At 69.9% G+C, this 113384-nt stretch carries 108 protein-coding genes, 1 pseudogene and 1 riboswitch (1 of these 110 running past the window's edge); of the genes and pseudogenes, 48 read left to right on the top strand and 61 right to left on the bottom strand.

Features of this window, described 5'->3' with window-relative positions; all coding sequences use genetic code 11:
- The 7 genes from AB0L64_RS21610 to AB0L64_RS21580 form a co-directional block, all read right to left on the bottom strand.
- Positions 1-175 carry the 5' end (the start) of a multicopper oxidase family protein gene (locus tag AB0L64_RS21610; protein ID WP_363712574.1) on the bottom strand. Its footprint begins 1262 nt before the window's first position, so the window shows 175 of its 1437 coding nt (coding positions 1-175); it begins with the start codon at positions 173-175; its stop codon lies off the left edge, out of view.
- Positions 176-204: 29 nt separating this feature from the next.
- The gene (locus tag AB0L64_RS21605; protein ID WP_363712572.1) at positions 205-651 is read right to left on the bottom strand and encodes a DUF6220 domain-containing protein; all 447 of its coding nucleotides are present in this window, start codon (positions 649-651) and stop codon (positions 205-207) included.
- 77 nt (positions 652-728) lie between these two features.
- Complete coding sequence (locus AB0L64_RS21600; RefSeq protein WP_363712570.1) at positions 729-1493, bottom strand: type III pantothenate kinase; 765 nt, start codon at positions 1491-1493, stop codon at positions 729-731.
- The gene (gene nadC, locus AB0L64_RS21595) at positions 1493-2347 is read right to left on the bottom strand and encodes a carboxylating nicotinate-nucleotide diphosphorylase (RefSeq protein WP_363712569.1); all 855 of its coding nucleotides are present in this window, start codon (positions 2345-2347) and stop codon (positions 1493-1495) included. The genes AB0L64_RS21600 and nadC overlap by 1 nt, the downstream gene beginning before the upstream one ends.
- Entirely contained in the window at positions 2340-4007 is a 1668-nt protein-coding gene (locus tag AB0L64_RS21590; protein ID WP_363712567.1) for an L-aspartate oxidase, read from the bottom strand. The genes nadC and AB0L64_RS21590 overlap by 8 nt, the downstream gene beginning before the upstream one ends.
- Positions 4008-4268: 261 nt before the next feature.
- Entirely contained in the window at positions 4269-5096 is an 828-nt protein-coding gene (gene panC, locus AB0L64_RS21585; RefSeq protein ID WP_355481933.1) for a pantoate--beta-alanine ligase, read from the bottom strand.
- Complete coding sequence (locus AB0L64_RS21580; protein WP_363712565.1) at positions 5093-5968, bottom strand: Rossmann-like and DUF2520 domain-containing protein; 876 nt, start codon at positions 5966-5968, stop codon at positions 5093-5095. The genes panC and AB0L64_RS21580 overlap by 4 nt, the downstream gene beginning before the upstream one ends.
- A gap of 82 nt (positions 5969-6050) precedes the next feature.
- Between AB0L64_RS21580 and AB0L64_RS21575 the strand changes: the two genes are divergently transcribed.
- A complete protein-coding gene (locus AB0L64_RS21575; RefSeq protein ID WP_363712563.1) occupies positions 6051-6611 on the top strand; it encodes a 2'-5' RNA ligase family protein in 561 nt (186 codons plus the stop codon).
- On the top strand, positions 6608-7489 hold the full coding sequence (locus AB0L64_RS21570) for an SAM-dependent methyltransferase (RefSeq protein WP_363712561.1): 882 nt from the start codon (positions 6608-6610) through the stop codon (positions 7487-7489). Before AB0L64_RS21575 ends, AB0L64_RS21570 begins: the two co-directional genes overlap by 4 nt.
- A 17-nt stretch (positions 7490-7506) precedes the next feature.
- On the opposite strand, the pseudogene AB0L64_RS21565 reads toward AB0L64_RS21570, so the two are convergent.
- Together AB0L64_RS21565 and AB0L64_RS21560 are read right to left on the bottom strand one after the other, a co-directional pair.
- Positions 7507-8598, bottom strand: a pseudogene (locus tag AB0L64_RS21565) (PH domain-containing protein); the annotation flags it as partial.
- A gap of 158 nt (positions 8599-8756) precedes the next feature.
- Entirely contained in the window at positions 8757-9245 is a 489-nt protein-coding gene (locus AB0L64_RS21560; protein WP_363712559.1) for a PH domain-containing protein, read from the bottom strand.
- Between the two features lie 26 nt (positions 9246-9271).
- Here AB0L64_RS21560 and AB0L64_RS21555 point away from each other — a divergent pair, with 26 nt between their 5' ends.
- Positions 9272-10471, top strand: coding sequence for an NADH-quinone oxidoreductase subunit D (locus tag AB0L64_RS21555; RefSeq protein ID WP_363712557.1), 1200 nt, complete (start codon positions 9272-9274; stop codon positions 10469-10471).
- Between the two features lie 6 nt (positions 10472-10477).
- Here the strand turns inward: AB0L64_RS21555 and AB0L64_RS21550 are convergent, their stop codons facing one another.
- From AB0L64_RS21550 to dacB, 16 genes are all read right to left on the bottom strand, one after another.
- Complete coding sequence (locus tag AB0L64_RS21550) at positions 10478-11173, bottom strand: NAD(P)-binding domain-containing protein (protein WP_363712555.1); 696 nt, start codon at positions 11171-11173, stop codon at positions 10478-10480.
- Between the two features lie 6 nt (positions 11174-11179).
- The gene (locus AB0L64_RS21545; RefSeq protein ID WP_363712553.1) at positions 11180-11965 is read right to left on the bottom strand and encodes an inositol monophosphatase family protein; all 786 of its coding nucleotides are present in this window, start codon (positions 11963-11965) and stop codon (positions 11180-11182) included.
- Between the two features lie 165 nt (positions 11966-12130).
- Positions 12131-12526, bottom strand: a complete 396-nt coding sequence (locus tag AB0L64_RS21540; protein WP_363712551.1) for a hypothetical protein — start codon at positions 12524-12526, stop codon at positions 12131-12133.
- A gap of 22 nt (positions 12527-12548) precedes the next feature.
- Positions 12549-12905 (bottom strand): hypothetical protein, encoded by a 357-nt coding sequence (locus AB0L64_RS21535; protein WP_355694798.1) that lies wholly within the window; start codon positions 12903-12905, stop codon positions 12549-12551.
- Between the two features lie 95 nt (positions 12906-13000).
- The gene (locus tag AB0L64_RS21530) at positions 13001-13453 is read right to left on the bottom strand and encodes a DUF3180 domain-containing protein (RefSeq protein ID WP_363713491.1); all 453 of its coding nucleotides are present in this window, start codon (positions 13451-13453) and stop codon (positions 13001-13003) included.
- A gap of 68 nt (positions 13454-13521) precedes the next feature.
- Positions 13522-14079, bottom strand: coding sequence for a 2-amino-4-hydroxy-6-hydroxymethyldihydropteridine diphosphokinase (gene folK, locus AB0L64_RS21525; protein WP_355694802.1), 558 nt, complete (start codon positions 14077-14079; stop codon positions 13522-13524).
- A complete protein-coding gene (gene folB, locus AB0L64_RS21520) occupies positions 14076-14465 on the bottom strand; it encodes a dihydroneopterin aldolase (protein ID WP_363712549.1) in 390 nt (129 codons plus the stop codon). The genes folK and folB overlap by 4 nt, the downstream gene beginning before the upstream one ends.
- A 76-nt stretch (positions 14466-14541) precedes the next feature.
- Positions 14542-15015 (bottom strand): nuclear transport factor 2 family protein, encoded by a 474-nt coding sequence (locus AB0L64_RS21515; RefSeq protein ID WP_363712547.1) that lies wholly within the window; start codon positions 15013-15015, stop codon positions 14542-14544.
- Entirely contained in the window at positions 15012-15809 is a 798-nt protein-coding gene (gene folP / locus AB0L64_RS21510) for a dihydropteroate synthase (RefSeq protein ID WP_363713490.1), read from the bottom strand. Before folP ends, AB0L64_RS21515 begins: the two co-directional genes overlap by 4 nt.
- 219 nt (positions 15810-16028) lie before the next feature.
- A complete protein-coding gene (locus tag AB0L64_RS21505) occupies positions 16029-17162 on the bottom strand; it encodes a S1 family peptidase (protein WP_363712545.1) in 1134 nt (377 codons plus the stop codon).
- A 142-nt stretch (positions 17163-17304) separates the two neighbouring features.
- The gene (gene folE / locus AB0L64_RS21500) at positions 17305-17877 is read right to left on the bottom strand and encodes a GTP cyclohydrolase I FolE (RefSeq protein ID WP_363712543.1); all 573 of its coding nucleotides are present in this window, start codon (positions 17875-17877) and stop codon (positions 17305-17307) included.
- 79 nt (positions 17878-17956) lie between these two features.
- Positions 17957-19993 carry an ATP-dependent zinc metalloprotease FtsH gene (gene ftsH, locus AB0L64_RS21495; protein WP_355694812.1) on the bottom strand — a complete coding sequence of 679 codons (2037 nt, stop codon included), beginning with the start codon at positions 19991-19993 and terminating at the stop codon, positions 17957-17959.
- Positions 19994-20201: 208 nt separating this feature from the next.
- The gene (gene hpt, locus AB0L64_RS21490) at positions 20202-20753 is read right to left on the bottom strand and encodes a hypoxanthine phosphoribosyltransferase (RefSeq protein ID WP_355481903.1); all 552 of its coding nucleotides are present in this window, start codon (positions 20751-20753) and stop codon (positions 20202-20204) included.
- A gap of 5 nt (positions 20754-20758) precedes the next feature.
- The gene (tilS, locus tag AB0L64_RS21485; protein ID WP_363712540.1) at positions 20759-21799 is read right to left on the bottom strand and encodes a tRNA lysidine(34) synthetase TilS; all 1041 of its coding nucleotides are present in this window, start codon (positions 21797-21799) and stop codon (positions 20759-20761) included.
- Entirely contained in the window at positions 21771-22865 is a 1095-nt protein-coding gene (locus AB0L64_RS21480; protein WP_355481899.1) for a zinc-dependent metalloprotease, read from the bottom strand. The genes tilS and AB0L64_RS21480 overlap by 29 nt, the downstream gene beginning before the upstream one ends.
- Positions 22866-22905: 40 nt before the next feature.
- Positions 22906-24270, bottom strand: coding sequence for a D-alanyl-D-alanine carboxypeptidase/D-alanyl-D-alanine-endopeptidase (dacB, locus tag AB0L64_RS21475; protein WP_363712537.1), 1365 nt, complete (start codon positions 24268-24270; stop codon positions 22906-22908).
- Between the two features lie 50 nt (positions 24271-24320).
- Here dacB and AB0L64_RS21470 point away from each other — a divergent pair, with 50 nt between their 5' ends.
- Entirely contained in the window at positions 24321-24809 is a 489-nt protein-coding gene (locus AB0L64_RS21470) for an inorganic diphosphatase (protein ID WP_355481895.1), read from the top strand.
- On the opposite strand, the gene AB0L64_RS21465 is transcribed toward AB0L64_RS21470, so the two are convergent.
- Complete coding sequence (locus AB0L64_RS21465; RefSeq protein WP_363712535.1) at positions 24806-25237, bottom strand: MarR family winged helix-turn-helix transcriptional regulator; 432 nt, start codon at positions 25235-25237, stop codon at positions 24806-24808. The genes AB0L64_RS21470 and AB0L64_RS21465 overlap by 4 nt on opposite strands.
- Before the next feature lie 88 nt (positions 25238-25325).
- On the opposite strand from AB0L64_RS21465, the gene AB0L64_RS21460 reads away from it, so the two are divergent.
- From AB0L64_RS21460 to AB0L64_RS21450, 3 genes are read left to right on the top strand one after another with little or no spacing between them, the layout of a single operon-like run.
- Complete coding sequence (locus tag AB0L64_RS21460) at positions 25326-26285, top strand: zinc-binding dehydrogenase (RefSeq protein ID WP_363712533.1); 960 nt, start codon at positions 25326-25328, stop codon at positions 26283-26285.
- A gap of 13 nt (positions 26286-26298) precedes the next feature.
- Complete coding sequence (locus tag AB0L64_RS21455) at positions 26299-27189, top strand: LysR family transcriptional regulator (protein ID WP_363712531.1); 891 nt, start codon at positions 26299-26301, stop codon at positions 27187-27189.
- 47 nt (positions 27190-27236) lie between these two features.
- Positions 27237-27944 carry an SDR family oxidoreductase gene (locus tag AB0L64_RS21450; protein ID WP_363712529.1) on the top strand — a complete coding sequence of 236 codons (708 nt, stop codon included), beginning with the start codon at positions 27237-27239 and terminating at the stop codon, positions 27942-27944.
- Between the two features lie 45 nt (positions 27945-27989).
- Here AB0L64_RS21450 and AB0L64_RS21445 read toward each other — a convergent pair whose 3' ends face one another.
- The 5 genes from AB0L64_RS21445 to AB0L64_RS21425 all read right to left on the bottom strand — a co-directional run bounded on the left by AB0L64_RS21445 (position 27990) and on the right by AB0L64_RS21425 (position 34090).
- Entirely contained in the window at positions 27990-29432 is a 1443-nt protein-coding gene (locus tag AB0L64_RS21445; protein ID WP_363712528.1) for a C40 family peptidase, read from the bottom strand.
- A gap of 247 nt (positions 29433-29679) precedes the next feature.
- A complete protein-coding gene (locus tag AB0L64_RS21440; protein WP_363712526.1) occupies positions 29680-30492 on the bottom strand; it encodes an endonuclease/exonuclease/phosphatase family protein in 813 nt (270 codons plus the stop codon).
- Positions 30493-30823: 331 nt separating this feature from the next.
- Complete coding sequence (locus tag AB0L64_RS21435) at positions 30824-31894, bottom strand: oxidoreductase (protein WP_363712524.1); 1071 nt, start codon at positions 31892-31894, stop codon at positions 30824-30826.
- A gap of 21 nt (positions 31895-31915) precedes the next feature.
- On the bottom strand, positions 31916-33181 hold the full coding sequence (locus AB0L64_RS21430) for a ThuA domain-containing protein (RefSeq protein WP_363712522.1): 1266 nt from the start codon (positions 33179-33181) through the stop codon (positions 31916-31918).
- Positions 33182-33223: 42 nt separating this feature from the next.
- Positions 33224-34090: a helix-turn-helix transcriptional regulator gene (locus AB0L64_RS21425; RefSeq protein ID WP_363712520.1), complete on the bottom strand. Its 867-nt coding sequence runs from the start codon at positions 34088-34090 to the stop codon at positions 33224-33226.
- Between the two features lie 99 nt (positions 34091-34189).
- Here AB0L64_RS21425 and AB0L64_RS21420 point away from each other — a divergent pair, with 99 nt between their 5' ends.
- Positions 34190-34921 carry an SDR family oxidoreductase gene (locus tag AB0L64_RS21420; protein WP_363712518.1) on the top strand — a complete coding sequence of 244 codons (732 nt, stop codon included), beginning with the start codon at positions 34190-34192 and terminating at the stop codon, positions 34919-34921.
- On the opposite strand, the gene AB0L64_RS21415 is transcribed toward AB0L64_RS21420, so the two are convergent.
- From AB0L64_RS21415 to AB0L64_RS21390, 6 genes are all read right to left on the bottom strand, one after another.
- On the bottom strand, positions 34910-35209 hold the full coding sequence (locus AB0L64_RS21415) for a thiamine-binding protein (RefSeq protein ID WP_130384977.1): 300 nt from the start codon (positions 35207-35209) through the stop codon (positions 34910-34912). The genes AB0L64_RS21420 and AB0L64_RS21415 overlap by 12 nt on opposite strands.
- Positions 35206-36744 carry an MDR family MFS transporter gene (locus tag AB0L64_RS21410; protein ID WP_363712515.1) on the bottom strand — a complete coding sequence of 513 codons (1539 nt, stop codon included), beginning with the start codon at positions 36742-36744 and terminating at the stop codon, positions 35206-35208. Before AB0L64_RS21410 ends, AB0L64_RS21415 begins: the two co-directional genes overlap by 4 nt.
- 29 nt (positions 36745-36773) lie before the next feature.
- Positions 36774-37397, bottom strand: a complete 624-nt coding sequence (locus AB0L64_RS21405; RefSeq protein WP_363713488.1) for a TetR family transcriptional regulator — start codon at positions 37395-37397, stop codon at positions 36774-36776.
- Positions 37398-37479: 82 nt separating this feature from the next.
- Positions 37480-37938, bottom strand: coding sequence for an isoprenylcysteine carboxylmethyltransferase family protein (locus AB0L64_RS21400; RefSeq protein WP_363712513.1), 459 nt, complete (start codon positions 37936-37938; stop codon positions 37480-37482).
- Between the two features lie 164 nt (positions 37939-38102).
- Complete coding sequence (locus AB0L64_RS21395) at positions 38103-38759, bottom strand: response regulator transcription factor (RefSeq protein ID WP_363712511.1); 657 nt, start codon at positions 38757-38759, stop codon at positions 38103-38105.
- Positions 38756-40693, bottom strand: a complete 1938-nt coding sequence (locus AB0L64_RS21390) for a sensor histidine kinase (protein WP_363712509.1) — start codon at positions 40691-40693, stop codon at positions 38756-38758. Before AB0L64_RS21390 ends, AB0L64_RS21395 begins: the two co-directional genes overlap by 4 nt.
- 136 nt (positions 40694-40829) lie before the next feature.
- Here AB0L64_RS21390 and AB0L64_RS21385 point away from each other — a divergent pair, with 136 nt between their 5' ends.
- The 3 genes from AB0L64_RS21385 to AB0L64_RS21375 all read left to right on the top strand — a co-directional run bounded on the left by AB0L64_RS21385 (position 40830) and on the right by AB0L64_RS21375 (position 45971).
- On the top strand, positions 40830-41246 hold the full coding sequence (locus tag AB0L64_RS21385; RefSeq protein WP_363712507.1) for a hypothetical protein: 417 nt from the start codon (positions 40830-40832) through the stop codon (positions 41244-41246).
- 39 nt (positions 41247-41285) lie between these two features.
- Positions 41286-44459, top strand: a complete 3174-nt coding sequence (locus tag AB0L64_RS21380; protein ID WP_363712505.1) for a BTAD domain-containing putative transcriptional regulator — start codon at positions 41286-41288, stop codon at positions 44457-44459.
- Positions 44460-44564: 105 nt separating this feature from the next.
- The gene (locus AB0L64_RS21375) at positions 44565-45971 is read left to right on the top strand and encodes an FAD-binding oxidoreductase (RefSeq protein ID WP_363712503.1); all 1407 of its coding nucleotides are present in this window, start codon (positions 44565-44567) and stop codon (positions 45969-45971) included.
- A 137-nt stretch (positions 45972-46108) separates the two neighbouring features.
- On the opposite strand, the gene AB0L64_RS21370 is transcribed toward AB0L64_RS21375, so the two are convergent.
- Positions 46109-47068: a hypothetical protein gene (locus AB0L64_RS21370; protein ID WP_363712501.1), complete on the bottom strand. Its 960-nt coding sequence runs from the start codon at positions 47066-47068 to the stop codon at positions 46109-46111.
- A gap of 2 nt (positions 47069-47070) precedes the next feature.
- The gene (locus AB0L64_RS21365; protein WP_363712499.1) at positions 47071-47472 is read right to left on the bottom strand and encodes a hypothetical protein; all 402 of its coding nucleotides are present in this window, start codon (positions 47470-47472) and stop codon (positions 47071-47073) included.
- 189 nt (positions 47473-47661) lie between these two features.
- Between AB0L64_RS21365 and AB0L64_RS21360 the strand changes: the two genes are divergently transcribed.
- The 5 genes from AB0L64_RS21360 (at position 47662) to AB0L64_RS21340 (ending at position 51313) form a co-directional block, all read left to right on the top strand.
- The gene (locus tag AB0L64_RS21360) at positions 47662-48252 is read left to right on the top strand and encodes a hypothetical protein (protein ID WP_363712498.1); all 591 of its coding nucleotides are present in this window, start codon (positions 47662-47664) and stop codon (positions 48250-48252) included.
- Positions 48253-48363: 111 nt separating this feature from the next.
- Positions 48364-48810 (top strand): MarR family transcriptional regulator, encoded by a 447-nt coding sequence (locus AB0L64_RS21355; RefSeq protein ID WP_363712496.1) that lies wholly within the window; start codon positions 48364-48366, stop codon positions 48808-48810.
- A complete protein-coding gene (locus AB0L64_RS21350) occupies positions 48807-50021 on the top strand; it encodes an MFS transporter (protein ID WP_359931821.1) in 1215 nt (404 codons plus the stop codon). Before AB0L64_RS21355 ends, AB0L64_RS21350 begins: the two co-directional genes overlap by 4 nt.
- A gap of 250 nt (positions 50022-50271) precedes the next feature.
- Entirely contained in the window at positions 50272-50805 is a 534-nt protein-coding gene (locus AB0L64_RS21345) for a TetR/AcrR family transcriptional regulator (RefSeq protein ID WP_363712493.1), read from the top strand.
- 10 nt (positions 50806-50815) lie between these two features.
- A complete protein-coding gene (locus AB0L64_RS21340) occupies positions 50816-51313 on the top strand; it encodes a DUF2867 domain-containing protein (RefSeq protein ID WP_363712491.1) in 498 nt (165 codons plus the stop codon).
- Here the strand turns inward: AB0L64_RS21340 and AB0L64_RS21335 are convergent.
- The 4 genes from AB0L64_RS21335 to AB0L64_RS21320 all read right to left on the bottom strand — a co-directional run bounded on the left by AB0L64_RS21335 (position 51270) and on the right by AB0L64_RS21320 (position 56472).
- Entirely contained in the window at positions 51270-53096 is a 1827-nt protein-coding gene (locus tag AB0L64_RS21335) for an ABC transporter permease (protein ID WP_363712489.1), read from the bottom strand. The genes AB0L64_RS21340 and AB0L64_RS21335 overlap by 44 nt on opposite strands.
- Positions 53097-53165: 69 nt before the next feature.
- On the bottom strand, positions 53166-53561 hold the full coding sequence (locus AB0L64_RS21330; RefSeq protein WP_363712485.1) for a hypothetical protein: 396 nt from the start codon (positions 53559-53561) through the stop codon (positions 53166-53168).
- Positions 53561-55867 (bottom strand): CehA/McbA family metallohydrolase, encoded by a 2307-nt coding sequence (locus AB0L64_RS21325; RefSeq protein WP_363712483.1) that lies wholly within the window; start codon positions 55865-55867, stop codon positions 53561-53563. Before AB0L64_RS21325 ends, AB0L64_RS21330 begins: the two co-directional genes overlap by 1 nt.
- Before the next feature lie 50 nt (positions 55868-55917).
- Positions 55918-56472: a TetR family transcriptional regulator gene (locus AB0L64_RS21320; RefSeq protein ID WP_363712481.1), complete on the bottom strand. Its 555-nt coding sequence runs from the start codon at positions 56470-56472 to the stop codon at positions 55918-55920.
- A gap of 118 nt (positions 56473-56590) precedes the next feature.
- Here AB0L64_RS21320 and AB0L64_RS21315 point away from each other — a divergent pair, with 118 nt between their 5' ends.
- The gene (locus AB0L64_RS21315; protein ID WP_363713486.1) at positions 56591-59134 is read left to right on the top strand and encodes a bifunctional FO biosynthesis protein CofGH; all 2544 of its coding nucleotides are present in this window, start codon (positions 56591-56593) and stop codon (positions 59132-59134) included.
- Between the two features lie 32 nt (positions 59135-59166).
- On the opposite strand, the gene AB0L64_RS21310 is transcribed toward AB0L64_RS21315, so the two are convergent.
- Complete coding sequence (locus AB0L64_RS21310) at positions 59167-59472, bottom strand: hypothetical protein (protein WP_363712479.1); 306 nt, start codon at positions 59470-59472, stop codon at positions 59167-59169.
- A gap of 149 nt (positions 59473-59621) precedes the next feature.
- Between AB0L64_RS21310 and AB0L64_RS21305 the strand changes: the two genes are divergently transcribed.
- Both AB0L64_RS21305 and AB0L64_RS21300 read left to right on the top strand, forming a co-directional pair.
- Positions 59622-61523, top strand: a complete 1902-nt coding sequence (locus AB0L64_RS21305; protein WP_363712477.1) for a sensor histidine kinase — start codon at positions 59622-59624, stop codon at positions 61521-61523.
- Entirely contained in the window at positions 61511-62149 is a 639-nt protein-coding gene (locus AB0L64_RS21300; RefSeq protein ID WP_363712475.1) for a response regulator transcription factor, read from the top strand. Before AB0L64_RS21305 ends, AB0L64_RS21300 begins: the two co-directional genes overlap by 13 nt.
- 450 nt (positions 62150-62599) lie before the next feature.
- Here AB0L64_RS21300 and AB0L64_RS21295 read toward each other — a convergent pair whose 3' ends face one another.
- Together AB0L64_RS21295 and AB0L64_RS21290 are read right to left on the bottom strand one after the other, a co-directional pair.
- Positions 62600-63226, bottom strand: coding sequence for a hypothetical protein (locus tag AB0L64_RS21295; protein WP_363712473.1), 627 nt, complete (start codon positions 63224-63226; stop codon positions 62600-62602).
- Positions 63219-65141 carry an acyl-CoA dehydrogenase gene (locus tag AB0L64_RS21290; protein WP_363712471.1) on the bottom strand — a complete coding sequence of 641 codons (1923 nt, stop codon included), beginning with the start codon at positions 65139-65141 and terminating at the stop codon, positions 63219-63221. Before AB0L64_RS21290 ends, AB0L64_RS21295 begins: the two co-directional genes overlap by 8 nt.
- 100 nt (positions 65142-65241) lie before the next feature.
- Here AB0L64_RS21290 and AB0L64_RS21285 point away from each other — a divergent pair, with 100 nt between their 5' ends.
- The 9 genes from AB0L64_RS21285 (at position 65242) to AB0L64_RS21245 (ending at position 76513) form a co-directional block, all read left to right on the top strand.
- Positions 65242-65637, top strand: coding sequence for a TOBE domain-containing protein (locus tag AB0L64_RS21285; protein ID WP_359931786.1), 396 nt, complete (start codon positions 65242-65244; stop codon positions 65635-65637).
- A complete protein-coding gene (modA, locus tag AB0L64_RS21280) occupies positions 65637-66419 on the top strand; it encodes a molybdate ABC transporter substrate-binding protein (protein ID WP_363712469.1) in 783 nt (260 codons plus the stop codon). The genes AB0L64_RS21285 and modA overlap by 1 nt, the downstream gene beginning before the upstream one ends.
- The gene (gene modB / locus AB0L64_RS21275) at positions 66416-67222 is read left to right on the top strand and encodes a molybdate ABC transporter permease subunit (RefSeq protein WP_363712468.1); all 807 of its coding nucleotides are present in this window, start codon (positions 66416-66418) and stop codon (positions 67220-67222) included. Before modA ends, modB begins: the two co-directional genes overlap by 4 nt.
- Entirely contained in the window at positions 67219-68280 is a 1062-nt protein-coding gene (locus tag AB0L64_RS21270) for an ABC transporter ATP-binding protein (RefSeq protein WP_363712466.1), read from the top strand. The genes modB and AB0L64_RS21270 overlap by 4 nt, the downstream gene beginning before the upstream one ends.
- A 232-nt stretch (positions 68281-68512) precedes the next feature.
- Positions 68513-71068: a class III lanthionine synthetase LanKC gene (lanKC, locus tag AB0L64_RS21265; protein WP_363712464.1), complete on the top strand. Its 2556-nt coding sequence runs from the start codon at positions 68513-68515 to the stop codon at positions 71066-71068.
- Between the two features lie 4 nt (positions 71069-71072).
- Entirely contained in the window at positions 71073-71210 is a 138-nt protein-coding gene (locus AB0L64_RS21260; RefSeq protein ID WP_130387812.1) for a SapB/AmfS family lanthipeptide, read from the top strand.
- Positions 71211-71334: 124 nt separating this feature from the next.
- Positions 71335-73182 carry a prolyl oligopeptidase family serine peptidase gene (locus AB0L64_RS21255; RefSeq protein WP_363712462.1) on the top strand — a complete coding sequence of 616 codons (1848 nt, stop codon included), beginning with the start codon at positions 71335-71337 and terminating at the stop codon, positions 73180-73182.
- Positions 73179-74831: an ABC transporter ATP-binding protein gene (locus tag AB0L64_RS21250; RefSeq protein ID WP_363712460.1), complete on the top strand. Its 1653-nt coding sequence runs from the start codon at positions 73179-73181 to the stop codon at positions 74829-74831. The genes AB0L64_RS21255 and AB0L64_RS21250 overlap by 4 nt, the downstream gene beginning before the upstream one ends.
- Positions 74828-76513, top strand: coding sequence for an ABC transporter ATP-binding protein (locus AB0L64_RS21245; protein ID WP_363712458.1), 1686 nt, complete (start codon positions 74828-74830; stop codon positions 76511-76513). Before AB0L64_RS21250 ends, AB0L64_RS21245 begins: the two co-directional genes overlap by 4 nt.
- Here AB0L64_RS21245 and AB0L64_RS21240 read toward each other — a convergent pair.
- The gene (locus tag AB0L64_RS21240) at positions 76492-77091 is read right to left on the bottom strand and encodes a response regulator transcription factor (protein WP_363712456.1); all 600 of its coding nucleotides are present in this window, start codon (positions 77089-77091) and stop codon (positions 76492-76494) included. The genes AB0L64_RS21245 and AB0L64_RS21240 overlap by 22 nt on opposite strands.
- A gap of 91 nt (positions 77092-77182) precedes the next feature.
- Here AB0L64_RS21240 and AB0L64_RS21235 point away from each other — a divergent pair, with 91 nt between their 5' ends.
- Positions 77183-77719, top strand: a complete 537-nt coding sequence (locus tag AB0L64_RS21235) for a DUF5946 family protein (protein ID WP_363712454.1) — start codon at positions 77183-77185, stop codon at positions 77717-77719.
- Positions 77720-78043: 324 nt separating this feature from the next.
- A complete protein-coding gene (locus AB0L64_RS21230; protein WP_363712452.1) occupies positions 78044-78634 on the top strand; it encodes a transglycosylase family protein in 591 nt (196 codons plus the stop codon).
- Positions 78635-78767: 133 nt separating this feature from the next.
- Here AB0L64_RS21230 and AB0L64_RS21225 read toward each other — a convergent pair whose 3' ends face one another.
- From AB0L64_RS21225 to AB0L64_RS21215, 3 genes are read right to left on the bottom strand one after another with little or no spacing between them, the layout of a single operon-like run.
- Positions 78768-79418: a hypothetical protein gene (locus AB0L64_RS21225; protein ID WP_363712450.1), complete on the bottom strand. Its 651-nt coding sequence runs from the start codon at positions 79416-79418 to the stop codon at positions 78768-78770.
- A gap of 4 nt (positions 79419-79422) precedes the next feature.
- Positions 79423-80064, bottom strand: a complete 642-nt coding sequence (locus AB0L64_RS21220) for a Pr6Pr family membrane protein (protein ID WP_363712448.1) — start codon at positions 80062-80064, stop codon at positions 79423-79425.
- Positions 80065-80104: 40 nt separating this feature from the next.
- Entirely contained in the window at positions 80105-80653 is a 549-nt protein-coding gene (locus AB0L64_RS21215; protein ID WP_363712446.1) for a 2TM domain-containing protein, read from the bottom strand.
- A gap of 76 nt (positions 80654-80729) precedes the next feature.
- Between AB0L64_RS21215 and AB0L64_RS21210 the strand changes: the two genes are divergently transcribed.
- The 3 genes from AB0L64_RS21210 (at position 80730) to AB0L64_RS21200 (ending at position 84048) form a co-directional block, all read left to right on the top strand.
- On the top strand, positions 80730-81335 hold the full coding sequence (locus AB0L64_RS21210) for a TetR family transcriptional regulator C-terminal domain-containing protein (RefSeq protein WP_363712444.1): 606 nt from the start codon (positions 80730-80732) through the stop codon (positions 81333-81335).
- Positions 81336-81413: 78 nt separating this feature from the next.
- Complete coding sequence (locus AB0L64_RS21205) at positions 81414-81926, top strand: AAA family ATPase (RefSeq protein ID WP_359931742.1); 513 nt, start codon at positions 81414-81416, stop codon at positions 81924-81926.
- Between the two features lie 34 nt (positions 81927-81960).
- A complete protein-coding gene (locus tag AB0L64_RS21200; protein ID WP_363712441.1) occupies positions 81961-84048 on the top strand; it encodes a molybdopterin-dependent oxidoreductase in 2088 nt (695 codons plus the stop codon).
- 83 nt (positions 84049-84131) lie between these two features.
- On the opposite strand, the gene AB0L64_RS21195 is transcribed toward AB0L64_RS21200, so the two are convergent.
- A complete protein-coding gene (locus AB0L64_RS21195) occupies positions 84132-85154 on the bottom strand; it encodes a LacI family DNA-binding transcriptional regulator (RefSeq protein ID WP_363712439.1) in 1023 nt (340 codons plus the stop codon).
- 278 nt (positions 85155-85432) lie between these two features.
- Between AB0L64_RS21195 and AB0L64_RS21190 the strand changes: the two genes are divergently transcribed.
- The 6 genes from AB0L64_RS21190 (at position 85433) to AB0L64_RS21165 (ending at position 92048) form a co-directional block, all read left to right on the top strand.
- On the top strand, positions 85433-86182 hold the full coding sequence (locus tag AB0L64_RS21190) for a sugar phosphate isomerase/epimerase (RefSeq protein WP_363712437.1): 750 nt from the start codon (positions 85433-85435) through the stop codon (positions 86180-86182).
- Between the two features lie 76 nt (positions 86183-86258).
- Positions 86259-87356, top strand: coding sequence for a Gfo/Idh/MocA family oxidoreductase (locus AB0L64_RS21185; RefSeq protein ID WP_363712435.1), 1098 nt, complete (start codon positions 86259-86261; stop codon positions 87354-87356).
- On the top strand, positions 87353-87958 hold the full coding sequence (locus AB0L64_RS21180) for an SGNH/GDSL hydrolase family protein (RefSeq protein WP_363712433.1): 606 nt from the start codon (positions 87353-87355) through the stop codon (positions 87956-87958). Before AB0L64_RS21185 ends, AB0L64_RS21180 begins: the two co-directional genes overlap by 4 nt.
- A gap of 86 nt (positions 87959-88044) precedes the next feature.
- Entirely contained in the window at positions 88045-90489 is a 2445-nt protein-coding gene (locus AB0L64_RS21175) for a glycoside hydrolase family 2 protein (protein ID WP_363712431.1), read from the top strand.
- Between the two features lie 83 nt (positions 90490-90572).
- Entirely contained in the window at positions 90573-91178 is a 606-nt protein-coding gene (locus AB0L64_RS21170; RefSeq protein ID WP_363712429.1) for a 3D domain-containing protein, read from the top strand.
- 198 nt (positions 91179-91376) lie between these two features.
- Positions 91377-92048, top strand: coding sequence for a polysaccharide deacetylase family protein (locus AB0L64_RS21165; RefSeq protein ID WP_363712427.1), 672 nt, complete (start codon positions 91377-91379; stop codon positions 92046-92048).
- Here AB0L64_RS21165 and AB0L64_RS21160 read toward each other — a convergent pair.
- Positions 92035-93495, bottom strand: a complete 1461-nt coding sequence (locus AB0L64_RS21160; RefSeq protein WP_363712425.1) for an NAD-dependent succinate-semialdehyde dehydrogenase — start codon at positions 93493-93495, stop codon at positions 92035-92037. The genes AB0L64_RS21165 and AB0L64_RS21160 overlap by 14 nt on opposite strands.
- 195 nt (positions 93496-93690) lie before the next feature.
- On the opposite strand from AB0L64_RS21160, the gene AB0L64_RS21155 reads away from it, so the two are divergent.
- The 3 genes from AB0L64_RS21155 to AB0L64_RS21145 all read left to right on the top strand — a co-directional run bounded on the left by AB0L64_RS21155 (position 93691) and on the right by AB0L64_RS21145 (position 98335).
- Positions 93691-93969, top strand: a complete 279-nt coding sequence (locus AB0L64_RS21155) for a LuxR C-terminal-related transcriptional regulator (RefSeq protein ID WP_363712423.1) — start codon at positions 93691-93693, stop codon at positions 93967-93969.
- A 50-nt stretch (positions 93970-94019) separates the two neighbouring features.
- Positions 94020-96941 (top strand): AAA family ATPase, encoded by a 2922-nt coding sequence (locus tag AB0L64_RS21150; protein WP_363712421.1) that lies wholly within the window; start codon positions 94020-94022, stop codon positions 96939-96941.
- 164 nt (positions 96942-97105) lie between these two features.
- The gene (locus tag AB0L64_RS21145; RefSeq protein ID WP_359931707.1) at positions 97106-98335 is read left to right on the top strand and encodes an ROK family transcriptional regulator; all 1230 of its coding nucleotides are present in this window, start codon (positions 97106-97108) and stop codon (positions 98333-98335) included.
- Here AB0L64_RS21145 and AB0L64_RS21140 read toward each other — a convergent pair.
- Positions 98328-98603, bottom strand: a complete 276-nt coding sequence (locus AB0L64_RS21140; RefSeq protein WP_363712419.1) for a hypothetical protein — start codon at positions 98601-98603, stop codon at positions 98328-98330. The genes AB0L64_RS21145 and AB0L64_RS21140 overlap by 8 nt on opposite strands.
- Before the next feature lie 121 nt (positions 98604-98724).
- Between AB0L64_RS21140 and AB0L64_RS21135 the strand changes: the two genes are divergently transcribed.
- Complete coding sequence (locus AB0L64_RS21135; RefSeq protein WP_363712417.1) at positions 98725-99009, top strand: hypothetical protein; 285 nt, start codon at positions 98725-98727, stop codon at positions 99007-99009.
- Here the strand turns inward: AB0L64_RS21135 and AB0L64_RS21130 are convergent.
- Together AB0L64_RS21130 and AB0L64_RS21125 are read right to left on the bottom strand one after the other, a co-directional pair.
- On the bottom strand, positions 99006-99767 hold the full coding sequence (locus AB0L64_RS21130; protein ID WP_363712416.1) for an alpha/beta hydrolase: 762 nt from the start codon (positions 99765-99767) through the stop codon (positions 99006-99008). The two genes, AB0L64_RS21135 and AB0L64_RS21130, sit on opposite strands and share 4 nt — an antisense overlap.
- Positions 99764-100438 (bottom strand): DUF998 domain-containing protein, encoded by a 675-nt coding sequence (locus tag AB0L64_RS21125; protein WP_363712414.1) that lies wholly within the window; start codon positions 100436-100438, stop codon positions 99764-99766. The genes AB0L64_RS21130 and AB0L64_RS21125 overlap by 4 nt, the downstream gene beginning before the upstream one ends.
- A gap of 108 nt (positions 100439-100546) precedes the next feature.
- Between AB0L64_RS21125 and lysX the strand changes: the two genes are divergently transcribed.
- Positions 100547-103903, top strand: a complete 3357-nt coding sequence (gene lysX, locus AB0L64_RS21120) for a bifunctional lysylphosphatidylglycerol synthetase/lysine--tRNA ligase LysX (RefSeq protein ID WP_363712412.1) — start codon at positions 100547-100549, stop codon at positions 103901-103903.
- 48 nt (positions 103904-103951) lie between these two features.
- A complete protein-coding gene (locus tag AB0L64_RS21115) occupies positions 103952-104869 on the top strand; it encodes a hypothetical protein (RefSeq protein WP_363712410.1) in 918 nt (305 codons plus the stop codon).
- A 3-nt stretch (positions 104870-104872) separates the two neighbouring features.
- On the opposite strand, the gene AB0L64_RS21110 is transcribed toward AB0L64_RS21115, so the two are convergent.
- Positions 104873-105511 (bottom strand): hypothetical protein, encoded by a 639-nt coding sequence (locus AB0L64_RS21110; RefSeq protein ID WP_363712408.1) that lies wholly within the window; start codon positions 105509-105511, stop codon positions 104873-104875.
- Between the two features lie 188 nt (positions 105512-105699).
- On the opposite strand from AB0L64_RS21110, the gene AB0L64_RS21105 reads away from it, so the two are divergent.
- Positions 105700-106377, top strand: coding sequence for an alpha/beta hydrolase (locus AB0L64_RS21105; RefSeq protein WP_363712406.1), 678 nt, complete (start codon positions 105700-105702; stop codon positions 106375-106377).
- On the opposite strand, the gene AB0L64_RS21100 is transcribed toward AB0L64_RS21105, so the two are convergent.
- On the bottom strand, positions 106370-107200 hold the full coding sequence (locus tag AB0L64_RS21100; RefSeq protein ID WP_363712404.1) for a helix-turn-helix transcriptional regulator: 831 nt from the start codon (positions 107198-107200) through the stop codon (positions 106370-106372). The genes AB0L64_RS21105 and AB0L64_RS21100 overlap by 8 nt on opposite strands.
- Positions 107201-107303: 103 nt before the next feature.
- Between AB0L64_RS21100 and AB0L64_RS21095 the strand changes: the two genes are divergently transcribed.
- Complete coding sequence (locus AB0L64_RS21095; RefSeq protein WP_363712402.1) at positions 107304-107996, top strand: SDR family NAD(P)-dependent oxidoreductase; 693 nt, start codon at positions 107304-107306, stop codon at positions 107994-107996.
- 19 nt (positions 107997-108015) lie between these two features.
- Here AB0L64_RS21095 and AB0L64_RS21090 read toward each other — a convergent pair whose 3' ends face one another.
- Both AB0L64_RS21090 and AB0L64_RS21085 read right to left on the bottom strand, forming a co-directional pair.
- Positions 108016-109389 (bottom strand): L-serine ammonia-lyase, encoded by a 1374-nt coding sequence (locus tag AB0L64_RS21090; RefSeq protein ID WP_363712400.1) that lies wholly within the window; start codon positions 109387-109389, stop codon positions 108016-108018.
- Positions 109390-109468: 79 nt separating this feature from the next.
- Positions 109469-109561: riboswitch (glycine riboswitch) on the bottom strand.
- Positions 109559-109912 carry a DUF3817 domain-containing protein gene (locus tag AB0L64_RS21085; RefSeq protein ID WP_363712398.1) on the bottom strand — a complete coding sequence of 118 codons (354 nt, stop codon included), beginning with the start codon at positions 109910-109912 and terminating at the stop codon, positions 109559-109561. It overlaps the preceding riboswitch by 3 nt.
- A gap of 97 nt (positions 109913-110009) precedes the next feature.
- Between AB0L64_RS21085 and AB0L64_RS21080 the strand changes: the two genes are divergently transcribed.
- Positions 110010-111428, top strand: coding sequence for an alpha/beta fold hydrolase (locus AB0L64_RS21080; RefSeq protein WP_363712396.1), 1419 nt, complete (start codon positions 110010-110012; stop codon positions 111426-111428).
- A 4-nt stretch (positions 111429-111432) separates the two neighbouring features.
- Here the strand turns inward: AB0L64_RS21080 and AB0L64_RS21075 are convergent, their stop codons facing one another.
- Together AB0L64_RS21075 and AB0L64_RS21070 are read right to left on the bottom strand one after the other, a co-directional pair.
- Positions 111433-111660, bottom strand: coding sequence for a hypothetical protein (locus AB0L64_RS21075; protein WP_363712394.1), 228 nt, complete (start codon positions 111658-111660; stop codon positions 111433-111435).
- Positions 111661-111843: 183 nt separating this feature from the next.
- The gene (locus AB0L64_RS21070) at positions 111844-113274 is read right to left on the bottom strand and encodes an aminopeptidase P family protein (RefSeq protein WP_363712392.1); all 1431 of its coding nucleotides are present in this window, start codon (positions 113272-113274) and stop codon (positions 111844-111846) included.
- Positions 113275-113384: the final 110 nt, after the last annotated feature.

Raw genomic sequence — 113384 nt, 5'->3', positions numbered from 1 at the left:
CGTGATGGTCGTGCGCGGTCGCCGGGCCGCCGCCGTAGTCGGCGTACCCCATCGCCATCGGCGACAGGTCGTTCGGGACCAGGCTCCGCTGCCAGAAGAACCCGAGCGGCGCGAGCACGACGATCGTCGCGACGATCGCGATCAGCGCACGACGAGCCGGCCGCCGCAGGGTCACGGCCGCCGCCCGTCAGTTGCCAACGGCATCTACGGCGTGGTCTCGGTGGTCGTGGCCGGAGCCTCGGCGGCCACCGGGGCCGGTCCGGCCGCGCGCCGCGAGGCCATCGCCGCGACCGCGAGCAGGGCGAACGCGTTCAGCCCGTGCAGCGCGCCGATCACCGGTGCGCCGAAGGAGGCCGCGGCCAGCCCGAACTGCAACGCGACCAGGCCGAAGACGTAGAGCGCCCACCGGACGCCGCCGTCGACCTTCGCGAAGAACGAGACGATCAGCAACAGGATCGCGAGCAACGGGATCACCGCGCTGCCGACGATGGTGTGGATCATGTGCCCCGCGTTGGCGTCGGAGTCCTTCGTGAACACCAGGCCGTCGTCGACGTCCTTGATGACCGTGAACCACGCGAGGGCGATCGCCATCGCCTGGACCACCACACCGATCGCCACGAGCCCGGCCAAGGCACGGTAAACAGACCTCATACTTCCCCCATCCCCCTGAACTCACCCTGGGCTCATAGTGAGCCAGGTCACGTCAAGGGCACAAGAGGTTGTCCGGGTCAGCCGTGGTTGCGGGCGAAGGCCTGATACAGGCCGCGCAGGGTCAGCAACGGTTCGTCGCGGACCGGCGTCCCGAGCTGGCCGGCGAGCAGCGGCGCGAGTGCACCGGTGAGGACGACCGGGAGGTCTTCGTCGAGAGACTGCTCGGTCCGGATCCGCGCGACCAGGCCGTCGACCAGCGCGGCGAAACCGTGGATCGCGCCGGACTGCAGGGCCTCCACGGTGTTCTTCGCGACCACCGAGCGCGGCCGGACCAGCTCGACGCGGCGCAGCTGCGCGGCCGCCTCGCCGAGCGCGTCGGTCGCGGTTTCGATGCCCGGGGCAATCACTCCGCCGACGAAGGCGCCGGCCGGGTTGACCACGTCGATCGTGATCGCCGTACCGACGTCGACGACCAGGCAGGGCGCGCCGTACAGCGTCACCGCCGCCAGCGCGTTCGCGATCCGGTCCGTGCCGACCTCGCGCGGGTTGTCCACCAGCACCGGCAGCCCGGTCTTCACGCCGGGCTCGACGACGATGCTGGGCACCCCCTGGTAGTAGCGCGCCACGACGTCGCGTAGTTCGTGCAACACGTGCGGTACGGCGGAGGACACGGCGATCCCGGACACCGGCGACTCACCCGTGAGCAGGCCCTGCAGCAGCACGGCCCACTCGTCCGCCGTCCGCCGCGGATCGGTCCCGACCCACCAGTGCCGCTTGACCGTGCCCTCGAACACCAGGCCGACCAGCGTCCTGGTGTTCTCCACGGCCACGGCCAGCAGCATCAGGACTCCTTCAGGTCCAACGCGATGTCGAGCACCGGGGCGGAGTGCGTCAGCGCGCCGATCGCGAGATAGTCGACGCCGGTCTCGGCGACCGCGCGCGCCTTGTCCAGCGTCAGCCCGCCGGACGCCTCGAGCTTCGACCGGCCGGCCACCTTCTCGACCGCCTCCCGCAGCAGCGGGACGTCCATGTTGTCCAGCAGGATCAGCTCGGCGCCGGACTCGACCGCGATCAGGGCGTCCTCGACCGAGTCCACCTCGACCTCGATCGAGATCTCCGGGTACGCCTTGCGCACCAGCCGGAACGCCTCCGCGACGCCGCCGGCCGCGATCACGTGGTTGTCCTTGATCAGCGCGGCGTCGGACAGGCCCATCCGGTGGTTCTTCCCGCCGCCGCAGCGGACGGCGTACTTCTCCAGGGACCTCAGCAGCGGCATCGTCTTGCGGGTGTCGCGGATCACCGCGCCGGTGCCGTCGACCTCGTCCACCCAGCGCCGGGTCAGCGTCGCGACGCCGCTCAGGTGGCAGAGCAGGTTCAGCGTGGTGCGCTCGGCCGTGAGCAGCTGCCGGGTCTTGCCACGCACCGTCATGAGCACGTCACCGCGCCGTACCGAGGCACCGTCGCGGACCGTGAACTCGAGCTCGATCTCGTCCGGCGCGGCGACCTGACGCAGCACCAGCTCCGCGATCTCCAGGCCGGCCACCACACCGTCGGCACGGGCGACCAGCTCGGCGACCGAGACCTGATCCGGGTCGACCGTGGCGGTGGTCGTCACGTCGACGCCCCCGGCCAGGTCCTCCTCGATGGTGGCCCGCACGAGGTCACCGACCCACTGGCGGTCGACTGTCTCATCCATGCCGGTCATTCTCCTCGGATTCGCGCGGAACAAACGTGGTCCGCGGCACAGCCTGCTCGGCCACCGCCGGCAGGGTCAGGTCCAGGCTTCCGGACCAGTGCAGATCATCGCGGTCCGGGTGGTCCTCCCGCCAGTGCGCGCCGCGGCTTTCTTCGCGCGCGGTCGCGGCGGCGATCAGGGCGGAGGCGACCGTCACCAGGTTCGTCGCCTCCCAGCCCGGGGTCCCGGGCTCGCCGGCCGGCTGCTCGATCAGTTTGCCGATCACCGCACCCGCCTCCGAGAGGCCGGCCGCGCTCCGGATCACGCCGGCGCCGACGGTCATCGCCCGCTGCACCTCGGGGACGGCGTCCGCATCGACGAGCCCCGCCGTACGGCGGTCCACGACCGGCTCGCGCCGCGGGGGCAGGCCGTCGGCGAGGTGCGCGGCGATCCGGCGGGCGAAGACGAGCCCTTCGAGCAACGAGTTCGAGGCCAGCCGGTTGGCGCCGTGGACGCCGGTGCACGCGACCTCACCGCACGCGTACAGGCCGGGCACCGAGGTCCGGCCGTTCAGGTCGGTCCACACGCCGCCGGACGAGTAGTGGCAGGCGGGCGCGACCGGGATCAGTTCGCGGACCGGGTCGATACCGTGCGACCGGCAGGACGCGAGGATGGTCGGGAACCGCACCCGCCACTTCTCGTCGCCGAAGTGCCGGGCGTCCAGGTACACATGGTCCTTGCCGGTGGCAAGCATCTGGCGCATAATCGCCTTCGCCACGATGTCGCGCGGCGCGAGGTCGGCGAGCTCGTGCCGGCCCTGCATGAACCGCTTGCCGGCGTGGTCGACGAGAAACGCGCCTTCACCGCGGACCGCCTCGGAAACCAACGGCTGCTGGCCTTTCGCGCTCTTGCCCAGCCAGAGCACGGTCGGGTGGAACTGCACGAACTCCAGGTCCCGCACCTTCGCGCCGGCCCGCAGCGCGAGTGCCATGCCGTCGCCGGTGGACACGCTCGGATTGGTCGTTGCCGCGTACAACTGCCCGAGTCCGCCGGAGGCGAGGATCACCACCCTGGTCCGGATCGCGCCGACACCGTCGAGCTGGCCTTCGCCCATCACGTGCAACGTGACGCCGGCGATCGCGCCGTCGGCCGCGGTCAGCAGGTCGAGGACGAGGGCGTGCTCGATCAGCCGGATGTCCTTGGCGCGCTTGACCGCGGCGACCAGGGCGCGCTCGATCTCGGCGCCGGTCGCGTCGCCGCCGGCGTGCGCGATCCGGTTGCGGTGGTGGCCGCCCTCGCGACCGAGCGAGATCTCGCCGTCGGCCATCGTGTCGAAGCGCGCGCCCAGCTCGATCAGGTCGCGGACGGCGTCCGGTCCCTCGGTGACGAGCACCCGGACGGCCTCCGGGTCGCTCAGCCCGGCGCCCGCCACGAGCGTGTCCTGCAGGTGCTCCTCGGGTGAGTCCTCCGGGTCGAGGGCGGCGGCGATGCCGCCCTGCGCCCACTGCGTGGAGCCGGAGGCGACGACGTCCTTCGTCACCACCAGTACGGAGCCCAGCTCGCGGGCCTTGAGCGCGGCGGTCAGTCCGGCGACCCCGGACCCGATCACCACCACGTCGACGGTGTCGGTCCAGCCAGGTTCCGGCGCGGCCAGCCGTTGCGGAACAGCGGGTCCCGTCACGGGGCCTCCCGCCCTGGACTGAGGAGCGCAGGGAGCCCGGTCCTGGGGCCTCCCGGTCTGGACTGAGGAGCGGAGGGAGCGAAGCGACCGGAGCGACGAGGGAAGACCGGGAGTTCCAGCCCCAGGGCCCGTCGCGACGGAGTCGCGACATTCAGCACAGCGACCGGAGCGACGAGGGAAGGGCGGGAGTTACAGCCCCGTGACCCGCCGCGCCGGAGGCGTGGCATCAGCACAGTCATTCAGGGACCGTATCAACCGATTTCATCTGAGAGTGATGGAAATGTTGTCGATGAGACGGGTCAGGCCGACGCGGGCGGCGATCAGCATCCGGGCCTCGCCCGGGCCGATCACCGGGCCGAGATCGGGGGCCCGCAGCGCGAGATAGTCGATCTTCACCGACGGCACCGCCTCGAGCTCGGCCTGTGCGGCGGCCATCACCGCGTCCGGCCCGTTCATCCCGGCCTTCGCGCCGGCGCTCAGTGCCCGGTACAGCACCAGGGCCTCGTCACGCTCGGTCTCGCTCAGGTACCGGTTGCGTGAGGAGAGCGCGAGACCGTCCGCCTCCCGCACGGTCGGCACCGGCACGATGTCCACGTCCATGTCGAGGTCGCAGACCATCTCGCGGATCAGCGTCAGCTGCTGGTAGTCCTTCTCGCCGAACAGCGCCAGGTCCGGCGCCGTGAGGTGCAGCAGCTTCGACACCACGGTCAGTACGCCGGAGAAGTGACCGGGCCGGAACACACCCTCCAGCTCGTCCGCCAACGGACCGGGGTGCACGGTGATCGACGGCTCGTTCGGGTACAGCTCGTCGCGGGACGGGTTGAAGACCAGGTCGACGCCCTCGTTCTTCGCGATCGCCAGGTCGCTGGCCAGCGTCCGCGGGTACCGGTCGAAGTCCTCGGTCGGCCCGAACTGCAACGGGTTCACGAAGATCGTCAGGACCACGCTGCCGTCCGGTCCGACCCGTTCGCGCGCCTCGGCCAGCAACGCGGCATGGCCGTCGTGCAGAGCCCCCATGGTCATCACGACCGCGCGCGGCCGGATCGCGGCTGCCGCCCGCAGCTCGGCTTTGGTCTGGGTGAGTCTCATCGAGGTGCCTCCCCTGTCCGATCTGCCTGGTGCCCGTCCAGTACCTCGGTCAATCGGCGGACCGTCTCCGCGTCCAGCCGGCCGTCCGCCGCGGCCAGCTCGACCGTCGCGCGGGCCAGCTCGGCGTACGTGCTCGCGATCCTGCGCTGCGTGCTGCTCCCGGTACTGCCTCGCAGTGCTTCCAGATGTGCTGCCACCGTGTCGGCATCGCCCCGGGCGATCGGCCCGGTGAGCGCATGATGACCGGATCGCAGCGTGTTGTCGAGGGTTGCGGCCAGCAGGGGGCGCAGTGTCGCCGCCGGATCCGACACGCCGGCCTCCCGCAGTACGGCGACCGCCTGCGTGACCAGCGTGGTCAGGTGGTTCGCGCCGTGGACGAGACCCGCGTGGTACCGCGCACGCTGCTCGTCGGGGACCCACTGCACCTGCGCGCCCAGCACCTTCACCAGACGCTCGACGAGCGACCGGGCGGCGTCCGGGGCGGTCGCGGTGAACATGACCCCGTCCAGCTGCACCGGGCCGCCGGAAAAGGTCATCGAGGGGTGCAGCGCGACCGGTGTCGCGGCGAGGCCGGCCAGTGGGGCCAGACCGTGCGCTCCGGACAGATGAACGACGTACTGCGCGCTGGTCAGCGGCAGTGTGTGCGCCACGTCGCGGATCAGGTCGTCCGGTACGGCGACCAGGACGACGTCCGCGCTCCTGGTGACCTCGTCGGGGGTCAGCACGGGCACAGCGGGCAGAAGGCGGGCGGCGCGTTCCCGGGACGCGTCCGACCGCGCGGTGACTCCGACCAACCGATGTCCGGCTGCCGCCATGGCTGCTCCCAAGGCGGTCCCGGCCCGGCCGGCTCCGATCAAGCCGATCCGTTCCATCACTCACTCTCTTCTCGTTCCAGTCCCGCAGCGGGGTACCAGACGATCTACCTGTCAGGGTAGGTGATGAGAGCATGGCGCGGTGAGTGATGCATGGGCAGCTGGCACCGAATTGACGGCGATTCTGATCACAGTCCCGGAGCTCGCGGCGGCCACGGACCGCTGGCGCTCGGTGTCCCGGTCGACGGCGCGGCCGCAGGTCCCGCTGACCGAGCTGATCCCGCCGCACGTGACCGTGCTGGTGCCGTGGGTCGCCGAGCCCACCGACTCCGACGTGGACCGGCTCCGGTCGGCCGTGGCGGCCATCGAACCGTTCGAGCTCAGCTTCCCGACGGCCGGCCAGTTCCCGAACGGTACGGCGTGGCTGCGCCCGGAGCCGTTCGACACGGTGCGCTCGATCCTGCTGTCCGTGGTCGCCGCGTTCCCCGAGTGCCCGCCGTACGGTGGTGAGTTCCCGGACCCGCATCCGCACCTGACGATCTCGTCGTCCGCGCAGGGCGGCCCGGCCGTGGTCGCCGAGGCGAACGCCGCGCTGGCCGCGGCCCCGGCGCCGACCGTGCAGTTGACCGAGCTGGGGCTGTGGCGGGAGGACGCTGCCGGTGTGTGGGGCCAGATCGGTGCCGTGCCGCTGGGTTCCGGATGACCGAGACGTACTGCGCGGCCTGGGAACGGGCGCTCTACGGCCCTGACGGCTTCTACCGCCGGGAGCGCCCGTCCGCCCATTTCCGTACGTCGGTGCACGCGTCCGCGCTCTTCGGACAGGCGATCGCACGGCTGGCTCGTCGGCTCGAGGTCACCACGGTCGTCGACATCGGCGCCGGCTCCGGCGAACTGGGCCAGGTCCTGCGTGCCGAGGGCCTGAAGGTCCTGGACATGGAGCTCGACGACGCGCTGCCCGACCGCCTGCACGGCCTGGTGGTCGCGAACGAGTGGCTCGACAACGTCCCGTGCGAGGTCGTCGAGTGGGACGACGAGGGCCTTCCCCGCTATCTCCTCGCCGACCTGACCCCAGGGCCGGTTGTAGAAGGCAACGATCTCCGCTGGCTCGAGAAGTGGTGGCCAGGCGAGCCTGGTGATCGGGCCGAGGTCGGAGTCCCTCGCGATCAGTCCTGGGCCGACGTGGTCAGTCGCCTCACTGCGGGAAGTCTCGCGATCGCCATCGACTACGGGCACGTCAAGGCGTCCAGACCGCCGTACGGGACCCTGACCGGCTTCCGCGACGGACGGGAATGCGACCCGGCACCCGACGGGACCTGCGACATCACCGCGCACGTGGCGCTCGACTCGCTCGGCGGCATCATCCTGAGCCAGCGTGACGCCCTGCGCGCGCTGGGTGTCAGCGGGGCCCGCCCGAGCCTGGAGCTGGCTCAGACGGACGCCAGGCGCTACCTGTCCGAGCTGTCGTCAGCAGGTGAGGCGGCCGAGTTGCTCGACCCGGCTGGACTCGGCGGGTTCGGCTGGGTCTGGACCGCGGCGGACGCGGCCACCGTACGGCGTGCCTCGCGCGCCCTGTCCGCCTGAGCCTCCACAAGCGCCGCAGCCTCCACCTGATCGCGGTGCAGTGCCGTGGCGTCCGTCGGCCCCAGCGGCGTGTCCACGTGGACGTTCGCCAGCCCGAGACGCCGCTGCAGCGGCCCCTGCTCCAGCCGGACCGACTGCGTCTTGTGGTGCAGCACGATCGACGTACGGCGGCTCACCCAGCCACGCGTGGTGACCATGACCTGCCCGTCGACGCCGTACGCCAAGAACCGCCAGCCGATCGGCCGCAGCCATTTTGCGCGCTCCGGAGCCGGGTGCATCTGGATGCGGCTCAGATCGAGGCCAGGCAGTACGCGGGCGAGTACGTACGCCACCTCGGCGCGCTCACCCACCGGCAGCAACTGTGCACCCTCGAGCAGGTCGTCGCCGTCCTCCCGCTGGCCGGCGACGCCGGCGATGTCCAGCTCGACGCGCGACCAGCCGAGCAACCGCCAGATCAGCGGCTCGGTGATCAGCAGGCCCTGCACCCGGCCAGGCGGAACGGTCTGCCGCTGGACGTCGAACAGGCCGCGCTTGGTCCGCAGTCCATGGCTGGACTCCGACAGCGTGAACCCGTGGTTCCCCACGACCTGCTTCCAGATCGGCTGCACGACACCCAGCAACAGCGGTAGACCGGCCCACAGACCGATGTGGAAGTCCAGCACCATCGTCGCGACGATCAGCCAGATCAGTGCACCGGCACTGGCGACGACCGTGGACGACAACAGCGTCGCACCGAGCAGGCGGCTCGTCGGAACGGTCAGCAGCGGCGGAGCCACCGCCTCGGCCTGCTGCTCGTGGGCCTGCTGTTCGGCGGCCTGCTCTCCCTTGGCCCGGACCAGCAGGATGGTGCGGAGCTGCTGCGCCTCCTCGTACCGGAAGAAGCTCAGCTTCCCGTCGCTCTTGCCGCCGCCGGCCACGTCCATCCGCAGCTCGGCCATGCCGAACAAGCGGGCGACGAACGGCTGCGCCACGTCGATCGCCTGGATCCGGTCGAAGCGGATGATCCGGGTCCGGCGGAACAGGAACCCGCTGTCGACCCGGATCGCCTCGGCGGTCAGCTGCCACTTGGTGAACCACCAGGACAGTGCGCCGAGCAGGATGCCGCCCACGAGTACGGCGGCCAGTCCGATACCCGCGATCGTCAGGTTGGTCCGCAGGCCCTCGTTGTTGACCAGCGCGAAGGCCGCGACGACGAAGTACCCCCAGCCCTTGACGAAGGGGGTGAGCGGGTGAAGCCGTTGTCCGACGACCTCGGCGGTCTGCTCGGTCACAGGCCCCACGCCTGCGCCTGGCCGAGGGCGGACAAGCGGTCACGCAGCCGGCCGGCCTCGTCCGGGTGCAGCCCCGGGATCTTCGCGTCGGTCGCCGGCGTCGCCGTGTGCAGCTCCACGGTGGCCATCCCGTACGCACGCTCCAGCGGCCCGGCCGTCACGTCCACGAACTGCATCCGGCCGTACGGTACGACGACCAGCTCGCGGAACATCACCCCGTGACTGACCAGCAGCTCGTCCTCGCGTTCGGCGTACCTCCAGGACCGCTGGTTGCGGCCGATCAGCACCCAAGTCCAGCCGAGGGCCAGCACGATCACCACGACCGCGAGCAGGCCGTACTGCCAGCCCACCGTCAGTCCGAGCGCGAGCAGTGCCGCGATCGCGGCCAGGCCGGCGACGATCGCCGCGTTCAGCCGCCGCAGCGTGGCCAGCTTCGGCGAGACCGGCGTCCAGCTGACATCGGAGGGTGCGAAGAGGTCGTCCACAGGTAAAGCCTGTCACGATAGTGGTCATGAGTACGGAACGAGTCGTGGGAGTCGGAGCGGGATCCGCCGGATTCGACCCTGCCTACGAGCGGGGCGGGACCGGGAGCGGTTCGGAGCTGGCCACCACCGACATGGTGCTCAACATCGGGCCCCAGCACCCGGCGACGCACGGCGTGCTGCGCCTGCGGCTGACCCTCGACGGTGAGCGGATCGTCGGCTGCGAGCCGATCATCGGCTACATGCACCGCGGCGCGGAGAAGCTGTTCGAGGTCCGCGACTACCGGCAGATCATCGTCCTGGCGAACCGGCACGACTGGCTGTCGGCGTTCGCGAACGAGCTCGGCGTGGTGCACGCGGTCGAGCGGATGATGGGCCTCGAGGTTCCCGTCCGGGCCGTCTGGCTGCGGACCCTGCTGGCCGAGCTGAACCGGGTCCTGAACCACCTGATGTTCCTCGGCTCGTACCCGCTGGAGCTCGGCGCGATCACGCCGGTGTTCTACGCGTTCCGCGAGCGGGAGACGATCCAGGCGGTGATGGAGGAGCTGTCCGGCGGCCGGATGCATTACATGTTCAACCGGGTCGGCGGCCTCAAGGAGGACCTGCCGTACGGCTGGCTCGGCCGCGCGGCCGCCGCCTCCGCCGCGGTCCGCACCCGGCTGCCCGACATCGAGGAGATCATCCTCGGCAACGAGATCTTCCGCGCGCGCACCGTCGGCGTCGGCAAGCTCTCCCCGGAACTGGTCGCGCAGTACGGCGTCTCCGGCCCGATCGCCCGCGCCTCCGGCGTGGACGCCGACCTGCGCCGCGACGAGCCCTACCTGGCGTACGGCGAGCTGCAGGACGTGCTGCGCGTCGTGACCCGCCCCGAGGGCGACTGCTTCGCGCGCTTCGCCGTCCTGCTCGACCAGGTGAAGGTCTCGCTGGACCTGGTCGACGCCTGCCTCGACAAGCTGTCGACGCTGCCCGCCGGACCGGTCAACGTCCGGCTGCCGAAGATCCTGAAGGTCCCCGAGGGCCAGACCTACGCCTGGACCGAGAGCCCGCTCGGCATCAACGGCTACTACCTGGTCTCCCGCGGCGACAAGACCCCGTGGCGGCTGAAGCTCCGCTCGGCCAGCTTCAACAACATCTCCGCACTGCCCGCCCTGCTCCCCGGCACGATGATCCCCGACATGATCGCGATCCTCGGCAGCTTGTTCTTCGTCGTCGGCGACATCGACAAGTAACGCCCGTCAGACGTCGCGCCGGGCCACCGGTGGGCGATGGGCGGCGGCGATCAACTGCACGAGCCGGGCCACCGGCAGCGGCTTCCCCGGATCGGGGTGCTGCTTCGCCTTGGACAGGTACGGCGTCACGTACGCGGCCGTCTCCGGTTCGAATCGCCAGCTCTCGCTCAGCGGACCGACGTCGACCACGTCGAACCCGAGCATCCGGATCAGGTCCGTGGCCGCGGCCTTCGCGTCCGCGTCGTCGCCGGCGATCGGCAGCGCGCTGCGATCCGGCGCGTCGGCCGGCCTGGCCAGTGTCACGATGTTCCGCGCGGCGATGTTGTTGAACGCCTTCACCGTGTGGGCTTCGGGCAACCGTTCCTGCAGGAGCTGCGCCGTCGTCACCACCTCGCGGTCGAGCCGGTCGATCCGGCCGTCACGCCGCGGGTAGTAGTTCATCGTGTCCAGCACGACCTTGCCCGCGAACGGCGCCACCGGCAGCTCGGCGTACCGTCCGAGCGGGATGCTCACCAGGACCCAGTCCCCCGCCCGCGCGGCCTCGTCGACGGTCCCGGCCCGGATGCCGAGGGTGCGGGCCTTGTCCACCAGGCTCTCCGGACCGCGCGAGTTCGCCATCACCACGTCGAGGCCTGCGCCGACGGCGAGCCACGCCACCACCGACCCGATGTTGCCGCTGCCGATGACCCCGAGCGTCGCCACGGTGCCTCACTGACCTCGCGGCGCGGTGAGTAGGTCCTGCAGCGGTTCGCGGATGCCGTCGGCGACCGCGAAGACGCCGCGGGACTCCGGCGAGTGGCCGGTGCCGTCGAGGTCCAGCACGGTGACGCCGGCCTCGCGGCAGATCGCCACGCCGGCCATCGTGTCCCAGGGCTTGTTGGAGAACATGATCAGCGCGTCGAAGTACCCGTTCGCCGTCCAGGTCAGCGCGGTGGCCGCCGTACCGATCATCCGGAGGCGCTGCACGCGCGGGTACAGCCGCTGGGTGAGGGCGATCCGGTCCGCGTTCACCTGGTCCGCGTCCGGCCCGACGGCATAGTCGCCGACGGCAACCAACGCGTCGGACAGGTCGGTGCACTCGCTGCCCCGGATCGGCTTCCCGTCGCGGGTCGCGCCCAGCCCCTCGGCGGCCGCGTACGTCGCACCGAGCGCCGGGTGGTCGATCACGCCCGCGACGGCGCGGCCCTCGTGGATCAGGCCGAGCGAGATCGCCCACAGCGGTACGCCGTGAATGAAGTTCACCGTGCCGTCGACCGGGTCCAGCACCCAGCGGGTGCCGTCGGTGGCGCCGCCCTCCTCCTCGCCCAGCACGCCGATTTCCGGCGTCTCCCGCTCGAGGAAGGCCCGCACCTCCCGCTCCACCGCGAAATCCACCTCGGAGGCCATGTCCCGGTCCCCTTTGACCGTCAGCTCCCCCGGCGCCATCCGCTCGGTCACCTCCCGCCCACGCTCGACGGCAGCTTGGCCAACCTTCAACAGCTTCGCAAGATCCACACCCACGAACCTACGCGACGTGCGCCCACCCACCCCGCGCCATCTCAGTGGTTCACCCCGCAAACGGCCCCTTCACACCTCGCCTGCGGCGCAGGAACGGGCATGCCAGACGGTTAACCCCTCAAATGGCCCGGGCGGGCGGCGGCTGGGGCAGGCGGTTGTGGGTCAGGCGATTCCGAGGGCGCGGCGCCTGCGGCGCCAGGCGGCGGCCGCCGCTGCTCCGCCGATGGCCAGTGCGCCGACGGCGGCTGCCTTGCCGAACTGGATCGGGCAGCCGGACGCGCATTCCGGGATTTCGTACGGCTGGCCGGGGTTCAGCTCGTGGGTCTCGTCGGCGGAGACGTACGCCTCGTCGGCCGGGAACGGGAAGCCCTCGGGGTTCAGCAGGCGGTACCAGTACAGGTCGTCCCAGGCCTTGCGCCGGCACGTCACGTTCACCGACGGCGACTCGTACGGCGTCGGCCCCAGCTGGCCGATCGGCAGATGGTCCTCGTTGTAGACCGTGACGTGCCCGTTCGGGTCGTTCATCGTCACAGCCGGATAGCGTGCGTCCAGCCCCATACACCGCAGTATGGGGGCGGACTCAGGACGCGGCCAGGCCTCGGAGCTTGAGGTCCACGACGGTCGGCGCGTCGGCCTGCGAGTGCTTGTCGCCGGCGGCCACGACGGTCGCGACCTCCTGGTCGATCTTGTCGAGCCGCTGGTCGATCTTGTCCAGCCGGCGCTGCATCAGGTCGACGAACTCCGCGTTCTCGACCACGCGCGCGCTGGTGATCCGCGAGTACTCCTGCGCGACCTGTGCGCGCTCGTCGGAGTGGGCGAGCCGCTCGACCAGCAACTGGTGGCGGAACAGGAAGGCAGCAGCGATCGCGACCAGAGCTGCACCGACTGCGGCGGCCCGGAGGATCCAGGCATTCTGCGAGAAAAGCGCGATACTCACGCCCAGGCAGACAACGATCAGCGATGCGTTGGCAACGGTGAGAACTGTGGTCCTGGTTCGACGGCGGCTACCCCTTGACCCCATGGGTCGTCATGTTAAGGGGTCTCGTCGGGGTCCTCGGGAATCCGACACGCGCGTTCGAGCAACAATCCGGCCGTGACGACCAGCACCGAGATCACCGCCGCTGCTCCGGCCATGATCACCCGGTTACGGGGCCCCGAAGAGCCCATCGCTTGCAGGAAGCTTAACGCGAACCCTGCGTACACACCGGTGCACAACGCGCCGACAAACGCGCTCGCCTTGCCGATCATCAACAGGAAGACCGCACGCGACGGTTCGATCCGCTCCCGGCGCACCTGGATCCGCTGATGCGTGTTGCGCGCAGCGGCGAACAGCAACGCGGCCAGGAACGCCCAGGCGATCAGCGTCAGCCACGACACCGCGGGCGCGACCCCGCCGCCGGACTCGATCGCCTTCACCAGCGTGACGCCGACCGCGACACCGAGAACGGCGATTGCGACCAGCAGCCGCCGTGACGTCGGCCGCACCGAACCCGGAGGCGGGCCCTGACTGTCGTCCCGGGGCGCCCGGCCGGGCTCGGTACCGCCGGACACCACTACTGCAGCTCGATGTCGAGCTTGGTCACGCCGTCGGTTCCGACCTTGGCGAGCAACTCCGCGACCGGGCCGTGGCCCGGCAGGACGGCGTCCCGCTCGATGTCGAGCCAGGGCGCCAGCACGAACGCACGCTCGTGCGCCCGCGGGTGCGGGATGGTCAGTTCCTCGGTCTCGATCGTCTTCTGCCCGTAGGTGATCAGGTCGACGTCGAGGGTCCGCGGCGCGCCCGGGACACTGCGCTCCCGGCCGAACGCCTGCTCGACCGCGTGTGCCCGCTCCAGCAGCAGATCGACGGCCAGCGTGGTGTCCGCGAGCAGGACGATGTTCAGGTACGGACCGGACTCGTCCGGGCCGCCCACGGGTTCGGTCTCGTACACCGGCGAGACCTCGACCACCACGACGTCCGGGGTGTCCCGCAGCGCGTCGACCGCGCCCTGCAGGTTCGCCTCACGGTCGCCGAGATTGCTGCCGAGCGACAGGATCACCTGGCGGATCGGCTTCAGGCCGCCGCTCAGGGTGTCCGCGTCGATGACGTGGGGACTAGGGGTCTCAGTCACGAGGATTCTCCGGCTCTGCGCTGCACGGTCAGGACAACGTCGTCGAACGGCACCGTGATCGGCGCCGAGGGTTTGTGGATGGTGACCGCCGTCGCTGTCACCCGCTCGTCGGCGAGACAGAGGTCGGCGATCCGCTGGGCGAGGGTCTCGATCAGGTCCACCGGGTCGGTCTCGATCGCCTGGTGCACCCGCTCGGCCACCACCCCGTAGTTCACGGTGTCGGCCAGGGCGTCGGAAGCCGCCGCGGGCCGGGTGTCCAGCTCCAGCCGGACGTCCACGACGAACTCCTGCCCGTCGGCCCGCTCGTGGTCGAACACCCCGTGGCGCCCGAACCCTCGGATGCCACGGATCTCGATCACATCAGGAGGACATGTGGGATTACTCATCCGCGTCCTCGCTTCGCTGCGGGCGCGGATGAGGCACGAGGCGCACAGTGCTTGATGGTGACCTCGCTCCGCTCGCTCACGGCGCCTCCTCCTGTGGGCCCCCAGACGACAGTACCGGTGAGGCATGGTGGATCCACAACCGCCAGCCGCTGGAAGTTCTGCGGAAGACGTTGGTCGCGAGCGCCTTCCCGCCCGCGAACCCCTCCTCCGGGGCGCCCTCGCCGGACGACAGCACGTTCTCCGTACACGTGACGTAGGCCACGTCGCCGTCCACCCGCACCTGCACGTCGGTGAGGAAGAACTGGATGTACGGCGTGTTCGCGAAGATCATCGCCCAGGCCCGCATCATCTCGGCGTACCCGGAAATGGCCGCGTTTCCGGGATGGATGCACACCGGGTCCGGCTCCGGCAGCCAGACGGCCGCCATCAGGTCCAGGTCGCCCGCCTCGAACGCGTTGTAGAAGGCGGTGTTGGCCTGCAGCACGACGTCCTCCACCGTGGCGCCGGCCGACCCCTTGGGCGCGCCGTCCTGCCGCGGTCCGTCCGTCATACGGTTCCCCATCTCTTCGCCACCCGGACCGCGTCCGCGTTCGGTGCCACCGCGTGGGCCCGGACACACCAGGCACCCGCGGCGGCGGCCAGGGCGGATACGGCCACGCTCGCGTCGTCTCGTCGTACGGCCGGTCTGGGTTCACCGGTCTGCTCGTCGGCGAGCAGCCTACCGAGGAACGTCTTCCGGGACGCACCGATCAGCAACGGTCTTTCCAGGACGGCGAATTCCCGCAACCGGCGAAGAATCTCCCAGTTGTGCTCCGCGTTCTTCGCGAAACCGAGGCCGGGGTCGAGGGCGACCCGGTTCAGGTCGATGCCCGCGCGGCTGATCACGTCGAGGCGTTCGCCCAGCTCGGCGATCACCTCCGCGACCACGTCGGCGTACTCGGCCTTGTTCTGCATGTCGATCGAGTGCCCGCGCCAGTGCATGCACAGGTACGGCGTGCGGCGCTCGGCGACCAGCGGGAGCATGTCCGGATCGGCCTGCCCGCCGGACACGTCGTTGATCATCGTGGCGCCGGCGTCGAGGGCCAGCTCGGCGACGTTCGCCCGCATGGTGTCGACCGAGATGATCGCGCCTTCCGCGGCGAGGGTCTCGACGACCGGGATCACCCGGCGGATCTCCTCCTTCGGCGACGGCCGGACCGCACCCGGGCGGGTCGACTCACCACCCACGTCCAGCAGGTCGGCGCCCTCGGCCAGCAACTCCCGGCCGTGCTTGATCGCGGCACTCGGCTCGAACCACTCGCCGCCGTCCGAGAACGAGTCCGGTGTCACGTTCACCACACCCATGACGAGGCACCGGTCCAGGACCGGCAACCCGTCGACGTGACCCCACGGCGCAGTTCTCACCCACACACCGTAGTAGCCCCCGCCCCCAACCGGACAACCAGCCGCGTTTCCCCTCCCCAACCCATTTGACTGGCTACCCAGCCACCTGGTGGGTTCTGCACCCTCATTCCGGGTGACAAACCCCCCATTTCGCTGGGTAGCCAGCGAAATTGGGGTGCGTCAGTCGGCGAGGATCAGGCGGGACTTCGTCGCTTGGAGGACCGGTGCGATGGGTTGTGCGTACGACTCGTTGGTCTGGCCGTACTTCTCCAGGCACTTCCCGTCGATCAGGGCCGCGCCGCTGGTGATGCCCTGCGCGTAGTTCCCGGTCATGCTGGCGCCGCCGGAGTCGCCCGCCTCGACGCAGGCGGTGTGCTGGAACAGCCCGCGGACCACACGGTTGTTGCCGTAGTTGACCGTCACGTTCCGCGCGACGATCCGCCCGCAGGTCCACCCGGTGCTCTTGCCCGACTTGCACAGCGTCGAGCCGACGGTGGCGTCCGCGATCCCCTTGACCGCGACGTTGCCGTTGCCCCAGCCCTCGACGTACCCCTGCTGGTCCCAGCCCTCGATCACGCCGACGGACCCGAAGTCGTGGCCCGGGAAGCTCGAGGTGGAGGTGTTGCCGAGGATGTACCCGTTGCGGGAGAACGACGGCCGGCCGGACGTGCAGTGCCCCGCGGTCAGGAAGATCCGGTTGCCCTTGCGGGTCTTGGCGTTGAACCCGAGCGAGCACACGTACCCGGTGTTCTTGTCGACCTGGACGCCGCCGCGCAGGCTGAAGTCGTCCGCGGTCGGCCGGACCGAGCCGGACACCCGGCGGACCGTGACCCGGTCGCCGTTCGACTCGGCGCGGGCCAGGAAGCGGTTGGTGATCGAGTCGTGCGCGCTCCGCGGCACCGACACCACCACGGTCCCGGAGACCGGATCGACGTACCAGGACCGGACCTTGCCGGCGCTGGACCTGGTGGCGAGCCGGTTCAGCTCGCCCTGGACGGCGTTCAGCTGCCGGGCCGTGTACTTCACCAGGCGCGGGATCGCGCCGATCTGCCGGACCAGCTCGGCCGTCGACAGGTCCGAGACGGCGACGACCAGCTCGCCGCCCTCGTCGTAGTAGCTGCCCACGAAGCCCGCGTCCGAGCCGAGCTCGGACTGCAGGGTCTCGGCGATCAGCGGGTCCACGGTCGGCTTCGCGGCCTGATGACCGGCCTTGGCCCGCGTGTCCGCGGTGGCCCAGTTCGCCGCGACCAGTCCGCCTGCCGTCAGGACAGCGACCCCGGCCAATGCGGCGCCGACCCGGAAACGCCCCGACATCCTGTCCTCCTCACACCGGCAACTGGTCCCCGTTGGCCAGATGCCACTACGGAAAGTAAACGCTCAGCGACAGAATGTCCATAGTGCCGGTCTCTCAAACTTCAACGAGGTCACGGGTCCCGGGGCTACGGGCCGGCGGGCCTCAGCCGACGATCAGGCTCATCGCCTCGGCGCGGGTGACCGGGTTGCGGAGCTGGCCGCGGACGGCCGACGTGATCGTCTTCGCGCCCGGTTTCCGGACGCCGCGCATCGTCATGCACAGGTGCTCGCACTCGATCACCACGATCACGCCGCGAGGCTGCAGGATCTCGACCAGGGACTCGGCGATCTGCGTGGTCAGCCGTTCCTGGACCTGCGGCCGTTTCGCGTACACGTCGACCAGCCGGGCGAGCTTCGACAATCCGGTCACTCGGCCGTCCCGGCTCGGGATGTACCCGACGTGCGCGACCCCGGTGAACGGGACCAGGTGGTGCTCGCACAGGCTCCAGACCTCGATGTCCTTCACCAGGATCATCTCGTCGTGCTCGAGCGCGAACGTGGTCGTCAGCACGTCCTCGGCGCCCTGCCCGAGGCCGGCCGTGATCTCGGCGTACGAGCGGGCCACCCGGGCCGGTGTGTCCTGCAGACCCTCGCGGTCCGGGTCCTCGCCGATCGCGAGCAGCAGCTCGCGCACGGCCCGCTCCGCCCGCTGGTGGTCGAACTTCGGTGACGTCATCCCTGGAACGCTACCGGCACCGTGAACGGCGAACGCCGCCACCCGGACGGGTGGCGGCGTTCAGCTCACTGCTTGCTGGTCACTTGCTGGACGGCGGGGTCGGGCCGCTGCCGTACTCCGGCGGGCGGATCGCCTCGTCGGGGCCGACCGAACCGCCCGGCAGCACGTCGGACAGCGAACCGTTCTGCTCGGCGTGCGACCCGTTGACCGGCATCACCGGCGGCTGGTCGGACGGCACCCGGGTGGACGAGCCGGTCCAGGCCGGCCGCCGCTCCCGCTTGATCACCGGCTCGAACACGCGGGCGATCTGGTGCTTGTCCAGGGTCTCCTTCTCCAGCAGCTCCTCGACCAGGTGGTCCAGGACCGCCCGGTTCTCGACCAGGATGTCGAAGGCCTCCTGGTGCGCGTTCAGGATCAGCTTGCCGACCTCTTCGTCGACCGCGGCCGCGATCTCCTCGGAGTAGTTCCGCTGGCTGCCCAGGTCGCGGCCCAGGAACGGCTCGCTGCTGTCCTGGCCGAACTTGATCGCGCCGAGCCGCTCCGTCATGCCGTACTGCGTGACCATCGCCCGGGCCAGCGCGGTGGCCTTCTCGATGTCGTTGCTGGCGCCCGTGGTCGGGTCGTGGAAGACCATCTCCTCGGCCGCCCGGCCGCCGAGCATGTAGGCCAGCTTGTCGAGCATCTCGGAGCGCGTGGTCGAGTACTTGTCCTCGTCCGGCATCACCATCGTGTAGCCGAGCGCGCGGCCGCGCGGCAGGATCGTCACCTTCTGCACCGGGTCGGAGTGCGGCAGCGCCGCGGCGACCAGGGCGTGACCGCCCTCGTGGTACGCGGTGAGCACCTTCTCCTTGTCCGACATCAGGCGGGTCCGGCGCTGCGGGCCGGCGATGACGCGGTCGATGGCCTCGTCCAGCGCGCGGTTGTCGATCATCTGCGCGTTCGAGCGGGCGGTCAGCAGGGCCGCCTCGTTCAGCACGTTGGCCAGGTCGGCGCCGGTCATACCGGGCGTCCGGCGGGCGACCGCGGTGAGGTCGACGTCCTGCGCCATCGGCTTGCCGCGGGCGTGCACCTTGAGGATCTTCTGCCGGCCGGGCAGGTCCGGCGCGTCGACGGCGATCTGCCGGTCGAACCGGCCGGGCCGCAGCAGCGCCGGGTCGAGCACGTCGGGCCGGTTGGTGGCCGCGATCAGGATCACACCGCCGCGGACGTCGAAGCCGTCCATCTCGACCAGCAGCTGGTTCAGCGTCTGCTCGCGCTCGTCGTGACCGCCGCCGAGGCCCGCGCCGCGGTGCCGGCCGACGGCGTCGATCTCGTCGATGAACACGATCGCCGGCGCGTTGGTCTTGGCCTGCTCGAACAGGTCCCGGACCCGGGAGGCGCCGACACCGACGAACATCTCGACGAAGTCCGAACCGGAGATCGAGTAGAACGGCACGCCGGCCTCGCCCGCGACCGCACGGGCCAGCAGGGTCTTACCGGTACCGGGCTGGCCGTAGAGCAGCACGCCCTTCGGGATCTTGGCGCCGACGGCCTGGAACTTGCCCGGCTCCTGCAGGAACTCCTTGATCTCCTGGAGCTCCTCGATCGCCTCGTCGACGCCCGCGACGTCGGCGAACGTGGTCTTCGGGGTGTCCTTGGTGACCAGTTTGGCCTTCGACTTGGCGAAGCTCATCACCCGCGAGCCGCCGCCCTGCATCGAGTTCATCAAGAAGATGAACACGACCGCGATCAGCAGGAACGGGATCAGCGTGGAGAACACCTGGCCGATGAAGCTCGGCTTCGGGTTCTCGACGTCGTACCGCTCGATCTTGCCGTCCTGGAACAGCGTCTGCAGGTCGTTCCCGAGCGAGTTGCCCTGGCCGTCGACCCAGTGCGCCCGGAGCTTGGTGCCGTCGGTCTTCTCGACCCGGATCTCCTGGTCCGGGTCGATCAGCGTCACCGTCTTGATCGTCTTGTCGCTCGACGACTTGGCCTGCTGGATCAGCTGCACGACCTGGCCGGTCGGCTCGGTCTTGTACCCGGTCGAGCCGGTCAGGAGCTGCCCGATCACCAGCACGCCGAGGAAGGCGACGACGATCCAGAACAAGGGTCCGCGGAAGATGCGCTTCACGTCCATGATCGGGGCCTAGGCCCCGTCCCTCCTAGCTCGGCAGGCCCGGGTGTCGCGGGCTTGTGACGGTAATACCAGTCCAAGTGTCTCGTGCCGCACAAGACAACACAGCACGAGGGTCACCAATGGACAGTACGACCCGTTGTACAGGCCGTCACCAAGTCTGCCCGAAGCCTAGACCGGGGCGGTGGAGCGGGGAAGGTATCGGCGGAGCTCAGGAATAGACGTGCGGGGCGAGCGTGCCGACGCAGCGCAGGTTCCGGTACTTCTCGGCGTAGTCCAGCCCGTACCCGACGACGAACTCGTCCGGCAGCTCCAGGCCGACGTACTTCACCGGGACCCGCATCTTCGCCGCGTCGGGCTTCACGAACGCCGTGCACAGCTCCAGCGAGGCCGGCTTGCGTGACTCCAGGTTGCTGACCAGCCAGCTCAGCGTGAGACCGGTGTCGATGATGTCCTCGACGATCAGCACGTGCCGGTTGGTGATGTCGGTGTCCAGGTCCTTCTGGATCCGCACCACGCCTGACGACTTGGTCCCGGAGCCGTACGACGAGATGGCCATCCAGTCCATCTCCACGTGCCGGCTGAACGACCGGGCCAGGTCGGCCATCACCATCACCGCGCCGCGCAGGACGCCGACCAGCAGCAGGTCCTTGCCCTCGTAGTCGGCCTCGATCCGCGCTGCCAGCTCGCGCAGCTTCGCGAGGATCTGCTCCTCGGTGTAATGGATCTTGGTCAGGTCCTTCTCGATGTCCGCCGCATCCACGCGGCTCAGCCTGTCACATCCGGGCCGAGGATGATGAATCCGCCCTTGCGGATCGCCCGGACGCCCTGGGGCAGATCGATCCAGCGCTGGCCGCGCCAGTCGGTCACCAGCGCGTCGACCGATGCCACATGGCCGGCGGTCAGGTCGGTGGCGCGGCAACCGGCTTCGAGCGCGGCCTGCCGCAGGACCCGCGTCCGGATCGCGGCGGGTTGGTCCTCGAGTACGCCGACATCGCTGCGGACCTCTCCCTCGGCCCGGCTCAGCGCGGTCTCGGCCACGTCCGCGGCGAGCTGATCGAGCGCATCCGCGTCCGCCCGGAGCAGTCCCGCCGTACGGGCCAGCGCCTCGACCACACCGGGCCCCAGCGCCTCCTCCAGCACGGGCAGCACCTCGTGACGCACCCGGACCCGCGTGTACTGCGGGTCGTCGTTGTGCGGATCGTGCCACGGCCGCAGCCCCGACGCGATACACGCAGCAGCCGTAGTCGCCCGCGGCACCTCCAGGAACGGCCGCCGCAGCAACCCCACCGCCGGGGCCATCCCGGCCAAGGACCGCGCTCCCGACCCGCGGCCCAGCCCGAGCAGCACGGTCTCAGCCTGATCGTCACGCGTGTGGGCCAGCAGCACGACATCTGCGGCCAGCTCGTCCGCCACATCCCGCAGAGCGTCGTACCGAGCCGTCCGAGCAGCGCCCTCCGGACCGCCCTCGGTACCCACCTCGACCTCGCGGACGAGCACAGGGTCGAGCCCAAGCCCACGGCACTGCTCAGCGGCCGTCTCAGCGACGTGCGACGAGTCCGGCTGCAGCCCGTGGTCCACGATGACCGCCCCGGCCCGCAGACCGAGCTTGGGCGCCTCGAAGGCGGTCGCGGCCGCCAGCGCGAGCGAGTCCGTCCCGCCGGAGCAGGCGACCAGGACCGTCGTACCTTGCGGCAGCTCGGCCAGCGTGGCGCGGACTGCCTCCCTGGAACGGGCAACGGCCGGGTGCAGTTTCCCCCGGCGCTGCTCGACCAGGTGCTCAGCCGTGAAGTCGGGCGACCCAGGCATCGGGGTTCGCGATCTCGTTCTTGGTCGGCAACGTGTTCGGGCCGGTCCAGACCCGGTTGAAGCCCTCCATCCCGACCCGGTCGACCACCCGGCGGACGAACGCCGCGCCGTCCTTGTACTGCCGGAGCTTCGCGTCCAGCCCGAGCAGCCGCTTCAGCAGCTGGTCCACCGGGTTGCCGCTCGCGCGCCGCGACGAGAACTTGGACCGGATGGTGTCCACGGTCGGGATGACCGACGGCCCGACCCCGTCCATCACGAAGTCGGCGTGGCCCTCTAGCAACGACATCACTGCCGTCAGCCGGTCGAGCACGGCGCGCTGCTCCGGCGACTGCATCAGGTCCACCAGGCTGAGCTCGGCCTCACCACGCACCGACCTGCCCAGCCGCTGCACCGCCTCCCGGAACATGGCGGCGTACGCCGAGGCGTCCAGCTCGGCCTGGTCCAGGAACAGGGCGATCTCCGAGCGCAGGTGATCTCGCAACCAAGGCACCGCCGTGAACTGCACCCGGTGCGTCTCCTCGTGCAGACACACCCACAACCGGAAGTCCCGCGGTACGACGCCCAGCTCGGACTCCACGTGCATCACGTTCGGCGCCACCAGCAGCAGCCGACCGGTCAGACCGGGACGGTCCGGGTCGGGCTGCGCCGGGTAGAACGGGTCGAACTGGCCGAGCACCCGCGACGACAGGAAGGCCAGCAGCGCGCCGGCCTCGATCCCCGTCACCCGGGAACCGACCGCGGACGACAGGCCGGGAGTCCGGTCCGCCTTCTCGCGCAGCTTGTCCGCGAGCGGCTGCAGCACGGTCCGGAAACCGTCCGCGTTCGCCTGCACCCAGCCGGGCCGGTCGACGATCATCACCGGGGCCGTGGCCGAGGTGGCCTGCAGCCCGGTGAACTCGCGGACGTGGCCTTCGGACTCGGCCGCGAACTGACGCAGCTCGGCGACCACCTGGTCCGCCTCCGCGCGGCTGACCGCCGGCCCCGGGCGCAGCAACTTCCGCGCCACGCCGGTCGCCAGCTGCCAGTCGACCATCTCGGCCGTGGTCCCGCCTTCCGCCGTACTCATACAAAGACCCTAGTGGTATGTCCCAACATGCGCCCCCCGATCAGCAGCCGCAATTGGCCAGCGCGGCGGTCGCACGGTCCAGTGCGGCGCGGGCGTCCAGCGTCTTCGGGACCGGCACGCTGTCACTGGCGATCGCGAACACCAAGAGCGTGCCGGAGCGGTCACGGGCGTAACCAGCCAGGCTGTGGACCCCAGTGAGCGTTCCTGTCTTCGCGCGGACCATACCGGTCCCAGTGCCCGTCCCTGCGGTGGTGAATCGCTCCCGGAGGCTCCCGTTGAAGCCGGCCACCGGTAGACCGCTCAGGAGGTGCCGCAGCTCCGGGTGGTCCTTGGACACGGCGACCCGGACCGCGCCGGCGAGCAGGTCGAGCGGGACCTTGTTGGCGCGCGTCAGACCGCTGCCGTCGTAGATCCGGGCCTTGCTGACGTCCAGGCCGAGTTTGGTCAGCGTGGCGCGGAGGCCCTGGACGCCACCGGCGTAGGAGCCGCCGTTGCCGGTCGCGATGCCGACCTGCCGCAGCAGGACCTCGGCGCCGTCGTTGTCGCTGTGCAGGTTCACGTACTCGACGATCTGGCCGAGCGTCGGCGACTTGACCTGTGCGAGCGGCTTGGCAGCGGCGGGCGCCTTCGTGGCCTTGGTGGTCGCCGCAACCTTGATGCCGTACTGCTGCAGGAGCTTCTGGAAGGAGGTGGCGGCAGTCTGCGCCGGGGAGGTCGACCGCTTGGCCATGCCCGGCGACAGGCGTCCCTCGTTGACCCAGAGCGCCGAGGTCGGGGCGGCGATGCCCTCGGGGACGTAGTTCGCCTCCCAGTTCGCGTTGATCGCCGGCCCGGAGAACAGCGACGCGTCGTACCCGAGGGTCACCGAGGCGACGCCCTGAGCCTTCAGGGCCCTCGCCGTGCTCGCAGCCAAGGCCTGAAGGGTGGCGCGGGCCGGGAAGCCGTCGCTCGCGGAGGGCTTCGCGGCCAGCAGCGGGTCGCCGCCGCCGACCAGGACGATCGAGCCCTGGCCTGTGCTCACCACCTTGGTCGTGAAGGTGTGCTCCGGTCCGAGGTTCGCCAGCGCCGAGACCGTGGTCAGCAGCTTGAGCGTGGAGGCCGGTGTGTACGGCGTGGCGGCCCCGACCGAGAACACCGGCTTGCCGCGCGACGCGTCGTACACGTAGATGCCGTGGTGCGGGCCGAGCGACGGGTCCTTGAGGACCGCCGCGAGCGCCTTGCCGACGCCGGCCGCGGTCGGTGCGGCGCCTTCGGTGGTTGCCGGCACCAGAACGGCCGGTGCCTGCGCCGCGGCCTGCCGTGTGGTCTGCGCTGATCCGGGGACGGCGCGCGCGCTGCTCACCAGGCCGGCGCAGAGCGCCGTGGCGAGCAGCGTGACGAATGCCGCACGGGCAGGTCGGGCCACCGGGCTGCTCCTGTCATTCGGTCGGTCGGAACCGTGACAGTATCTGCCGTATGGAGTTCGACGTCTTCATCGAGATCCCCAAGGGCACCCGCAACAAGTACGAGCTGGACCACAAGACGAACCGTCTGCGGCTGGACCGGACGCTGTTCACCGCGACCCAGTATCCGTCCGACTACGGGTTCATCGAGGACACCCTCGGACAGGACGGCGACCCGCTCGACGCCCTCGTCCTGCTCCCCGAGCCGACCTTCCCGGGCTGCCTGATCCGCTCGCGCGCGATCGGCATGTTCCGGATGACCGACGAGAAGGGCCCGGACGACAAGGTCCTCTGTGTCCCGGCCGGCGACCCGCGCCAGGAGCACCTGCGCGACATCCACCACGTGCCGGAGTTCGACCGCCTCGAGATCCAGCACTTCTTCGAGGTCTACAAGGACCTCGAGCCCGGCAAGTCCGTCGAGGGCGCCACCTGGGTCGGCCGCGCCGACGCCGAGGCCGAGATCACCGCCTCCTTCGAGCGCCTGAAGACCGAAGGACACTAATCGTCTGAGACGCGGCGGAGCAGGCTCAGCAAGGTCTTGCGCTCCGCCGCGGTGAGCGGCTTCAGCAGGTCCGTCTCGGCGGCGTGGATGAGCTCGTCCATCGTGGTGAGCTGCCGCTCGCCCGCCGGGGTGATCGCGACGATCTTGCGTCGCCGGTCGGCGGGGTCGACCCGCCGCGCCAGGAACTCCAGCTCCTCGAGCTCGTCGAGCAGCGTGACCAGATCGCTGCGGTCCAGCCCGATCCGGTCCGCGAGCGTCGCCTGCGCGGCCTCGCCGTCGTCGGCCAGGCTCGCCAGCACGTGGTAGTGCTGCGTCCGGACACCGGCGTCGGTCATGTGCTGCCGGACCAGCCGTTGCGCGTGCTGACTCGCCCGCCCCAACGCCCAGAGCGCGTGGTCGGACAGCCGGTGGCTCGGCGACTTCTTCACCGCACCAACTCTATTGGCACCGGCGACGCGCGGCGTTATCGTGGGAATCTCCCATTATTTATAACTCCCACGATATGGAGCACCCACCATGCGCGCAGTGCGCTTCCACCGCCACGGCGGTCCCGATGTCCTCCAGCTCGACGAGGTCGCCGTCCCCGAGCCCGCCGCCGGTCAGGTGCTGATCCAGGCCGAGGCCATCGGGGCGAACGCCATTGACACCGTCCTCCGCCGCGGCAACTCCCCCTGGGACCGGCCGCTCCCCGGCACGCTGACCGGCGATGTCGTCGGCCGCGTCGTCAAGCTCGGACCCGGCACGCCGCCCGCCCTCCTCGGCCAACGGGTCAGCGCCCTGTCGGAGGATGCGTTCGGCGACTACGCGGTCGCCGACGCCGCCTTCCTCGCGCCGATCCCCGACGACGCCGACGCAGCTGAGGCGACGATGATGTCGATGACCGCCCCGCTCGCTCTCCGGCTCCTCGAAGCGGGCCGCCTCCCGGCCGGAGGCACTGTCCTGGTCCATTCGGCCGCCGGCACCGTCGGCCACCTCGCCGTCCAGCTCGCCCGGACCTACGACCCCGCCACGATCATCGGTACGGCGTCCTCCCCCGCCCGCCTCGACTTCATCCGCGACCTCGGCGCCGAGCCCGTCGACCTGACCGACCCCGCGTGGCCGGACCGGGTCCGCGCGATCGCTCCCGACGGCCTCGACACGGTCCTCGACGCGATCGGCGGCACCGTCTTCGCGCAGGGCCTCGACCTGGTCAAACCCCTCGGCACGATGGTGTCGTACGGCGCGATCACCACCGAGGTGCCGATGATCCCGGCGCTCGGCCTGCGGTCGCGATCGGTGACCGGCGTCTCCCTCTACGGCTGGCAGCAGGCGCGGCCCGACGAGGCGCGCGCCGACATCGCCGAGGCCACCCGGCGCTGGCAGACCGGCGAACTCCGCCCGGTCGTGCACGCGACCCACCCGCTCGCCGACGTCGCCCGGATCCACGAAACCCTCGACGCCCGGGCCAATCTCGGGCGGCTCGTCGCGACCCCCTGAATAGAATCGCCCGGTGGAGCTTCGGCAGCTGAGGTACTTCGTCGGCGTTGCCGAGGAGCTGCATTTCGGCCGGGCCGCCGAGCGGCTGTACATCTCCACCCCGACCCTCAGCCAGCAGATCAAGCAGCTCGAGCGCGAGGTCGGCACCAGTCTGCTGATCAGGCACAGTCGCGGCGTCGAGCTGACCCCGGCCGGGCAGGTCTTCCTCGCCCGCGCCCGGGAGACCATCCAGGCGGCCGGCCTGGCGCTGAAGGACACGCGCCGGGCCGCCGGCCTGGACGAACCGGTGCTCCGGCTCGGCCTGCTGAACGGAATCCCCGGCTGGCTTCCGGCCGCCCTCGAGCAGCTCGCCGCCGAACGCTTCCCGGCCGGCACGGTCACGCTGGAGGCCGGCACCACGACCGACCAGCTCCGGATGCTCGGCGCCGGCGAGATCGACCTCGGCCTGGTCCGCGCGCCGGTGACGTTGCCGCCCGCCATGACATCGGAGCAGCTCGCCGACGAGGAGCTCGGAGTCCTGCTGACCGCGACCCATCCGCTCGCCGCCGAACCCGAACTGACGCTCGACGACCTGGCGGGGCTCGAGCTGATCTGGATCCCGCGCGCCGCCGCGCCCGAGTTCTACGACGACGCGCTCCGCCGGATCGGCACCGGCGTACGGCTGAGCGACATCAGCATGAGCCACTCGCAGCTGCGGTCGGCCCTGCTCGTCCGGCGCTCCGCGATCAGCCTCGGCTCCCGCCGCGCCGCCACGCCGGACATCGTCTGGCGACCGCTCGCGGGCCGGCCGCTGATCGCCCGGTACGCCGCCGTATGGCGCACCGATTCGACCAATCCCGTGCTTCGGACGATGACCGTTAGTCCCGGCCTAACGGTCGTTAGGCAACACGACGTGGCGGACTGACTCACCCGGTGGTTGGCTCGAATCGTCAACCACCGAAGGAGAAACAGTTGCGGGAACACGTCGTGATCGTCGGCGGAAGCTCCGGTATGGGCCGCGCCCTCGCCGCCGAACTCGTTGCCCAGGGCAGCGAAGTCACCGTCGCCGGGCGATCGGCGGACAAGCTCGACGACGTACGCCGGGAGCTCGGCGTCCGCACCGTCGCCATGGACGTCGGCGTCGAGCAGGACATCGAACGGCTCTTCGCCGTCACCGGCCCGGTCAGCCACATCGTCACCACGGCCGCCGACGTCGGCGGCGCTTACCAGCCAATCGCGGCGTACGACGTCCGCGCGGCCCGCTCCGCGGTCGACTCCAAGCTGCTCGGACCGTTGCTGCTCGCCAAGCACGGCGCGCCGCTGCTCGAACCCGGCGGCTCGATCGTGTTCACCTCGGGCATCGCGGCGTACCGGCCGGGCCCCAGGGCCTCGTTGCTCGCGGCACTCAACGGCGCACTGGCCTCGCTGGCCGCGGCGCTCGCGGTCGAACTCGCGCCGTTGCGCGTCAACGTGGTCTCACCCGGCTGGGTCGACACCCCGATCTGGCAGGACGTCGCCGGCGACGCGGCGCCGGAAACCCTGGCCGCGATGGCGGCCCGCCTCCCGGTCGGCCGGATCGGCCGGACCCAGGACATCGCCGCGGCGATCATCGCCCTGCTGCGCAATGGTTTCATCACCGGCACCGTTCTGCACGCCGACGGCGGACACCGGCTGGCCTAGGAAAAGAGCGTCCCCGGCAACACGCCGTTGCCGGGGACCGCTGGATCAGGGGCGACCGAAGAAGTCCGGGGGCTCCCAGTAGTACACGCTGTCGATCTGCACCGGCTTGCCGGTCCGCGGCGCGTGGATCATCCGCCCGTTGCCGAGGTACATCGCGACGTGGTGGATGGTGCCCGGGTCGTTGGGGTCCAGCGACCAGAAGATCAGGTCGCCGGGCCGCAGCTCGTCCTCGTCGATGTGCTGGATCTGCTCGTACTGCGCAACGCTGTAGTGCGGCAGCTGGACGCCGGCCTGCTCCCACGCACCCTGCGTCAGCCCGGAGCAGTCCCACCGGTTCGGGCCGGTCGCGCCCCACAGGTACATGTCGCCGAGCTGCCGCATCGCGAAGTCGATCGCGGCCTGCGCGCCCCTCCGCGTGCCGTGGCGGCCGCCGTCGTTGCCGCCGTCGTTGCCGCCGTCGTTGTCGCGCGGCGGGGTCGGCTTGTGGCGCTTCGGCGGGTTCTTCTTGCCGCTGTTCTGGTTCTGCTTCTGCTGCTCGCGTTCCTCGCGGGCCTTCTCCGCCGCCTCGCGGGCCGCCTCGGCCGCCTCCCGACGCCGCTCGGCGGCCTCCCGGGCGGCGATCCGGCGCTTCAGCTCCGCGGCCTTGCGCGCGGCCAGCTCGGCGGCGCGCTGCCGGGCGAGCTCCTCGAGCCCGCGCTGGCGCTGGGCGGCGACCTGGACCGAGATGTTCTGCAAGGTGGCGAGCTGCGCGATCGACTGCTTGCGCTGCACGCCGATCGCGGTCACCGCCGCCGACTGTGCGGCCTCCGCCGCCTCGGCCGCCTTCTTCGCCTTGGCCGCCTCGTCGGTCGCCTTCTTCACCTTCACGACGGCCTGGTCGGCCTGCACCTTGAACAGGTTCGTCATCACCTCGGTGGCGGTGAACCGCAGGTACGACCCCTGCATCGCCGACGACACCGAGTGCGCGGTGCCGGCCGAGTCCAGCAGCTCCTGGGGGCCTTCGGCGGTGAACAGCGGCGCGAGCTTCGCCACATCGCCGCCGCCCTGGTACGACGCGGCGGCGAAGCGGCCGATCTGCTGCCGCTGGGCGGCCAGCGTCTTCTGCGCCTCGGCGGCCCGGGCCGCGGCGGCGGCCGCCTCGGCCTTGGCCTGCTGCAGCCGGTAGACGGCGCCGTTGTATGCCTCGTCGGCGATGCCGGACTGGACGCCGAGCTGCTCCAACCGCGCGGCCGCGGCGGCGAGCTGACGCTCGATCGCGGCGACCTGGGCGGCCTTGGAGGCGGCGGCCTGCTTGGCACGCTCGACGGCGGCCTTGGACGGAATCACCGGCGGCTTCGGCTTGGCGGCCTCGGCCGGGAGGGTGGGCACGGCCATGGCACCGGCCAAGCAGATCGCGAGCACCCCGGAGAGCAGCACCTTGCCTGCCCTGCCGGTCTTCCCAGCACTCGTGACCCGCCCGCCGGACGTGGCCCTGAGGGGCGTCCGCATCGGGATGGTTCCTTCCGCCGGTCACGAACCCCTTCCCCAGGGTTCGTGAACTTTTGGTCCTCCTGGACCACATACGTGACACTAGTTGCCTGCAGCCCCATTGGGAACAGTTTTCACACAAGTATCTTTGTTTCACCCGTGTGTCGACTTGACAAACTACAAGCTTGTAATTCCGCGAATGCGCAGGTGGGCGCACGAAAACGCCCCTCCGGCCGGCGCCGGAGGGGCGTTTCTGCGAGCTGCTGGGTCAGCTCAGGACGAACGAGGCGACCACCGGCAGGTGGTCCGAGGCCGGCGTCACGGGGACGGCGGCCTTCGTCGGGCGCAGGCCCGCGCTGTGCAGCTGGAAGTCGATCCGCTTGGTCGGGTTGTCCGCCTCGATCGTGTAGCCGGGGCCGCTGCCGACCTCGTCCCAGGTGTCGGCGTACACCGCGGTCAGCGTCTTGATCTCGGGCTTCTCGGGCGTCGCGTTCAGGTCGCCGACGAGCAGCGTCGGGGTCTCGGAGCCGCTGAGCAGCTCGACCACCTTCTGCGCCTGCTCGAGCCGCTCGGCGTTGTTGTTGCTGGTCAGGTGCGTGTTCGCGAACCGCAGCTTGGCTCCGCGCACCGTGATGTCCGCCACGGCCAGACCGCGCTGCTCGCCGGTCGGGTAGAGCGGCAGAAGGGTGTTCTCGAAGTCCTGGATCGGGTACTTCGACAGGATCGCGGTGCCGTACTGACGCCGCGGCTCACCCGGGTTCAGCGGCGGCAGGTCGAGGTTGGCGGCGTACGCGTAGTGCATCTTCAGCCGCTGCGCGAACCAGGCCGGCTGGTCGACCCAGTTGCTCCGCTCGGCCCAGTGCCGGTCGACCTCCTGCAGCCCGATCACGTCGGCCCCGGACTGCTCGATCAGGGCGGCGATCCGCTCGAGATCGAGGACGCCGTCGATCCCGGCGCCGTGGTGGATGTTGTACGTCATGACGGTCAGCGGCCGGCCCGGACGACCCGCGTCGGGCTGAGCCGCGGCGACGGTGGGGACCACCATCAGCAGTCCGGCGAGAACGGTCAGCAATTTACGCATGACCACATCCTTCCGGAAAACCGGCGACACCCGCGCGACGAGCGAGTGTCGCCGGTCTGAACGTGAGGGGGCGTCCGCGGACCGCTGAGCGCGGAGCTGGAAGGCACCGCGACGTGCTGGTCGCGTTCGTGACCTCGACCGACGTCAGGGTGCAGCGCGCCGGCGAGCACCCACCGCCGCGCAGCACCATCTGAGGGGTCAACCCTCCCCGTTGCCGCTTTGCCCCCCGGTATGCATGGGGTCAACCGGCGATCTGCGGGGTTGACCCCTGAGATGGCCGTTCCGAGGAGGCGCCGGGGACGCCGTCACGGCCGTCGTGCGGCGTTCCGGCTCAATGCACGAGCCGGCCGACGGCTCCGTTCGCGCCGGAGGCCCAGCAGCCCGCGTTGACGCCGTGGCCGGCGCATTCGACGCTGTCGAAGCTGCCGTCGTAGAACTGCTTCCAGCTGCGGCCGCCGTCGAAGCTGACGTCGCTCCCGGACGGGCCGACCGCGAGCACGGCCGTCGGCGACCACGGGACGAAGTGCGACCCGCTCCGGTAGCCCTTCGGCGCCTTGTCCGCCGGCACCAGCTGCCAGGTCCGGCCGCCGTCGGAGGTGACGGACGCGGCCTTCACGGCCTCGGTCGGCTTCAGGAAGTCACCACCGACCGCGACGCCGAACAAGCTGTTCCGGAACGCGAGGCTGAAGATGCCGGCCGCTGCGCCGCTGGCCATCGGCGAGTCCGCGACCGTCCAGTGCCGGCCGCCGTCGACGGTCCGGAACACCCGCGGCCGGTCACCGCCGCCGCTCGCGAACCACGCCGTCCGGCCGTGCCCGGCGACCAGGCAGGTGCCGCTCGCCGCGAACGCGAACTCACCGGCGAGTGCGGCCGGCATCCCGTCGCCCGGCTGCACCGTCCAGGACTTCCCGCCGTCGGACGTCGCGGCGATCCGGAACTTTCCGTCCACCGGGTCGCTCAACGCCAGGCCGTGCTTGTCGTCGTTGAACGCGATGCAGTCGTAGAACGCGTTCGCGTCCGTGTTCCGGAACGTTTCCGTCCAGGTCTTTCCGCCGTCGGCCGTGCGGTACACCCGGGAGTCCTCGCCGGTCCCGATCGTCAACGCGACCGCGCGCCGCGCGTCGAACGCCTCGACATCGCGGAACTGCAGCGCTTCGGCGCCGGCCGGGCTGACGTTCTGCCAGTGTTTCCCGCCGTCGACCGTCCGCAGCACGGTCCCGCCCGACCCGCCCACCCAGGCGACGTCCTTGCTGACCGCCGCGAGTCCACGGAACTGCGCCGTGGTCCCGGTCGGTGTCAGCTCCCAGCGGTACGACGATCCGCCGTGAGCCTGGGCGGGCACGACCTGACCCATCAACAACAGACCTCCTGCCGCCAAAGCGGCCACACGCAGGATTCTCATGCGCCGCAATCTAACCGGAGGTCACGTCAGCTTGAAGGACTGCGCGGTGCTGGAGTTGCAGGTGAGTTGGACGAGTTGGGTGCTGTCGGCGGTCGAGCCGTTGGGGACGGTCAGGCACTTGCTGCTGAGCCGGCTGACGAAGTGGAAATAGCCGCCGCCTTCGGAGACGGCCTGCCACTGCTGGTTGTTTCCGCCGCCGTACGTCCACAACTGCAGCCCCGCGTTGTCCGCCGCGGAAACGTCGGTCACATCGATCACCTTGGTGGCGTCGTTGCGGTTGTTGACCCGCGTGAAACCGCTGGATGTCGGCTGGAACTGGAACTGCTGCGCCTGCGTGCCGTTGCAGCTGTACTGCTGGATCACGGTGCCGTTGGCGGTCCCGGCCGCGCGAGCGTCGACGCATTTCCCGTTGGCCTTGTTCGCGATCGAGTACCACGAGGTCGGCGACGGCTGGTCGGCCGGCGGCGTCGTACCGGCCCCGCCCAGCCACTTCAGCGCGTCCATCATGAACTGGTTCTGCGCCGGGCTGTCGAAGGTCGACGAGAGCCGGGTGTTGGTCTCGTAGTTCATCGCGTTGTGGCCGAAGTTCGCGTAGATCATCTTGTAGTTCTTGTTGGTCCAGATGATCGGGTAGTAGCCGCTGTACCAGGACTGGTTCGGGTCGGTGCCGACCGGGAAGCTGGAGGCGTCGATCGAGGCCAGGATCTGGATGTCCGGGTTGTTCCGCAGGTCGTTCTGCCAGCTGTACCACTCACTCACCGAGGAGCGGAACGTCGCACCGGTGTTCACCAGCGCCGGGTGCGAGCGGTTCTCGGTCCGCAACGTGACCGCGGTCGGACCCCAGGTGTTGGACTGGAACCGGCCGGTGCCGAGCAGCGTGTTGTTGAACCACGGCCAGCCGCCGCTCGCGTCGTTGTACGCCGCGACGTGGAAGCCGAAGAACGCGCCGCCGTTGTCCATGTAGTTCTTGAACCCGTTGCGCTGCGCATCGGTGTGCGGCGAGTCGTCGAGGAACATCACCACCTGGTACTGCGCGGCGGTCAGGTTGTTGAGCTGGTCCCAGTTGTTCGTCGCGGTGTAGGTGAAGCCGTTCTGCGCTCCAAACTCCGGAAAACGCTGATTGGCCTCTTTCTCGAAGTCGATGTGGGCGGCGTCCCAGGTGCCGCTGTAGAAGGCGAGCACCTTGAAGGTCGCCTGGACTCCGGCGACCGCGGTCGAGGTCAGGCCGCTGATCAGCAGCACCAGGGCGAGCAGGAATGCGGACAGGCGAAATCGATCGGAAAGCATGGGGGCGGACCTTTCCGTCAGAACCTTATGAAATTTCAATCCTTAAATTAACTCCCGATCAAAGCCCTGTCCAGAGCTCATCGCCTGGCTGCCCAGAACGCCCAGCAAGCGCAGCTTCTCGGCGCTCTCGCTCCCCGGCTCCGCGGTGAACACGATCAGCGTCTGCTGCTGATCCCGGTTGTCGATCAGCTCGCAGTACAGCTCCAGCTCGCCGACGACCGGATGCCGGAACCGCTTGGTCCGGCTGTGCGCGACGACCACCTCGTGCGCGTCCCAGATCTCGGAGAACTCCGGGCTGAGCTTGCGCAGCGCGCGGACGATCGAGGCGGCGTACGACTTCGGGCCGTCGATCGTCGCGACCGTGCGGAGCATCGAGACCAGCAGGCGGCTGTGCGTCGACAGCTCGGGTTCGGCGTACAGCGCCCGCGTCTCGGGATGCACGAACCAGCGGTAGACCTCGCTGCGCTCCATCCCGTCGAAGTTGGTCAGCTCGCCGGCGAACGCGACGTGCGCCGGCGTCTGCGCGACGACCTCGCCGCACCGGTTCAGCAGCAGCGCGGGTGTGTCGTGCAGGCGGTCCAGGATCCGCAGCATGCCGGGGTCGACGTGGCAGGCCCGCGTCGCGCGCGGCGGCGTACCGTGGCCGGCCAGCAGGAACAGGTGGTCGCGCTCCTCCAGCGTCAGGCGCAGCGCCCGCGCGATCGCCCCGAGCATCTCGACCGACGGCTGCGGGCCGCGTCCGCCCTCGAGCCGGCTGTAGTAGTCGGCCGACATCGACGCCAGCGCCGCGACCTCCTCGCGGCGCAACCCCGGCGTACGGCGGCGGCGCCCGCGGGGCATCCCGACGTCTTCGGGCTGCAGGGCCTCGCGGCGTTTGCGCAGGAAATCGGACAGGTCGGCGTACTCCATGTCTCCAGTGTCCACGGGCTCCGGCGGTTAACCACTGCTTGCCGAGCAGTGGCTGACCGCAGCCTGGTTGCCCGCGGCATCCGCTTCCACGCTGGAGGCATGAGAACAACAGGAAACACGATTTTCCTCACCGGCGGTACGTCGGGTATCGGTCTCGAACTCGCCCGCCGGTTCCGCGACCTCGGCAACACCGTGATCATCAGCGGCCGCCGCAAGGACCTGCTCGACAAGATCACCGCCGAGGACGGCCTCGAAGGCGTCGAGCTCGACGTCGCGGACCCGGCGTCGATCAGCGCGGCCTGCGAGACCGTCACGACGAAGCACCCGAACCTGAACGTGCTGATCACCATGGCCGGCATCATGCAGGTCGAGGACCTCCGCGACCACGACCTGGCAACGGCCGAGCAGACGATCACCACCAACCTGCTGGGCACCATCCGCACGGTCACCGCCTTCACGCCGCATCTGCTTCAGCAACAGGACGCGGTGATCATGACGGTCTCCTCAGGTCTGGCCTTCGTGCCGCTGGCGATGACCCCGACGTACAGCGCCACCAAGGCGGCCGTCCACAGCTACACGCAGAGCCTCCGCCACCAACTGCCGCTCCAGGTGATCGAGCTGGTCCCGCCCGCCGTACAGACCGCGCTCCTCAACCAGGAGAACGACGAGCGCGCGATGCCGCTGGCCGACTACGCCGACGAAACGATCCAGCTGCTCCAGAACCACCCGGACGCCGAGGAGATCCTCTTCAACCGCGTCCACTTCCTCCGCGACGCCGAGCGGGAGAACCGCCACGACCAGGTCTTCGCGGCCCTGAACTCAGTCGCCTAACGCCTGCTCGATCCGCTCCACCTTCGCGGCGAGCTGGCCGGTGTAGCCGGGGCGGATGTCCGCTTTGAGTACCAGGCTGACCCGGGGCGAGACCGCGGCGACCGCGTCCACCGCCTGCTTCACCACCGCCATGACCTCGTCCCACTCGCCTTCGATGTTCGTGAACATCGCGTTGGTCTCGTTGGGAAGACCGGAGGCGCGAACGACGCGGACGGCCTCGGCCACCGCTTCGCTCACGCCTCCGGTCTCGTCACCGGCTGACGGGCTGATGCTGAATGCGACGATCATGCATCCAGGATGTCAGGCTCCTCCTGCGCGCGGCGCTCGGCTCCGGAGGTGGTGAGGAGGGCCTTCTCCTTGATGAAAAGGACGGCGATCAGGGCGAGCACCGCGAACGGGACCGACATCATGAACAGGTCCGCGGTCGCCGCGCCGTACGCGTTCTCGACGATCGTCCGGATCTCCGGCGGCAGCTCGGCGATGTTCGGCACCGCGTTGCCGGCGCCGGACGACGCGCCGCCCGGGTTCAACGTCTCGGTGACCTTGTTCGCCAGGATCGCGCCCAGGACGCTGACGCCGATCGTGCCGCCCATGCTCCGGAAGAAGCTGACCGCGGATGTCGCCGCGCCCAACTCCCGGGCCGGTACGTCGTTCTGCGCGGCGAGGACCAGGTTCTGCATCACCAGGCCGATGCCGACGCCGAGGACGAGCATGAAGCTCCACAGCATGTACTTCGAGGTGTGCGCGTCGATCGTGCCGAACAGCGCCAGCCCGATCGGCAGCAGCACACTGCCGACGACCAGGTAGATCTTCCAGCGGCCGTACTTCGTGATCAGCGCGCCGGCGATCGTGGACGCGACCATCATGCCGAGGATCAGCGGCAGGCTCATCAGGCCGGCCTTGGTCGGCGTGTAGCCCTGGGCGATCTGGAAGTACTGCGCCAGGAACACCGAGCCGCCGAACATCGCGACACCGACGAGCGCGCTGGCGACGATGGCCAGCGTCACCGTGCGGTTGCGGAACAGGTCCATCGGGATGATCGGCTCCGGGTGCCGGCGCTCGACCAGCACGGCCGCCGCGAGCGCGACCAGCGCGACCGCGACCAGCCCGAAGCTCCACCCGGAGACCCACTCGAACTTGTTGCCGGCGAACGAGGACCAGACGAGCAGCGTGCTCACGCCGCCCATGATCAGCACCGCGCCCCACCAGTCGATCTTCACGTCCCGGCGGACGGTCGGCAGCTTCAGCGTGCGCTGCAGCAGCACGATCGCGGCGAGCACGAACGGCACGCCGACCAGGAAGCAGGCCCGCCAGCCGAGCGGCGAGTCGACCAGGAAACCGCCGAGCAGCGGCCCGCCGACGGTCGCCGACGCGAAGATCGCGCCGAAGATGCCGGAGTACCGGCCGAGCTCGCGCGGCGGGATGATCGCCGCCATCACGATCTGCACCAGCGCGGTCAGACCGCCGGCGCCGAGGCCCTGGAGGACGCGGCTGCCGAGCAGCACCTCGATGTTCGGCGCGAAGCCGGCCACCAGGGAGCCGATCACGAAGAAGCCCAGCGACAGCTGGACGAGCAGCTTGTTGTTGTAGAGGTCGGCGAGCTTGCCCCACAACGGCACGGTGGCCGTCATCGTCAGCAGCTCGAGCGTGACGACCCAGGTGTACGAGGACTGACTCGCCCCCAGGTCGTGAATGATCCGCGGCAACGCGGTCGACACCACGGTGCCGGCCAGGATCGCCACGAACATGCCCATCATCAGGCCGGAGATGGCCTGGATGGTCTGCCGCGGCGTGAGTGTCGTTGCGGTGCTGACCTCAGCCACGGGTTCCGGTGTGGATGACGAGGTCGTCGTCATGAGTGACCTTTCTGGTGGTGATCCGGCCCGAAGTCGGGATCGGTGCCTCGGGCAAGTAGTTGGAAGCCTTCGTCGAGCAGGTCGCGGATCGGCCGGTCCGGCGCGGTCTTGTGCAGCTCCACCGCGACCCGGCAGGCGGTGCCGGCGGCGCTGACGATCAGCGCCGGCCGGATCGACCCGGCCGGTTCGCCCATCCGCTCGCGGAGTGCGGCCGTCAGCTGCCGCTCGTCGTCGATACTCGACAGCATCAGCTGGTACAGCAGGCTCGGTGAGCTCATGATCAGCTCACCCCGGCGCGACAGCTGGCCGTCGCTCTCCAGGTCCCGCAGGACCTCGTGGACGATGAACCACATCGTGGTCAGCGGCGACTCGCCGGCCGGGGCCGTCCGCAGCCGCTCCAGCGCCGCCTCGAGATGCTCGGGGTTGCGCGCGAGGATCGCGTGCTCCTTGTGCGGGAAGTAGTTGAAGAAGGTCCGCACCGAGACGTCGGCCGCCTCGGCGATCTCCTCGACCGTCACCTGGTCGGGCCCCTTCTCCAGCGCCAGCCGCAGCGCGGCCTCGGCCAGAGCCGCCCGCGTCTGCTGCTTCTTGCGCTCCCGCAACCCACCCTCGACGTGCATCACGCCGTCAAGGCTACGGACAAACTTGCAGTCACTGCAAACAATTATTCCCTGCAACTTTGCAGCCGTGCAGGTTGCCCGCCTAGCGGCGCCGCGGGATCCAGGCCGGGACGGTCCGGCAGTACTCGTCGTACCGGCGGCCGTACCGCGCCCGCAGCGCCGGCTCCTCGTACCACCGGACGAACGACGCCATCACGGCCCAGGCGAGGACGCCGTACGCCAGCACTCGCCAGTCGAGGAACACGAGCGCCTGCCCGAGGATCGCCGCGACCACGCCGACGTACATCGGATTCCGCACGAACCGGTAGTCGCCGCCGACCACGAGCTCCTCGGTCGGCGCGACCGGGGCCGGCGTACCCCGCCCTTCGCGGACGAAGCGCACGAACGCCCGCAGGACGACGAACGCACCCGCAGCCACGATCACGAACCCCGGCCAGAACCGCGGCGCGGCCCAGCCACTGACCCACCACGGCAACACTCCGGCGACCACACAGGGGGCGGCGAAGAAGAACACCGTGCTGCCGAGGATCGCTTTGACCATGGGGATCCCTTAGAATGTCTGCAGAGCCTCCGGCACGGATTCCCGTGTGCGGAGGCTTTCGTGTATGACGACTCTTCTCTACAAGGCCGCGGGTGACATCCACGGTGACGACATCCTGCCGCTCAACCAGTTACGGACGCACTACCCCGCCGGGTACGGCGCGATCAGCCGAACCCCTGGCTTCCGAGGCCGGCGTCGCGGGCGCGGGCCACGGCTTCGGCGCGGCCGGCGACGTGGAGTTTGGTGAAGATGTTGGAGACGTGATTGCGGACCGTCTTGTCACTGACGACCAACTGGCGCGCGATCGCGGCGTTCGTCAAGCCTCGGGCGACCAGGTCGAGGATCTCACGCTCGCGATCCGTCAACTCGGGGAACGGCGCGACTTCCGGTCCGGGCCGGCCGGCGGCGAAGTACGCCAGCACCCGAGCGGCGATCGCCGACGAGAACACCGCCTCGCCGTGCGCCACCCCGTCCAGCGCCCGTCCGATCTGGGCCCGGTCGGCTCCCTTCAGCAGATATCCGCGCGCACCGGCCCGGACAGCGGCGAAGACCGACTCGTCGTTCTCCAGCATCGTCAGCACGAGTACGGCGATGTTCGGATGCCGCTGTGTCACCCGCCGGGTCGCCTCCACGCCGTTCAGCACCGGCATGTGCAGATCCATCACCACGACATCGGGTACCAACTCCTCGGCAAGCCGGACCGCCTGCTCACCGTCCGCCGCCTCACCGACCACGTCCTTTCCCGGCATGGTCGAGATCGCGGTGACAAGACCCTCGCGATACAACGGGTGGTCGTCGACCACCAGCACTCGCACCGTCATACCGCCTCCTTCGGCAGCAGCGCGGTCACCGTCGTACCGAACGGGCCGGATTCGATCTGCAGCTGACCACCGAGTTCCTCGGCCCGCTCGCGCATGGACGCCGTACCGACGCCCACTCGCGGTCGATCGGGCAGCCCGCGACCGTCGTCGACGACCTCGATCCGCACGCACTCCTCCGCGTCGCACAGCCGGACGGCAACGGTCCCCGCACCAGCATGCCGGACCGCGTTGCCGGTCGCCTCACCGGCGATGTGGTACGCCGCGACCTCAACAGCGGCAGGCAGTCCCGGGATCTCGTCCGCGGTCACCCTCACCTTGGTCGTACCTGTGGACAACCGGTTCCCCAACGCGCGCACCGCGGCCGCCAGCCCGAGCTCGTCCAGCATCGGCGGCCGGAGCTCGTGCACCAACGCCCGGACGTCCGCGACCGCCGCGTTGACCCGCGGCACCAGGCGATCGAGCAGTTGCCGGGCGGCTTCCGGATCGTCCGCCGCGAGGTCGCGCGCGGTCTCCAGGTGCAGAGCGAGAGCGGCCAGCGACGGCCCCACGCCGTCGTGAAGGTCGCGGCGGAGCCGTCGCCGTTCCTCCTCCCGCGCGACCACGACGGCCTCGCGCGCACGCTGCGCCTCGCGGGCCAGCAGGACGGTGTGCGCCGCGACAGCGGCCTGCACGGCGAGTTCGTCGAGAGCGCGCAGCTCGTGCCGGTCGAACTCCGACGACCGCGCGACCGTGAGCTCACCGAGCGACTCACCGGCATACATCAGCTCGACGGTCGTGCCCCCACTCGAGCCGTCGCCGTACGACGTCACCGACCCGTCCCGCAGCTCGAGCGTCGCACGCGCTGCCCGCAGCGACCGCGCCACCCGCTCGACCACCGACGGCAGGACCCGTTCGGTCAGGTCGTCGGGTGTGGTGGCCGCCGCCAGTCGCCGGCCCAGTCGCGTCAGTACGGCGTACGGCTCCTCGACATCGCCGTGCACCAGGCGATTGACGTGCCGCTGAAGCCAGGAACGCAGGGGCAATGCGGCCAGCGCAACGACGGTTGTCGCGAGGATCGGCGTACCGGTCGTGGTGCCGAGTCCATCGCCGACCAGCCACACGGTGCCGGCGTACAGGGCGACCACGAGCGATGACAGACCGCCGTACACCAGTGCTCGCGAGATGACGACGTCCACGTCCCACAAGCCGTGGCGCAGCACCGCGATCCCGATCGCGATCGGCAGTGGGAGCATCGCGAGAGCCGCGACCGGACCGGTCGCGGCGGCCGGGAGCAACCTCGCGATCCCGAACAGGACGAGCGTGCAGGCATACCCGACAACGACCCATTTGAGCTGCTGTCGCTCGAGATCCGCGGCCGCTCGCCATCTGGTGACCAATGAGACGAGGCCCATCAGGACCGCGACGAGAAGCAGTAGGCCGGTGACCGCACCGGCTATCGGGCCGCCGACGGCCGCAACGGCGAGTGGGTTCGTCGCGCCGCGGAGGGCCTCAGGGAAGTCTTGGGAGTCGTACGGCGTGAGGGCCCAGACGAGCGTGATCGCGGCAACTGCGGCGAGGTTCACCAGGAGCGCGAGCCGGGACCGCGCGCGGCCGTCCGGCAGCAGCACCGGTAGCAGTACGGCGATCGCGACGTACCCGGGCGCCCAGAGCCAGGCACCCAGCCAGGTCGTCCAGTTGTCGCCGGTGAGTGCCCCGAGCTCGCTGCCGAGCAGTGCGAGACCTTGGGTGAGCGCAATCGCTCCCAGCACGAACTGGATCCGGCGGGCGCCGGGAGAGCGCAGGAGCAGGGCCGCGAGCCCGTACGCGACCGCGGCCGCGAGCTCCATCAACCAGAACGACGGCCCCATCGCGCGGCCCGCGGCGGCGTTGACCGCGTGGACGCCGGCGCCGAACAGTCCGGCGAGAATCGCGAGTATTCCGGGAACTACCCCCATGAAGGCATCATCGCCGCCGAGGTGTCCCGGCGTCACGGGACAAGAAGTCCCGAGCCGGAACGTGATGCCCACCCCTGCCCGCCGGGACGCACCGGCCGGGACCGTGGAGCGCATCAACTTCTACCGAGGAGACACCGTGACAACCACACCCGGCTCCACTGGCACCACCACCGACCTCACCACCGGCCCCACCGCCGATCCCACCACCGGCCATCGGCGGCGGCCCGCGGCGGTTGTCGCGTCGGTGCTGGTTGCGCTGATCGCGGCGGTCGGCGGCTACGGGGCGATCTACTTCACCGGGCTGGAGGGGTGGGACGGGATCGGGGTGAGCTTCGTGGTTGCGTACGAGTTCCTCAGCCTCATCGGCCTGCTGGCAGCCGTCGCCCATCTCCGCGGTCACCGCCTCGGGCGCCCGGCCGTCATCCTCTACGCCACCTGGATCATCTACTTCACCCTCTACAAACTGATCGCCTTCCAGGAAGTCCAGGCCATCCCCTTCGGCGTCCTGGCGGCGATCGCTCTCGCCTGCGTGATCCGCCCGCCGGCCCGCTGACCCTCGTTCGGGGATCTACCCTCGTCGGGGGAGGGCGTTGTGTGGATTCGGTTGCTCGGCGGATTCGGCGTGGAGCGGGCGGGCGTGCCGCTGGACAGCGGGGGCTGGCGGTTGCGGAAGGCCCGGACTCTCGTGAAGATCCTGGCGCTCGCCCGCGAGCAGCGGTTGCACCGGGACGCACTGGTCGAGGCGCTGTGGCCGGATCGGCCCCCGGCGTCCGCGATGAACAACCTGCACCAAGCGTTGCACGTCGCTCGGCGGGTGCTTGCCGGTGACGAGTCGAGCACCGGTTGGCTGGAGTTGCGCGACGACGTCATCGCGCTGCGATCGGACGGACTCGTCGAGGTCGACGTGCGGACTTTCGAACGACTGGCGGCCGCGGGCCGAACCAGTGGCGACCTCGCCGAGCTTCGGGCGGCAGTTGCCGCCTACACCGGCGATCTGCTGCCCGAGGACCGGTTCGAGGACTGGGCCGCGCGGCCGCGGGAAGAACTGCGGGAGGCCTTCTGCGATCTGCTCGTCGACTTCGCGGACGCGGCCGCGGCGAGCAGTTCCGAGGTGGAGGCGCTCGACGCGCTGCAGCGCGCACTCGCCATCGATCCGCTGCACGAGCACGGCGTTCGAAGCCTGATGCGGCGGCATGCGGCCATGGGCCGGTTGTCGGAGGCGCTGGCGCAGTACGAACGGCTGCGCGGTGACCTGCGTACGACGTACGGCTCCGACCCTGATCCGGAGACGCAGCGGCTGTACCGCGATCTGCTCGCCGGGAGCACGGAGGAGCCCGTCACGACGCCCCGGCACAACCTCGCGCCGGGGCTGACGAGCTTCGTCGGCCGCGAGCGGGAGATCGCGGATGTCCATCGCCTGCTCGAGCGCGGCAGGCTGGTCACGCTCACCGGTGTCGGCGGCGCCGGCAAGACGCGGCTGGCGGAGGAGGCCGCGCGCAGACTGCTCGACTCGTACGCGGACGGGATCTGGATCGCGGACCTGGTACCGGTGGCGGATCCGCACCTGGTCGCTGACACCGTTGCCGCCGCACTCGGGCTGGATCCGGCGGCCGGCTCGGACTCCCTGCGGACCTTGCTCACTCGCCTCGCCCCTCGCAATCTGCTGCTGGTGCTCGACAACTGCGAACATCTGCTCGCCGCCTGCTCCGGACTCGCGGGCGCTCTGCTGCGCGGTTGCCCCGGAGTCAGCGTGCTGGCGACCAGCCGGGAACCCCTGCACACCGAGGGCGAAGTGACGTTCCGGGTGCCCTCACTCGAACTGCCCGAGGCCGGCGACGCCGCGGACGTGGCCCGGCTCGGGACGTTGCCTTCGGCGCGACTGTTCGTCGAGCGAGCCCAGGCCGTCCGTCCCGGCTTCGTCCTCGACGCGGACAACGCCACGGCCGTGGTGGAGATCTGTCGCTGCCTCGACGGAATCCCGCTCGCGCTCGAACTGGCAGCTGCTCGTGCCTCGCACCTGGAGCCGGCGGAGATCGCGGAGCGCTTGAGTGACGCGCTGGCGCTGCTCGGCCGACCGGGTGAGCTCACTCGGCACGCGACGTTGCGAGCCGCGCTCGAGTGGAGTCATGCCTTGCTGTCGAACGACGAGCAGGTACTTCTGCGCCGGCTCGCGGTCTTCGCCGGCAGCTTCGCGCTCCCTTCGGCGGAGCGAGTGTGCGCGGACGAGCGCCTTCCGGCGACGGACGTGCTGGACTGCCTCGGCCGCCTGGTCGACAAGTCCCTGCTGCTGGTCGATCATGACGGTCCTCGCTCGCGCTATCGCCTCCTGGAGACCATTCAGCAGTTCGCCCGGGAGCGGCTCGTTGCCGCCCGGGAGATCGAGCAACTGGAGAGCGCGCACTGCCGGCACTTCCTGGAACTGACCTTGAACCAGGACCCGGAACGCGCCGGCGTCGTCGTCGAGCGTCCACAGCTGCTCGATGTCGATCACGACAACCTCCGTGCCGCGCTCGGATGGGCGCTCCGCAACGATCGCGAGCGGGCCTTGCTGCTCGGCGTGAACCTGGCTCAGTACTGGCTGGCGCGGGGACACTTCGCCGAGGGAGCGGGCTGGCTCGAACGCATTCTCGCGGTGGCCGTCGAACCGTCCCGGGAACGGGCGCGGGCGATCTTCGCACTCGCGGTCCTCGACGCCCGGAGCGGTTTGAGCGACAGATTGCCGGGCCTCGGAGACCAAGCCGTTGCGGTCGCCGAACAGTCCGGCGATCCCACCGACGTCGTGTACACGGGGGTACTGCGCGGCACACTCCTGCTGGGTAGCGGCGACCTCGACGAGATCGAACAGACCGCCGAGCAGGCGCTCGCACAGGCCGACGCCCTCGGATCCGCACCGGTCGCCGCCACCGCCCAAGGGTTGGCCGCGATGGTCGCTTTGTTCCGGGAGGACGTCGTGCCCGCGCAACAACGATTCGCCGAATGCCTGCGGCGACTGGAGCTGATCGATACGACGGCTGCGCCCTTCTTCCCGGCGGTGACGCTGTGTCTGCCGCTCGCGCCGGTCGGGGGGTCGATGGTCCCGGTATTCGAGGAGACGTTCCTGCTCGGCCGCCGGGTCGGTGCCGTGCGGGCCCGCGGCTACGCCCTGTCCGCGTACGCCGACGCGCATCGGCTGGCGGGCGACCTGGACGGCGCGTTCGACGCCGTACGACGCTCGGTCGACACGTTCGCCGGAATCGGCGACGGGTCCGGGCTAGGCCATGCGCTCAACCACCAGGGCTGCATCGCACGCGACCTGGGACTGTTCGATCCGGCCGAGAAGCATCTTCGTGACGCGTTGCGGATTCGTGAGCAGCTCGGTGACAGGCGTGGTGAGAATCTGACGCTGGCCAACCTCGGGCTGCTGGCCGCGGCGGCCGGTGACCCCAGAACCGGACGGCGCCTCGCGCGCATCGCCCTCGACCGCGGCGACGCGGTCGACGACCGGCCGGCGGCCGCGGGCGTGTTGCTGAACCTGGTCGTTGTCGAGCTCTTCGCCGGCGAACGGCGCGCCGCTCGAGTGCTGTCCGAACAGGCCGTCGAGGCCTTTCGGCCGCAGGGCTACTTGCGACTCGAGGCCTGGGGCCGGCTGGTCGCCGCCGAGCTGGCCGCGGACGACGGTGACGCTCAGGCAGTCGACGGACACCTCCGAGTGGCATCCGAGCTCTTCGGGAAGCTGGGTTGCCGCATCGGCACCGCCCGCGTCGCCGCCCTGTCGCAGCACGGCTGACAACACACGCTGATAGCGGGCTAAGCCACGCTAAGTCGTTGCGAAGGCGGCCTTCCTAACGTCGTTCCCGTCCAGGAGAGCCTGGTAGGACAACTAGGAGCGGAAATGACAACAACGCAAGCCCGGCAGGACGCACTCGGGGAGGCCACGCTCGGCGAGTTCGCCGAGGGACTTCGTGGCGAGCTGATCCGGCCGACCGATCCGTCGTACGACGAGGCGCGGTCGATCTGGAACGCCGCGCATGACAAGAATCCCGCGCTGATCGTGCGCTGCCGCGGCGTGGCCGACGTCATCAGGGCGGTGGAGTTCGCGCGGAGCGAGGGGTTGGCGCCGGCCGTGCGGGGCGGCGGGCACAGCATCCCCGGCTTCTCCACGACCGACGGCGGCCTGGTGATCGACCTGTCGCCGATGAACGCCGTACGGATCGACCCGGACCGGCGCCGGATCGTCGCGCAGGGCGGCTGCGTGTGGGGAGACGTCGACGCGGAGGCGCAGGCCTTCGGGCTCGCGGTCACGGGCGGTCTGGTGTCGACGACAGGGGTCGCCGGCTTCACGCTGGGCGGTGGGATCGGCTGGCTGGTCCGCCGCGCCGGACTCGCGTGCGACAACCTCGTCGGGGCCGATGTCGTCACGGCGGACGGCCGGTACCTGCACACGAGTACGGACGAGAATCCGGAACTGCTCTGGGCGTTGCGGGGTGGCGGCGGCAACTTCGGAGTGGTCACATCGTTCGAGTTCACGGCCCACGAGGTTGGTCCGACGGTTCACGCCGGCCTGGTCTTCTACCCGGGCGACCATGTGGCTGAGGTACTGCGCGGCTTCGGTGCGGCGGCGGGATCCGCACCGGACGAGTTGTCGCTGGCACTCAACCTGACCACCGCGCCACCGCTGCCGTTCCTGCCGGAGGAGGTGCACGGCAAGCCGATCGTCGCCGTCCTCGGCATGTATTCGGGGCGGACCGAGGACGGGGACGCGGCGACCAGGCCCTTCCGTGAGCTGGCGCCGGTGGTGGCCGACCTGTTCGGACCGATGCCGTACACCGCGATGCAGACACTGCTCGATCCGCTGTTCCCGCGCGGCATGCGGAACTACTTCCGCTCGGCGTTCTTCCACGATCTCGGGCCGACGACTGTCGATGCGCTCGTCACGGCGCACGCCCAGGTGCCGAACGGCGTCTCCGAACTCCACATCCACCATCTCGGTGGCGCGATGGGCCGGGTTCCGGCGGACGCCACCGCGTTCGGCACGCGGGACCGCGAGTACATCCTCAACGTCGTCGCCAGGACGCCGGATGCGAACGGGTACGACGAGGCGGTCCGGTGGGCTCGCTCGTCCGCGGCAGCGCTCGGCCCGGACTCGGCGTCGTACGTGAACTTCACCGGCGAGACGAACGAGGAGATCGTCCGGGCGTCCTACCCGACGGCAACCTACGACCGGCTCGTCGCCGTGAAGAACACCTACGACCCCACGAACCTGTTCCACCTGAACCAGAACATCCCCCCGAGTCGCTAGCGAGGTGTGCGGAGGTCCCGCCGGGAGCTGACGCCGCGCTTGGCGAAGATGTTGCGCAGGTGGATCGCGCCGTCACCCGCCCTAGGGTGTGTCCCTAGGGCCCTCCCCAGGTCTCTGACCGAGTCGGCTGCGATGGTTCAAGGCCGGCGCTCGGGACCCCCGGGCCGCCGGGTGACGGAGTACGGCGGGCCACCGCGGGCCGAGTAGCTGCCCCAGCCGGACGTCGCCCGACCGGGCGACGCCACACCGCCGAACGACACGGTTCTGGCGAAGTACTGCCCGGCGACGGCCCGGCCCTCCTCGAACGCCTTCCGGCCGATCGCGCAGGACCGGCTGAAGATCAGGTGGGACCCGAGGCCGGACAGGTCGGGGAGCTTCCCGAAGTGCTTCCACATCGCGTTCGTGATCCGGCGCTCGGCGATCCCGCGTTCCTGGGCGAAGCGCGGGTCGCCGAGGCCGTAACGGTCGGCGATGACGCCGGTCGCGACGGCCCACTTGCCGGTCGCGTTGACGATCGCCATCCGCCGCAGCATCTCGAGACGATCGGCGTTGTCGAGCCCGCCGAGTTCGTAGGCCAGCGTCTCGGCCGCGGGAGTGAACCGCTCGTAGGCGGGGAACCCGACCACGTTCTTGATCCCCGGGGCCACGAGACCGAGCTGGAACTCGTCGACGTAGTCGTCCAGGGTCTCGTGGCCGTAGCTCTCGGTCACGCCTTCCTCGAGCGCCCGCACCGCCGCAATGCGGAAGTCCTGTTCCGCGTCCGCGTGCTCGGTGCCGCGTCCGGCGAGCAGGTGCAGGTTCTCGTGGTACACCACGGCGAGCGCCTCTCGGTACCGCAACAGCGTCGCATCGTCCTGCTGCTGCCCGGCATGCAAGAACATCTGCCGGAGCGGCCGCAGGACCCGCTCCTCGTCGTACCGGATGACGTGATCCCAGCCCGCCGAGCCGAGCACGCGCAGGCCGTCGTCGGTCAGCTTGTAGGGCTGCACCTCCCACGTCCCGTTCCAGCTCGAGTGGTCGGCGCCGCTGACATTCACCGCGCCCACGTGCTGCAGCCGCATGAACTCGTCGAAGGTGGCAGGTTGCGGTAGCGGCATCCTCACTCGCCGACGTCCGCTCGCCAGCTGTTCGCGAGCTGGGCCAACGGCTCGTTCAACGCGAGGAGGGCGTGCTGCTCGAACTCGTCGCGCGTCTCGCGCGAGACGGCCGTGATGCCACGGATCCCCCGCTCGAGCCGGGCCACCCGCTCCCGCGCGTCGCCCGCGTCCAGCTCCGCCTCGGCGGCGATCCGTTGGGCACGCTCCATCCGCTCCCGGGCGTCGGGCGACAACTGCGCCGCCCACCGCTCGATCAGGAACTCCGCGGTCTGCCGCAGCCGTGCGTCCTCGATCTCCGGTACGACGCCACGCAGCGCCGTGAGCGCTTCAGCTGCGTCGACAGCACCGAGCCGCCAGCCGCGCTGCGCCGCCTTGTAGCGCTCGAGGAATTCGTCGTACGGCACGCGGTCACTGTAATTCAATCTGGCCGGACCGGTTGGTGAAGGTGCCGCTCTGCCAGGTGCCGGAGTGACAGGACGTCGCGCGCCGGCCGCGGGCGTACCGTGGTGGGGGTGGGTGGTCTTGGGGGTGGGGATTCGGGACCTGTTCGGGGGGAGCCGCGGTGGCCGAGTGTGGCTGCCGTGGTGCTGGCGATGTTGTTGACGTTGGTCCGGCCCACGGACTTACGGCTGCTGCCGGCGTGGGTGCTGCCGGTGGTCGAGGTCCTGCTGCTGACGGTCCTGATCGTGCGGGATCCGGGGCGGATCGACAAACGGTCGTCGTTGTTGCGTGGAGCGTCGATCACGGTCGTGACGCTGCTCGTGCTGGACGCGCTGGTGGCGACCGTGCGGCTGATCGCAGCGCTCATCCATGGCGGGTCGATGACCAACTCACCGACCAAGCTGCTCGCCGCCGGTGCCGTCGTGTGGTTGTCGAACCTGCTCTCGTTCGCGCTGCTGTACTGGGAACTCGACGCCGGCGGCGCCGCCAACCGCGCCCATCGGATGCCGCAGTACCTCGACCTCGCCTTCACGCAGCAGGTCAGCCCGGAGCTCGCCCGGCCGAACTGGCGCCCGGGCTTCGGCGACTACCTCTACCTGTCGCTGACCACCTCCATCGCCTTCAGCCCCACCGACGTGATGCCCCTCGCGCTGTGGGCCAAGCTGGCCATGGGCCTGCAGTCGATGATCGCGCTGGCCGTCGTGGGCCTCGTGGTGGCCCGAGCCGTCAACGTCTTCACCTGAGCGGCGGTAGGGCGGCCAACAGCCGAGATCTGGCGAATCTCGCCAACCGGCGCGGCATGATCTCGTTCACGTCCGTGGAGATGCATAGCATTGCTATGTATATTTGCGAGTGTGACAACACGAGATCTGACCGGCCTCGGGGAAGACCTGGTGGTGGCGTCGACGCGGCTGTCGCGGCTCGCCACCCGGAACGTGAACACGCTGCCGCACGCCGCGATGCGGGTGCTCGGGCGGCTGGACGAGCTCGGGCAGGCGCGGATCAGTGAGCTGGCCAAGGCCGACCGGTGTTCGCAGCCGACCATGTCCAACCTGGTGCAGCGGCTCGAGGACCAGGGGTGGGTGCGGCGCGCCCAGGACCCGTCCGACTCGCGCGCCAGCCTGATCAGCCTCACCGACGCCGGCCTCGCCGAGCTGCGCAGTGCGCGGCGGCAGGCCGGGGCCGCGCTGGCCGCACACCTGCGCCAGCTCCCCGCCGACGACCTCACCACCCTGGAGGCCGCCGTCGCCATCGTCCACAAGCTCCTCACCCTCGAACCTTCGGAGGCCACGTCCCGGTGAGCACGTCGTCGTTCCTGAAGCAGCCCAAGTCCGTCTGGGCGGTCGCGTTCGCCTGCGTGATCGCGTTCATGGGCATCGGCCTGGTGGATCCGATCCTCAAGCCGATCGCCGAACAGCTGCACGCGAGCCCGTCCCAGGTCTCGCTGCTGTTCACCAGCTACATGGCGGTCATCGGTGTCGCGATGCTGATCACCGGCGCGGTCTCCAGCCGGATCGGCGCCAAGCGCACCCTGCTCATCGGTCTGGCGATCATCGTCGTCTTCAGCGCGCTGGCCGGGCTGTCCAACAGCATCGGCGCGATCGTCGCGTTCCGGGCCGGCTGGGGACTGGGCAACGCGCTGTTCATCGCGACCGCGCTCGCCACGATCGTGAACTCCGCGGCCGGATCGGTCGCCGAGGCGATCATCCTCTACGAAGCCGCGCTCGGCGTCGGCATCGCGGCCGGCCCGCTGGTCGGCGGCGAACTGGGCACGATCTCCTGGCGCGGCCCGTTCTTCGGCGTCGCGGTCCTGATGACGATCGCGCTCGCCGCGACCGCGTTCCTGCTGCCCGCATCGCCGCCGGAGGCACGGCGTACGTCGGTCGTCGAGCCGTTGAAGGCGCTGCGGCACCGGTCGCTGGCGACTGTCGCGGTCACCGCGCTGTTGTACAACTTCGGGTTCTTCACGCTGCTCGCCTTCACCCCGTTCCCGCTGGCGATGTCGGCGCGCGAGATCGGGCTGATCTTCTTCGGCTGGGGTATCTGCCTGGCGTTCACGTCGGTGTTCGTCGCGCCACGGCTGCAGCGCCGGTTCGGCACCCTTCCGGTGGCGATGACCGTGCTGCTGCTGTTCGGCGCCGATCTCGCGGTGATGGGCGTGTACGCGCACCACAAGCCGGTGCTCGCGGCCGGCGTCATCGTGGCGGGCCTGTTCCTGGGCATCAACAACACGCTGATCACCGAGGCCGTGATGGCCGCCGCCCCGGTCGAGCGCGGTACGGCGTCCGCGGCCTACTCCTTCGTCCGCTTCTCCGGCGGCGCGGTCGCTCCCTGGCTGGCCGGCAAGCTCGGCGAGGAGTTCAACATCCAACTCCCGTTCTACGTCGGCGCCGTCGCCGTTCTGCTCGCCGTCGCCGTCCTCGCGACCGGCTGGAAGCCCCTCTCGCACCTCCGCGTCCCCACCACCCACTCTGAGTCGGAAGCCGAAGCCCTCACGGCCGCCGACGCCTGACCCTTCAACCCGACCCCGCCGGAGCCTTCTTCCGGCGGGGTCGTCATGTTGAACCCGGATGGTCGGTGCCGCAGGTAATGCCGTCGTGTGCAAGTCGACAGGAGGTATCGGGTCCTCAGGTAGTGCACCTGAGCCTGAACGTGCCCGCGCGTACAGCGTCTCACCGGTGCACTACCTGTCGACCTTGCACGCCCCGCGCGGCTGGCCAAGCGTCGCGAGAACATACCAAACGGTATGGTATGGTTTTCTGGTGTTGAGTCGTACCGAGTGGTTGGATGCCGGGCTCGAGTTGCTGGCTGGTGAAGGGGCGCCGGCGGTGACCATCGAGCGGTTGACCGGGGCGCTCGGGGTGACGAAGGGGTCGTACTACCACCACTTCAAAGGGGCCGCGGGGTACAAGGCGGCCTTGCTGGAGTACTTCGAGGCGCGGTACACGACGCGGCTGATCGACACGGTCGAAGGCGCCGGCGACAACGCGGCGGACGTGAAGCTGCAGCACCTGTTGCGGCTGGTGCTGGCGGATCCGGACAGTGCGGGGCTGGAGATCGCGGTGCGGGCGTGGGCGCTGCAGGATCCGGACGTGCGGGCCGCGCAGGAGCGGGTGGATTCGGCGCGTACGGCGTACCTGAAGAAGCTGTGCCGCGGCCTGAAGACGGAGGTGGATCCGGACCGGTTCGCGCAGCTGCTGTACCTGATCCTGATCGGCGCCGAGCAGGTGCTGCCACCGATCCACAAGCCGGACGTGCGGGAGATCTACGACCTGGTCCTCCGCCTCATCGACTAGAGGAGTGCACATGCCGACCACCCTGCACGAGCTCGACGACCTGGTGCCGGTCGTGGACGAGATCGACGTGAAGACGGCGCACGGCGACGTCACGCTGCGGGAATTCGTCGCCGGCTCGCTGGGGCACAGCCCGTTGTGGATGAAGGGGTTGTTCGCCGTCCGGATGGCCGTCGCGGCAGTGCTTCGCCTCGAGACGACGGGGATCCCGGACACGCGGCGGTTGCGGCCCGAGACCGTGAGCTTCACGCCGGGCGAGAAGGACGCGTTCTTCACCGTCGTACGCGGCGAGGAAGACCACTACCTGCTGCTGAAGGTCACCGACAACCACCTGATCGGGTACCTCGCGTTCATCACCGACAACGAGCGGCCGGCCACGTTCAAGGTCGTCACCCTGGTGCAGTTCCTGCGCCCCGCAGGGCGGTTCTACTACAACCTGATCCGCCCGTTCCACCATGTCGTCGTGCTCAGTATGTGCCGAGCCGGCGAGACGTCGCGCGATAGGCAGTGAGCGCTGCCGCGATCCCGACAACGGCCAACGCCGACGCGAAGATCAGGCCGAGCAACTGCCACGGAATCGCCAACGCTGCCAGGCCGTAAGGCCCTGCGGCGATCCCCGCGAGTGCCGCCGCGGCGACCAATGATCCAAGCAGGACGCCGACCACCACGACTGTCACCGACTCCACCAGGGCCACCGTCACGACCTGCCCTCGTGTCAGCCCGGCCAGCCGCGACAACCTGAACTCCTGCCGCCGGTCGGCCGTCGACATCACCACGGCGTTGACGACCGCGACCGCGGTGAAGATGCCCGCCAGGCCCATGAGCGCGGCGAACAGCCCGGAGTTGCTCCGCTGCTGCGCCTCACCCCGCGCCCGCGCCCATTGCTCGACAGTTTGGCCGTCCATCGTGGCGCCAGGCGCGAGCTTCACCAGCGTTTCGGTCCGTCCGCCGGCCGGCAGCAGACCCCGCGGGATGAAGAAGTTCTCACTCACGTCGAGCGTTTCGGGCATGATCGCGACGACCTTCACCGCGAGCGTTCTGTTGCCCAGCGCAACCTTGAGGGTCGATCCCAGCTTGTAGCCCTCGGCCGCCATTCCAGGCCCGATCGCGATCGTCCGCCCGGTCAGCCGATCCAGCGATCCCTTCCGCGGCCGCAGTTCGTGCGTTCGCTGGTACGCCACCGGGTCGATCCCGATCGCCTCGGAGTACACCGTTTTCCGAAAACGTGTGACGGCGATCGGTACGGCGGTCTGCACCGAGGCGGCCATGATCCCCGGTCCCGGCAGCACCGCGTGATCCGCGACGACATCGGCCGTGAGCAACCGCTGCTGCTCGACCCCGACCGCCTTCGCCAGCGACCCGAACGTGCCCCATAGCCCGACGACCAGCCCGACGAGCACGATCAGCGGCGCCGCGGTCGCCGCGCTCCGCCGTACGGCGTGCAGCACGCCGGCCCGCGCGAGGTCGGCGATCACGTTGCCTCGGACAACCATCGCGGGCAGCCGGCCGACCAGCGGGACCACGACCGGGCTCAGCTGGCTCAGCGCCACGGCCCCGCTGATCATCACCACCAGCCCGATCATCAGCCCGGCCACGAGATCCCGCGCCGCCTGCGCCGCGATCACCAGCAGCACCGTGCCGGACGCGGCCGACAGCCCCCAGAACCAGCGCCATCGCGTCATCACCCGCCGCGCGGCCTGTCCCTCGACGATCGCCTCGAGCGCGTTGACCCGCGACGCCCGCCAGGCCGCGGCGAGCACGCCGGCCAGCGCGGTGCCGACGCCGACGATCATCGCCGCCCACATCGCGCCCTGATCCCACGGCGCCTCGAACCACTCCGGCAACATCCCCAGCTGGACGAGCAACCACGACTGCGCCCAGGTCGCCAGCACACCCACCGGCACCCCGGCCACGCTGCCGACGGCCCCGAGCAGGCCGGCCTCGGTCGCGACCATGAGACACAGGTATCCGCGCTGCGCCCCGACCAGCCGCAACAGCCCGAACTCGCGCCGCCGTTGCACGGTCATGAACCCGAACGTCGTGCTCACGATGAACACGCTCAGGAAAACGGCCAGCATCACCGACATTCCGAGCAGCGTCGCGGCCCCGACGTAGCCTTCGCGGACCTTCGCCCGCTCGAAAGCCGACAACCCCGCGGGCAGCACCGGCCGATCCGTCGCAGTCAGCATCTGCAGCCCGGACAGCACCAAGCCGACCCCGAGCGCGACAGCGACCACCGCACCAGCGAACAGCTGCCACCTGGTCCGCAATGCCTCGACAGACAACCTCAGCATGCACCCAGCCAAGCGGCCCGGACGCCGCGGTGCCCGGGCTCCAGCACCCGACCTCGGGTAGCTCGGGCGCTACCTGGCCGACAGCAGCAGATCGACCGTGCTGTGGTTGGCCAGGCCGCCGAGCGCGCCGAGAGCCCGGAAGGTCAGTGTCACGTCGACCACGGTCGGCGCGTCGAGCCGAACCCGGAACACGGTTTCTTGTCGATGCTCCCCGGTCAGCTCGTGTGCCGGCACCTCGAGCTGGAGCCCGCTGACCGGTTCGGACTCGACGACCAACGGCCCGGTGACGAAGCCGTCGTTGACGACCGTCACGGCGATCGGGTGCCACGCACCCGGCGTCAAGGTGCCGATGGGCGCACCGCTGCGGGCAACGTTCACCCGCGCCTCCGGATTGATCGTGACCGCGATCGGCGCGTCGGTCTCCACCGGTCCGCAGCACCCGATTGCAGGTGCGTGGTGAGTCATCAGTCGACCTCGCATTCCTCGAGCCGTGACAGGTAGACGGCCTGCGCCTCGTCGTACGCCTGCCGCGCCGCGTCCCGCTCGCTCTCCCGGATGAACCCGGACTTCGCCTTCCACAGCTGGTCGACGCAGTCGTGCAGCCACTGGGCGCTGCGGCGTGACGCCCGGACCGGCCGGCCGCCGACCTCGAGGAAGACCGGCTGGGTGTGCACGCTACGCAGGATCCGCAACGCCAGCCAGGACGAGCGTTCCACCGTCACGTCGAAGGCGATCTCCTGCTCGGTGCCGTCGGCAACCACTTGCTGGGACGCCACCGCGAAGCCGTTCACCACCAGCTCGACGACGACCGAGCGCGACGTACCGATCCGGGCGCGCTCGAGGTGCCAGCCGACCGGCGCGCTGTACGCCGGACGCCCCGCCGGCGGTGGCGGCGGCTGCTCGGGCAGCCAGGCGGCGACCGTCGCGCTGACCCGCACCTGCCCGGGCGCGTCCAGCTGATGCTCGCGACCGACGTCACCGTCGACCGCCAGGTCGAAGACGTGACTGCGGCCGTCACCGAAGTACGACGCTTTCTCGCGGAGCCCGGCGATCCAGGCCTCGATCGCCTGCGGGCCCGACGGCGGATCGGTCAGTCGCACATATGTGCGGCCGACGCCGGGGCCCTCGTCGTAGATGCACGGATAGTCGGTCTCGCCGAGCATCAGCGTGCGATAGCCGACGCTGAGCAGGTGGTACCAGATGTTCAGCTCGGACGCGGGCGCGAACTCGGCGCCGCACTGGAAGTCGGCGGCCCCAAGCGGTACGTCGACGACGATCTCGTTCGAACCGATGCTCTGGAACGACGGCACGACGTAGTTGGGCAGCTCTTCGGTGCCGACCGCCAGGCCGAGCCCGCAGTGCGCGTACCCGACCAGGGCGTTCTGCGCCTTGCCCCAGCGCATGACGGGCAGGTTCCACGACGGCCAGTCCTCGATCAGCGACGTCCCCGGGTAGTCCTGGTCGGACAGCCCGAGCAGGATCACGTGTCCGGAATGGCTGGACGGAAAGCCTGACACCTCGACGTCGTACCGCAGGGCGCTCTCGCCGTCGCGGTCCGTCGGCCTGGGCGTCCACGTCATGCCCTGTGCGGCTTGCATCTCCGGGTACTCGAGGTCGGCCGCCGGGCTGATCGACTCACCGCTGAAGAACTGTTTCTGGTGGTAGTAGCACGGCGCCCAGGTGAGCACGCTGCCGAGCCACAGTCCTTCCCCGCGGACATGCCGGATCATCGTCTCGGGCGTGACGCCTTCGCTGGGGACGTTGTAGTGCGAGCATCCGCCGGCATGGATGTGCGGGTCGCCGGAGTAGTACCCGCGGCTCGCCGGATCGACCCAGCGGTCGAGTGTGACCGGAATGCTGTCTGTTTCCGTGCCGACCTCGGCGTCCAGCACCACAGTCCGGTACTCGGGCCCGCGGATCGCGGAAACCCGGTACTTGCCTTCGGGCAGCCGGACCACCTCGCCGGTCGCCCGGTAAACGTGTTCGTGGAAGAACATGTCCGGCGCCAGACGCATCGCCTTCGACGGGTACGAGCGACCTTGCCCGTCCTGGATGGTGATCGCGGCCATACAGCTGCGGCCGTCGGGCTCGCGGATGTCGAGCTGGATCTCTCGCGCCGGCGCGCAGTCGAACTCGAACGAAGCGCCGTACTCGCGCACCTTGAAGCCCGTCCGCTGACCGGCGATCCGCAGCGGCGATCGACTCAGACTCCTGTGGTTGTGCTCGTCCGCCGCGACCAGCATCACTCCACCCGACCGAACACCGTCGTCGCGGGCGTAGAGGCTGATGACCTTGTACTCGACCTCGAGGCCGGACAGTTCACCGGGCGCGGCGAGCTTCGTGTCCAGCCACGCGTGCTTGATCCGCGGGACGACCGTCAAGGTGTCGTGCAGCGCGATCCGCGCCGAGTGGCTCTGGTGGTCGATCATTGCGTACGTGCCGCCGTCGAACGTCGCCAGCTCGGCCTCGATCCGGTGCGGATTCGCCACCCGCACAAGGAAACTCCGCCAGCCGTGCTGGACCAGGCGCGGCGGTGCGGCGCCCGGCGCGCAGAGGGCCATCCCCTGCTCGTCGATCGACACCTCCACCAGGACGAACGGCTGCAGGAGCGCTTCGAGCTGGCTGCGCCGGTCCGCCTCACTCAGCGAACTGCTCTCCAGCTTGGACAGTTGGGTGACAGCGTCGGCCGGCAGCGGATCGCCGAGTTCCTGCAGTTTCCGGGCGGCGCGGACCGCGGACGCGAACAAGGGCTGCACTGGTGGCTCTGACACCGAGGGACCTCCCTGATGGCGAGTTCCTTCGCGACCCTACTCGGCACCGACTACCTCAGCACCTCCAATAACGCGGCGACGTCCGCCTGGTCCAGGTCGCGGGCACCGATCAGGGCCTGCATCAGCAGACCGTCGAGCGCGGCCACCAGGAGTCTCGCCTTCTGGGGATCCGCCGTGAAGGCGCGGGCGATTTCCGTCAGCGGCTCCAACCACGCCCCGGCCGTCTCCCGCAGATCCGGCCTCCGGGCCGCGAACAGGTACAGCTCGTACAGCGCCAGAGTCCGCCCACGGCGCCGTACGACGCTGTGCTCGATCAGCCTGGCCAGCTCGTCGGCCGGCCGCGCGCCCAGCTCGCTCCCGCGGCCGTGGAGCTCGGCGGCGAGGTCCTCGGCGGCCGACTGCAGCGCGGCGACCAGCAGGTCGTCCAGTGTCGGAAAGTGATAGGTGATCGACGCAATCGACACGTCCGCCACGGCGGCCACCGCGCGATGGCTCACACCTGCGACTCCGTCGCGTTCGATCACGGTCAGCGTCGCCGCGAGCAGCTCGCCGCGGCGCTGCTCACCGCGCACCCGGCGCCCGTCGACACCCCGCCTGACCTGCACGAACAGCAAACTATCAGGACGTTCGTACGGATTGATTTTGCTCTCCGGAATCGCGGGATCCAGCGTTTTCCGCGACTTAGGCTCGGATCTCGTGGCCCCCTCAGAACTGACGACAGCGATGCGGCGCGCGCTGAAGCGCGCGGACGACGGCAAGACCCTCGACCCGGCGGAGGTGGAGGTGCTGCTCGGCGCGAGCGGTGACGCACTGACCGCGCTGATGGCGACCGCGGCCCGGGTCCGCGACCAGGGCCTGGCCGACGCCGGCCGGCCCGGGATCATCACGTTCTCGAAGAAGGTCTTCATCCCACTGACGCGGCTGTGCCGGGACCGCTGTCACTACTGCACGTTCGCGACCACACCCGGCCGGGTGCACGCGCCGTACCTGTCTCCGGACGAGGTGCTGGAGATCGCGCGGCAGGGTGCGGCACTGGGCTGCAAGGAAGCGCTGTTCACGCTCGGCGACGCCCCGGAAGAGCGGTGGGAGGCGGCGCGGACGTGGCTCGACGAGGCCGGGTACGACAGCACGCTCGACTACGTCCGGGCGATGGCGATCCGGGTGCTCGAGGAGACCGGCCTGCTGCCGCACCTGAACCCGGGCGTGATGTCGTGGCAGGACCTGCAGCGGCTGAAGCCGGTCGCGCCGAGCATGGGGATGATGCTGGAGACCACGTCGCGGCGGCTGTTCGAGGAGAAGGGCCAGCCGCACTTCGGATCGCCGGACAAGGACCCGGCGGTCCGGCTCCGGGTGCTCGAGGACGCCGGGCGCTCGAACGTGCCGTTCACGACCGGGCTGTTGATCGGCATCGGGGAAACGCTGACGGAACGTTCCGACTCGATCTTCGCGCTGCGGAAAATCGCCCGGCAGTACAACGGCATCCAGGAAGTGATCATCCAGGGTTTCCGGGTGAAGCCGGACACCGCGATGCGCAACGACGCCGACGTACCGCTGGACGAGTGGCTGGCCGCGATCGCCGCGACGCGGATCGTGCTCGGGCCGCGGGTTCGAGTCCAAGCGCCGCCGAACCTGGTCGATCTGGCCGAGTGCCGGGCGCTGCTGGACGCGGGTGTCGACGACTTCGGCGGGGTCTCGCCGCTGACGCCCGACCACGTGAACCCGGAGCGGCCGTGGCCGCAGATCGACGACCTCGCCAAGGTGACCGCCGACGCCGGGTTCGTGCTGCGCGAGCGGCTCACCGCGCATCCGGAGTACCTGCGGGAGCCCTGGCTCGATCCGCGGCTGATCTCGCACGTCGAGGCACTCGTCGACCCGGCCACCGGTCTGGCGAACGAGGCCGCGAAGCCGGCCGGTCTCCCGTGGCAGGAGCCGGACGGCGGGTGGGACAGCGTCGGCCGCACCGACCTGCACACCGCGATCGACACCGAGGGCAGGCGCACCGAGACCCGCTCCGACTTCGACGCCGCCTACGGCGACTGGGACGTACTACGGGAGCAGGTCGCGGAACGCCGCGCCGCCGAAGCGCCGGCAACCACGCCAGGCATCGGCGAGGCGCCTGGTTCGACCGCCCCTGAACGGATCGCTGCCGACGTGAAGGCGGCCTTGGCCGCTGCTGAGCGTGACCCGGCTGGGTTGTCGGATGCGCAGGCGTTGACGTTGATGACGGTGACCGGGCCGGCGCTGGACCAGCTCGCGCGGATCGCCGACGACCTGCGGAAGGCGACGGTCGGCGATGACGTGACCTACGTGGTGAACCGGAACATCAACTTCACCAACGTCTGCTACACCGGCTGCAGGTTCTGTGCGTTCGCGCAGCGCCGCACCGACGCCGACGCCTACTCGCTGTCGATGGACGAGGTCGGCCAGCGCGCGGAGGAAGCCTGGGTGATCGGCGCGACCGAGGTCTGCATGCAGGGCGGCATCCACCCGGACCTGCCGGGTACGGCGTACGCCGATCTGGTCCGCGCGGTCAAGGACCGGGTGCCGGACATGCACGTCCACGCCTACTCGCCGATGGAGATCGTGAACGGCTCGGTCCGGACCGGTCTGTCCATCGAGGAGTTCCTGATCTCGGTGAAGGAGGCCGGGCTGGACAGCATCCCCGGCACCGCGGCCGAGATCCTCGACGACGACGTCCGCTGGATCCTCACCAAGGGAAAGTTGCCGACGGCAAGCTGGATCGAGGTGATCAGCACCGCGCACAAGGTCGGCCTGCCGTCCAGCTCGACGATGATGTACGGCCACGTCGACGCGCCGCACCACTGGGTCCAGCACCTGCGCACGATCGCCGCCGTCCAGGACGAGACCGGCGGCTTCACCGAGTTCGTCCTGCTGCCGTTCATCCACCAGAACTCGCCGATCTACCTGGCCGGCGTGGCGCGCCCCGGCCCGACGTACGACGAGAACCGTGCGGTGCACGCGATGGCGCGGATCATGCTGCACGGCCGGATCGACAACATCCAGTGCTCGTGGGTGAAGCTCGGCGTCGACGGCTGCGTCGCCGTCCTGAACGGCGGCGTCAACGACATCGGCGGCACGCTGATGGAGGAGACCATCAGCCGGATGGCCGGATCCAAGCACGGCAGCCGCAAGTCGATCGCCGAACTGACCGCGATGGCGACCGCCGCCGGCCGCCCGGCGCGCCAGCGCACCACGACGTACGGTGACGTCCCCGCCCGCCCGGCCACGGAACTCGAGCTCGCCTGACGCTCCTCCCTCCCGGAGCGCCAGGCGACCGGTCACTTGACCGGGTCGAGATCGACGGCCCGGTTCCGGCGCTTGCTGCCGACGCGGTGCCCGAAGGCGACGAGTAGGTTGCCGATGATGTAGATGCCGCTTGTGACGACGAGGTACCCGAACGGCCAGGCGTTCGGGTCCGCCGGGAACGCCTGCGAGTGGTCGCCGACCCAGCTGCGCATCAGGTACACCAACTGGAACGTGAAGCAGTAGCCGAAGATCGCGATGTACGCGACGTACGCACTCAGCCGGTTCCGCAGGAAGAAGCCGAGCGGAAACGCGAACAGAACGGTGGCGATGGCAATCATGGGAAGTCCCCTCCTCGAGTAACCGACTCCGCCACGATCGCGCCGGCAGGCGCTGCGCCGCATCGGTGCTGTCGCCGGATCACAGCCCGCGCCCGCCACTAAGTGCTGGCACGGGTGCGCGAACGGCCGTTCGAGGTCATCATGTGGTTGTGGTCCGGCCTTGGCGTCTGGTCGTCGCCGCGACAGTCCTGTTCGTCGCGGCCGCCGCCGTACGCGCGGTGCTCGCCTACGGACCGTCGTCGATCGGGGGCCCGGCAGACTGGCCGTTCACGACCACCCTCCTGTTGCCGGCCTTCCTGCTCAGCTGGCTGGTCGTCGTTCGAGTCCCTGTGAGTCCGATCGGACCGGCGCTTGCGCTGACCGCCACGATGCCCACGCTGGTGTTCGTCGTGGAGGACTGGGGCGCGACGGCACGAACCTCACGACCGTGGCCGGCGGCATCCACCCTGGACGGGATCGCGGACGGTACCTGGCCCTGGATCTTCCTTGGCTTCGTCACGCTGGTCCTGCTCTTCCCGGACGGATTGCTGCCCGGCCGGATCTGGCGGTGGGTCTTGGTGGCGATGCCGGTTTCGGCGACCCTCGTGACCTTGGTCGTCGTCCGGGAGGGCGCCGCGCGGACGAGTCCTACGCCACCGCGCGTACTGCTGATCGTCGTCGCCTTCGGCGCGTTCCTGGCAGCCTTGCTCGCGGCCGCGTCCAGCTTGGTCGTGCGCTACCGGCGCGGCGACGAACTCACCCGGCAGCGGCTGCGCTGGCTGATGGCCGCGGCCGTCGCGGTACCGATCCTGCTCGCCGCGAGCTGGCTGGGGACCGCGCTCGGCGTACCGGGGACCTTGGCCTACACCTGGTTCCTGGTCGCCATGCTGCTTCTCGTCCCCGGCGCGATCACCGTGGCGATCCTGCGGCACGACCTGTTCGACATCGACCGCCTGCTCGGTGCGACCGTCAGCTGGGGCGTGACCACCCTGCTCTCGGCGGGCGTGTTCGCAGCGGTGGTCCTGATGGTCGGCGGCTTCTTCCCCGATCGCATCGGCGTCACGACTGCCGCGTTCGTCACCGCACTTGTCCTGCTCCCGCTCTACCACTGGATTCACCGGGCGATCGGCCGCTTGGTCGATCCGGACCGGACCGTCGCGCTGACCCGGATCCGTACCTTCGTACGACGGGTGCGCGACGGCGAAGCCGAGCCGGAACAGATCGAGGCAGTGCTACGGACCGCCCTCGACGACCCCGGACTCCAAGTCCTGCTCCGACGCCCCGGAGCGGAACTCGACGTACCCACCGGGGCGATTCCCTTGCACACCGGCGACTCCGTGGTCGGCGCGCTGGTCCTCGGCACGACGTCGGCGCGCCGGGTCCGGCGCGCGCGTGAGGCGGTCGTCGAGGCCCGGCTGCCGATCGAGGTCAGTCGCCTGCGGCTGGAACTGCGCAAGGCGCTGGCCGAGGTGCGCACGAGTCGGGCGCGGTTGATGGACGAGGTGAACGCGGAGCGGCAACGCCTGGAACGGGATCTTCACGACGGCACGCAGCAGCGGCTGATCGCGATCGGGATGCGGCTGCGGTCGGTGCAGTACCAGTTGTCTCCCGGCGCATCGGCGTACCGGGAACTGGACGAGGTGGTGGAGACGCTCGAGCACACAGTCGCGGAGCTTCGCCGGATCGCGCACGGCGTGCGGCCGAGTCGCCTCGACGACGGACTCGCGGTCGCGCTGCGGCATCTGGTCTCGGACAGTACGCTGCCGGTCGATCTCGTCGTACCCGAACTGGAGATCGGTGAGAGTGCCGCGACGACCGTCTACTTCACGGTCGGCGAGGCGATCGCGAACGCGCTCAAGCACGCTCGGGCAACCCGGATCTCGATCTCGGTCGGTCTGACGGACCACGTACTGCGTGCCGTGGTGCGCGACGACGGCGTGGGCGGCGCCAAGGAGGGGTTCGGGTTGACATCGTTGCGGGACCGGGTCGCGTCAGTGGGCGGGGAGTTCACCGTCGACAGCCCACCCGGGGCCGGCACCTCGATCACCGTGGAGATCCCGTGCGCATCGTGATCGGCGAGGATTCCGCCTTGTTCCGCGAGGGTCTGAGCCGGCTCCTGACCGAGAACGGTCACGTCGTCGTCGGTATGGCGGCGTGCGCCGAGGCGCTTGTCGACGTCGTCCGCGCGAAGGATCCGGACCTGACGATCATCGACGTCCGGATGCCGCCGACGATGACCGACGACGGCGCGCGGGCTGCCGTGACGCTACGCGCGGAGCGGCCGGACCGTCCGATTCTGATGCTGTCGCAGCACATCGAGACCCGGCACGTGGTCGGACTGGTCGGCACGGGCGGGTTCGGGTATCTGCTCAAGGATCGCGTGCTGCGCGTCGGTGACTTCCTCGACGCGATGCGCCGGGTCGTGGACGGCGGGTCCGCGCTCGATCCGGCGATCGTCGCCGCGCTGGTGACACCGACACGCCTGGGCGATCCGCTGTCCGCGCTGTCCGCACGGGAACGCGAGGTGCTGGCGCTGGTGGCGGAGGGCCGCTCGAACAGCGCGATCGCCGCGCACCTGGTGCTTGCCGAGCGGACCGTCGAGAGCCACATGCGGAGCATCTTCCAGAAGCTCCGGATCGACGACGCCCCGGACAACCATCGGCGGGTGCTCGCCGCGCTTGCCCAACTCCAGCAGTGAATCTTGACAATTGGTTAGTTGTTGCGGCAGGCAACATCTGCACGGAAAGTGAAGAAAGTTTTACTGAGCGTTGCTTACTTCAAAGGCAATGCAAATGTTTGAACCCGAGGATTCCCGGTACGCCGGGCGCCGTGACAACGTTCAGTTGTCGGCGACGGACGGGTCGCCGGCGCAAGGTCCAGGTGGTTCCCGCAGCACTCCCGTCCGCGACCGGACTGTACCTCCCCTGCCGGTCACGGAATGAGACGCGGGTCCGCCCTCCTTCGGGCCACTGCCCTCTCGGGGCAACAGCAGGACGCCGGCCGTGTCGGTGGGGTGTTGGTCGCCAGTGAGGTGGCGACCAACGCCCGGCACGGTCGGCGTTTCTTACTGGATGCTGCCTTGCTGTACCGGTGCTGCTGGGGACCGGTACAGCGGGCAGCTTTCTGGTGCGGTCAGTCGGCCTAGGCCCTAGTACGGGTACGTGTCGTCGCGGCGCGTCGGGTCCAGGTCCCACAGGGAGAACTGGACGACCTTGTGCGACTCCTCGCCGCCGCCCGGGACGAGCCCGAACGACTCGTACTCCTTCGAGCCCAGCCCGTCGAGGTAGCAGAGCAGCTCGAAGGCCGACTGCGCGTCCTCGATGTCGTCGATGACCTCGTCGTTCTGCGCCTCGTCCGCGCGGCTGCGCACGTACTGCACGAAGGCGTCCGGGTCCGTCACCACGTAGTCGTAGCGCGCCTGGTAGCTGAGCCGGATCCCGTTCTCCGGGACCAGCGGCTCCTCGAGCTCCTCGAGGTCGTCCAGCGGGCTGCCCTCGACGATCTCCCGGTAGTCCGCCGGGTCGTCGAAGTCGTCCGGTCCCAGCGGCAGGTCGTCCAGCTCGTCGGGGTCGTACGAGTCGATCCCGAGAAAGATGTCGCCCCAGCCTCGTTCGTGGACGGCGTCCGCGAGCGCCCGGGCCTGGACCCGGACGTTCTCGATCGCGCCGGTGGCCCGCAGGTCGTGCAGATCCAGAGCGTCAGCCTGCTCCAGGAGCACCCGGGCGAGTTCACGGGCGGCCTCGGCGGCCGAGGCGGGTTCGATCGGCTCACTCATGCTGTGACGGTACAACCATGGGCACCTCCACTGCCGAGCCCGGTACTCCGAACGCGTCGACGAGCCCCACCGCCGCCGGCCGGACGGCCGCGCACAACTCGTTGACCAGCGCGGTGATCGCCTTCGACCGGCCGGGCGACAGCCGCCCGTGCTCGAGATACCACGCGCGCTCCGCCTCGATCGTGGCCAGCGCGTGCAGGTCGTACAGCTCCTGCAGGCGCGGCCGGATCTCGTCCGGCGCATTCCGCACCGCGGATTGGAACGCTTCGAGCACGACCCGGTCCACATGGGCGCGACCGGCCGCGATCACATGGTCCTGGCACCGGTTGAAGACCTCGAACGGCTCGTCCCCCGCATCGATCCCCGCCTTCAACCGCCGCGCCACCCCGGACAGCATGTGCTCCTCGCGGAACCGCAGCAGGCCCGAGTGGTACGCGTCGTCGCGCAACCCCGCGTCGGGGTCGGCGGTGTCGCTGCGATTCGGTACGGCGTCGCGCAGCCGCTCGATCAACGGTCGCAGCGCCGCCTTCTCGACCGCGATCTCCACGGCCTGCGCGGCGACGAACCGCGCCGTGCCCAACGGGTCCAGCTTGCCGAACGATTCGCGGTAGTCGGTCAGGAGACCTTTCGCCACAAGCTGCAGCAGGACAGTGTTGTCGCCCTCGAAGGTGGTGAACACATCGGTGTCCGCCTTCAATGTCGCCAACCGGTTCTCCGCCAGGTAACCCGCGCCGCCGCAGGCCTCCCGGCACATCTGGATCGTCTCGGTCGCATGCCACGTCCCGAGCGCCTTGGTCCCGGCCGCCTGCGCCTCCAGCGCGCGCCGGTCGTGCTCGTCCCGGTCGTCGCTGAACACCCGGACGAACTCCTCCACCAGGTCGGCCTGCGCGAAGTGCAGCGCATACGTCCGCGCGAGCAGCGGCAGCAGTCTGCGCTGATGCATCCGGTAGTCGAGCAGGAGCGCCTCCTCGTCGCTTCCCGGTGCGCCGAACTGGCGCCGCTGCGCGGCATACCTGATCGCGATCGTCAGGGCGACCTTGCTCGCGTTGATCGCGGCGCCGCCGACCGAGACCCGGCCCTGCACCAACGTGCCGAGCATCGTGAAGAACCGGCGGTCCGGATTCTCGATCGCACTGGTGTAGTTGCCGTCGGCATCGACCTGGGCGTAGCGGTCCAGCAGGGCGTCCCGCGGGACGCGGACCTGGTCGAAGACGATCCGCCCGTTGTCGACGCCGTTCAGCCCGAGCTTGGGACCGCAGTCCGACAACGTCACGCCCGGCAGCGCCGAACCGTCCGCGCCCCGGATCGGCACCAGCAGGCAGTGCACCCCATGACGCTGCCCCCCGACGACCAACTGCGCGAACACGGCCGCCATCCGCCCATGGCGCGCCGCGTTGCCGATGTAGTCCTTGCGCGCCGCCGCGGTCGGCGTGTGCACGACGAACTCCTCGGTCGCCTCGTCGTACGTCGCCGTCGTCCCGACGGCCTGCACATTCGACCCGTGACCGGTCTCGGTCATCGCGAAGCAGCCGAGCAGCCGCCCGCTGATCGCGTCCGCCAGGTAGCGCTCGTGATGCCTCTTCGTCCCGAGGTGCAGGATCGCGCCGGCGAACAGGCCGAACTGCACACCGGCCTTGACCATCAGCGACAGGTCACCGAAGGCCAGCGTCTCGAAGGCCGCGATGAACCCGCCCAGGTCCGCCTCTCCGCCGTACTCCTTCGGGTAGCCGCGCCCGGGCAGCCCGTCCGCGGCCGACTCCAGCAACAGGTCCAGGATCCGGTCCCGGTACTCGTCGCGCGGCAGCCGCACCGCCAGCTCACCCAGGTCGGCGTGCGCGGCCAGGCCGGCCCGCACGACGTCCCGCGCCGCCTTGTGCGGCCCGTCCAAGTAGTCCCGCATCGCCGATGTGCTCATGTCCTCTAACTTACGAGGAATCGCCGCTACTTTCCGTCACCGTTCTCTGACTGTGGAAAAGCTGGCATCAATCCGCATCTACGGCGGTACGCTTTCTCTCGTGCCGAATTTGCGGATCAGTGAGGCAGCCGCGCTCTTGGGCGTCAGCGACGACACGGTGCGGCGCTGGATCGAGCAGGGCCGGTTGGCGTCGAAACAGGCGAGCGGGCGGATGGCCGTCGACGGGCAGGCGCTCGCCGCGTTCGCCCAGGAGCTGGCCGACTCTCCGGAGCCGGGTCACACGGCCGCGGCCTCGGCGCGGAACCGGATGCGGGGCATCGTCACCCGGGTTCTCAAGGACGGCGTGATGGCCCAGGTCGAGATGCAGGCCGGGCCGTTCCGCGTCGTCTCGCTGATGAGTCGTGAGGCCGCGGACGAGCTCGGCCTGGAGCCCGGCGTGGTGGCCGTCGCCTCGATCAAGTCCACCCATGTCGTCGTCGAGATCCCGGAGGCCTGATGGTCCGCCGTACCGCGTTCGCCGTCCTCGCCGCTGTCGCCGCGCTCGCCCTGGCAGGGTGCGGCGACGACACCCCGGCCGCGTCGTCATCGTCGGGCAGCTCGGCGACGCCGACGGTGTCCGGGACCGTCGAGGTGTTCGCCGCCGCCTCCCTGACCGGGACGTTCACCCAGCTCGGCAAGGACTTCGAGGCCGCGCACCCCGGCGTCAAGGTGCACTTCAACTTCGCCGGCAGCTCGGCGCTCGCCAAGCAGATCAACGAGGGCGCGCCCGCGGACGTGTTCGCCTCGGCGGCGCCGAAGAACATGGACGACGTGAAGGACAAGGGCACGCCGACGACCTTCGTGAAGAACACGCTGGAGATCGCCGTGCCGAAGGGCAACCCGGGCAGGATCACCGGGATCAAGGACTTCGCGGACAAGGACAAGAAGATCGCGATCTGCGCCGCGCAGGTGCCGTGCGGAGCGGCTGCCGAGAAGGTGTTCAAGGCCGTCGGGATCACCGCACAGCCCGACAGCCTCGAGCAGGACGTGAAGGCGGCGCTCACCAAGGTCGGTCTCGGCGAGGTCGACGCGGCGCTCGTGTACAAGACCGACGTACTGTCCGCCAAGGACAAGGTTGAGGGCATCGAGTTTCCGGAGTCGGCGAAGGCCGTCAACGAGTACCCCATCGCAACGCTGTCCGAGGCTCCGAACCCGGACGGGGCCAAGGCCTTCGTGGAGTATGTGCTGTCCGACAACGGCAAGGCCGTGCTGACCGCGGCGGGCTTCGACGCGCCATGAGTCGTCGGAGCAGGAGTACGAGCGGGCGCGTCCCTCTCGTGCTCTTGCTGCCTGCACTGCTCGGGTTGGCGTTCCTGATCGTTCCGTTGATCGGACTGCTCGCCAAAGCCCCCTGGTCGACGCTGCCGGGGCAGCTGTTCAGCGCTGAGGTATGGCAGGCGCTGCGGCTGTCGTTGGTCTGCGCGACTGCCGCGACTGCTGTGTGTTTGCTGCTGGGCGTCCCGCTTGCATGGCTCCTCGCCCGTGGCGGACTGCCCGGCCGGAGCGTGATCCGGGCGTTTGTGACGGTTCCACTGGTGCTGCCGCCAGTAGTCGGCGGTGTTGCGCTGCTGCTGGTCCTCGGGCGGCGCGGCCTGATCGGTCAGCACCTCGATGCCTGGTTCGGCATCTCGTTGCCGTTCACGACTGCCGGTGTGGTCGTCGCCGAGGCGTTCGTGGCCATGCCTTTCCTGGTGATCTCCGTCGAGGGCGCGTTACGTGCCGCCGACCCGCGCTACGAGGAGGCGGCCGCAACACTCGGTGCTGGACGGTGGACCACCTTCCGGCGTGTCACGCTTCCTTCGATCGCGCCAGGGATCGTTGCCGGCACGGTTCTGTGCTGGGCGCGCGCACTGGGCGAGTTCGGCGCCACCATCACATTCGCGGGCAACTTCCCCGGCCGTACGACCACCATGCCGCTGGCCGTGTACCTGGCGCTGGAGACGGACCCCGACGTGGCCGTCGTACTGAGTCTGGTGCTCCTGCTCGTTTCTGTCGTCGTACTGGCTTCTCTTCGCGAGCGCTGGATCGGTGGGCTCCGGTGACCCTGTACGCCGACCTACGGGTGAGCCGCGGCTCCTTCGGTCTCGCGCTGGACCTGACGGTCGCGCCGGGCGAGGTCGTCGCGCTGCTTGGGCCCAACGGCGCTGGCAAGACCACGGCGCTGCGTGCGATCGCCGGACTGCTCGCGCTGGACAGCGGCCGTATCGCCCTGGACTCCACAGTGTGGGACGAGCCGCCGGGCGTCTTTCGTACGCCGGACCGCCGGCCGATCGGCGTCGTGTTCCAGGACTACCTGCTCTTCAACCACCTGAGCTGCTTGGAGAACGTGGCCTTCGGTCTGCGTGCCCGTGGTGTCGAGAAACAGACCGCCCGGATGGAGGCTGCTCGTTGGCTCGAGACCGTCGGCCTGTCGCAGTACGCCCGTACTCGTCCCCGCGCGCTGTCCGGCGGCCAAGCCCAGCGGGTCGCGCTGGCGCGAGCACTGGCCACGGACCCCGAGCTCCTCTTGCTCGACGAACCGCTCGCCGCCCTGGACGCGAGCACGACCCTGCACGTCCGCGCCGAACTGGGTCAGCACCTCAGGCGCTTCGAAGGGCGCACACTCCTCGTGACGCACGACCCGCTGGACGCCATGGTCCTGGCCGACCGCCTGATCATCATCGAGAACGGTCAGGTCGTCCAGGAAGGCAAACCCACCGAGGTCGCCCATCGCCCGCGCACCGACTACGTAGCTCAACTGGTCGGCCTCAACCTCTACCGCGGCAACGCATCCGGCACCACAGTCACCCTCACCGAGGGCGGCATGATCACCCTCGCCGAACCGGCCACCGGTCCGGTGCACGTGGCCTTCCCGCCCGCAGCCGTCAGCTTGTACCCCGAGCACCCGTCCGGCAGCCCCCGCAACACCTGGCCCGCCGTCGTCACCGGCATCGAGCAGCACGCCCACACCGTTCGCGTCCGCCTGAACGCGGCCCCCGCCGGCCCCGCCGACCTCCTCGCCGACATCACCACCGCCGCGGTCGCCGACCTCCACCTCACCCCGGGCCAACCCCTCCACACCACCCTCAAAGCCACCGAGGTCCACACCTACCCGGTCTGAGCACGACACATCTGGCCGGAAGTTACGGGCCGTGACGGGGTTGTCGTGGATTGACATGGTGTTACAGGGCGATTCACGCTCGCGGCGCGCAGTACTGTAACGAAGAGTGTTTATATACTCACTCGTGGTGTGTGGGTTCTTCACACGAGAGTGATGACATCGTGCACTACGCCGACCCTGCTCCGGGCGCCCAAGATGTGGCGGGCACCAACGGAAAGGGGGTCGGACAGTCATGCACGAGAGCTACGAGTTCTACTGCCTTGCGGATCGGCGGTTCTACGAGACGCCGGCCAACCGTGGTGCCCAGCATCCGGATTTCGCGATCACGCAGCGGCCGGTGCCAGGCGGCTGGCGGCACGTGCCGGGCGAGCAGTGGATGCACTACGCGCCGGAGAATCTCCAGCTCCCGCTGCAGGGCTGGAAGGTCCACGTCTCGGCGCGGCTGCAGGACGTCGAGCGGACGCTCGACGCCGTGTGGGAGTACTGCGTCCCGCGCGGCATCGCGTTCAAGTACCTGCGCAACGAGGCCGTCCTGGTGATGGTCAACTCCAAGGCCGCTCCCCGCGGGTCGAGCGGCAAGCTGGTAACGATCTACCCGACCGACGAGGCCCAGCTCGAGCTGGTGCTGAAGGAGCTGAACGAGGTCCTCCAGGGCGTCGCAGGCCCTTACATCCTGAGCGATCTGCGCTACGCCGACGGCCCGCTGTTCGTGCGGTACGGCGCCTTCGTCAGCAGGCACTGCCTCTCGCCGACCGGCGAGCGCGTGCTCGCGATCGAGGACGCCAACGGCACCCTCGTGCCGGACCATCGCGGCCCGACCTTCGTCACGCCGCCGTGGGTCCAGTTGCCGGACTTCCTGCAGCCACATCTCGACGCACGCAACGCGGTCACCACCAACGACCTCGCATACACGATCGACGGCGTCATCCAGTTCTCCAACGGCGGCGGTGTGTACCTCGGCCACCACAACGAGACCGGCGACCGCGTCGTCCTCAAGGAGGGCCGTCCGTACGCCGGGCTCGACATGTCCGGGCGGGACGCGGTCGCGCGGATCGCCCACGAGCGCGACATCCTCGAGCAGCTCGCCGGCCTGGACGCCGTACCGAGGACGCACGACTACCTCCAGCTCGGCGACCATCACTTCCTCGTGCAGGAGCACATCGACTCGGTGTCACTGCAACGCGAGCTGGTCCGGCGGTATCCGCTGACGCACCCGGACGCGACCGAGGCCGACAAGGCCGGGTACGCCGAGTGGGCGACCGCGATGATCGCCAAGGTCGGCGAGGCCGTCGGGCAGTTGCACGAGCGCGGTGTGGTGTTCTGCGACCTGCATCCGGACAACCTGCTTCTCGACGTGAACGGCAAGCTCACGCTGATCGACTTCGAGGTCGCGACCAGGGCCGAGGACCGGGCACGCTCGACGCTCGCCCACCCCGGGTACGCCGCTCCGCCGGACCGGCAAGGCGTCGACGTCGACCGATATGCCCTGGCCTGTATCGCGCTCGGCGTCTACGCGCCGCAGGCGACGATCCTGTTGAATCTCCATCCTGGTAAGGCGTTCCAGCTCGCGGACATGATCGCCGAGACGTTCCCCGTGGCGCGCGACACCCTCGACGACGCGGTGCGTACGATCGTCGGCGCCGACGCGACCAACGAGCTGGACGGCATCGCACTCCCCGGCCGGGCCGGCTGGACCGACGTACGTCAGGCGCTCACCAAGGCGATCCTCGCGAGCGCGACACCGGAGCGCACGGACCGGCTGTTCCCCGGCGACATCGCGCAGTTCCGCGACGGCGGCGGCATCGACCTCGCGACCGGCGCGGCCGGCGTCCTGTACGCGCTGGCCAAGACCGGGGCCGGCCGTTTCCCGGAGTACGACGACTGGCTGCGCAAGCAAGCCGTCAGCACCGCGACGGGCCCCGGGCTGTACGACGGTCTGCACGGCGTCGCCCATGTCCTCGACGAGCTGGGCTACCGGCAGGACGCGCTGGACCTGGTCGACCGCACCCTCGACGACGACTGGAGCTCCCGCGAGCTCGGGCTGCACTCCGGTCTCGCCGGCATCGGCCTGAACCTGCTGCACTTCGACACCGAGCCGGCGCTCCGGGCGAAGGCGGTCCGGGTCCTCGACCTGGTCGCCGACCGGCTGGAGACCGACGTAGCGGAGATCAGCGGCGGGCAGCACGCACGTGCCGGCCTGATGCACGGCTCGTCCGGCCCGGCGTTGCTGTTCCTGAACGCCTTCGAGCAGCTCGGTGACACCGGTCTGCTCGACCTCGCGGAGATCGCGATCCGGCAGGACCTGAAGCGCACGGTGCTCACCGAGGACGGGATGCGCCAGGTCAACCAGGGCTGGCGAACCCTCCCCTACCTGGAAGAGGGATCCGTCGGCATCGCGCTGGTCCTCGAGCGCTACCTGCGCCACCGTCCGTCCGACGAGCTGAACCTGCAGCTGCGGGAGCTGCAGCGGGTCACGCGTTGCGGCTACTACGTCCAGCCAGGGCTGTTCATGGGCCGCGCGGGCATTCTCCTCGCTGCTGCCGTGCTCCAAGACCAGGTCGACGACCTGGTGCACGGTCTCGGCTGGCACGCGATGCCGTTCGAGGGCGGTCTCGCGTTCCCGGGCAACCAGTTGCTCCGTCTCTCGATGGACCTGGCGACCGGATCGGCCGGCGTCCTGCTGGCCCTGGGCACGGCGCTGCACGACGCGCCGGTGTCCCTCCCGTTCCTCGGACCTCCCCAGTGGTCCGAGTCCCCATCCCGACGAACCGCACCGAAGGAGGTGTAAAAACATGGCACTTCTCGACCTTCAGGGTCTGGAGACCCCGGGTTACGGCCACGGCGGCCACCACCACGGCGGCTCCACGCTGACCGTGCTGGGCTGCGCCTCGCAGACCCCGAGCAACCTGAGCCTGCTGCTCTGCCACTGATACGGCACCTGTATTGCCAGGTAGTGAGGCCCTGGGTGGTGACACCGCCCAGGGCCGACCTGTAGCCCCGGGCCTGCCTGCTCGTTGTGTTGGTGGGACAAGGGGAGAGTGAGGTGATCGACCCGTGCAGTCTTATCCATGCGCCGAGCGTCTGACGCTCGTGGAGCAGGTGCACGGTAGTGACGTCGCGGACCCGTACCGCTGGCTCGAGGACTCCGCGGCCGCGCCGACCGAGCGATGGCTGCGGGACCAGGACGAGCTCTGGCTGACGTACGCCGCGTCGCTGACCAGTCGGTTCGGCTGGAAGAACCACGTCCGGCGGTTGTCGGACGTCTGCAGCGTGTCCACGCCCGTCTGGCGCGGAGACCGCTGCTTCACGCTGCGCCGCGCGGCCGGGCAGCAGCACGCCGTCCTGTACGTCGACGAGAAGCCGCTGATCGATCCGAAGCAGCTCGACCCGACCGGCCTGACCACGCTCGACGCCTGGCAGCCCTCGCCGGACGGCACGACGCTCGCGTACCAGCTGTCCCGCGGCGGTGACGAGCGCTCGTCGCTGAGCGTCCTCGACATCGCGAGCGGCCAGGTGGTCGACGGGCCGATCGACGGCTGCCGCTACTCGCCCGTCACGTGGCTCCCCGACGGAAACACCTTCTACTACGTGCGCTTCCGGCAGGTGCGCCGTCACCGCCTGGGCGATCCCGACGACGTCACGGTCCTCGCGGACGAGGCGTCGTACGGCCTGGAGATCAGCGCCGACGGCCGCTGGCTGACGATCTGTACCGCGACCGACGTGTGGCTCGCCGACCTGACCATCGACGCACCGCCGCGGCATCTGCCGCAGGACGCGACGACAATCATGTCAGTGGGTCCGGACGGCCGTCTGTACGTCGTCACCGCGCAGGACTCGACCACCGGGCGGATCTGCGTCGGCGACCCGACCGAGCCGACGGTCTGGCACGACTACCTCCGCCCGGACAAGCCGCTGACCGGCCTGGCGATCCTCGACGACGTGGTCCTGGTCAGCACGACCAACGAGATCACCGTGCACGACCGGGAGAGCGGCCGGCTGCAGACGACCCTGGACCTCCCCGGCAGCGGGTCAGTGGGTGCGTTGACCGCCCACGGCAACCGAGCCTGGTTCAGTTACACGGACAGCGTGACGCCGCCGACCGTCTACTGCTACGACGCGAGCACCCGCACCACAATTGGAGACGTCGCCGCGCGGGAAGCCACGATGCGCCGGCTGACGACCAGAACCGGTGTCGAGCTGCAGGTGATCGGCGAGCCGGGGCCGCGTCCGACGATCCTCTACGGGTACGGCGGATTCGGGCAGTCGCTCACGCCGGCGTACTCCGCCTTCGCGCTGGCCTGGGTCGAAGCAGGCGGGACCTTCGTGACGGCGACCGTTCGCGGCGACGGCAGCTCACACCACGCCGGAACGCGCCACCACAAGCAGAACGTTTTCGACGACTTCATCTCCGCCGCCGAGCACCTGATCGCCGATGGCTGGACCACCGCCGACCAGCTCGCCATCTGCGGCGAGTCCAACGGCGCCCTGCTGACGGCGGCCGCGCTCACCCAACGCCCAGAGCTGTTCGCCGCCGCGGTCTGCTCGGCCCCGCTGACCGACATGGTTCGCTACGAGCTCTCCGGGCTCGGCGAACGCTGGACCGCGGAGTACGGCACGGTGCAGGACGCAGACGACTTCGAGACCCTGCTCTCCTACTCGCCGTACCACCGCGTCGCCGACGGCGTGAAGTACCCGGCCGTCCTGCTGACGGCCTTCGGGAACGACACCCGCGTGGATCCCTTGCACGCAAGGAAACTGTGCGCGGCGCTGCAACACGCGACGGCCGGCAGCCGACCGGTCCTGCTGAGGTTCGAGCCGGACGCCGGGCACACCACCGGCGGCATCGGCCTGGCCGCCGACATGCTCGCGTTCGTCGCGGACCAGACAGGTCTCCGCCGATGATCACCTTCAAGGAGGTGGCCAAGCGGGGGCGGGGCTGGTTGCCGCTGATCGGAGTCAACGCGCTCATCGGCAGCGCCGTCACGCTCGCGCTTCCGGCGGTCCTCGGGCGTTCGGTCGACTCGATCGTGGCCGGCGCCGGGTACACGCGCTGGCTGGTCGTCGCGGCGTCGCTCATCGGGCTCGGCATCGCGGCCAGCATCATCGACGCGTTCGCGGGCGCGGCCTGCGTCGCCGAGACCACGGCCTGGCTCCGCCACCGGCTGGTCCGGCACGTCGTCCGCGGCGGCCCCGGCGGTACGCGCGACTTCGAGACCGGCGACCTTGTCACCCGCGTCTCGGCCAATGCGACCGACGCCGCCCAGGCCGGGCCGGCCGCGGTGACGGCGATCGCGGCGGTCGCTCCCCCGCTCGGCAGCCTCGTCCTGCTGGCCGTGATCGACCCGTGGCTGGCGGCCGCGTTCTTCGGCGGCGTCCTGCTCGTGGTCCTCGTGCTCTGGACCTTCGCCAAGCGGACCGCCGACGTCAGCCTGGCCTATCAGGAGACCCAGGGCCGGATCGCCGCGCTGCTGTCGGAGGCGCTCACCGGCATCCGCACGATCACCGCAGCCGGTACGACGGAGCGCGAGGAGCGCCGCATCCTCGGGCTGTTGCCCGAGCTGCACCGCAACGGTGTCGTCACCTGGCGGATCCTGGCCCGCTCCGGCGCGCAGGCCGCGGTCGTCGGCCCGCTCGTCCTGGTCGCGGTCCTGGCCGTCGGCGGCATCCAGCTCGTCGGCGGCGACATCACCGCGGGAGAGCTGTTCGCCGCCTCGCAGTACGCCGTGCTCGGGGCCGGCCTCGGTAACCTGACCGGCGTGCTCGGCGAGCTCGCCCGCGCCAAGGCCGGCGTCCGGCGGTCCGCCGAGGTGATCGCGGTCGAGCCCGTCGCGCACGGCACGTTGACGCTGCCGTCCGGCCCCGGGCAGCTGACGTTCGACGGTGTCAGCGTGGTCGCCGACGGGAACGTCCTGCTCGACAACGTGAGTCTCGAGCTCCCCGGTGGCCTGACGGTCGCGGTCGTCGGCCCGAGCGGCGCCGGAAAGTCCGTGCTCGCAGCGGTCGCGGCGCGGCTGCGGGACCCGTCGACCGGCCAGGTCTCCCTGGACGGCGTACCGTTGCAGGCCGTCAGCCGGCATGCGCTGCGGAGCGCGGTCGGGTGTGCGTTCGAGCGCCCGCAGTTGGTCGGCCGGACGATCGGCGAGGCGATCGACCCGCACGCGGTCAGCCCGGTCCGCACGCTCGCGGCCGCCCGCGCCACGCATGCCCACGACTTCGTCAGCCGGCTGCCCGACGGGTACCTCACTTCGTTGCACAAGGCACCGATGTCCGGCGGCGAACGCCAGCGTCTCGGCCTGGCCCGGGCCTGGCCGGCCCGCCGTCTCCTGGTCCTCGACGACGCCACGTCGAGTCTGGACACCGCCACCGAACGCCAGATCAGCCGCACTCTCACCGAGGACCGGCACCGCCGCACCCGCCTGATCGTCACCCACCGCCCGGCCACGGCGGCCCGCGCCGACCTGGTCATCTGGCTCGACCGAGGCCAGGTCCGCGCCATCGCCCCCCACGCCGACCTCTGGCACAACACCTCCTATCGAGCCGTTTTCGGATGAAACGAGAGCTGTCGTACGGCGCTGCCGCGCTACGGAAGCGGGCCACGGTCAGGTTGATCGGGTGGTCGGTTCCGGAGATTCTGCCGACGGCGGTGTACGGGGTTGCGGTGGCGCGGGCGACGGACAGCTTTCTGGGTGGCCATGCCTGGCAGGGAATCGCCTGGCTGGGCGGGCTGGTCGCGACCGCCGGTCTGGGCGCGGCCGGTGCGCGTCAGGTGTACGGGCGGCTCGGCGAGCTGGTCGAGCCGTTGCGGGACGATCTGGTCCGGCGGGTCGTCCGCGGCGCACTCCGGACCGCGGACGAAAGCGCCGTCGCCCGCCTGAACCGTCAGGTCGAGATCGTCCGGGACACGTTCGCTGGCCTGGTCCTCGTGCTGCGCAGTTTCGCGGTCACGCTGTTCGGCGTCCTGACCGGGTTGCTGTCGCTCGCTCCGCTCGTCGCCGCCTTCGTCGTACCGCCGTTCCTGCTGGGGTTCGCGTTGTCGCTCGCGGTGCTCGGGATGGCGGCGGACCGTGTGCGTGCGTCACTGACCGCGGACGAGGACCTCGCGGCCTCGGCCGGGATGGTGTTCGGCGGCGTCCGCGACATCAGCGCCTCCGGGACCGAGGAGTATGCCGAATGGCTGGCCGGCGTGCCGATCGACGCGTATGCGGCAGCGGAACGCGCACTGGCGAAGGTTTCCGCGCTACGGACGCTGTGCTTCGCCGTGGGCGGCTGGTTGCCGCTGCTGATCCTGCTCGCGACCGGACCGTGGTTGGTGGGCCGCGGCGTCAGCACAGGTACGTTGCTCGGCGGGCTGACCTATGTCCTGATCGGCCTGCAGCCGGCGCTGAACACGGTGATGAACGCTCTCGGCGACAGTGGTCTGCGCTACGTCATCACGCTCGGCCGGATCCTCGACACGTCGACCCCGACCGACGCGCCTCGCACCGTCGACGTACTCAACGGCTATCAGGTCCGGCTGCGCGGACTGACCTTCGCGTACGGCCTCAGGGCCGAGCCCGTGCTCGACAAGCTCGAACTGACGATCCCCGAAGGCGAGCATCTCGCCGTCGTCGGCCCTAGCGGTATCGGCAAGTCGACGCTGGCCGGGCTGGTCTGCGGCATGCTGACTCCGACCGACGGCCACGTGCAGCTCGGCGGTGTTCCGCCGGCCGATGTCAGCCTCGAGCGGCTCGCGCAGACCCGGGTCCTGATCCCGCAGGAGGCGTACGTCTTCAGCGGCACCGTGCGCGACAACCTCGCCTATTTGTTGCCGGACGCAACAGATCGTCAGCTGGAGCTCGCCGCGAAGACCGTCGGCGCCGAGCAGCTCGTCGAACGTCTCGGCGGCCTGCACGCCACGGTCCGTCCGGGCGAGCTCTCCGCCGGCGAGAAGCAGCTGCTCGCGCTGGTCCGCGCCTACCTGTCGCCCGCGCCGCTCGTCGTGCTCGACGAGGCGACCTGCTTCCTCGACGCGGAGGCCGAGCGCCAGGCCGAGGAAGCCTTCGCCAAGCGCGAGGGGACGCTGGTCGTCATCGCGCACCGGATCAGCTCGGCGCTGCGGGCCAGGCGGATCCTCGTGCTCGACGGCAACAAGGCCACCCTCGGGACACACGCCACGTTGATGCGCACGTCCCGGATGTACCGCGACCTGCACGGCAACTGGACGCCCGGCCCTCAGATCCAGCCCGCGTCCTGAGCCTTCCGGATCGCCTCGATCCGGCTCCGGGAGCCGGTCTTGGCGAGGATCCTGGACAAGTAGTTCCGCACAGTGCCCGCGCTCAGGCTGAGGGTCCGGGCGACCTCCTGCGCGGTCGCGCCGGTGGTCACCTGGCGCAGCACCTCGCACTCCCGCTCGGTGAGCGGGTTGTCGCCCGCCTTCAGCGCGGCCACCGCCAGCCGGACGTCGACCACCGGCAGCCCCTTCGCGACGTCGCGCACGGCCTGCACCAGTTGGTCGGTCGTCGCGTCGGTCGCGATCAGGCCGATCCGCGGCGCCTGCTTCACCAGCGCCAGACTGGTCGCGGCGATCGCCTCATGGTCGATCAGCACCAGCACGCCGCGCCCCGCGAGCTTGCGGCAGAGCTCCTCGATCCGGATCCGGCCAGGCAGCTGCGGGTCGAGCAGGAACACCTCCGGACGTCGCCCCGCCACCTGGAGGACGTCCTCCGAGCGGTCCAGCTCGGCCACCACGTCCAGGTCGTTCTCCGTTGCCAGCACCGCGGCCAGTGCACCACGCACCAACGTGCCACGATGGCCGAGAGCCACTCGGATCACCGCTTCTGCCCCCATCACCGTCTGTCGCCTCACCACCCCCAGCGGTGAAATCCAGCTGCCGGACGGCGGTTGCCCGTGTTTCGATCAACGAGTGAACGCACCGAATGGCACGCACGAATCCACGACCTGCCCCGGCTGTGGCGCCGTACTGCCGGTTTCACAGTGGCCAGGTACGCCGAAGTACAACGCGTCCGGCGCGTGCGCGGAGGTCGCCGGGGAGCTGCTCGGCTTCGAGGTACAGCACGCGGCCCGGCTCGGATACCTGCACCAGCTCCGGATCGACGCGTACGGCGCGCAGCACGTCGCCCCGGCCGCGCCGCGGATCGGGCCGGTGTTCGCGCTCAACGGTCTCTACATGTTCTTCGAACGCGGCTCGGGCAACATCGACGTCCGCACCGCGCACGGGATCATGGCGAACTCGTACGCCGACTGGCCGCGCCTCGTCCCGCCGGCCCGCGTCGGCGAGCTGACGGCGTACGACGTGCTCACCGCGGGCGGCGTCGACGAGGTCGAAGCGGCACTGCTCAAGTGGGCCCGGGAGGTCTGGGAGTCGTGGCCGGACGACGACCGGGAGACCATCCGCGAACTGACCGTTCGACTGGTCCCGGAACGCTGGTTCAAGCGCTGAAAAACTGATCGGTTCCCAGGCGTACAGTGCGGCGTGTCGCGGCCCGGAAACCGTTCTGTTGTTGGGCTTTCGGAAGTTCAGGCTCCGGAAAAACTTCGGGGCAGATCACGGATTGGTCTTGCGTTTCCGGCGATCCTCACACAGGATGACTCAGGTCGCGTCGTTACCGTGGCGTGACCATTCGGACGCTGTCCCGTGACCTGGTCGGCGCCGCGTCCGGGTGCCTCCCCCTGCACGGTGCGTTCCACCATGCCCAAGCTCACGAGGAGCGCTTTCCAGATGTCCAAGGCCCGACATGCGCGCGCCCGGCGAAGCACTCGCCGGGTGGCCCGAACCATCTCCATCGCCGGTCTGGGAGCCGGTATCACCGCCGCCGGCGCCGCTTCGGCGTTCGCGACCGACTACAAGGTCAAGTCCGGCGACACCCTCTCCGAGATCGCCCAGGCCAACGGCGCCGACTGGCACGAGCTGGCCCGGATCAACAACCTGAAGGACCCGAACCTCATCCTGATCGGGCAGACCCTCACGCTCGACGGGGTGCAGAAGGCCGCCGCCGACCCGGCACCGCGGACCACCCAGAAGAAGGCCGAGAAGGCCGAGACGAAGAAGAGCTCGAAGCCGGAGCGCAAGGCGAAGACCAGCCGGTCCGAGGACCGCCCGAAGAGCAGCGGCAAGGCCAACCTGAGCGGCGCCTGGGCGAAGGTCGCGAACTGTGAGTCCAGCGGCAACCCGCGCGCTGTGAACCCGGCCGGCTACTACGGGCTGTTCCAGTTCGACCTGCGGACCTGGCGCAGTGTCGGCGGCTCCGGCAACCCGGCGAAGGCCTCCGCGGGCGAGCAGCTGATGCGCGCGAAGAAGCTCTACGCGCAGCGCGGCGCTTCCCCATGGCCGGTCTGCGGTAAGTACCTGCGCTGAGCCGGACCCGGCCGGGCGGGCGACGGTAGACCGTCCTCACACGCTCGTCCGGCCCACTGGACCGCTTCCCGCCCATCGTGACGGGTCAGTGGCGCACTCATCCGTGAGCGCGATGGGTGGGAAGCACCAGAGTTCAGCTGCGCGTAATGACCAGCATCTGGTCGGCGCCGACCTGGAACTCGTAGGGCACCTTGCGGATCTCGTAGGTGACGCCGTCGAGGGACTCCAGCAGCTCCGGCAGCCACGGGATCGTTGCCCCGGCACCCTGTTGCACCAGCGGGAAGATCCGCACCTCGGAGTTGCTGACCCGGATCAGCTCCCGCAACGCGGCCTCGTGCCAGTCCCGGTCGTACTTGTCGGACCAGGTGAACAACAGATGTGAGCACAGCACCAGCTCGAACCGGCGATCCCCGAACGGCAGGTCCGGCAGGCCCGCGGCGACGTACCGCTCCGGCGCCGCCTCGACGTCCTGCAGGAACCGGTCGGCCGCCTCGATCCGGTACTGGTCCTTCCGCTCCGGCGACCCGTACCAGTGCCAGACGAAGCTCCCTGCATGCTCGTCGACGATGCCCGACGTCGCCGGCAGGCTGCGCCGGACGCTGTCGACGAGCTCGGCATGGTCCAGCTCGTACGCCGGATCGGCGGCGATCGCGTCCACGCCACGGGCCGCAGCCTCGGCCGTGAAGCCGGCGCCGCCCGCACAGCAGTCGAGCACGGACTCAGGGAGTTCCACCAGGTCGAACATCGCTTCGTACTCGGCGTACGAGCGCGAGGTCACCAGCACGGGTCTACCTTTCGACGGTTGTCTTCCGGCGCAACCGGCGGTCGAGGGTGGTCGCCCCCGCCGCCAGAGCCAGGAACAGTACCGCCACCAGCAGACAGTTCAGTAGCACCCGTCCGTACCCGTGCTCGTCGACGTTCACGAACGGGTACGGATAGAAGTGCACGAACTCGCCGCGGATCAGCGTGAACGCGAGCCACAGCAACGGGTACACGATCGACCACCCGACGATCCGCCAGTCGGTCTGACCACGCGGGCCGAACAACAGCCAGCCGAGGACGCCGGCGATCGGGGCGGCAGTGTGCAGCAGGAAGTTCGACACCCAGGCCCACCCGCTCAGCTCGTCCAGCCCGGCCAGCACCGCGTGATAGACGATGCCAGTCACCGCGATGCACAGCACACCGTTGAGCCGCAGTGTCTTGAACACCGCGCCCCGGGTCCGGTCCGGCCACAGCGCGAGCACGAGCACCGTACCGCCGAGCAACAGGTTCGACTGGATCGTGAAGTACGCGAACACGTTGAAGAGGCGTTCGGGCGCGGTGGAGAAGAAGCCCTCCTCGTTCCGCGCCGACAGCGGCAACTGGATCACGATGCCCGCCAGGACCACCGTCACGGTCAGCCAGGTCCAGATACGCCCCGTCGTCGTCATGAACGCAATGTACGACGACCACGAGGCGTACGCCGGGACCTCAGACGGACTCCTTCTCCCGGTCCGGCGCCGCGGCGCCCTCGAAGGAGTAGCTGAACGACACGATCGCGTCGATGACCAGCACGATCGTCCAGGTCCAGGCGGGCCCGAGCGCGGCGTCGTACCCGCGGCCGGAGAGCAGGCCGAGGCCGATCATGATGCCGACGCCGACGACGTACGCGAGCAGGTGCCGGAACCAGCCGGCGCGCTCCCGGCGGGCACGCTCCGGGCCCTTCTTCGGCGGCTTGACCGGACGCGGGGCGCCGGCCATGTAGTGCGCGGCCCACTTGTCGGCCCACTGCAACGTCTGGTGGCCGAAGCCGACGCTGACGCCGATGAAGATCGCGGCCAGCGAGTGCTTGAACGACGGCTCCGCTCCCCGCTGGATGTCCACGACGCTCGCGACCAGCATCACGACGTCGACCAGCGGCACGCCGGCCAGGAGCACCAGACCGATCTTCGGCAGCCGGAGCAGGTAGCGGGCCGCCAGGCCTGCGACGAGCAGGACCCAGAACCCGATCTCACACGCGGCGATGACAGCAAGCAGCACGGTGTTCCCCTCCCGAGTTTTTAAGTACGACCGTGTTGTAAAACGAGACTAACACAGCTGTGCTAAAAAGGACCACATGCCGAAGATCGTCGACCACGCCGCCCGCCGCGAGGAGATCGCCGAAGCGCTGTGGCGAGTGGTCCGCCGGGACGGGATCCGGGCGGCCTCGGTGCGCACGATCGCCGCCGAGGCGGGCTGGTCCGCGAGCGCGGTGCGCTACTACTTCCCCGACCAGGACGGGTTGCTGAGCTTCGCGATGGATCTGGTGTCGCGCCGGGTGACCGAGCGGGTCGCCGCCATCCAGCCGAAGGGCTCCGCGACCACGATCGCGCTGCGCTACCTCGAGGAGGCGCTGCCGCTGGACGCCGAGCGGCGCGCCGAGTTCGACGTCTGGATGGCGTTCATGGCGCAGGCCCAGGCCGAGTCCGGCGCCGGCGGCCTGCGCGCGCACGTCGACACCGTGCACGACGGTCTGCGGCAGCTGTGCGAGTCGCTGCTGAACGCGCTCGCCGAGGACGGCGCGCTCCAGGACGATCTCGACGTACGCCGGGAGGCCGAGCGCCTGCACGCCCTGATCGACGGCCTCGCACTGCACGCCGCCATCCAGCCCGACCGCACCAGCCCGGCCCGGGTCCGGCAGCTGCTGCGCCAGCACCTCGAGACGCTGATGGCGCGGCAGTAACCCCTTGCAAACCTGGGTTTTCGGACAAGAATCGCCGAGACCGGCCTAAAACCGCGCGGCACGTGGCACGATCACCGCATGGAGTCCGAGGGGGTGATCGTCGTCAGTGGAATCATGGCGGCGGGGAAGTCGTCGGTGTCCCAGATGCTCGCCGAGAGGTTCCAGTACGGCGTGCATCTGCGGGGGGACGTTTTCCGGCGGATGATCGTGAGCGGGCAGGCGTCGATGGCCGACGACGTGCTCGCCGCACAACGCCAGCTGCAGCTGCGCTACCGGCTCGCCTGTCAGGCCGCCGACGAGTACGCGAAGGCCGGCTTCACCGTGGTCCTGCAGGACGTGGTGATCGGCGAGCTGCTGCGCGAGTTCCTGGACGGCATCCGGACCCGGCCGCGGTACCTGGTCGTGCTGACGCCCCGGCCGGAGGTCATCTCGACCCGGCTCGGCGGCGCGCACCATCTGGTCGACGAGCTCGACTACGAGCTGCATGCGTTCAGTCCGCGGCGCGGGCTCTGGCTGGACAACTCCGACCTGTCGGTGGGCGAGACCGTGGACGCGATCCTCGGCCGGCTCGACGAGGCGCGCTTCGACTGATGCGGCCGTCGCTACCCGGGGGTAGTTTGAGTGGATGACCGTACGACGGACGTCCTGCAACCTCTGTGAAGCGATCTGCGGCGTGCTCGTCACCGTCGAGGACGGCCGGGTCACCGACATCCGCGGCGACGAGTCCGACCCGCTGTCCCGCGGGCACATCTGCCCGAAGGCGGTCGCGCTCCGCGATCTCCAGGAGGACCCCGACCGGCTGACCACACCGGTCCGGCGGACGGCCGACGGCTGGCAGCAGATCGGGTGGGAGGCGGCGTACGAGCTCGTCGTCGGCAAGCTCACCGGGATCCAGCGTGAGCACGGACGGAACGCGGTCGGGGTGTACCTCGGGAATCCGAACGTGCACAGCCTCGGCGCGCTCACCCATCTGCCGACGATGGTCCGGCAGTTGCGGACCCGGAACCGGTTCAGCGCGACCTCGATCGACCAGTTGCCGCACATGCTCGCGTCGTACCTGCTGTACGGGCACCAGCTGATGATCGCGGTGCCGGACATCGACCGGACGTCGTACCTGTTGATGCTCGGCGCGAACCCGCTGGCATCGAACGGGAGCATGATGACCGCGCCCGGTTTCGGAAAACGCTTGAAGGAACTGCGGAAACGCGGCGGAAAAGTCGTCGTCGTCGATCCGCGGCGGACCGAAACGGCAGCGGTTTCCGACGAGCATCACTTCGTCCGGCCGGGGACCGATGCGGCCTTCCTGCTCGCCCTGATCCATCAGGTCGTCTCCGACGGTCACGCGCGCGTCGCGGCGTACGTCGACGGTCTCGCGGCCGTGGAGGCCGCGGTGGAGAAGTGGACCCCGGAACGGGCCGCGGACATCACCGGAATCCCGGCGGACGCGATCCGGCGGATCGCGCACGAGTTCGCGACGGCCGATCGGGCGGCCTGCTACGGGCGGGTCGGAGTGTCGACGCAGCAGTTCGGCGCGGTCTGCCAGTGGGCGATCCAGGTGCTGAACATCATCACGGGGAACCTGGACCGCCCCGGCGGGACGATGTTCCCGCGGCCGGCTGTGAACGCGTTGCTCGGACTCGGGCGCGGGCACGTCGGCGCCTGGAAGAGCCGCGTCCGCGGCCTGCCGGAGTTCGGCGGCGAGTTGCCGGTGTCGACGATGGCCGAAGAGATCCTGACGCCGGGCGAGGGGCAGATCCGGGCGATGGTGACGGTCGCGGGGAACCCGGTGCTGTCGACACCCGACGGTCGCCGGCTCGACGAGGCGCTGGGGTCGCTCGAGTTCATGGTCGCGGTGGATCCGTACATCAACGAGACCACGCGGCACGCCGACGTGATCCTGCCGCCGGCGCCGCCGCTGGAGCGGGACCACTACGACGTGATCTTCCACCAGCTCGCCGTCCGGAACACCGCGCGGTGGAACGACGCCGTCCTGCCGAAGCCGGCGTCGGCGCGGCACGACTGGGAGATCTTCCGGGACCTGGGGCTGGCACTGGTACGCCGTACCCCGTGGAGCCGGCGCCGCGTACAGACGACGGCACGGCTGCGGTTGTCACCGCGGCGGATCGTCGACGCCGGGCTGCGGATCGGTCCGTACCGCTTGTCGGTCGGGAAGCTGCGCCGGTCACCGGGCGGGATCGATCTCGGGCCGTTGCAGCCGGCGCTGCCCGGAGCGCTGCGGCGGACGTCGAAGCGGATCGACCTCGCCCAGCCGCTGATCCTCGACGATCTGCCGCGGCTGGATGCGCTGACGACCGTCGCCCCCGGCGCGTTGCTGCTCATCGGCCGCCGGCACCTGCGCAACAACAACTCCTGGATGCACAACTCCGCGCGCCTGGTGAAGGGCAAGCCGCGGCACCAGCTGCTGATGCATCCGGGCGACCTCGCCGACCGCGACCTGACCGACGGCCAGCTGGTCACCGTCACCTCGGCGGCCGGCGCCGTCTCGGTTGAGGTTGCCTCTAGCAACGACATGATGCCCGGCGTGGTCAGCCTGCCGCACGGCTTCGGCCACAACCACCCCGGCGCGCGACTTTCGGTGGCCAGTCAGGTCCCCGGACCCAGCGCGAACGACATCACCGACACAGCCTTCGTCGACGCCGTCGCCGGCACCTCCGCGGTCAACGGCGTACCCGTCACCGTCACCGCCGGCTGAGCAGCTCCGACACACGCGGGGTTATCCCCGCCTGTTGGGGGTTCTTCGTTGGCATACCGACGAAGAACCCCCAAGGCGAGGGGTTATCCGTTCGCGCGAGGTGGGGGGCCGGAGCTGTCGCGGATGAGCAGGAGGGGCGTCGAGTAGAGGTGTGACTGGGGTTGGGCGCCGGCCAGGAGGTCCAGCAGGCGGTGGGTCACCTCGGTTCCGTAGCCGACCACGTTGTGACTCAGGGCGGTGAGTGTCGGGTGGGTGATCCGGCACAGCGGCGAATCGTCCCAGGCGACCAGGGTGATGTCGTCGGGGATGCGGAGGTCGAGCGCCTGGACGACGGCCAGCCCGGCCACCGCCATCAGGTCGTTGTCGTAGACGATCGCGGTCGGGCGCGGGCTGGCGGCGAGGACCTCGCGGGTCGCGTCGGCGCCCTGCGTGGCGGAGTAGTCGGTGTGATGGGTCGAGGCCGTCAGCCCGAGCCGGCAGGCAGCCATGTCGTACGCCTGCTCGCGGATCCAGACGTCGCCGAACTCCGGCGGACCGGCCACCCGCGCGATCACCCGGTGGCCGAGCGACGCCACGTGGTCGAGCGCCGCGGTCATCGCCGCGGCGGCGTCCGTCCAGACACACGGCATCCCGTCGGCGAGCGCGGGATCGCCGACCAGGACGGCCGGCAGACCGAGCGTGCGCAGCACCGGGATGCGGGGATCGGCGACCCGCAGGTCGACGACGATCACGCCGTCGACCCGGCGCTCCGCGGCCCACTTCCGGTACGTCGCGATCTCGTCGTCCAGATTCGCGACGACCTGGAGCGCCAGCGAGTACGACTTCTCGGCCAGCACCGCCTCGATCCCGCCGACGAAGCCCATGAAGTACGGCTCCTCGCTCAGCGTCTGCGCGGTCCGGGCCAGGACGAGCCCGAACGTCTCGCTGCGCGCCGCGGACAACTGCCGGGCGGCGCGGTTCGGAGCCCACTGCATTTCCGCGGCGACTTTCAGCACTCGCGCCCGGGTGGCCTCGGACACCCCGGGCCGATTGTTCAGGGCGTAGGACACTGCGCCTTGTGAGACACCGCAGCGCCGTGCGATCTCTTTGATGGTTACGTGCGACACGATGGCACTCCTCCCCAGCGACCGGACCGCTGACGAGCGATCCGGACACTCACAGTGTCCTCCGTCACGCACACCATGTCAGGATCTCCGCACAGAAAGTGACCTGCCCGGGACCAGCGGGCTGAACGGCCTGTCAGGTGACCGCCCAGTCGTTGGGCGGAGGGTGGTGGGGACGGGGCAGGGTGGGATACGGTTGCCGTCGTTACTTAACCGGTTCGGCTTATCAGTCGGCGCCAACCCCAGGGCAGCGGGTGCGGCGCCGCCGACAAGGAGAAACCATGGTCGCAAAGGACCACCTGTCCCTCCAGTTGTACACGGTCCGGGGCAAGCTCGAAGAGGACTTCGACGGCACCCTGGCCCGCATCGCGGAGATCGGCTACACCAAGGTCGAACCCTTCGGTGTAACCGCGTTCGCGGACCGTCTGGCCGAGGCGCTGCCCAAGCACGGACTCTCGGCCCCGACCACGCACGCCGGCCTGCTCCGCGAGGACAGCGCCCCGATCTTCGCCGCGGCGCAGCGGCTCGGCATCACCACGGTGATCGACCCGCACACCGACCCGGCCCGCTGGCAGGCCGCGGACGACGTCAAGGCGATCGCCCAGGGCCTGAACGAGGCCGCGAAGGTTGCTGCCGACCTCGGCATCACGGTCGGCTACCACAACCACCAGTTCGAGCTCGAGTCGACGATCGGCGGCGCGCACGCGCTGGAGATCCTCGCGGACAACCTGTCCGACGAGGTGATCCTCGAGGTCGACACGTACTGGGCCGCGGTCGGCGGCGCCGACGTACCGGCGCTGCTGAAGAAGTTCGGCGAGCGGGTCACCGCGATCCACGTCAAGGACGGCGACGGGACCTTGAACAACAAGGCCCAGGTCGCGGTCGGCGACGGCACCATCGCGGTCCGGGACATCCTGGCCGCGGCGCCGCAGGCGCTCCGCGTGGTCGAGCTGGACGACTTCACCGGCGAGATCTTCGACGCGGTCGAGGGCAGCTACGCCTTCCTCACCGGAGAGGGCGCACCGGCGTGAACGAGCGAAGCGAGTTCACCATCAAGCACAGCGCCCTTCGTGCCTCATCGGCGCCTGCAGCGAAGCGAGGACGACGATGAGCGCAGTCGGCGTAGGTGTGATCGGCGCCGGAGTCATCTCCGACGCCTACATCAAGAGCATGCAGAGCTTCCCGGACCTGAAGGTCGTCGCGATCGGCGACCTTCGGCCGGAGGCCGCCAAGGAGAAGGCCGAGCAGTACGGCATCGAGGCCCACGGGGGTCCCGAGGCGGTGCTGAACAACGCCGATGTCGAGATCGTGGTCAACCTGACCATCCCGATCGCCCACGTCGAGGTGGCCCTCGCCGCGATCGCCGCCGGTAAGCACGTCTGGAGTGAGAAGCCGTTCTCGCTCGACCAGGAGAGTGGCCTGAAGCTGCTGGCGACGGCCCAGGACGCGGGCCTGCGGCTGGGCTGCGCCCCGGACACCATCCTGGGCCCGGGCCTGCAGGAGTCCCGGCGGATCATCGAGCGCGGTGACATCGGTACGCCGCTGACCGCGCTCACCCTGATGCAGTCCCCCGGACCGGAGTCCTGGCACCCGAACCCGGCGTTCCTCTTCCAGGAGGGCGCGGGCCCGCTGTGGGACATCGGCCCGTACTACCTGACCACGCTGGTGCAGCTCTTCGGCCCTGTCGCCGCCGTCGCGGGGATCGGCTCGAAGTCGCGGGACAAGCGCACGATCGGCTCCGGTCCGCTGGCGGGGACCGACTTCGACGTCACCGTGCCGACGCATGTCAGCGCGATCGCGAAGTTCGAGTCGGGGCAGTCGTCGCAGAGCATCTTCAGCTTCGACTCGCCGCTGCCGCGGGCCGGGTTCGTCGAGATCACCGGTTCGGACGCGACCCTCGCCGTACCGGACCCGAACGGGTTCGACGGTGCGATCAAGATCCGCCGGCGCGGCGCGGAAGACTGGGAGACGATCGCCGAGACGAAGGCGGTCGCACAGCGCGGGACCGGCGTCCTCGAGATGGCCCGCGCCATCCGGGCCGACCGGCCGCACCGGGCGACCGGCGCGCTGGCGTTCCACATCGTCGACGTGATGGCGTCCATCACCGACTCGATCGACACCGGCGCGTTCGTGGACGTGGCGAGCACAGTCGAGGTCGCGCCGATCCTGCCCGACGACTGGGACGTCACGGCGGCCACTCTGTGAGCATCCTTCTGGATCCCCGGCGGACCGTCGTGTTCGCCGGGGACTCGGTGACCGACTGCGGCCGCCGTACCGATCCTTCCGGACTCGGCGACGGCTACGTCCGCGAGCTGTCCGACGATCTCGGCGAGCGCCGGCCGGCGATCGTCAACGCCGGCATCAGCGGCAACCGGGCGGCCGACCTGGCTGCCCGGTGGTCCGCCGATGTGCTGGCCCACGACCCGTCGCTGGTGTCGATCCTGATCGGGATCAACGACACCTGGCGGCGGTACGACGAGGACGACCCGACGACGCCCGAGGACTTCGAGGCGTCGTACCGGTCGCTGCTCGACCCGCTGTCGTGCCCTGTGGTCCTGATGGAGCCGTTCCTGCTGCCGGTGAAGGACGGGCAGGAGGAGTGGCGCGAGGACCTCGACCCGAAGCTCGAGGTGGTCCGGAAGCTGGCCGTCGAGTACGGCGCGATCCTGGTCCCCACCGACGTCGAGCTGACCAAGCAGGCCGCGTCGGCCGGTGCGGCGACGCTCGCCGGCGACGGCGTACACCCAACCGCTGCCGGACACCGCGCCCTCGCCGATCTGTGGCGACGGTACGTCCTGGACGCCTGACGTTCCCCTGCTTCCGTGCCTGGCGGGAGCAGCGCGGTTCTACTAAACCGGTTCACCTACTTCCGCCCGCGACTCGGAGCCCGACTGTGACATCACTCAAGACCTTCGACCTGACCACCGAGGGTGGTACTGCCTGGACGGTGCACGCCGTCGAGGGGCCGGCGCCCGACGGCCTGATCAGCCGCGCCGTCGCCGCGACCGTGCCGGGCGAGGTGCACACCGACCTGCTCGCGGCCGGCGAGATCCCGGACCCGTTCGACGGCGACAACGAGTCGCAGCTGCACTGGATCGGCCGGACCCGCTGGGCGTTCCAGACAACGTTTTCCTGGGTTGCTGACGGCAACGACCGGCAGGAGTTGGTGGCCGAGGGGCTGGACACGGTCGCGACGGTGACGCTGAACGGCCAGGAACTCGGCCGGACCGCGAACCAGCACCGCTCGTACCGGTTCGACGTCACCGGCGTCCTGGTGGCCGGGGACAACGAGCTGACGGTCGAGTTCGAGGGACCGGTGACGGCGGCCGAGGCGGAGCGCGCGAAGGTCGGCAGCTGGCCGCATACCAACCTGCACCCGTACAACGAGCTACGGAAGATGGCGTCGAACTTCGGCTGGGACTGGGGACCTGACGTCGCCACGGCCGGCATCTGGCGCCCGATCCGGATCGAGTCCTGGTCCGATGTCCGGATCTCCTCGGTCCGGCCGCTCGCCCGGGTGGACGGTTCGGACGGCGTGCTCACGACGCACGTCGAACTGGCCTGGGCCGACGACACTGCCGGTGAGGCCACCGTGACGGTCGAGGTCGGCGGCACGCAGCAGTCGGCAACCGTCAAGCCCGGCACCGACACCGTGGAGCTGGTCAGCACGGTCGCCGACGTGGATGTCTGGTGGCCGCGCGGGTACGGCGAACAGCCGCTGTACGACGTGACCGTGACGCTGAACGACGACGACTGGCACGCTCGCGTCGGCTTCCGGAACGTCACCGTGAACGTTGCCCCGGACAACGACGGTACGCCGTTCGTGTTGTCGGTGAACGGCAAGCCGATCTATGTGCGCGGCGCGAACTGGATCCCCGACGACGCATTCGTCACCCGCCTGAACGCCGACACGTACCGGACCAGCGTCGAGGATGCGGTCGACGCGGGGATGAACATGCTGCGCGTCTGGGGCGGCGGGATCTACGAGAGCGAGCTGTTCTACGACGTCTGCGACGAGCTCGGCATCCTGGTCTGGCAGGACTTCCTGTTCGCGTGCGCGGCATACTCGGAGGACGAGCCGCTGCGGAGCGAGGTCGAGGCGGAGGCTCGCGAGGCCGTCACGCGGCTGAGCCGGCACGCCAGCCTCGCGGTCTGGAACGGCAACAACGAGAACATCTGGGGGTACGTCGAGTGGGGCTGGCGGGTCCCGCTGGCCGGCCGGCCGTGGGGCGCCGGGTACTACCTCGACCTGCTGCCCCGCGTGGTCGCGGAACTCGACCCGCGGACGCCGTACGCGGCCGGTAGCCCGTACTCGTTCGACCAGTTCATCCACCCGAACGACGACCGGCACGGCACCATGCACATCTGGGACGTCTGGAACCAGGTGGACTACACGACGTACCGCAAGTACAAGCCGCGGTTCGTGTCGGAGTTCGGGTTCCAGGGGCCGCCGGCCTGGTCGACGCTGACGTCGGTGGTGCACGACGTGCCGCTGGATCCCTACGGTTCGCAGATGCTGGTGCACCAGAAGGCGTTCGAGGGCAATCTCAAGCTGGAGCGCGGTCTCGGCGACCACCTCCCGGCCTGGAAGGACATCGACGACTGGCACTGGACGACGCAGCTGAACCAGGCGCGCGCTGTTGCCTATGGCATCGAGCACTTCCGCTCGCTGTTCCCGTTGAACACGGGGGCAGTTGTCTGGCAGCTCAACGACAACTGGCCGGTGGTCTCGTGGGCAGCCGTTGACGGGCACGGGATCCGCAAGCCGTTGTGGTACGCATTGAAGCGCGTGTACGCCGACCGGCTGCTGACCGTTCAGCCCCGGAAGGACGGCCTGATCGTTGCCGCACACAACGACACCGACGCGGTGTGGTCGACCGAGGTCACCGTCACGCGGCGGTCGACGCTCGGCGACGAGGTGCTCGCCCGGGAGACGTTCGCGGTGGAGATCGCGGCCCGCTCCGCGGTGGTGAACGAGCTGCCGTCGTCGGTCGCGGTCGCCGAGACGCCTGCCGCCGAGTACCTCGAGGTGCGCGGCGCGGACGGCGTCACGGCGTACTGGTACTTCGTCGAGGACACCGAGCTGCAGCTCGCGGGTGACGCGTACACGGCCACGGTCACGCCGACCGAGGGCGGGTACGACGTGACGGTCAGCGCGACCGCTCTGGCGAAGGACCTGGCGCTGTTCCCGGACCGGCTGGACGCGGCAGCGCGGGTGGACTCGTGCCTCGTCACGCTGTCCGCGGGCGAGCGCCACACGTTCCACGTCACCGGCGCCGACGCTCCGGCCGAGGTCGCCGTACCGGTGCTGCGATCGGTGAACGATCTGCTGAACTGACTTACGTCGAGACCTTGACTAATGGTCGGGCGGGACCGCTACTTGGAGGTGAAACCCCTTGGTCCCGCCCCACCTCGGAGGTCTTGCCGTCATGCGCGCTCTCGCCGCCGTACGACGTCAGCGGCCGGCTGCCCGCACCGAGGGGGATCGACGGCGGCCTCGGCGCGGACGGGAAGGTGACGTTCACGTTCAGCCGGGTGGCCGGCGCGAAGGCGTACCGGGCGTTCCGGAACGGGCAGGCGCTGCAGTGGATCAGCGACTGGGGTCAGCCGACGCTGCAGGTCACCGACACGAGCCCGTGCGACGGCGCGCACTACCAGGTGTACGCGATGACGGCCGAGGACATAGCCGCGTCGTCGATCGGCCAGATCAGCACGTCGTACCGGCTGGACTCCTCGAACCGCTTGGCGGTGTACCGGGTGCCGGTCGGGACCACGCTGAACTATCGCGTGTCGGCATACAACGACGTCGTGCAGACCGCGCTCGGCTACAACGCCGGCACCGGGATTTGCGCAGCGGACGCGCGGATCATCCCGTGGGATACCCGGCTGTACGTCGCCGACTACGGGCACTGCTACGCGACGGACATCGGCAGCTGGATCAAGGACGACATCGTCGACGTCTGGTTCCCGCCTGGGCCGGACGCGGACAACTGGGGCATCCAGCGCCTCACGCTGACCGTAGAATGATCCTTTGTGACCTGGGGGAAACGCGTTGCGGTCGGTGCGTTGCTGCTGACTGTTGCCGGATGCAGCGACACCACACCGACCGCCGGAGTCGTCACTGAGACACCACAGACGCGTGCTCCTGATGCACCGGTACACACGGTTCGCCCCACGCTTGCACCGGTGCACGCCAGACCAGGTGCCTCAAGCAACGTCAAGCTGATGCCCGTGCTCGACCACGGGCCGCGGGACCGAAAGCGGGTCGCGTTGACCTTCGACGCCGATCTGACCGCACTCATGCGGCGACGGCTGGTGTCGGGGCAGGTCAAGTCGTACTACAACAAGGCGCTGATCGACGCGCTCCGGGCGCTGCATGTCCCGGCGACCATGTTCCTGACGGGGATGTGGATGGAGCAGTACCCGCAGGTGGTGAAGGAGCTCGCCAGGGACCCGCTGTTCGAGTTGGGGACACACACCTACGACCACCGTGGTTTCACCAAGCATTGCTACACGTTGGGGACCGTGCCGCGTGCGCAAATGCTGACCGACGTACAGCGCGCCGTCGTACAGCTGGACCAGCTGGATCCGCACGCGACAAGGTGGTTCCGGTTCCCCGGCGGCTGCTACGACACCACCGCACTGCACGAACTGGCCCCGGCCGGCGTCACGGCAGTCGGCCTGGACGTGCCAGGCGCCGACGGCTTCGCCAAGTCCCCGCAGCCGATCATCAAACAGGTTCTCGACCACGTCCAGAGCGGCTCGATCGTCGTCCTCCACATGCACGGCGGCGACAACGCGCCCTACACCGCCCAAGCCGTCGGCCCGATCGTCCGAGAACTCCGCGCCCGCGGCTACGAACTCGTCACCGTCACCCAGCTCGTCAGTCGACGTTGACTGCGACGTACTTGGTTTCCAGGTATTCGTCGATGCCGACGGTGCCGCCTTCGCGGCCGAGGCCGGATTGTTTGACGCCGCCGAAGGGGGCGGCGGGGTTGGAGACGATGCCCTGGTTGAGGCCGATCATCCCGGCCTCGAGGCGTTCGGAGACGCGGAGGGCGCGGCTCAGGTCCTTGGTGAACAGGTAGGACACCAGGCCGAACTCCGTGTCGTTCGCCATCCGCACGGCCTCGTCCTCGGTCTCGAACGCGGTCAGCGGCGCGACCGGCCCGAAGATCTCCTCCCGCTGCAGCCGGGCACTCCGCGGTACGTCGGCCAGCACCGTCGGCTGGAAGAAGTACCCGTTGCCGTCAGCAACCGCTCCGCCGGTGAGCGCGCGGGCGCCCTGCGCGATCGCGTCGGCGACCAGGTCGGCCACCTTGTCGCGCTGCTTGCCGTCGATCAGCGGGCCGACGTCGACGCCGTCCTCGGTGCCGCGCCCGACCTTCAGCCGGGACATCCGCTCGGTCATCCGGGTCGCGAACTCGTCCATCACCGACGACTGCACGTAGATCCGGTTGGCCGCCGTACAGGCCTCGCCGCCGTTGCGCATCTTGGCCAGCATCGCGCCGTCGACGGCCTTGTCGAGGTCGGCGTCCTCGAACACCAGCAGCGGAGCGTTCCCGCCGAGCTCCATGCTGGTCCGCAGCACCTGCTCGGACGCCTGCTCGAGCAGCGCACGCCCGACCGCCGTCGATCCCGTGAACGAGAGCTTGCGGGCGCGGCCGTCGCGGATCAGCGGCTCCATCACACCACCTGCGTCGTGGGTGGTCACGACGTTGAGCACGCCGGCCGGGAGCCCGGCCTCGGTCATCAGCTCGGCCAGCTTGAGCATCGACAGCGGCGTCTGCGCGGCCGGCTTGATCACCATCGTGCAGCCCGCCGCGACCGCCGGGCCGATCTTGCGGGCGCCCATCGCCGCCGGGAAGTTCCACGGCGTGATCAGCAGGCACGGACCGACCGGCTGGCGCATCACCAGGAACCGGCCGGAGCCGTTCGGCGCGATCTGGTAGCCGCCGTCGATCCGGACCGCTTCCTCGGCGAACCAGCGGAAGAACTCGGCCGCGTAGGCGATCTCGCCCTTGGACTCGGCGACCGGTTTGCCCATCTCGAGCGTCATCAGCAACGCGAGGTCGTCGGCCCGCTCGGTCATCAGCTCATAGGTACGGCGGAGGATCTCGCCGCGCTCCCGTGGCGGCGTCGCGGCCCAGTCGGCCTGCGCGGCCACGGCGGCGTCCAGCGCGGCCTTGCCGTCGGCCGGACTCGCGTCGGCCACGTCGCAGAGCGCCGTACCCGTGGAGGGGTCCTCGACGGTCAGGGTCTTGCCGTTCTCGGCCGCCACCCACTTGCCGCCGATGAACAGCTCGGTCGGACACGCCTCGACGACTTCCCGCTCTCGTGACATGAGCCTGCCTTTCACCTAGTCGGGCAGTACCCAGATTAGGCGGTCCGGATGAGCGCCCCGAGAGGTACGCTCGCCACAGCCGAGGGCTCACTCCGTGGCCGAGTAGCAGCGGCCACGGCCTGGCTCCCGGCTCCCGCACAAATGTGGGTGCCGATCCCCCATGCGCGCCGTCGCCCTGGCTGGCAACCTGTCAGCGTGCTCAACTCAGCGGTGCGCCAGGACAGCCTCGCGGCGGAGTCCGACTGCGAGGTGTACGAGCTCGACGCGCACCGCCCGGACCAGGCCGCGGAGCTGACCAGCCGTCAGATCGCGATCGGCCGCCTGATGTCCACCGGCCTGAAGGACGCCGCGGTGGCCCGCGAGCTCGGTCTGTCGCTGCGGACCGTGCGGGCCGAGATCAGCGCGATGGTGGCCGCGCTCGGCGCCAGGTCCCGCTTCCAGGCCGGCTGTTTGCTGACCCGCCGCTACGGCTGAGCCATGTCCTGACCTGCGGCGCCGAGGCGCCGTCGTTACAGTTGGCTGCCATGCAGCCCCGTTCGCCCGCGGTGGTCGGCAGACGCCGGGAGATCGACGGTCTTCACCGGCTGCTGGCCGATGCTCGCGGCGGGCGTGGCGGCGCGGTCTTCCTGGCCGGCGAGCCCGGGATCGGCAAGAGCCGGCTGGCCGCTACGGCCACCTCCCGCGCACTCGACGACGGTATGGCGGTCCTGCGTGGCCGGGTCGGCGCGATCGGCACGATGATCGCGTTCCGGCCGTTCACCGAGGCGCTGCTGTCGTTGGTGCGGCGCGACGGGATGCCCGCGAGCGAAGCTCTCGGACCGTACCGGCGCGTGCTGGGGCGTCTCGTCCCGGACTGGGACGACGGTACGTCGCACGACACCTCGGCTTCGCCGGTCCTGCTCGGCGAGGCCGTACTGCGGCTGCTCGCGCTCGTCGGGAAGGACCGCGGCTGTCTGCTGGTCCTGGAGGACCTGCACGGTGCCGACCCGGAGACGCTGGCGGTCATCGAGTACCTGCTCGACAACCTGGATGGGCAGCCGATCGCGCTGGTCGCGACGACGCGGGACGAGGTCTGTCCGGCGTACGAGCTGGCCAGCTCGTCGGCACAGCGTGGCGCGGCAAGACTGGTCGCGTTACCGCCTCTCCAGCGCCATGACGTGGCTGAGCTTGCCGCAGGCTGCCTAGAGGTTCCGGTTGACGACGTACCGGAGCGACTTGTCGATCAGTTGTGGCAGGACAGCGCCGGAAGCCCTTTTGTCGTTGAGGAACTACTGCAGGAGGCGGCCCGCTCCGGCCAGCTCGTGACAAGCCCGGACGGCCGCGTGCAGGTGGCCGATGACCTGCGCGGGAACGTGCCGGACGCGGTAGTGCGCAGCGTCAACAGCAGGACGGCGCAGCTCGGGCCGCAGTCGCAGAACATCCTGCTGCTGGCTGCTGTCATCGGGCACCGGTTCCCGTTGAGCGTCGTACGCAAGGCCGCCAGGGTGGACGAGCGCTTGCTCCTGACAACGCTCCGGGCCGGCACGGCGGCGCAGCTGGTCGAGCCGGACGAGCCGGCGCCGGACTGGTACGCGTTCCGGCATCCGCTCACCGCCGACGCGTTGGTGACCGGTCTGACGCCGACGGAAGGGTCGGCGCTGGCCCGGCGCTGTGCGGACGCGGTCGAGGAGCTGTACCCCGGACTGCCCGGCGAGTGGTGTCCGATGGTCGCGGAGCTCGCCGAGACGAGCGGGGACCGCGGCCGCGCCGGGCGACTGTTCGCGCTCGCGGGGCGTCGGTCGTTCGACGACGGGTCGGCCGGCTCGGCGATCAATCTGCTGGACCGCGCGAACGCCCTGCTCGCGGATTCCGACGTCGTCGACCGGGCCGACGCCCTCAGCTCACTGCTGCTCGCCCTCAGCGCAACCGGCCGGCTGGAGCACCTCACCACACACGCGGAGACGGTCGACGAGCTCGCGGACCGTCACCTCGACAGTCGCAAGGTGGCCGCGCTGCACGTCCAGCTGGCGAACGCCGAGATGATCGCCGGCCGCTGGGCGGACGCGCTGACGCACGTGGCGACCGCCCGCTCGCTGCTCGGCCCCGAGGCGGACGATGCCGATCTCGCACCGGTCGACGTCGTCGCGGCAAACCTCGAACTGGCCCGGGCGAACCCCGATCGGATCGAGGCCGCCGCCGCACTGGCCACCCGGGCCGTCGCGGCCGCGGAGCGTGCCAAGCTGCCCGAGGTGGCCTGCGAGGCCCTGGACCTGCTGGGGATCCTGGCCCGGGAGCACGACCTGGACCAGTCGATCGCTTATTTCCACCGCGCACGCCAGGTGGCCGAGGATCACTCGCTGGCATTCCAGCGCGTCTGCTCGCACATCTTCCAGGCGGGCACGATCTGCCTGGCCGACGGCAGTGTCCGCGAGCTGGAGCACGCCCGGCAGCAGGCCCTGCGGGTCGGGGCGATGCCGCTGGCGTACGAAATCGACGGCATCCTCGGGCAGCAGGCGGTCCTGCGGTCCGAGTACGCGCGGGCCGCCGAGATCATCGACGAGTGTCTCGAGGTCACCCGGCGGCTGCGGGTCGGCCGCTCGGCGACGTACTTCCTGGCCACCAAGGCGATGCTGGAAGCCCACCAGGGCCGACGGTCCGCGATGGAGGCGGCCCTCGCCGAGGCCGCGAACTGGGGCGGCGAGCGGGCGTCGTACGAGCTGCCGTACTCCTACGGTCTGGCGAGGACGTTCTGCGCGCTGCTGGAGGAGGACCGCGAGCTGGCTGAAGCCGACATGGCACAGGCGCTCGAGTACGACGCGCAGAACCCGACCACGCTGCACATGGTGGGCAAGAACGGTCTGGGGCTGCTGCTGGACGTACTGTCCGGCCGGAGCGGCTGGGCGCAGTTCAAGACGGTGACCGCGACGGCCGCGAGTGGGATGCGGTGGAACAAGCAGTACGTGCAGCTGGCGCATGCCGTACTGCTCGGACGGGACGGACAGGTCGACGCGGCCAACACCGCTGTGCTCGCCGCGGTCGATACCGCCTCGCTGTACCCGATGGCGAGTCAGCTGGGTCTGCGGCTGGTCGCGGAGCCCGCCCACGCCGACGGGTGGGGTGAACCGGTCGGGTGGTTGCGGCAGGCCGAGGAGTACTTCCACAACGCCGGCATCCCGGCGGTGGCCAGCGCCTGCCGCGGTCTGCTGCGGCAGTTCGGTGCGACGGTGCCGCAGCGGCGGAGCGGTTCCGAACACGTACCGGCATCGCTGCGCCAGCTGGGCGTCACCGCACGCGAGTACGAGGTGTGCCGATTGCTCCTGGACCGGATCGGCAACAAGGCGATCGCAGCCCGGCTGCACATCTCGCCGCGAACCGTCGAGAAGCACGTGGCCGGTCTGCTCACGAAGACACAGCAACCGGACCGCGACGCGCTGAGCAGTTTCGTCCGGAGCGTTCTTCGGAACTGAACAGTGCCGATTCCGGGCACGGATGCGTGTGCAGGACGCTCCGGGACCTCTCGGGTGATAGTTGTCGACTCACGCACCGGTGTCCGCCAGTCGGCGCGCGCAATGGACAGTATTTACGAACGCTCGCTATCTATACTGTGCGAGTGGCAGGCAAGGGGTCGGACATGAGCAAGGGAACGGTCGGCGGCGGCGGCACGACGATGCTGCGGCGGATCAACGTCGCCTCGGTCCTGGATGCGGTCCGCCGATCCGCGCCCGCGCCGCTGCGCGTCGCCGAACTGGTCGAGCGCACCGGACTGGCGAGGCCGACGGTCGCCCAGGCCGTCGACGAGCTGCTCGACGCCGGCTGGCTGCAGCAGCACGGCCCCGACTCCGCGGACCGCTCGCTCGGCCGCCCCGCCATTCGGGTCTCTCTGCGCGGGCGCGCCGCTCCCGTGCTCGGGCTCGACGTCGGCCCGCACCGGGTCACCGTCGGCGTCTCCGACCTGGCCGGCCGCAAGCTGTCGCTGGTACGGCGCTCCGGGCCCGGCTGGACCGCGCAGGAACTCCTCGGGGTCATCAGCGAGGTGATCAACGAGGCGCTCGCGGAGGCCGAGGTACCGGCCGAGGACATCGCCGCCGCGGTGGCGGCGAGCCCGGGCATCGTGGACGAGCACACCGGCCGGGTCCAGCTGGTCCCGAGCGTGCCGGGCTGGTCGGCGATCGACCTGATCAAGCACGTCCGCGGCCTGCTCGACTGCCCGGTCATGCTGGACAACGACGCCAACCTGGCCGCGCTGGCGATCGCGGCCGCGCGCGGCGGGACCGGCACCCTGCTGGCGGTGCAGTGGGGTGAGCGCCTCGGCGCCGGCATCGTGATCGACGGCCGGCTGCACCGCGGCACCGGCGCGGCAGGCGAGATCGGCTTCATCGCCACCGACCCCGACGACGTGATCAACCCCGACGACAGCCGCGGCCCGCTGGAACGCGCGGTCGGCTCCGAGGCGATCGCGGCGCTGGGTCGTCAGGCCGCGCTGGACAACCCGCAGTCGCGACTGGCCGAGCTCGGCGGCGAGCAGCTCGACACCGCAGACGTGTTCGCCGCGGCGGCGGAGCGGGACCCGGTGGCGCAGGCCGTCGTACAGCAGGTCGCTCGGGCGTTCGCGCGTGCGTTGGCCCCGTCTGTCCTCGTGCTGGACCCGACGGCCGTCGTGATCGGCGGCGGTGTCGCCCGCGCCGGCGCCGTACTGCTGGACGCCATCTCGGACCAGCTGCGGCTGCTGACTCTCAACCACCCGAAGCTGGAGCTCTCCGCGCTGGCCGAGGACGCAGTGGTGACCGGCGCGATGCGCATGGCCCTCGACGAGGTCTGGCAGCGCAAACTCCCGACACCGGCGATGACCAGCACTACTTAGGCCCCTTCACCAGCTTGGTACCGGGCGCGCCGCACCAGCAGGTGTAAGCGAGCTCGTACAACACCTGCCCCGCCAGATCCACCCGGCGGTCCAGGCCCGTCACCATACTCATCGGCAGCAACATGCGCCGGTCACACGCCGCACAGGTGATGACGATCATCGCGCTCGCCAGCCGTAGGCGCGGTTCAGATACAGACGGTGGATCCGGCGCCAGTGCGCCTGCACGTCGTCCAGCCACCACTTCCACCGCAGGCTTGCCGGTATCCACTCACTCATTGTGCACACCCACTACAGAAAATTACTGCCACGACTGTTTCAGTGGATTCAGCGTACGCCACCCCAACCCCAGAGCGAAAGAGGAAGCGCTGACCCACGCGTACAGCAAGCGGTTGACCGTCAGGCTGGTCGGCGCTCTCGACGAGACATCGTCAATCGTCGAAGTTGTGAAAGCGTCGGTTCTGACCACAGCGCAGAGCTTGACGGCCAGAGGCTTCACCGTTGAGTTCCAATCGGTCCGCTATTCGCGGGCCGAACTGGAAAAGCTGGCGATACGGCTGTTCGCCACCGTGGAGGAGTGGGCGCCCGGCCTGACGACGCACTCCAGCCGGACCGGCACCCGCACGGGCCTCGGTGGAGGCGCCGGAGACTGTAGCCCAAGCCTGGAGTCGATCTAGCCCGGCAAACGTCTGGAGACCGCGGTGGCTATGGCGTCGGGGCGGTCCAGGTGGACGAGGTGGGCTGAGTTGGGGAGGACCTCGACTGTTCCGCCCAGGCGGTCGGCCAGGCGTTGTTGGCCGGCCAGCCAGCGCTTGGCGGTGAAGCGGGAGGTGCCGCCGGTTGCCACCAGCACGGTTGTGGGTGCGATGGGGTCCACCGGATCAGCGACCAGTTTGGCGACCTCGGCGGCAAGCTCCCAGCTGCCGGCCAGTTCGTCCCAGAACAGCAGCCACGAACTCTCCCCGCCGTACCTTGCCCTGGCCGTTGCCTTTGACAACAGGTCATGGTTGGACATGCTGCCGAGCCGTACGATCAGCCGCCGGAGCGCGGGACCGAGCAACCGCGGTACGCCGACCCGCCCGAGGAACCGCGCCGCCGCCCGCACGGCCCGGTCCCCGCGCTTCCCGGGGTAGAACGCGCGCAGCCCCGTCTCCGAGGTGAGACTGCTGTCGACCAGCACCAACCTGGTCACCTCGTACGGCCGCGTCAGCGCCCACCGCAGGACGGCCAGTCCACCGATCGAGTGCCCGACCAGCCCGATCTCCGCGTCAGGCTGTACGCCGGCGGCCGCGCGCAACGCGTCCACGCCGGACGAGATCGGCGTCCGCCACGGATCGATGACGCGCACGTCCTCCCCCGGCAACAACTCCACCACCCGACCGAACTCCTCCGGAGTCTCAGCCAGGCCAGGCACCACGATCCACGTCACGGTCATCGAGGTAAAGCGTGCCTCAGACCTGGTAGCAATGTCCCCAGCATTACGCAGACGAGCAGGATCGCTACGCGTTGGAGGATGCCGGGGGCGTGCAGGTCGTTGCCGGTGACCACGTCGTAGCCGGTCTGCAAGCCGAGCCAGGTCTGCGTCACAACGACCCCAAGAGCGAGTACCCCGACCGCCTTGCCTCGGGCTCCGCCCCAGCCGGACCGGCGGAGGACCAGGACCGCGAAGACGCCCATGGCGATGCTGCCGAGGCCTGCGAGTGTCGAGGTCACCTCGTGGAGCACCAGCGCCACCCCGACCTGGCCGTTCGCCTCAGCTGCCCGGCACGCGGCACTGGCGGACGGTGCGCAGTCCATCGGCGAGAACGAGTCGAACAGTGTGCCGAGGCCGAAGACCGCCGTACTGGTCAGCAGACCGGTCACCTCCCACCGGAACCGTGCTGCCGGTCTGGCCAGCACTACGGCGACCAGCAGCAACACGCCCGTCGCCAAGTCCATAACCCGTGCGTACAAGCTCGTGGGCTGGTCCCGCGCGCCCAGCTCACTGAGGAACGAGTGCTGGACGTCGAGCGGAAAGCCGGCCGCCGCCTCCAGCAGCAGGCTGCAGTACAGCACACCGGCAGCGAGCATTAGGTTGCGGATGAGGCGGTAGGGAAGGGCGGGCATGGCTACACCGTGTCATGTCAACCTAAGTATTGACTGTGGCGTCAGCTGTACTGTCGAGGTAGTGCTAGGTCGACCGAAGTCACAGCGAACTAGTGGGATGATCGGCTGGTGCGGTCGGAACAAGCAGCAGTGATCCCGGCGTGGCAGCACCGGGCCGCGGTCTGGGTGGGCCGCGTCGTCGTGCTTGCCTCGGTGTGGTCGTTCATCGCCATCCCGTTGCACGTCGCCGCCCCGAAGCTCGTCAAGCACGTCGACTTCGCGTTCGACTTCGTCGGGATCCCGGCCGGGCACACGATCTTCTCCGCGGTCTACCTCGCGGTGGTCGGCAGCGCGTTGCTGCGCGGGAAGCGAGCCGCACTGCTCTGGGTGCTGTGGGTCTTCGAGGCGCTCTGGTTCCTCGCCCAGGTCGCCGGGATCGCGTTCACCAGCGTCCGCCTCGCCAACCCGACCGACGCGGAGCTGCTGCGCGACTTCGGTCCGGCCAGTGTCCAGGATCTGGAATGGGGCATCGTCCAGGCGATCGTGGTGGCCGCGATCGTCGTTCTGCTGTGGAAGATCCGGGGCGCCTTCCCGGCCCGGCTGGCGCCCGGCAGCCGGCGGCTCGCGATCGGCGCGCTGGTGTTCGGCATGCTGATCTCGATCGCGGTCAGCATCACGCTCACGCAGCTCTTCCCGCGCACGCTCGTCGGGCAGCGGCAGAAGATCGGCTGGGCCGTGATCGCCGCGCTCGGTCAGTCCCGCAGCAAGATGGGCGGGCACGAGGGCCACGGCTGGATCGGCCTGACCGTCGGCGCGATCTCGGCGGCCTCGCTGGTGATCGCGTTCTGGATCTTCCTCCGCTCGGTCCAGCGCGTGCGGTACCTGACCCAGCCCGAGGAACTCGAGGTACGGCGCCTGCTCCTGCTGCACGGCGAGCGGGACTCGCTCGGGTACTTCGCGACGCGCCGCGACAAGGCCGTCGTGTTCGCACCGGGCAACGACGCCGCGATCGCCTACCGGGTGGTGAACGGCGTCAGCCTGGCCAGCGGGGATCCGCTGGGCGACCCGGTCGCCTGGCCCGCGGCGATCCAGAGCTGGCTGACCGAGGCCCGCCGGTACGGCTGGTCGCCGGCCGTCCTGTCGGCGAGCGAGGAGGCCGCCCAGGCGTACGTCGACGCCGGGCTGCGCGCGTTGTCGATGGGCGACGAGGCGATCATCGACGTCGCGGACTTCACGCTCGAAGGCCGGACGATGCGGCCTGTGCGGCAGGCGGTGACGCGGGTCCAGCGGGCCGGGTACCACGCCGAGGTCGTGCGGCACGGGGACCTGTCGCCCGAGGCCTTGACGCAGTACGTCCAGCTCGCCGAGCAGTGGCGCGGGGCCCGGACCGAGCGCGGGTTCTCGATGGCGCTGGGCAGGCTCGGCGATCCGGCCGACGCGCGCTGCGTGATGGTGATCGCACGGGACGCCGAAGGCGCCGTCCGCGGGCTGCTCTCGTTCGCTCCGTGGGGTGTCCGGGGCGTGTCGCTGGACCTGATGCGGCGCGATCCCGAATCCGTGAACGGCTTGATGGAGTTCATGGTGACGTCGCTGGTCGACGCCTGCGTCGATCTCGGCGTGCACCGGATCTCGCTGAATTTCGCGATGTTCCGGGAGATCTTCAGCGATGCCGAGCGGGTCGGCGCCGGGCCGGTGCTGCGGCTCACGAGCGCGTTGCTGACCGCCGGTTCCCGCTTCTGGCAGCTGGAGAGCCTGTACCAGTCGAACGAGAAGTACCTGCCGCGCTGGTCGCCGCGGCTGATGTGTTACTCGCGTGGTGCGTCGCTCGCGCAGGTCGTGTTCGCGGCCGGTACCGCGGAGGGCTTCCTGCCCGCGCCGCGGCCGTGGACCCGCGTCGACAGCGTCGAGACGGCCGAGCGGCACGCGATCATGGCCGCGGACGGCCGCGCGTTCGCGACCGCCGTCCACGAACAGGAAGAGGAGTTGCTGCGGCCGGCGCTGCCGACCCGCAAGTTCACCGAACAGGAGCAGATCCGCCGGACGAAGCTCGCCGAGCTCGTTGCCGCGGGCATCGACCCGTACCCGGTCGAGGTGCCGCGGACGGAGACCCTGGAGCAGGTCCGGGAGCGGTACCCGAACCTGCCGCCGGACCACCACACCGGCCACACCGTGTCCGTGACCGGCCGCGTGCTGCGGATGCGGAACCACGGCGGCCTCGCGTTCGCCCAGTTGCAGGACGGGCTCACCCAGCTGCAGGTGATGCTCACCGCCGCGGCGTGCGGCGACGTACCGCTGGACCGGTGGCGGCGGCTCGTCGACATCGGCGACCACGTGAGCGTGACCGGCGAGGTCGTCACCAGCCGCCGCGGTGAGCTGTCGGTCGCGGCGACGGACTGGGTGATGGCGGCGAAGTGCCTGCACCCGTTGCCGGACAAGCGGAAGGGGTTCACCGACCCCGAGGCGCGGGTCCGGCAGCGGCACCTCGACCTGGTGATGAACCCGGACTCGCTGCGGATGATGCAGCAGCGCAGCGCCGCCGTCCGCGCGCTGCGCAACGGGTTCGAGAACCGCGGGTTCATCGAGGTGGAGACGCCGATGCTGCAGGCGGTGCACGGCGGCGCGAACGCGCGGCCGTTCGTCACGCACATCAACGCCTACGACACCGAACTGTTCCTGCGGATCGCGCCGGAGCTGTTCCTGAAGCGGCTGAGCGTCGGCGGGATGGGCAAGGTCTTCGAGCTGAACCGGAACTTCCGCAACGAGGGCGCGGACGCGACGCACAACCCGGAGTTCACCTCGGTCGAGGCCTACCAGCCGTACGCCGACTATCACGTGATGCGCGAGCTCACCCGCGAGCTGCTGATCGAGGCCGCCACCGCGGTGTACGGCAAGCCCGTCGTCCGCCGCGACGGCGAGGAGATCGACATCTCCGGGGAGTGGCCGGTTGTCACGGTCCACGACGCGGTCGGCCGGGCGGTGGGTACGGCGATCGACTCGGAGACACCGGTCGAACGGCTCCGCGAGCTGTGTGCGGAGCACAACGTCCACACGACCTTCGAGATGTCGGCCGGCGAACTCGTGCTCGAGCTGTACGACGAACTCGTCGAGCCGACCACGACGCTGCCGACGTTCTACACCGACTTCCCGCTCGAGACGTCGCCGCTGACCCGTAACCACCGCACGAATCCGCGTCTCGCCGAACGCTGGGACCTGGTCGCGTTCGGCGCCGAGATCGGCACGGCGTACTCCGAACTCGTCGACCCCGTCGAGCAACGTCGCCGCCTCACCGAGCAGTCCCTGAAGGCCGCCGCGGGCGATCCCGAGGCGATGTCGCTGGACGAGGATTTCCTGTCGGCACTGGAGTACGCGATGCCGCCGACCGGCGGTCTGGGCATCGGCGTCGACCGGGTGATGATGATGCTGACCGGCCAGAACATCCGCAGCACGCTGGCGTTTCCGTTCGTCCGTCCCGCACCACGGGACTGATGCCTTACCCTGGACAGCTCACGGGTTGGGGAGACCCTGGGGGTGGGGATGAAGCGCTGGCTTGCGCTCGGTATCGGGGTGTGCCTGGTTGCGGGCTGCGGCGGGAAGCCGGAGGCCGCGCCGAGCCCTGGCACGTCGGCTTCCAACAGCGCCGTGCCCGCGCCGGCGTCATCGGTACCGACCGCCGGTCCGTTGGATACGGCGGCTTACCAGGCCGAGCTGACCCGCATCGACCAGGTGCTGGCCGGTCCGGCGCGAGCGCTGACCCGGGTGCGGACAGCCGAGGCCCTGAGCGAGGCTATGAGCACACTCGCGGAGTCACTCAACACGATCGCGGTCCGGCTCGCCGCGCTGACGGTGACGTCCCGGCTGACCGGCGCCCACGACCTGCTGCAGGAACGCATCGGGGTGGCCGCGACGCGGTTGACGAGTTCGGTGCAGAAGACCGAGGAGGACGCACGCTGCGGCGGCGCCGCGTACACCTCGCAGAAGGTGCAGCGACAGCTGCGCACCGACCTCGGCACCGCGCTCGTGCAGTTGCAGCGACTCCGGCTGACGTTCGGCAAGACGCTCCCTGATCCGGGTCCGGCGCCGGAACAGACACGGCCCGACAACGGCGACGTGCTGGTACGGCGGGGTGCGAGCGGAATCGGCCGCCTCAAGATCACCAACGGTACGTCGAAAGACGTGGCGATCTCGATCGTCGGCGACGGGCAGCCACCCGGTAGTCCACAGGTGATGGTCTACCTCCGGGCGACCCAGTCGGCGACCGTGAACCGGATCTCCGGCGCGTACCGCCTGTACTTCAAGAGCGGCACGGACTGGGACGCCGACCACCGCAGGTTCCTCGCGGACTGCACGTTCAAGAAGTTCGACCAGACCTTCGGCAAGAACCAGGCCTGGCAGGTCAATCTCCAGCCCCGGCCGGGCGGCAACGCCGACACCACCGAGGTCGAGGCGTACTAGGTCTTAGAGGCCGAGCTTGTCGAGCAGGTGGCCGAGGATGCCGCCGAGGCCCCCGGCGGGCTGGTCGGGGTTGTCAGGTGTCGACGGCGGAGTGCTCGGCGTGGTGCTGGTCGGGGATGCCGTCGGGCTCGTCGACGTGCTCGGACGGCTGGTCGGCGTCGTGGTCGGGTCGGTGGACGGCGGCGCGGTCGGTACTGTCGGCGGCCGTTTCGTCGCGACCGGGATGGTCGGCTCGGTGGTCTGCACGATCTGCGGCGTCGGCGTGCCCTCGGCGGGCGTGGGGTACGGCGTGCTGAGACCGACCGGCACCTGGACCTCGCCCGTCTTGGTTGCGCTCGGCAACGGCGTCGGCACCGCGGTCGGCGTGACGCCGGGCGTGGCGGCCGGGGTCGTGCTGGTGTGGGGCGGGAGCACGGCGACGTTCTGCGTGGGCTCGCCCGGCTGTGGGCCGGCGATCGGCGCGGCCGGCTCGGGTCCGCCGCCGGGCAACGGCAGGAAGCCCGCACCGATCCGCGGGCCGCCGAGCAGGGCGACGAGAACCAGCGCGAGGTAGCAGAACAGCAGCAGGCCGGCGCCGGCTGCGACCTGGCGGCGACGTCGCGGGTTCTGCCAGGGCGGACGGCGGGAAGCCGTGGCAGACATTGGATTCACAAGTCCCGGAGGGTATCGGTTGACGAGTAGTTTCAAACAGTAGGTGGAAGAAATTCCACGGAGAAACTCAATAGTCTAGTAATTCTGAACCACTTACGCATTCGTAGGAATGCGGTGCGTTAGCTGACAACGCGCCGATCTGCACCACACCAGCCGTTTTCCTCTGCCAACCTGCTCTCATGAATCTGGTGCTGCTGCACGGTCTGGGAGCCAACGGCCGGGTCTGGGACGCCTGGCCGGATGCCGAGTACGCTCCCGACCTCCCCGGCCACGGCTCGGCCGCCGCGCTCCCGTCGTACACCTTCGCCGCCATGGCCGCGGCAATCGCCGCAGATCTTCCGGTACGCCGGGGCGTCGTCGTGCTCGGTCATTCGCTCGGCGGCGTGATCGCACTCGAGCTGGCGAGCGGGCGGTACGACGTCACGGTGAGCCGGGTCGTCGCGCTCGGAGTGAAAGTGAGCTGGACGGCCGACGACCTCGGGCGGGCGAACGCGCTGGCGCAGAAGCCGGTCGCGTGGTTCGAGAGCCGCGACGAGGCAGCCGCGCGATTCCTCAGGGTCTCCGGCCTCCAAGGACTCGTGGACCCGGCCGACGCCGTCGTGGACCACGGTCTGCTGGAGGACGACGGCCGCTGGCGTCTCGCCCTGGATCCCGGGACCTTCGGTGTCGGCGCGCCTGACATGCCCGCGCTCATCGCGGCGAGTCAGGCCGAGGTGGTGCTCGCGCGCGGCGAGCGGGACCCGATGAACAGCGACGCCGAGTTGCACGCCCTGCACGACCAGGTCGTCACGCTGCCCGGCCTCGGGCACAACGCCCAGGTCGAGGACCCCCAGGCGGTGGCGGCGCTGCTCAGGTGAGCGCCTGCAGGCCGATCACCGACAGCAGGCGGAGCTTCTCGGCGGCTTCGCTGTTGGGCGCGGCCGTGTAGACGACGATGCGCAGGTCGCTGCCCGGCACGGCGAGCACGTCGCAGTCGATGTCGAAGGTGCCGACGTCGGGATGCCGGATGGTCTTGCGCTCGGTCTGGTGGAAACCGACGACGGGCTGGTCCCACAGCCGCGCAAACTCGTCGTACCCGGTCCGGAGCTCCTCGATCAGCGCAGTGAGCTGCGGGTCGTGCGGGTAGCGGGCGAGGGAGGCGCGCAGGTCGGTGACCATTGCGACCCGGAAGTCCCGCTGCTGGTCGGCGGTCTGCACGACGCGGTCGCCCGAGCCGGCGAAATGCAGGTAGATGATGTTCCGCCACCGGCCTTGCCACGTCGACGGATCGCCGATCATGGCCGCGAACAGCGGGTTCCAGGTGATGATTGTCCAGGCGGCGTCGCAGACGCACAACGGTGCGCCTTCCAACTGGTCGACGATCCGCTGCACCCCCGGCGGGATGTACGCCGAGATGCGTCCGGGCGACGGCTCGACCTCGCCCGCGAGCACGAACAGATGGTTGCGCTCGGCATCGGACAGCCGCAGCGCCCGGGCCAGCGCGGTCAGCACCTGGACGGACGGCGACTCCGACCGGCCCTGCTCCAGCCGCACCACATAGTCGACCGACAACCCGGCGAGCTGCGCCAGCTCCTCGCGCCGCAGCCCCGGCGCCCGGCGCTTCCCACCGGACGGCAGGCCGACTTCCGACGGCGTCACGCGATCACGCCACGCGTGCAACGTCCTGCCGAGCTCGCCCATGTCCTCCAGTATCCCGGGCCGGCGGCTGATCAGCCTGGTACTGCCATTCCCTAGGACATCGCGGGTACTACCTGCCCCGGAACGCCGGCGCGAGGGTGGAGCCATGACCACGACACTCATCACCGGGGCCAACCGAGGCCTCGGATACGAAACCGCCCGCCGGCTGGTCGAAGCCGGCCACACCGTGTACGTCGGCGCCCGGGATCCCCAGCGCGGCAAGCAGGCCGCGGACGAACTCGGCGCCCACTACCTCCCGCTGGACGTCACCAGCGACGAATCGGTCGACGCCGCCGCGGAACAGCTCACCGAGCTCGACGTACTGATCAACAACGCCGGCATCCCCGGTCCGTTCAAGGAGGCCCGGGACCTGACGGCGGACGAGTTCCATCAGGTGTTCGACCTGAACGTCTACGGGCCGGTGCGGATGATCCACCGGTTCCTGCCGCTGCTCGAGCGCAGCGCCAACCCGGTGATCGTGAACGTGTCCAGCGGTCTCGGCTCGATCGCCGCCGCGGTGCAGGCGGACGCGATCGACACGGTGCCGGTGTGGGTGCCGGCCCCGGCGTACGGCGCCTCGAAGGCGGCGCTCAACATGCTGACGGTGCAGTACGCGAAGCAACTGCCGAACCTGCGGATCAACAGCGTCGACCCGGGCTACACCGCGACCGACTTCAACGGCCGCACCGGCTACCAGACCGTCGAGGAGGGCGCGGACATCATCGTCCGGCTCGCCATGATCGACAAGGACGGGCCGACCGCGGAGTACCTGAGCCTGCACGGAACCATCCCCTGGTGATCAAGGGGTGATCACCGGGTCAGCACTCGATGACGTTGACGGCGAGACCGCCGCGGGAGGTCTCCTTGTACTTGATCTTCATGTCCGCGCCGGTCTCGCGCATGGTCTTGATGACCTTGTCGAGGGTGACCACGTGCACGCCGTCGCCGTGCATCGCCATCCGGGCCGCGTTGATCGCCTTCACCGAGGCCATCGCGTTCCGCTCGATGCACGGGATCTGCACCAGCCCGCCGACCGGGTCGCAGGTCAGGCCGAGGTTGTGCTCCATCGCGATCTCGGCCGCGTTCTCGACCTGCTGCGGCGTGCCGCCGAGGACCTCGCAGAGACCGGCCGCGGCCATCGAGCAGGCGGACCCGACCTCGCCCTGGCAGCCGACCTCGGCGCCGGAGATCGACGCGTTCTCCTTGTAGAGCACGCCGATCGCGCCGGCCGTCAGCAGAAACCGGACCGCGCCGTCCTCGGTCGCCCCGGGCACGAAGCGCCGGTAGTAGTGCAGGACGGCCGGGATGATGCCGGCGGCGCCGTTGGTCGGCGCGGTGACGATCCGGCCGCCGGAGGCGTTCTGCTCGTTGACGGCGAGCGCGAACAGGTTCACCCAGTCCATCACCTTGAGCGGGTCGACCGACCACGGGTCCTGGCTGAGCTTCTTGTGCAGCGCGTGCGCCCGGCGCGGCACCTTGAGCCCGCCGGGCAGGATGCCCTCGGTCTCGCAGCCCTCGCGGACGCAGTCCTGCATCACCTGCCAGATGTGCAGCAGGCCGTCGCGGACCTCGTCCTCGGTCCGCCAGGCGAGCTCGTTCGCGAGCATCACCTCGCTGATCGACAGCTGCGACTCCCGGCACCGGTCGAGCAGCTCGGCACCGGTCGTGAACGGGTACTTCAGCGGGGTGGTGTCCGGTACGATCCGGTCCCCCGCGGCGGCGTTCTCGTCGACGACGAACCCGCCGCCGACCGAGTAGTAGGTGCGCTCCCGCAGCACCGCGCCGGCCGCGTCGCGCGCCACGAAGATCATCCCGTTCGGGTGGTACGGGAGGGCCTTGCGGCGGTGCATCAGCAGGTCGGTGTTCTCGTCGAACGCGATCTCGTGAGTGCCGGCCAGCAGGATCCGGCCGCGTTCGTGGATCGTCTCGACGCGGGCGTCGACCGAGTGCGTGACCACGGTCTCCGGGTCGGCCCCCTCGAGCCCGAGCAGGACGGCCTTGTTGCTGCCGTGGCCGTGCCCGGTGGCGCCGAGTGAGCCGAAGAGCTGGGCCTCGACGGTCGCCGTCGCGGCCAGCAGGCCGTCGTCGGCGAGGCCGAGCGCGAAGGTCCGGGCGGCGCGCATCGGTCCCACGGTGTGGGAGCTCGACGGGCCGATCCCGATACTGAACAGGTCGAAGACGCTGATCGCCATCGTGTGGAGGTTCCTTCCGGTCGCCGTTGACCGTTTGGTGTCCTCCCCGCTCTGTCAGGCGGATGCCTTCCAGAGGTGCCTCGCCCGCGCGGTGAAGGTGCCTGAGAGATTCTTGGGGAGAGTTGCTCCTACGGCGCCCGGTTCGTGTCCGGGTCTCTCCCGCACGGGTTCATGCGGCTGTTGAGTTTGCTGATGCTGTGGACGGTACGGGGGTCCGCCGGGCCACGTCAATCCGGCCGGTGCGGACCGCCCAGATCTCGAAGAACCAGGTGAACAACGGAGGAACGCTTGCCGCCAGCGCGGCCAGCGTCACCGGCCAGGACCAGCGCAACGGCCCGCGTACGGCGAGCACGGTGACCACGTAGATGACGAAGATGCCGCCGTGGATCGGCCCGAAGATCTTGACCCCGATCTCGTTGTCGGACAGCACGTACTTGAACAGCATCCCGATCAGCAGTCCGGTCCACGAGATCGCCTCGGCGATCGCCACCGTCCGGAACCACGCCGCATGTTTGGTACTCATCACGACCGACCCTAACAAGGCCCCCAAGCCGTGATCGGGGTCATCCGGGGCTCCTCCCCGATGCCGCCAGCAAGCGATTGCCCGAAGGATCGTCGGCATGACGTTCATCCGACGCGCCCTGGCCGGCGCGCTAGTACTCGGTGTCGCCGGCGCCGGGCTGACGGCCACCGCCTCCGCCTCCGCCTCGGCGACCAGCCCGCCGCTGCACTGGGCCGACTGCAAACCTGAGGGCAAGGACGATCCCGCGGTGGTGGAGGGCTCGCAGTGCGCGACCCTGCAACTGCCTGTCGACTGGCGGAACCCGGGCGGGCCCACCTTCGGCCTCGCACTGGCCCGGAGAAAGGCATCGGAGCCGAGCGAGCGGGTCGGGGTGCTCGTGTTCGGCCCGGGCGGCCCGGGTGATTCCGGGGTCGACCGGATCAAGACGGGGATCAACCGGTTCAGCACGGACCTGCAGGACCGCTTCGACATCGTCAGCTTCGACCCGCGCGGTGTGGCACGCAGCAACCCGGTGAAGTGCTCCGCCGACCTGCTGAACAAGCAGCCGTCGCCGATCATCAGGAGCGCGGCCGAGTTCACCGCCACCATCAACTACAACCGGCAGCTCGCAGCGGACTGCCGTGAACACACCGGCCCGCTGTACGACCACATCGACACCTGGCAGACGGTGCGCGACGTCGACGCCGTACGGCGGGCGCTCGGCGAGTCCACGATCTCGTTCCACGGCAGCTCGTACGGGACCCTGCTCGGAGCGCAGTACGCCGAGACGTACCCGCACCGCGTCCGCGCGATGGTGCTGGAGAGCGTCATCGACCACAGCTCCGCCCCGACGCGTGACTTCCTGGACGAGCAGGCGTCCGCGGGACAGGACTCGTTCGACGAGTTCGTGAAGTGGTGCGACGCGACGACGAGCTGTGCACTGCACGGCACCGACATCCACGCGCGCTGGGCGGACCTGCTGGCCACGTCGCCGGATCCGTTCACCTTGAGCTACTCGGTGTTCCGTGCGCTCTACGAACCGAAGTGGGCTGCACTGGCCGAGCTGCTGAAGGCCGGTGTGACTCCCCCGAAGCCCACGCAGACCGGTGCGTACCCGCTGGCCGTTTTCTGCCAGGACTGGAACCTGCCGGTCCGGGACTACCGCGAGTACGCCGCACACCTGCAGCGGCTCGCCCGCAACAACCAGGACCTGCGCTATCCCGGTCAGCTCATGGCAGTGTCGATCTGTCTCGGCTCTCCGCCCGCGAACAACCCGCAGCACCAACTGAAGGTACGTGGGCTCAAGACACCGGTACTGCTCGCCAACGCGATCCACGACCCGGCGACCGGCTACTCGTTCGCACAGAGCGTGGAGCGCCAGCTCGGGCGGAACGGCGTACTGTTGACCTACCAGGGCTGGGGGCACGGCAGCTACACGAAGAGCCCGTGCATGCAGAGCACAGTCGACGACTACCTGATCGCGAAGGACGTACCCGAGCGTGGCAGCAGCTGCGCCGCCGTACCCCCGGTGGGGTAGTGGGTCAGACCGGCACGCCGGTCACTTCGAGGACCCTGTCCAGGTGATCGCCGCGGACCAGTCGCCCCGACATCAGCCGGAGCTCGGTGCAGGCGCTGTCCAGCGCCTGCGCCTGGGTCCGGCAGTTGTCGACGTACCAGAACGGGTCGTCCGGTTGCGGATCGTCGGCGTCGTCGATGTCGGCGTACCAGTGCCGGCTGCCGCAGTTCACTACTCGCACACGCAGGTTCATGATGTAACTCCCCCGTACCCAGGGATCCTGGGTTCCCCCTTTTGGCCCCAGTCCAGGACCGACTCGGCCTGGCGTGTGATCAGAGGCCCCCCACTCCCACACGCCGGCCGAGTTCGACCCTCCCCCGCCTTCTACATCGGGGCTCCCGCGGCGAACGTTACTGGCCGTAACGAGTAATTTTGATTACTTCGCCGCGAGGTGCGATCGGGTCCACTGTTCGAGACCGTCGGTGGTGATCGGCAGGTCCTCGGTGAGGATCTCCAGGCGGTCGGAGTGGACCACGACGTTGTCCTCGATCCGGATGCCGATACCGCGCAGCTCCGGCGGGACGGTCTCGTCGTTCGGGTGGAAGTACAGGCCCGGCTCGACCGCGAGCGCCATCCCGGCCTCGATGGTGCCGGCGAAGTACGCCTCCGGCCGGGACGCGTCGCAGTCGTGCACGTCGAGGCCGATGTAGTGCCCGGTCCCGCAGACGATGTACCGCCGGTGCTGCTGCCCGTCCGGGCCGAGCAACTCGTCGATCGACGCGTCCAGCAGGCCCCAGTCACGCAGGCCTTCGGCCAGCACCCGGAGCGCCTCGTACTGGAAGGCGCGGTACGGCGCACCGACCTTGACGGCCTCGAGCGACGCGAGCTGCGCCTTGTGCACCAGGTCGTGCACCTGCCGCTGGGCGGCCGTGAACTCGCCGGTGGCGGGGAACGTGCGGGTCACGTCCGCGGTGTAGAGGGTGCGGGTCTCGACGCCGGCGTCCAGCAGGATCACGTCGCCCTCGTTCACCGGGCCGTCGTTGCGGACCCAGTGCAGCACCGGAGCGTGCTTGCCAGCGGCAACGATCGACGCGTAGCCGACGCCGTTGCCCGCGGTCCGCGCGCGGCGGTCGAAGGTGCCCTGCAGCCAGCGCTCGCCGCCGCCACGGATCGCCTCCGGCAGCTCCCGCGCCACGTCACCGAACGCGAGCACGCTGGCCGCGACCGCTTCGCGCAGCTGGTCGAGCTCCCAGTCGTCCTTGATCCGGCGCAGCTCGGCGAGTGTCTGTCGCAACGCGTTGCCGTCGGTCGGCGAGGTCCGCACCAAGGCGTCCAGCATCGGCTCGACACCCGGCACCGACAGCATGAACGGGACCGCGCCACGCACCGCCGCGGGCAGTTCCTCGAGCGGGCGGCAGGCGATCTGCAGCGCGTCCGACCAGTCCTTCAGGCCCGGCACCGGGCCGATCCACAGCTCGCCGTCGCGCGCGTTCGCGAAGAAGTCGGCCTCGTCCGGGCCGGCCGTCTCGCGCAGGTAGAGCGTCGCGTCGCCGTCCCCGGAGATGACCAGGACGGCGCCTTCGGCCTGGCACCCGGTCAGCCAGACGAAGTCGCTGTCGGCGCGGAACTGGTAGTCGGTGTCGTTCGACCGGACCGGCGCCCGGCCGGCCGCGAGGGCGATCCGGCGTCCCGGCAGCGCGGCGGCGAGCTTGCGCCGATGCTCCGCGGCCGCCTCGGCGAGCCCCTCCGGCACCGTCACCGAGCGGTCCACCGGCCCCCAGCCGCGAGAGATGAACTCCCGGAACCCCTTGGCGTCGATCGGGCGGTAGGACTTCGGCGTCTGGTCGGTCCGGGCGTCATCGGTCATGAGCTGAGCTCCCCTTTACAGCTGTCGGTGTCAAGGGCGTGGGTGGTGGCTCAGCGCCGTCGCGTCGAGCTGCTGTCGCTCAGCGGGCCACTGACCGCGACCGAGCTGGC

The organism is Kribbella sp. NPDC051936 (genome assembly GCF_040680955.1).
Taxonomy (GTDB): Bacteria; Actinomycetota; Actinomycetes; order Propionibacteriales; family Kribbellaceae; genus Kribbella.
The sequence above is the reverse complement of the archived record's forward strand: the minus strand, read 5'-3'. Positions and strand labels throughout refer to the sequence as shown.

What these genes read in the sequence shown, in the direction of transcription:
- AB0L64_RS21600 (WP_363712570.1), bottom strand. Translation starts at nt 1,493, where the DNA reads ATGCTGCTGGCCGTGGCCGTGGAGAACACCAGGACGCTGGTCGGCCTG.
- AB0L64_RS21540 (WP_363712551.1), bottom strand. Translation starts at nt 12,526, where the DNA reads ATGGGGCTGGACGCACGCTATCCGGCTGTGACGATGAACGACCCGAAC.
- AB0L64_RS21480 (WP_355481899.1), bottom strand. Translation starts at nt 22,865, where the DNA reads ATGAGTACGGCGGAAGGCGGGACCACGGCCGAGATGGTCGACTGGCAG.
- AB0L64_RS21470 (WP_355481895.1), top strand. Translation starts at nt 24,321, where the DNA reads ATGGAGTTCGACGTCTTCATCGAGATCCCCAAGGGCACCCGCAACAAG.
- AB0L64_RS21580 (WP_363712565.1), bottom strand. Translation starts at nt 5,968, where the DNA reads ATGGAACGGATCGGCTTGATCGGAGCCGGCCGGGCCGGGACCGCCTTG.
- AB0L64_RS21145 (WP_359931707.1), top strand. Translation starts at nt 97,106, where the DNA reads ATGAGCAAGGGAACGGTCGGCGGCGGCGGCACGACGATGCTGCGGCGG.
- modB (WP_363712468.1), top strand. Translation starts at nt 66,416, where the DNA reads ATGAGTCGTCGGAGCAGGAGTACGAGCGGGCGCGTCCCTCTCGTGCTC.
- folB (WP_363712549.1), bottom strand. Translation starts at nt 14,465, where the DNA reads ATGAGTAATCCCACATGTCCTCCTGATGTGATCGAGATCCGTGGCATC.
- AB0L64_RS21070 (WP_363712392.1), bottom strand. Translation starts at nt 113,274, where the DNA reads ATGACCGATGACGCCCGGACCGACCAGACGCCGAAGTCCTACCGCCCG.
- AB0L64_RS21075 (WP_363712394.1), bottom strand. Translation starts at nt 111,660, where the DNA reads ATGAACCTGCGTGTGCGAGTAGTGAACTGCGGCAGCCGGCACTGGTAC.
- AB0L64_RS21200 (WP_363712441.1), top strand. Translation starts at nt 81,961, where the DNA reads ATGACCGTACGACGGACGTCCTGCAACCTCTGTGAAGCGATCTGCGGC.
- AB0L64_RS21085 (WP_363712398.1), bottom strand. Translation starts at nt 109,912, where the DNA reads ATGAGTACCAAACATGCGGCGTGGTTCCGGACGGTGGCGATCGCCGAG.
- AB0L64_RS21420 (WP_363712518.1), top strand. Translation starts at nt 34,190, where the DNA reads ATGAGAACAACAGGAAACACGATTTTCCTCACCGGCGGTACGTCGGGT.
- AB0L64_RS21375 (WP_363712503.1), top strand. Translation starts at nt 44,565, where the DNA reads ATGACAACAACGCAAGCCCGGCAGGACGCACTCGGGGAGGCCACGCTC.
- AB0L64_RS21390 (WP_363712509.1), bottom strand. Translation starts at nt 40,693, where the DNA reads ATGGGGGTAGTTCCCGGAATACTCGCGATTCTCGCCGGACTGTTCGGC.
- AB0L64_RS21095 (WP_363712402.1), top strand. Translation starts at nt 107,304, where the DNA reads ATGACCACGACACTCATCACCGGGGCCAACCGAGGCCTCGGATACGAA.
- panC (WP_355481933.1), bottom strand. Translation starts at nt 5,096, where the DNA reads ATGAGACTCACCCAGACCAAAGCCGAGCTGCGGGCGGCAGCCGCGATC.
- folP (WP_363713490.1), bottom strand. Translation starts at nt 15,809, where the DNA reads ATGGGTGTGGTGAACGTGACACCGGACTCGTTCTCGGACGGCGGCGAG.
- AB0L64_RS21335 (WP_363712489.1), bottom strand. Translation starts at nt 53,096, where the DNA reads ATGCTGAGGTTGTCTGTCGAGGCATTGCGGACCAGGTGGCAGCTGTTC.
- AB0L64_RS21310 (WP_363712479.1), bottom strand. Translation starts at nt 59,472, where the DNA reads ATGATTGCCATCGCCACCGTTCTGTTCGCGTTTCCGCTCGGCTTCTTC.
- AB0L64_RS21515 (WP_363712547.1), bottom strand. Translation starts at nt 15,015, where the DNA reads ATGACGGACGGACCGCGGCAGGACGGCGCGCCCAAGGGGTCGGCCGGC.
- AB0L64_RS21130 (WP_363712416.1), bottom strand. Translation starts at nt 99,767, where the DNA reads ATGACCGTGACGTGGATCGTGGTGCCTGGCCTGGCTGAGACTCCGGAG.
- AB0L64_RS21150 (WP_363712421.1), top strand. Translation starts at nt 94,020, where the DNA reads ATGCAGCCCCGTTCGCCCGCGGTGGTCGGCAGACGCCGGGAGATCGAC.
- AB0L64_RS21605 (WP_363712572.1), bottom strand. Translation starts at nt 651, where the DNA reads ATGAGGTCTGTTTACCGTGCCTTGGCCGGGCTCGTGGCGATCGGTGTG.
- AB0L64_RS21250 (WP_363712460.1), top strand. Translation starts at nt 73,179, where the DNA reads ATGATCACCTTCAAGGAGGTGGCCAAGCGGGGGCGGGGCTGGTTGCCG.
- AB0L64_RS21330 (WP_363712485.1), bottom strand. Translation starts at nt 53,561, where the DNA reads ATGACTCACCACGCACCTGCAATCGGGTGCTGCGGACCGGTGGAGACC.
- AB0L64_RS21295 (WP_363712473.1), bottom strand. Translation starts at nt 63,226, where the DNA reads ATGAGTGAGCCGATCGAACCCGCCTCGGCCGCCGAGGCCGCCCGTGAA.
- nadC (WP_363712569.1), bottom strand. Translation starts at nt 2,347, where the DNA reads ATGGATGAGACAGTCGACCGCCAGTGGGTCGGTGACCTCGTGCGGGCC.
- AB0L64_RS21080 (WP_363712396.1), top strand. Translation starts at nt 110,010, where the DNA reads ATGACGTTCATCCGACGCGCCCTGGCCGGCGCGCTAGTACTCGGTGTC.
- AB0L64_RS21395 (WP_363712511.1), bottom strand. Translation starts at nt 38,759, where the DNA reads ATGACGGTGCGAGTGCTGGTGGTCGACGACCACCCGTTGTATCGCGAG.
- AB0L64_RS21425 (WP_363712520.1), bottom strand. Translation starts at nt 34,090, where the DNA reads ATGGAGTACGCCGACCTGTCCGATTTCCTGCGCAAACGCCGCGAGGCC.
- AB0L64_RS21105 (WP_363712406.1), top strand. Translation starts at nt 105,700, where the DNA reads ATGAATCTGGTGCTGCTGCACGGTCTGGGAGCCAACGGCCGGGTCTGG.
- AB0L64_RS21115 (WP_363712410.1), top strand. Translation starts at nt 103,952, where the DNA reads ATGAAGCGCTGGCTTGCGCTCGGTATCGGGGTGTGCCTGGTTGCGGGC.
- AB0L64_RS21110 (WP_363712408.1), bottom strand. Translation starts at nt 105,511, where the DNA reads ATGTCTGCCACGGCTTCCCGCCGTCCGCCCTGGCAGAACCCGCGACGT.
- AB0L64_RS21340 (WP_363712491.1), top strand. Translation starts at nt 50,816, where the DNA reads ATGCCGACCACCCTGCACGAGCTCGACGACCTGGTGCCGGTCGTGGAC.
- AB0L64_RS21190 (WP_363712437.1), top strand. Translation starts at nt 85,433, where the DNA reads ATGGTCGCAAAGGACCACCTGTCCCTCCAGTTGTACACGGTCCGGGGC.
- AB0L64_RS21405 (WP_363713488.1), bottom strand. Translation starts at nt 37,397, where the DNA reads ATGCACGTCGAGGGTGGGTTGCGGGAGCGCAAGAAGCAGCAGACGCGG.
- AB0L64_RS21415 (WP_130384977.1), bottom strand. Translation starts at nt 35,209, where the DNA reads ATGATCGTCGCATTCAGCATCAGCCCGTCAGCCGGTGACGAGACCGGA.
- folE (WP_363712543.1), bottom strand. Translation starts at nt 17,877, where the DNA reads ATGACGTCACCGAAGTTCGACCACCAGCGGGCGGAGCGGGCCGTGCGC.
- AB0L64_RS21165 (WP_363712427.1), top strand. Translation starts at nt 91,377, where the DNA reads ATGCCCGTGCTCGACCACGGGCCGCGGGACCGAAAGCGGGTCGCGTTG.
- AB0L64_RS21460 (WP_363712533.1), top strand. Translation starts at nt 25,326, where the DNA reads ATGCGCGCAGTGCGCTTCCACCGCCACGGCGGTCCCGATGTCCTCCAG.
- AB0L64_RS21185 (WP_363712435.1), top strand. Translation starts at nt 86,259, where the DNA reads ATGAGCGCAGTCGGCGTAGGTGTGATCGGCGCCGGAGTCATCTCCGAC.
- AB0L64_RS21220 (WP_363712448.1), bottom strand. Translation starts at nt 80,064, where the DNA reads ATGACGACGACGGGGCGTATCTGGACCTGGCTGACCGTGACGGTGGTC.
- AB0L64_RS21400 (WP_363712513.1), bottom strand. Translation starts at nt 37,938, where the DNA reads ATGGTCAAAGCGATCCTCGGCAGCACGGTGTTCTTCTTCGCCGCCCCC.
- AB0L64_RS21435 (WP_363712524.1), bottom strand. Translation starts at nt 31,894, where the DNA reads ATGAGAATCCTGCGTGTGGCCGCTTTGGCGGCAGGAGGTCTGTTGTTG.
- AB0L64_RS21440 (WP_363712526.1), bottom strand. Translation starts at nt 30,492, where the DNA reads ATGCGTAAATTGCTGACCGTTCTCGCCGGACTGCTGATGGTGGTCCCC.
- AB0L64_RS21205 (WP_359931742.1), top strand. Translation starts at nt 81,414, where the DNA reads ATGGAGTCCGAGGGGGTGATCGTCGTCAGTGGAATCATGGCGGCGGGG.
- AB0L64_RS21370 (WP_363712501.1), bottom strand. Translation starts at nt 47,068, where the DNA reads ATGCCGCTACCGCAACCTGCCACCTTCGACGAGTTCATGCGGCTGCAG.
- AB0L64_RS21315 (WP_363713486.1), top strand. Translation starts at nt 56,591, where the DNA reads ATGCGGCGCGCGCTGAAGCGCGCGGACGACGGCAAGACCCTCGACCCG.
- AB0L64_RS21445 (WP_363712528.1), bottom strand. Translation starts at nt 29,432, where the DNA reads ATGCGGACGCCCCTCAGGGCCACGTCCGGCGGGCGGGTCACGAGTGCT.
- AB0L64_RS21100 (WP_363712404.1), bottom strand. Translation starts at nt 107,200, where the DNA reads ATGGGCGAGCTCGGCAGGACGTTGCACGCGTGGCGTGATCGCGTGACG.
- AB0L64_RS21555 (WP_363712557.1), top strand. Translation starts at nt 9,272, where the DNA reads ATGAGTACGGAACGAGTCGTGGGAGTCGGAGCGGGATCCGCCGGATTC.
- AB0L64_RS21090 (WP_363712400.1), bottom strand. Translation starts at nt 109,389, where the DNA reads ATGGCGATCAGCGTCTTCGACCTGTTCAGTATCGGGATCGGCCCGTCG.
- AB0L64_RS21360 (WP_363712498.1), top strand. Translation starts at nt 47,662, where the DNA reads ATGTTGTTGACGTTGGTCCGGCCCACGGACTTACGGCTGCTGCCGGCG.
- AB0L64_RS21570 (WP_363712561.1), top strand. Translation starts at nt 6,608, where the DNA reads ATGACCGAGACGTACTGCGCGGCCTGGGAACGGGCGCTCTACGGCCCT.
- ftsH (WP_355694812.1), bottom strand. Translation starts at nt 19,993, where the DNA reads ATGGACGTGAAGCGCATCTTCCGCGGACCCTTGTTCTGGATCGTCGTC.
- tilS (WP_363712540.1), bottom strand. Translation starts at nt 21,799, where the DNA reads ATGCCTGGGTCGCCCGACTTCACGGCTGAGCACCTGGTCGAGCAGCGC.
- modA (WP_363712469.1), top strand. Translation starts at nt 65,637, where the DNA reads ATGGTCCGCCGTACCGCGTTCGCCGTCCTCGCCGCTGTCGCCGCGCTC.
- AB0L64_RS21505 (WP_363712545.1), bottom strand. Translation starts at nt 17,162, where the DNA reads ATGTCGGGGCGTTTCCGGGTCGGCGCCGCATTGGCCGGGGTCGCTGTC.
- AB0L64_RS21430 (WP_363712522.1), bottom strand. Translation starts at nt 33,181, where the DNA reads ATGCTTTCCGATCGATTTCGCCTGTCCGCATTCCTGCTCGCCCTGGTG.
- AB0L64_RS21245 (WP_363712458.1), top strand. Translation starts at nt 74,828, where the DNA reads ATGAAACGAGAGCTGTCGTACGGCGCTGCCGCGCTACGGAAGCGGGCC.
- lanKC (WP_363712464.1), top strand. Translation starts at nt 68,513, where the DNA reads ATGCACGAGAGCTACGAGTTCTACTGCCTTGCGGATCGGCGGTTCTAC.
- AB0L64_RS21125 (WP_363712414.1), bottom strand. Translation starts at nt 100,438, where the DNA reads ATGCCCGCCCTTCCCTACCGCCTCATCCGCAACCTAATGCTCGCTGCC.
- AB0L64_RS21160 (WP_363712425.1), bottom strand. Translation starts at nt 93,495, where the DNA reads ATGTCACGAGAGCGGGAAGTCGTCGAGGCGTGTCCGACCGAGCTGTTC.
- AB0L64_RS21210 (WP_363712444.1), top strand. Translation starts at nt 80,730, where the DNA reads ATGCCGAAGATCGTCGACCACGCCGCCCGCCGCGAGGAGATCGCCGAA.
- AB0L64_RS21260 (WP_130387812.1), top strand. Translation starts at nt 71,073, where the DNA reads ATGGCACTTCTCGACCTTCAGGGTCTGGAGACCCCGGGTTACGGCCAC.
- AB0L64_RS21290 (WP_363712471.1), bottom strand. Translation starts at nt 65,141, where the DNA reads ATGAGCACATCGGCGATGCGGGACTACTTGGACGGGCCGCACAAGGCG.